At 72.6% G+C, this 97,679-nt stretch carries 98 protein-coding genes and 1 pseudogene (1 of these 99 only partly in view); 51 read left to right on the top strand and 48 right to left on the bottom strand.

The features are described 5' to 3' along the window. Positions 1-133 precede the first annotated feature (133 nt). Both ACIBQZ_RS06900 and ACIBQZ_RS06895 read right to left on the bottom strand, forming a co-directional pair. A complete protein-coding gene (locus ACIBQZ_RS06900; RefSeq protein WP_396087510.1) occupies positions 134-985 on the bottom strand; it encodes a hypothetical protein in 852 nt (283 codons plus the stop codon). Next, positions 982-1,590 carry an RNA polymerase sigma factor gene (locus ACIBQZ_RS06895; RefSeq protein ID WP_396087509.1) on the bottom strand — a complete coding sequence of 203 codons (609 nt, stop codon included), beginning with the start codon at positions 1,588-1,590 and terminating at the stop codon, positions 982-984. The genes ACIBQZ_RS06900 and ACIBQZ_RS06895 overlap by 4 nt, the downstream gene beginning before the upstream one ends. A 120-nt stretch (positions 1,591-1,710) precedes the next feature. On the opposite strand from ACIBQZ_RS06895, the gene ACIBQZ_RS06890 reads away from it, so the two are divergent. Further along, the gene (locus ACIBQZ_RS06890; RefSeq protein ID WP_396087508.1) at positions 1,711-1,992 is read left to right on the top strand and encodes a hypothetical protein; all 282 of its coding nucleotides are present in this window, start codon (positions 1,711-1,713) and stop codon (positions 1,990-1,992) included. Beyond that, positions 1,920-2,369, top strand: coding sequence for a hypothetical protein (locus ACIBQZ_RS06885; RefSeq protein ID WP_396087507.1), 450 nt, complete (start codon positions 1,920-1,922; stop codon positions 2,367-2,369). The genes ACIBQZ_RS06890 and ACIBQZ_RS06885 overlap by 73 nt, the downstream gene beginning before the upstream one ends. 14 nt (positions 2,370-2,383) lie before the next feature. Here ACIBQZ_RS06885 and ACIBQZ_RS06880 read toward each other — a convergent pair whose 3' ends face one another. The 4 genes and pseudogenes from ACIBQZ_RS06880 to ACIBQZ_RS06865 form a co-directional block, all read right to left on the bottom strand. Further along, complete coding sequence (locus ACIBQZ_RS06880) at positions 2,384-2,677, bottom strand: YciI family protein (RefSeq protein ID WP_396087506.1); 294 nt, start codon at positions 2,675-2,677, stop codon at positions 2,384-2,386. 422 nt (positions 2,678-3,099) lie between these two features. Then, positions 3,100-3,447 (bottom strand): annotated as a pseudogene (locus tag ACIBQZ_RS06875) (ADP-ribosylation/crystallin J1); the annotation flags it as partial. A gap of 31 nt (positions 3,448-3,478) precedes the next feature. After that, the gene (locus ACIBQZ_RS06870) at positions 3,479-4,855 is read right to left on the bottom strand and encodes a TldD/PmbA family protein (protein WP_396087505.1); all 1,377 of its coding nucleotides are present in this window, start codon (positions 4,853-4,855) and stop codon (positions 3,479-3,481) included. Between the two features lie 43 nt (positions 4,856-4,898). Further along, positions 4,899-6,335 carry a TldD/PmbA family protein gene (locus ACIBQZ_RS06865; protein WP_396087918.1) on the bottom strand — a complete coding sequence of 479 codons (1,437 nt, stop codon included), beginning with the start codon at positions 6,333-6,335 and terminating at the stop codon, positions 4,899-4,901. A gap of 115 nt (positions 6,336-6,450) precedes the next feature. Here ACIBQZ_RS06865 and ACIBQZ_RS06860 point away from each other — a divergent pair, with 115 nt between their 5' ends. Next, positions 6,451-8,001, top strand: a complete 1,551-nt coding sequence (locus ACIBQZ_RS06860) for a diguanylate cyclase (RefSeq protein WP_396087504.1) — start codon at positions 6,451-6,453, stop codon at positions 7,999-8,001. On the opposite strand, the gene ACIBQZ_RS06855 is transcribed toward ACIBQZ_RS06860, so the two are convergent. From ACIBQZ_RS06855 to ACIBQZ_RS06845, 3 genes are read right to left on the bottom strand one after another with little or no spacing between them, the layout of a single operon-like run. Continuing rightward, positions 7,998-8,552, bottom strand: coding sequence for a Uma2 family endonuclease (locus ACIBQZ_RS06855; RefSeq protein ID WP_396087502.1), 555 nt, complete (start codon positions 8,550-8,552; stop codon positions 7,998-8,000). The two genes, ACIBQZ_RS06860 and ACIBQZ_RS06855, sit on opposite strands and share 4 nt — an antisense overlap. 37 nt (positions 8,553-8,589) lie before the next feature. Then, complete coding sequence (locus ACIBQZ_RS06850; protein ID WP_396087501.1) at positions 8,590-9,108, bottom strand: Uma2 family endonuclease; 519 nt, start codon at positions 9,106-9,108, stop codon at positions 8,590-8,592. After that, positions 9,105-10,862 carry a prolyl oligopeptidase family serine peptidase gene (locus ACIBQZ_RS06845; RefSeq protein ID WP_396087500.1) on the bottom strand — a complete coding sequence of 586 codons (1,758 nt, stop codon included), beginning with the start codon at positions 10,860-10,862 and terminating at the stop codon, positions 9,105-9,107. The genes ACIBQZ_RS06850 and ACIBQZ_RS06845 overlap by 4 nt, the downstream gene beginning before the upstream one ends. Before the next feature lie 106 nt (positions 10,863-10,968). Between ACIBQZ_RS06845 and mshB the strand changes: the two genes are divergently transcribed. The 4 genes from mshB to ACIBQZ_RS06825 are packed head-to-tail and all read left to right on the top strand — an operon-like array spanning position 10,969 to position 14,520. Continuing rightward, entirely contained in the window at positions 10,969-11,817 is an 849-nt protein-coding gene (gene mshB, locus ACIBQZ_RS06840) for an N-acetyl-1-D-myo-inositol-2-amino-2-deoxy-alpha-D-glucopyranoside deacetylase (protein WP_396087917.1), read from the top strand. Then, positions 11,814-12,263 carry a hypothetical protein gene (locus ACIBQZ_RS06835; protein ID WP_396087499.1) on the top strand — a complete coding sequence of 150 codons (450 nt, stop codon included), beginning with the start codon at positions 11,814-11,816 and terminating at the stop codon, positions 12,261-12,263. Before mshB ends, ACIBQZ_RS06835 begins: the two co-directional genes overlap by 4 nt. Before the next feature lie 52 nt (positions 12,264-12,315). After that, positions 12,316-14,037 carry a VanW family protein gene (locus ACIBQZ_RS06830; protein WP_396087498.1) on the top strand — a complete coding sequence of 574 codons (1,722 nt, stop codon included), beginning with the start codon at positions 12,316-12,318 and terminating at the stop codon, positions 14,035-14,037. 18 nt (positions 14,038-14,055) lie between these two features. Next, a complete protein-coding gene (locus ACIBQZ_RS06825) occupies positions 14,056-14,520 on the top strand; it encodes a hypothetical protein (protein WP_396087497.1) in 465 nt (154 codons plus the stop codon). A gap of 4 nt (positions 14,521-14,524) precedes the next feature. On the opposite strand, the gene ACIBQZ_RS06820 is transcribed toward ACIBQZ_RS06825, so the two are convergent. Further along, the gene (locus ACIBQZ_RS06820) at positions 14,525-15,493 is read right to left on the bottom strand and encodes a GNAT family N-acetyltransferase (RefSeq protein WP_396087496.1); all 969 of its coding nucleotides are present in this window, start codon (positions 15,491-15,493) and stop codon (positions 14,525-14,527) included. Positions 15,494-15,576: 83 nt separating this feature from the next. Between ACIBQZ_RS06820 and fdxA the strand changes: the two genes are divergently transcribed. The 6 genes from fdxA (at position 15,577) to ACIBQZ_RS06790 (ending at position 21,310) form a co-directional block, all read left to right on the top strand. After that, positions 15,577-15,903, top strand: coding sequence for a ferredoxin (gene fdxA, locus ACIBQZ_RS06815; protein WP_125804627.1), 327 nt, complete (start codon positions 15,577-15,579; stop codon positions 15,901-15,903). A 2-nt stretch (positions 15,904-15,905) separates the two neighbouring features. Continuing rightward, on the top strand, positions 15,906-16,997 hold the full coding sequence (dapC, locus tag ACIBQZ_RS06810; protein ID WP_396087495.1) for a succinyldiaminopimelate transaminase: 1,092 nt from the start codon (positions 15,906-15,908) through the stop codon (positions 16,995-16,997). An 86-nt stretch (positions 16,998-17,083) separates the two neighbouring features. Further along, positions 17,084-17,506, top strand: coding sequence for a hypothetical protein (locus tag ACIBQZ_RS06805; RefSeq protein WP_396087494.1), 423 nt, complete (start codon positions 17,084-17,086; stop codon positions 17,504-17,506). Further along, positions 17,503-19,296 carry a hypothetical protein gene (locus ACIBQZ_RS06800; RefSeq protein ID WP_396087493.1) on the top strand — a complete coding sequence of 598 codons (1,794 nt, stop codon included), beginning with the start codon at positions 17,503-17,505 and terminating at the stop codon, positions 19,294-19,296. Before ACIBQZ_RS06805 ends, ACIBQZ_RS06800 begins: the two co-directional genes overlap by 4 nt. A 32-nt stretch (positions 19,297-19,328) precedes the next feature. Then, on the top strand, positions 19,329-20,396 hold the full coding sequence (locus ACIBQZ_RS06795) for a S8 family serine peptidase (RefSeq protein WP_396087492.1): 1,068 nt from the start codon (positions 19,329-19,331) through the stop codon (positions 20,394-20,396). A 263-nt stretch (positions 20,397-20,659) separates the two neighbouring features. Then, positions 20,660-21,310 carry an SIMPL domain-containing protein gene (locus tag ACIBQZ_RS06790; protein ID WP_396087490.1) on the top strand — a complete coding sequence of 217 codons (651 nt, stop codon included), beginning with the start codon at positions 20,660-20,662 and terminating at the stop codon, positions 21,308-21,310. A 3-nt stretch (positions 21,311-21,313) separates the two neighbouring features. Here ACIBQZ_RS06790 and ACIBQZ_RS06785 read toward each other — a convergent pair whose 3' ends face one another. Continuing rightward, positions 21,314-22,168: an aldo/keto reductase gene (locus tag ACIBQZ_RS06785; RefSeq protein WP_396087489.1), complete on the bottom strand. Its 855-nt coding sequence runs from the start codon at positions 22,166-22,168 to the stop codon at positions 21,314-21,316. An 85-nt stretch (positions 22,169-22,253) separates the two neighbouring features. Here ACIBQZ_RS06785 and ACIBQZ_RS06780 point away from each other — a divergent pair, with 85 nt between their 5' ends. From ACIBQZ_RS06780 to ACIBQZ_RS06770, 3 genes are all read left to right on the top strand, one after another. Then, positions 22,254-23,531: a DUF4407 domain-containing protein gene (locus tag ACIBQZ_RS06780; protein ID WP_396087488.1), complete on the top strand. Its 1,278-nt coding sequence runs from the start codon at positions 22,254-22,256 to the stop codon at positions 23,529-23,531. Between the two features lie 154 nt (positions 23,532-23,685). Continuing rightward, positions 23,686-24,168, top strand: a complete 483-nt coding sequence (locus ACIBQZ_RS06775; RefSeq protein WP_396087487.1) for a 2'-5' RNA ligase family protein — start codon at positions 23,686-23,688, stop codon at positions 24,166-24,168. 73 nt (positions 24,169-24,241) lie between these two features. Continuing rightward, positions 24,242-24,568 carry a hypothetical protein gene (locus tag ACIBQZ_RS06770; protein ID WP_396087486.1) on the top strand — a complete coding sequence of 109 codons (327 nt, stop codon included), beginning with the start codon at positions 24,242-24,244 and terminating at the stop codon, positions 24,566-24,568. A gap of 793 nt (positions 24,569-25,361) precedes the next feature. Here the strand turns inward: ACIBQZ_RS06770 and ACIBQZ_RS06765 are convergent. From ACIBQZ_RS06765 to ACIBQZ_RS06755, 3 genes are all read right to left on the bottom strand, one after another. After that, positions 25,362-26,012 (bottom strand): hypothetical protein, encoded by a 651-nt coding sequence (locus tag ACIBQZ_RS06765; RefSeq protein ID WP_396087485.1) that lies wholly within the window; start codon positions 26,010-26,012, stop codon positions 25,362-25,364. Further along, on the bottom strand, positions 26,009-26,479 hold the full coding sequence (locus ACIBQZ_RS06760) for a hypothetical protein (RefSeq protein ID WP_396087484.1): 471 nt from the start codon (positions 26,477-26,479) through the stop codon (positions 26,009-26,011). Before ACIBQZ_RS06760 ends, ACIBQZ_RS06765 begins: the two co-directional genes overlap by 4 nt. A gap of 69 nt (positions 26,480-26,548) precedes the next feature. Beyond that, positions 26,549-27,022 (bottom strand): hypothetical protein, encoded by a 474-nt coding sequence (locus ACIBQZ_RS06755; protein ID WP_396087483.1) that lies wholly within the window; start codon positions 27,020-27,022, stop codon positions 26,549-26,551. An 803-nt stretch (positions 27,023-27,825) separates the two neighbouring features. On the opposite strand from ACIBQZ_RS06755, the gene ACIBQZ_RS06750 reads away from it, so the two are divergent. The 9 genes from ACIBQZ_RS06750 to ACIBQZ_RS06710 all read left to right on the top strand — a co-directional run bounded on the left by ACIBQZ_RS06750 (position 27,826) and on the right by ACIBQZ_RS06710 (position 38,779). Next, positions 27,826-29,379, top strand: a complete 1,554-nt coding sequence (locus ACIBQZ_RS06750; protein WP_396087482.1) for a GMC family oxidoreductase — start codon at positions 27,826-27,828, stop codon at positions 29,377-29,379. A 13-nt stretch (positions 29,380-29,392) separates the two neighbouring features. Then, a complete protein-coding gene (locus ACIBQZ_RS06745; RefSeq protein WP_396087481.1) occupies positions 29,393-30,427 on the top strand; it encodes a glycine betaine/L-proline ABC transporter ATP-binding protein in 1,035 nt (344 codons plus the stop codon). Beyond that, entirely contained in the window at positions 30,424-32,412 is a 1,989-nt protein-coding gene (locus ACIBQZ_RS06740; RefSeq protein ID WP_396087480.1) for an ABC transporter permease, read from the top strand. Before ACIBQZ_RS06745 ends, ACIBQZ_RS06740 begins: the two co-directional genes overlap by 4 nt. A 58-nt stretch (positions 32,413-32,470) precedes the next feature. Beyond that, the gene (locus ACIBQZ_RS06735) at positions 32,471-33,439 is read left to right on the top strand and encodes a glycine betaine ABC transporter substrate-binding protein (RefSeq protein WP_396087479.1); all 969 of its coding nucleotides are present in this window, start codon (positions 32,471-32,473) and stop codon (positions 33,437-33,439) included. Positions 33,440-33,825: 386 nt separating this feature from the next. Then, positions 33,826-36,273: a nitrate- and nitrite sensing domain-containing protein gene (locus tag ACIBQZ_RS06730; protein ID WP_396087478.1), complete on the top strand. Its 2,448-nt coding sequence runs from the start codon at positions 33,826-33,828 to the stop codon at positions 36,271-36,273. Positions 36,274-36,324: 51 nt separating this feature from the next. Then, entirely contained in the window at positions 36,325-36,750 is a 426-nt protein-coding gene (locus ACIBQZ_RS06725) for a roadblock/LC7 domain-containing protein (protein ID WP_396087477.1), read from the top strand. A gap of 19 nt (positions 36,751-36,769) precedes the next feature. Continuing rightward, positions 36,770-37,210, top strand: a complete 441-nt coding sequence (locus ACIBQZ_RS06720; RefSeq protein WP_396087476.1) for a DUF742 domain-containing protein — start codon at positions 36,770-36,772, stop codon at positions 37,208-37,210. Continuing rightward, on the top strand, positions 37,191-37,796 hold the full coding sequence (locus tag ACIBQZ_RS06715; RefSeq protein ID WP_396087916.1) for a GTP-binding protein: 606 nt from the start codon (positions 37,191-37,193) through the stop codon (positions 37,794-37,796). The genes ACIBQZ_RS06720 and ACIBQZ_RS06715 overlap by 20 nt, the downstream gene beginning before the upstream one ends. 29 nt (positions 37,797-37,825) lie before the next feature. Further along, the gene (locus tag ACIBQZ_RS06710) at positions 37,826-38,779 is read left to right on the top strand and encodes an ABC transporter substrate-binding protein (protein ID WP_396087475.1); all 954 of its coding nucleotides are present in this window, start codon (positions 37,826-37,828) and stop codon (positions 38,777-38,779) included. 9 nt (positions 38,780-38,788) lie between these two features. On the opposite strand, the gene ACIBQZ_RS06705 is transcribed toward ACIBQZ_RS06710, so the two are convergent. Continuing rightward, complete coding sequence (locus ACIBQZ_RS06705) at positions 38,789-39,529, bottom strand: class I SAM-dependent methyltransferase (RefSeq protein WP_396087474.1); 741 nt, start codon at positions 39,527-39,529, stop codon at positions 38,789-38,791. A gap of 26 nt (positions 39,530-39,555) precedes the next feature. Here ACIBQZ_RS06705 and ACIBQZ_RS06700 point away from each other — a divergent pair, with 26 nt between their 5' ends. Continuing rightward, positions 39,556-39,942 carry a RidA family protein gene (locus ACIBQZ_RS06700; RefSeq protein ID WP_396087473.1) on the top strand — a complete coding sequence of 129 codons (387 nt, stop codon included), beginning with the start codon at positions 39,556-39,558 and terminating at the stop codon, positions 39,940-39,942. Here the strand turns inward: ACIBQZ_RS06700 and ACIBQZ_RS06695 are convergent. Continuing rightward, a complete protein-coding gene (locus ACIBQZ_RS06695; RefSeq protein ID WP_396087472.1) occupies positions 39,881-41,176 on the bottom strand; it encodes a glycosyltransferase in 1,296 nt (431 codons plus the stop codon). The two genes, ACIBQZ_RS06700 and ACIBQZ_RS06695, sit on opposite strands and share 62 nt — an antisense overlap. Before the next feature lie 99 nt (positions 41,177-41,275). On the opposite strand from ACIBQZ_RS06695, the gene ACIBQZ_RS06690 reads away from it, so the two are divergent. Then, complete coding sequence (locus tag ACIBQZ_RS06690; protein WP_396087471.1) at positions 41,276-42,121, top strand: EAL domain-containing protein; 846 nt, start codon at positions 41,276-41,278, stop codon at positions 42,119-42,121. A gap of 24 nt (positions 42,122-42,145) precedes the next feature. On the opposite strand, the gene ACIBQZ_RS06685 is transcribed toward ACIBQZ_RS06690, so the two are convergent. After that, a complete protein-coding gene (locus tag ACIBQZ_RS06685) occupies positions 42,146-42,328 on the bottom strand; it encodes a hypothetical protein (RefSeq protein ID WP_396087470.1) in 183 nt (60 codons plus the stop codon). A 57-nt stretch (positions 42,329-42,385) separates the two neighbouring features. Here ACIBQZ_RS06685 and ACIBQZ_RS06680 point away from each other — a divergent pair, with 57 nt between their 5' ends. After that, positions 42,386-42,634 carry a hypothetical protein gene (locus ACIBQZ_RS06680; RefSeq protein ID WP_396087469.1) on the top strand — a complete coding sequence of 83 codons (249 nt, stop codon included), beginning with the start codon at positions 42,386-42,388 and terminating at the stop codon, positions 42,632-42,634. Between the two features lie 4 nt (positions 42,635-42,638). Here ACIBQZ_RS06680 and egtD read toward each other — a convergent pair whose 3' ends face one another. From egtD to ACIBQZ_RS06630, 10 genes are all read right to left on the bottom strand, one after another. Next, entirely contained in the window at positions 42,639-43,604 is a 966-nt protein-coding gene (gene egtD / locus ACIBQZ_RS06675; protein WP_396087468.1) for an L-histidine N(alpha)-methyltransferase, read from the bottom strand. Next, positions 43,601-44,350 carry an ergothioneine biosynthesis protein EgtC gene (gene egtC, locus ACIBQZ_RS06670; protein ID WP_396087467.1) on the bottom strand — a complete coding sequence of 250 codons (750 nt, stop codon included), beginning with the start codon at positions 44,348-44,350 and terminating at the stop codon, positions 43,601-43,603. Before egtC ends, egtD begins: the two co-directional genes overlap by 4 nt. Further along, on the bottom strand, positions 44,350-45,645 hold the full coding sequence (egtB, locus tag ACIBQZ_RS06665) for an ergothioneine biosynthesis protein EgtB (RefSeq protein ID WP_396087466.1): 1,296 nt from the start codon (positions 45,643-45,645) through the stop codon (positions 44,350-44,352). Before egtB ends, egtC begins: the two co-directional genes overlap by 1 nt. Then, a complete protein-coding gene (egtA, locus tag ACIBQZ_RS06660) occupies positions 45,642-46,847 on the bottom strand; it encodes an ergothioneine biosynthesis glutamate--cysteine ligase EgtA (protein WP_396087465.1) in 1,206 nt (401 codons plus the stop codon). Before egtA ends, egtB begins: the two co-directional genes overlap by 4 nt. Positions 46,848-46,909: 62 nt before the next feature. Then, the gene (locus ACIBQZ_RS06655) at positions 46,910-47,650 is read right to left on the bottom strand and encodes a class I SAM-dependent methyltransferase (RefSeq protein ID WP_396087464.1); all 741 of its coding nucleotides are present in this window, start codon (positions 47,648-47,650) and stop codon (positions 46,910-46,912) included. Positions 47,651-47,722: 72 nt separating this feature from the next. Continuing rightward, complete coding sequence (locus ACIBQZ_RS06650; RefSeq protein WP_396087463.1) at positions 47,723-48,103, bottom strand: SRPBCC domain-containing protein; 381 nt, start codon at positions 48,101-48,103, stop codon at positions 47,723-47,725. Continuing rightward, entirely contained in the window at positions 48,100-48,429 is a 330-nt protein-coding gene (locus ACIBQZ_RS06645) for an ArsR/SmtB family transcription factor (protein WP_396087462.1), read from the bottom strand. Before ACIBQZ_RS06645 ends, ACIBQZ_RS06650 begins: the two co-directional genes overlap by 4 nt. Before the next feature lie 52 nt (positions 48,430-48,481). Beyond that, positions 48,482-49,336, bottom strand: coding sequence for an oxidoreductase (locus ACIBQZ_RS06640; RefSeq protein ID WP_396087461.1), 855 nt, complete (start codon positions 49,334-49,336; stop codon positions 48,482-48,484). Positions 49,337-49,424: 88 nt separating this feature from the next. Then, complete coding sequence (locus tag ACIBQZ_RS06635; protein ID WP_396087460.1) at positions 49,425-50,489, bottom strand: threonine aldolase family protein; 1,065 nt, start codon at positions 50,487-50,489, stop codon at positions 49,425-49,427. A 40-nt stretch (positions 50,490-50,529) separates the two neighbouring features. Further along, positions 50,530-51,588, bottom strand: coding sequence for a MerR family transcriptional regulator (locus tag ACIBQZ_RS06630; RefSeq protein WP_396087915.1), 1,059 nt, complete (start codon positions 51,586-51,588; stop codon positions 50,530-50,532). Between the two features lie 75 nt (positions 51,589-51,663). On the opposite strand from ACIBQZ_RS06630, the gene ACIBQZ_RS06625 reads away from it, so the two are divergent. Next, entirely contained in the window at positions 51,664-52,185 is a 522-nt protein-coding gene (locus ACIBQZ_RS06625; protein ID WP_396087459.1) for an AAA family ATPase, read from the top strand. Positions 52,186-53,034: 849 nt separating this feature from the next. Here ACIBQZ_RS06625 and ACIBQZ_RS06620 read toward each other — a convergent pair. Continuing rightward, positions 53,035-53,628 (bottom strand): LysE/ArgO family amino acid transporter, encoded by a 594-nt coding sequence (locus ACIBQZ_RS06620; RefSeq protein ID WP_396087458.1) that lies wholly within the window; start codon positions 53,626-53,628, stop codon positions 53,035-53,037. A 72-nt stretch (positions 53,629-53,700) separates the two neighbouring features. Here ACIBQZ_RS06620 and ACIBQZ_RS06615 point away from each other — a divergent pair, with 72 nt between their 5' ends. Further along, a complete protein-coding gene (locus ACIBQZ_RS06615) occupies positions 53,701-54,555 on the top strand; it encodes a LysR family transcriptional regulator ArgP (protein WP_396087457.1) in 855 nt (284 codons plus the stop codon). On the opposite strand, the gene dapD is transcribed toward ACIBQZ_RS06615, so the two are convergent. From dapD to ACIBQZ_RS06595, 4 genes are all read right to left on the bottom strand, one after another. Beyond that, positions 54,556-55,503 (bottom strand): 2,3,4,5-tetrahydropyridine-2,6-dicarboxylate N-succinyltransferase, encoded by a 948-nt coding sequence (gene dapD / locus ACIBQZ_RS06610; RefSeq protein WP_396087456.1) that lies wholly within the window; start codon positions 55,501-55,503, stop codon positions 54,556-54,558. An 81-nt stretch (positions 55,504-55,584) separates the two neighbouring features. Then, positions 55,585-55,950, bottom strand: a complete 366-nt coding sequence (locus tag ACIBQZ_RS06605; RefSeq protein WP_396087455.1) for a hypothetical protein — start codon at positions 55,948-55,950, stop codon at positions 55,585-55,587. Continuing rightward, a complete protein-coding gene (locus tag ACIBQZ_RS06600) occupies positions 55,947-57,500 on the bottom strand; it encodes a hypothetical protein (RefSeq protein ID WP_396087454.1) in 1,554 nt (517 codons plus the stop codon). The genes ACIBQZ_RS06605 and ACIBQZ_RS06600 overlap by 4 nt, the downstream gene beginning before the upstream one ends. Beyond that, positions 57,497-57,796, bottom strand: coding sequence for a type VII secretion target (locus tag ACIBQZ_RS06595; protein WP_396087453.1), 300 nt, complete (start codon positions 57,794-57,796; stop codon positions 57,497-57,499). Before ACIBQZ_RS06595 ends, ACIBQZ_RS06600 begins: the two co-directional genes overlap by 4 nt. A gap of 123 nt (positions 57,797-57,919) precedes the next feature. On the opposite strand from ACIBQZ_RS06595, the gene dapE reads away from it, so the two are divergent. Continuing rightward, a complete protein-coding gene (dapE, locus tag ACIBQZ_RS06590) occupies positions 57,920-58,996 on the top strand; it encodes a succinyl-diaminopimelate desuccinylase (protein ID WP_396087452.1) in 1,077 nt (358 codons plus the stop codon). A gap of 3 nt (positions 58,997-58,999) precedes the next feature. Here the strand turns inward: dapE and ACIBQZ_RS06585 are convergent, their stop codons facing one another. After that, positions 59,000-59,167, bottom strand: coding sequence for a hypothetical protein (locus ACIBQZ_RS06585; protein ID WP_396087451.1), 168 nt, complete (start codon positions 59,165-59,167; stop codon positions 59,000-59,002). Positions 59,168-59,366: 199 nt separating this feature from the next. Here ACIBQZ_RS06585 and ACIBQZ_RS06580 point away from each other — a divergent pair, with 199 nt between their 5' ends. The 5 genes from ACIBQZ_RS06580 to ACIBQZ_RS06560 all read left to right on the top strand — a co-directional run bounded on the left by ACIBQZ_RS06580 (position 59,367) and on the right by ACIBQZ_RS06560 (position 69,416). Further along, positions 59,367-60,143: a TIGR00730 family Rossman fold protein gene (locus tag ACIBQZ_RS06580; protein ID WP_396087450.1), complete on the top strand. Its 777-nt coding sequence runs from the start codon at positions 59,367-59,369 to the stop codon at positions 60,141-60,143. Position 60,144: 1 nt separating this feature from the next. Further along, on the top strand, positions 60,145-60,729 hold the full coding sequence (locus ACIBQZ_RS06575) for a TIGR00730 family Rossman fold protein (RefSeq protein ID WP_396087449.1): 585 nt from the start codon (positions 60,145-60,147) through the stop codon (positions 60,727-60,729). A 332-nt stretch (positions 60,730-61,061) separates the two neighbouring features. Continuing rightward, positions 61,062-62,081 carry a LacI family DNA-binding transcriptional regulator gene (locus ACIBQZ_RS06570; RefSeq protein ID WP_396087448.1) on the top strand — a complete coding sequence of 340 codons (1,020 nt, stop codon included), beginning with the start codon at positions 61,062-61,064 and terminating at the stop codon, positions 62,079-62,081. Between the two features lie 37 nt (positions 62,082-62,118). Next, positions 62,119-65,805: an ATP-dependent helicase gene (locus ACIBQZ_RS06565; protein ID WP_396087447.1), complete on the top strand. Its 3,687-nt coding sequence runs from the start codon at positions 62,119-62,121 to the stop codon at positions 65,803-65,805. Beyond that, entirely contained in the window at positions 65,802-69,416 is a 3,615-nt protein-coding gene (locus ACIBQZ_RS06560) for an ATP-dependent helicase (protein ID WP_396087446.1), read from the top strand. The genes ACIBQZ_RS06565 and ACIBQZ_RS06560 overlap by 4 nt, the downstream gene beginning before the upstream one ends. Here ACIBQZ_RS06560 and ACIBQZ_RS06555 read toward each other — a convergent pair whose 3' ends face one another. Further along, positions 69,417-69,824 (bottom strand): pilus assembly protein CpaE, encoded by a 408-nt coding sequence (locus ACIBQZ_RS06555; RefSeq protein ID WP_396087445.1) that lies wholly within the window; start codon positions 69,822-69,824, stop codon positions 69,417-69,419. Between the two features lie 223 nt (positions 69,825-70,047). On the opposite strand from ACIBQZ_RS06555, the gene ACIBQZ_RS06550 reads away from it, so the two are divergent. Continuing rightward, complete coding sequence (locus ACIBQZ_RS06550) at positions 70,048-70,251, top strand: cold-shock protein (protein WP_015625344.1); 204 nt, start codon at positions 70,048-70,050, stop codon at positions 70,249-70,251. Positions 70,252-70,321: 70 nt separating this feature from the next. Here the strand turns inward: ACIBQZ_RS06550 and ACIBQZ_RS06545 are convergent, their stop codons facing one another. Further along, positions 70,322-71,053 (bottom strand): lysophospholipid acyltransferase family protein, encoded by a 732-nt coding sequence (locus tag ACIBQZ_RS06545; RefSeq protein ID WP_396087444.1) that lies wholly within the window; start codon positions 71,051-71,053, stop codon positions 70,322-70,324. Between the two features lie 128 nt (positions 71,054-71,181). On the opposite strand from ACIBQZ_RS06545, the gene ACIBQZ_RS06540 reads away from it, so the two are divergent. Together ACIBQZ_RS06540 and ACIBQZ_RS06535 are read left to right on the top strand one after the other, a co-directional pair. Next, the gene (locus ACIBQZ_RS06540) at positions 71,182-71,361 is read left to right on the top strand and encodes a hypothetical protein (RefSeq protein WP_396087443.1); all 180 of its coding nucleotides are present in this window, start codon (positions 71,182-71,184) and stop codon (positions 71,359-71,361) included. Positions 71,362-71,395: 34 nt separating this feature from the next. Continuing rightward, positions 71,396-72,286, top strand: a complete 891-nt coding sequence (locus tag ACIBQZ_RS06535) for a hypothetical protein (RefSeq protein ID WP_396087442.1) — start codon at positions 71,396-71,398, stop codon at positions 72,284-72,286. On the opposite strand, the gene ACIBQZ_RS06530 is transcribed toward ACIBQZ_RS06535, so the two are convergent. Genes ACIBQZ_RS06530 through ACIBQZ_RS06515 form a run of 4 tightly spaced genes read right to left on the bottom strand, consistent with a single transcriptional unit; the run spans position 72,283 to position 75,481 of the window. Beyond that, entirely contained in the window at positions 72,283-73,170 is an 888-nt protein-coding gene (locus tag ACIBQZ_RS06530) for an ABC transporter permease (RefSeq protein WP_396087441.1), read from the bottom strand. The two genes, ACIBQZ_RS06535 and ACIBQZ_RS06530, sit on opposite strands and share 4 nt — an antisense overlap. Further along, the gene (locus tag ACIBQZ_RS06525; protein WP_396087440.1) at positions 73,160-73,942 is read right to left on the bottom strand and encodes an ABC transporter ATP-binding protein; all 783 of its coding nucleotides are present in this window, start codon (positions 73,940-73,942) and stop codon (positions 73,160-73,162) included. The genes ACIBQZ_RS06530 and ACIBQZ_RS06525 overlap by 11 nt, the downstream gene beginning before the upstream one ends. A gap of 58 nt (positions 73,943-74,000) precedes the next feature. Then, complete coding sequence (locus ACIBQZ_RS06520; RefSeq protein WP_396087439.1) at positions 74,001-75,059, bottom strand: ABC transporter substrate-binding protein; 1,059 nt, start codon at positions 75,057-75,059, stop codon at positions 74,001-74,003. Between the two features lie 8 nt (positions 75,060-75,067). Further along, positions 75,068-75,481, bottom strand: a complete 414-nt coding sequence (locus ACIBQZ_RS06515) for an RrF2 family transcriptional regulator (RefSeq protein WP_396087438.1) — start codon at positions 75,479-75,481, stop codon at positions 75,068-75,070. Positions 75,482-75,619: 138 nt separating this feature from the next. Here ACIBQZ_RS06515 and ACIBQZ_RS06510 point away from each other — a divergent pair, with 138 nt between their 5' ends. Together ACIBQZ_RS06510 and ACIBQZ_RS06505 are read left to right on the top strand one after the other, a co-directional pair. Then, positions 75,620-76,126 carry a hypothetical protein gene (locus ACIBQZ_RS06510; protein ID WP_396087437.1) on the top strand — a complete coding sequence of 169 codons (507 nt, stop codon included), beginning with the start codon at positions 75,620-75,622 and terminating at the stop codon, positions 76,124-76,126. A gap of 61 nt (positions 76,127-76,187) precedes the next feature. Then, on the top strand, positions 76,188-77,405 hold the full coding sequence (locus tag ACIBQZ_RS06505; RefSeq protein WP_396087436.1) for a radical SAM protein: 1,218 nt from the start codon (positions 76,188-76,190) through the stop codon (positions 77,403-77,405). Here ACIBQZ_RS06505 and ACIBQZ_RS06500 read toward each other — a convergent pair. Genes ACIBQZ_RS06500 through ACIBQZ_RS06485 form a run of 4 tightly spaced genes read right to left on the bottom strand, consistent with a single transcriptional unit; the run spans position 77,386 to position 81,516 of the window. Continuing rightward, positions 77,386-77,760, bottom strand: a complete 375-nt coding sequence (locus tag ACIBQZ_RS06500) for a hypothetical protein (RefSeq protein ID WP_396087435.1) — start codon at positions 77,758-77,760, stop codon at positions 77,386-77,388. The two genes, ACIBQZ_RS06505 and ACIBQZ_RS06500, sit on opposite strands and share 20 nt — an antisense overlap. A 57-nt stretch (positions 77,761-77,817) precedes the next feature. Then, positions 77,818-79,893 carry an SIR2 family protein gene (locus ACIBQZ_RS06495; RefSeq protein WP_396087434.1) on the bottom strand — a complete coding sequence of 692 codons (2,076 nt, stop codon included), beginning with the start codon at positions 79,891-79,893 and terminating at the stop codon, positions 77,818-77,820. Further along, complete coding sequence (locus ACIBQZ_RS06490; RefSeq protein ID WP_396087433.1) at positions 79,890-81,161, bottom strand: YqgE/AlgH family protein; 1,272 nt, start codon at positions 81,159-81,161, stop codon at positions 79,890-79,892. The genes ACIBQZ_RS06495 and ACIBQZ_RS06490 overlap by 4 nt, the downstream gene beginning before the upstream one ends. Positions 81,162-81,165: 4 nt before the next feature. Further along, positions 81,166-81,516 carry a hypothetical protein gene (locus tag ACIBQZ_RS06485; RefSeq protein ID WP_396087432.1) on the bottom strand — a complete coding sequence of 117 codons (351 nt, stop codon included), beginning with the start codon at positions 81,514-81,516 and terminating at the stop codon, positions 81,166-81,168. Positions 81,517-81,686: 170 nt separating this feature from the next. Here ACIBQZ_RS06485 and ACIBQZ_RS06480 point away from each other — a divergent pair, with 170 nt between their 5' ends. The 4 genes from ACIBQZ_RS06480 to ACIBQZ_RS06465 all read left to right on the top strand — a co-directional run bounded on the left by ACIBQZ_RS06480 (position 81,687) and on the right by ACIBQZ_RS06465 (position 86,300). Further along, positions 81,687-82,982, top strand: a complete 1,296-nt coding sequence (locus ACIBQZ_RS06480; protein WP_396087914.1) for a M16 family metallopeptidase — start codon at positions 81,687-81,689, stop codon at positions 82,980-82,982. After that, positions 82,979-84,298: a M16 family metallopeptidase gene (locus ACIBQZ_RS06475; protein ID WP_396087431.1), complete on the top strand. Its 1,320-nt coding sequence runs from the start codon at positions 82,979-82,981 to the stop codon at positions 84,296-84,298. Before ACIBQZ_RS06480 ends, ACIBQZ_RS06475 begins: the two co-directional genes overlap by 4 nt. Before the next feature lie 77 nt (positions 84,299-84,375). Beyond that, entirely contained in the window at positions 84,376-85,311 is a 936-nt protein-coding gene (nudC, locus tag ACIBQZ_RS06470) for an NAD(+) diphosphatase (RefSeq protein ID WP_396087913.1), read from the top strand. Positions 85,312-85,415: 104 nt separating this feature from the next. Next, a complete protein-coding gene (locus ACIBQZ_RS06465; RefSeq protein ID WP_396087430.1) occupies positions 85,416-86,300 on the top strand; it encodes a phytanoyl-CoA dioxygenase family protein in 885 nt (294 codons plus the stop codon). A 52-nt stretch (positions 86,301-86,352) separates the two neighbouring features. Here the strand turns inward: ACIBQZ_RS06465 and ACIBQZ_RS06460 are convergent, their stop codons facing one another. Continuing rightward, positions 86,353-86,595 carry a mycoredoxin gene (locus tag ACIBQZ_RS06460; RefSeq protein ID WP_396087429.1) on the bottom strand — a complete coding sequence of 81 codons (243 nt, stop codon included), beginning with the start codon at positions 86,593-86,595 and terminating at the stop codon, positions 86,353-86,355. 81 nt (positions 86,596-86,676) lie between these two features. Here ACIBQZ_RS06460 and ACIBQZ_RS06455 point away from each other — a divergent pair, with 81 nt between their 5' ends. The 3 genes from ACIBQZ_RS06455 (at position 86,677) to ACIBQZ_RS06445 (ending at position 89,742) form a co-directional block, all read left to right on the top strand. After that, positions 86,677-88,821: an ATP-dependent DNA helicase UvrD2 gene (locus tag ACIBQZ_RS06455; RefSeq protein WP_396087428.1), complete on the top strand. Its 2,145-nt coding sequence runs from the start codon at positions 86,677-86,679 to the stop codon at positions 88,819-88,821. Positions 88,822-88,958: 137 nt separating this feature from the next. Continuing rightward, positions 88,959-89,240 carry a hypothetical protein gene (locus ACIBQZ_RS06450; RefSeq protein WP_396087427.1) on the top strand — a complete coding sequence of 94 codons (282 nt, stop codon included), beginning with the start codon at positions 88,959-88,961 and terminating at the stop codon, positions 89,238-89,240. A 139-nt stretch (positions 89,241-89,379) separates the two neighbouring features. After that, positions 89,380-89,742 carry a WhiB family transcriptional regulator gene (locus tag ACIBQZ_RS06445; protein ID WP_360545029.1) on the top strand — a complete coding sequence of 121 codons (363 nt, stop codon included), beginning with the start codon at positions 89,380-89,382 and terminating at the stop codon, positions 89,740-89,742. A 284-nt stretch (positions 89,743-90,026) separates the two neighbouring features. Here ACIBQZ_RS06445 and ACIBQZ_RS06440 read toward each other — a convergent pair whose 3' ends face one another. The 3 genes from ACIBQZ_RS06440 to ACIBQZ_RS06430 form a co-directional block, all read right to left on the bottom strand. After that, positions 90,027-91,373: an ABC1 kinase family protein gene (locus ACIBQZ_RS06440; protein ID WP_396087426.1), complete on the bottom strand. Its 1,347-nt coding sequence runs from the start codon at positions 91,371-91,373 to the stop codon at positions 90,027-90,029. Positions 91,374-91,461: 88 nt separating this feature from the next. Continuing rightward, positions 91,462-92,508, bottom strand: coding sequence for a hypothetical protein (locus ACIBQZ_RS06435; protein WP_396087425.1), 1,047 nt, complete (start codon positions 92,506-92,508; stop codon positions 91,462-91,464). A gap of 238 nt (positions 92,509-92,746) precedes the next feature. After that, complete coding sequence (locus tag ACIBQZ_RS06430) at positions 92,747-92,908, bottom strand: DUF5679 domain-containing protein (protein WP_023562255.1); 162 nt, start codon at positions 92,906-92,908, stop codon at positions 92,747-92,749. Between the two features lie 475 nt (positions 92,909-93,383). Between ACIBQZ_RS06430 and ACIBQZ_RS06425 the strand changes: the two genes are divergently transcribed. Beyond that, positions 93,384-93,920: a M48 family metallopeptidase gene (locus ACIBQZ_RS06425; RefSeq protein WP_396087424.1), complete on the top strand. Its 537-nt coding sequence runs from the start codon at positions 93,384-93,386 to the stop codon at positions 93,918-93,920. Positions 93,921-93,944: 24 nt separating this feature from the next. Next, complete coding sequence (locus ACIBQZ_RS06420) at positions 93,945-94,541, top strand: hypothetical protein (protein WP_396087423.1); 597 nt, start codon at positions 93,945-93,947, stop codon at positions 94,539-94,541. Between the two features lie 971 nt (positions 94,542-95,512). On the opposite strand, the gene ACIBQZ_RS06415 is transcribed toward ACIBQZ_RS06420, so the two are convergent. Beyond that, on the bottom strand, positions 95,513-96,754 hold the full coding sequence (locus ACIBQZ_RS06415; RefSeq protein WP_396087422.1) for a zinc-dependent metalloprotease: 1,242 nt from the start codon (positions 96,752-96,754) through the stop codon (positions 95,513-95,515). 89 nt (positions 96,755-96,843) lie between these two features. On the opposite strand from ACIBQZ_RS06415, the gene ACIBQZ_RS06410 reads away from it, so the two are divergent. Then, positions 96,844-97,679: the 5' portion of a PDZ domain-containing protein gene (locus ACIBQZ_RS06410; RefSeq protein ID WP_396087421.1), read on the top strand. It continues 193 nt past the right edge of the window; the window shows 836 of its 1,029 coding nt (coding positions 1-836); the start codon lies at positions 96,844-96,846; the stop codon falls past the right edge of the window.

The raw sequence follows: 97,679 nt of genomic DNA, 5'->3' as shown, positions 1-97,679 counted from the left end.
TCCGCTTGGCTCAGCGGTCCGCTCGGCTCGGCGGCTCGCTCGGCTCGGCGGCTCGCTCGGCTCGGCGGTCCGCTCGGCTCGGCGGTCCGCTCGGCTCGGCGGTCCGCTCGGCTCAGCGGCCCGGACGGCTGGCTCAGCGGATCGGGGGCCAGGCGGTCGGGCCGGCGATCTGGACGAAGGCGGATCCGTCCCAGCGGTAGGTGCGCTTCTGCTGCTGGTCCCAGTACCGGTCGGTCACGGTGACCACGAGCTTGCCGCCGGTGATCCGGACGTCGTCGTAGGCCGCCGCCAGCGGCCCGGCGTAACCGAGACCCACCCGCTGGTCGCCGCGGGCGGTGATCACGATCAGCTGGCCGGACGAGTCGCCGCTGTCCCCGCCGGCCGCGAAGCACTTCACATAGCGGACTGCCTCCGCCCGGCCGTCGCCGTCCAGGTCGCCGTAGACCGGAGCGTTCCCCTGGTAGGCGACGATGATCGTGCCCGGCCCCTGGTCGCCCGACTCCGGCCACTCGCCGTCGGTGAGCTTGGTCCGGCCCACCGGGCAGTCCTTGTCGTCCCGGTCGGACGGCAGCCGGATGGTGAAGTTGTTCCAGCCCACCTCCCGCAGATCCAGCGGGGCCGGGCTGTTCGACGACGAGGTCCTGCTCGTTGAGGTCGCGCTGGACGGCGCCTCGGTGGACGGCGGCTGACTCGGCGGCGGCGACGGCGTGGTCGGCGCGGACGCCGGTCCGGTAGCCGTGGTGGTGACCGTCGGCGGGTCGACCGGATGGTCCGGGCCGGGCCGATCCACCGGCCGGGTCGCGACGGCCACCCCGCCCAGCACGACCACGACGGCGGCGGCGGCCGTGGCGAGCACCACCCGGTTCCGGGTGCGCCGGCGGGCCCGCACCACGATGAGCTCCGCGGGTGGGGCGGTGAAGACCTCGTGCGCACTGTCGCGGTACGACGCCAGGGCGGCATCGGGCGTGTGGTCGGCCGGGGTCATGACTGCACCGCCTCTCCGGAGCCGTTCGCTGCTGTGCGCGGCGGGCCTGCCTCGCTGAGCTGCGCGGCCAGCTGTGCCCGGCCCCGGTGCAGCCACGACACCACCGTGCCCTTGGGCACCCCGAGCTCCGCGGCGATCTCCACGACCGGCAGGTCGGCGATGTGGTGCAGCACGATCACCCGGCGCTGACGCTCGGGCAGCCGGCGCAACGCCGCCACGAGCGCGACGTGATCGGGGTCGGCGCCCGGCGTGACCGCCGGCGGCGCCTGCTTGCGCAACACCCGGCCGGCGACGACGAGCCGGCGCAACCGGCTGGTGGCCAGGTTCCACGCGACCCGGCGCACCCACGCGACCGGGTCGTCGTACCGGTGGATGTCGGACCACCGCTGCCAGGCGCGCAGGAACGCCTCCTGAACCAGGTCCTCGGCCTCGGCGCGATCGTTGAGGTAGGCGTGCACCTGGGCGCAGACCCGGCCGTACCAGGTCTGGTAGAACCGGTCGAAACCGGCCCGGCCGTCCAGCGCGGACGCCGGCTCGGGCAGCACGGCCCGCAAGGGTCGCTGCCGGCCGGCGTCGCCGCCCGGCTCGTCTTCCTGCACTGTCACTCCCGCCGCGCTGCCCTTCCCGGTGCCGATACCCACACGCGCGGACGCCCCGGCCGATTGCATCCGGTGACAACTTCCACAGCGGCGCAAGCCACCAGATCGGGTCAGCGTGTCCTGAGCATGACTCAAGCCGGCCACAAAGGACTCACCGCGGTGGTCCTCGTCCTCACCGCGCTGCTCACCGGCGGCTGCACCCGGTCGGCGGTGCCCGACGCTTCCGCCGTTCCGAACGGCACACCGTCGGCGGTGCCTGACGCTTCCGCTGTTCCGAGCGGCACACCGTCGGCCGCCGGCACCACTTCGGCGGCGGTGGACGTGCGGCGGGTCGATTGGGCGAGCGCGACGATCCGGCTGCCGGACGGGCGCGACGACAAGGACTGCCCGGTCGGCGCGTCACCCTGACCGACGGGAGGTGGGCGGGCAATAGCGGGCCGGGCGAGATCCGCGGCAGCTACCGCGACGGTCCCGCGACCTACGGCGACCTGGACGGCGACGGCCGCGCCGAGGCGGTGGTGCACGTGTCGTGCTGGGCCGCGGGCGGGGACAGCGGTGACTCCTCGGGCCAGCTCCTGGTGGTGAACGGACGGAGCGGGTCGTTGCGGGGGATGGGGTACGTGGGGCCGCTGGCGCAGGTCTACGGGAGCTTGCGGATCTCGGAGGGGCGGCTCCGGGTGACGGTCACGCGGAAGTACAGCGACGTGCGCCAGGTGCGGACGTACGAGTGGGACGGGCGACGGTTCACCCAGGTCGACGGCCCGACGGAGGTCCCCGGCCGGTAGGCGCCGCGGGTCTCTCAGGGCGGCGGCAGCAGGCCGGCCAGCCCTTCGGCCGCGCGGGAGGGGACGAACTCGGTGACCGCGTACTCGGCGATGCCCCGCTGGTGGAACGGGTCCGCCGCCAGCCGGCTGTTCAGGTCGCCGCGGGAGAGGCCGTGCGCCAGGATCACGCCGCCGATCCGGGGGACCCGGGGGCCGGAGGCGACGAAGACCCCGTCTGCGTACTGCCGATCCAGCCAGGTGATGTGGGCGGGCAGCGCCTCGTCCACCTGGGCGAGGTCGGCGCGGTAGGTCAGCGTCACCACGAACATGCTCACTCCTGCACTGCGGGCTGCGGCTCGCCGTCCGCGAAGGTGAAGGCGAAGGTGCCGGCTTCGATGCGGTCGATCAGCCCGCCGATGTCATCGCCCTGCCGGATGCCGTTCGCCCAGCCGTCGCTGGTGGTGTCGAGCAGCAGCACCGGCGCCGGGTCGCCGCGCAGGTCGAGCACGAGCTGTTCCCGGGAGCCGTCGCCGCCGATGATCGCGATGCCGGGGTGCGCGTCGGTGGCTTCCTCCCAGGCCTCGTGGAGCTCGAGCATGTCGCGGGGCGTGTTGAGCGAGACGTAGGCGCCGGTGTCCATCCACCCTCGACGGAACCAGGACCCGCCCTGGAGATAGGCGCGCCACGCGCTGGGCAGGGGCCGGCCCAGCGCCTCCTCGGCGGCGGTGAACGCCTGGTCGTGCACCGGCCCGCGGTATTCGGCCTGCTCGGTGATCGCGCCGACGATGTGGGCGTTCAGCTCGGCCAGCTCCGCGGCGGGGATCCAGTACTCCAGGACGTCGCGGCCGCCGGCCTGGTGCACCTCGTATCGGTCGAGGTAGGCACGGTCCACCTCGAACCGGGTCACGTAGCCCACCCCCTCGGCCGGCACGTTCCACTCGCGGGCGATCTTCGTTGCGTACCACCGGTTGCAGACCGGGTAGAAGATCGGCTGGTCCGGCAGGCGGGGCGGCCAGGCCCGCCACCCGGAGGCCGCCACGAGGTCGAGCTCGGCCTGGCCGGTGGGCCGCCACAGAGTGATCGTGCGCGAGCCGCCGATGGTGGTCTCCCCTTCCGTGCCGGTCGCCGGGTCAGCCGGAGGCGTTGCCGGTCAGGTTCCAGGACGCCAGGCGCAGGGCCGGGGCCGTGTAGCGGACCCCGGACCAGCGGTCGGGCAGGGCGACCGCCTCCGCGCCCACGCCCAGCACCGCCCCCGGGCCCAGCGCCTGCGGATACGACTGGGTGAAGCGCATGTTGCCCACCGCCGCCGTCACCTCGCCGTCCTCGACCAGCCAGACGCCGTTGCGGGTCAGGCCCGTGATGACCAGGCTCTTCTGGTCGAGCACCCGGGTGTACCAGAAGTCGGTGATCAGCAGGCCCCGGCGCAGGCCGCCGACCAGGGCGCGGGCCGAGGCCGCGGTCGGGCCCTCGCCGTTCTCCGGTGCGCCGGCGCCGACCGCCCCCGGCGCCAGGCGCAGGTTGGTGGCGATCGGGCCCCACGACCGCGACGCCGCGCCCCCGTGCCCGGTCGACGTCGCGCCCGCCTCGGCCGCCGAGGTGCGGTCGTGACTGACCGCGGTGGTCGTGCCGTTGTCCACCAGGAGCAGCGTGTCGCGGGGTGTGCCCTCCAGGTCGAACGGCAGCATCGCGCCCAGCGGCTCGTCGGTGATGGTCACCGCCTCGTCGAACTGCTGGGTGCCCAGCTCCGCGAACGACTGGTGCTGGGCGAACGCCTTGCCGTTGAAGCCGAAGGTCGCCAGGTTGTCGAGGATGTCGGCCACCGCTGTCGGCTCCAGGACCACCTCGTAGCGGCCCGGCGGCAGCTCGATCGGCCGCCCGCCCGCCCGGGCCTTCGCCGCCGCGCGGGTGCCCAGGGCAGCGCCGTCCAGGTCGGCCAGGCGGCCGGCGGCCCGGCGGGCCACGCCGTCCGCGCCGTCGAGGCGGGCGATGCCGTCCATCGCGGCCTCCGCTGCCCGGCCCTCGACCGCCTGGCCGGCGGTGTTCGCGAAGCCGCCCGAGGCGTACGCCGTGCGGCAGAAGCCGGCCGTCTCCAGGCCGCCGGCCGCCCGGACGAAGTCGCGGACGCGTTCGGCGCGCTCGTGCGGGCCCGCGGCAGCGGTCGCCTGGTCGAAGCCCGGGGTGGCGCGCAGCGGGGCCGGCCGGGTCAGGCCGGGCCACGCGTGGTCGGGCGGGGAGAGCCGGGACGCCGCGACGGTGCGCTCGACCAGGGACTCCAGCCCGGCCGCGGTGGTCACGGTGGTGGAGCCGGCGGCCGTCCGCCCGTCCAGGTGCAGCCGCAGGCGCACGGTGGTGGTGGCGTCTGCGACGTTCTGGTGGATCGCGGAGTTGGCGAAGCGGGTCAGCGCCTCGGCGGAGTGCTCCGCGATGACCTCGGCCTCGGCGCCCGTCCCGGCGAGCCGCCGGGTCAGCTCGACGACCCGGCCGGCCAGATCAAGCTCGGCGCTCATGCGCACCCCCGGCCGGTGTCAACGGCGGCCTGCTCGTTTGCGGTCATCCCCGCACCCCCACGCGGACGTTGGTGAAGCGGGCCGGTGCGGCCGGGTGGCCGGTGTGCCCGATCTGGCCGGGCTGGCCCTTGCCGCAGTTCGGTGTGCCCCAGGCGACGGACTCCGAGGAGAGCATGTCCATCGACTGCCAGAACTTCGGGCCGATCCCGGTATACGTCGGGTTGCGCAGCATCCGCCCGCGCTTGCCGTTCTTGACCTCGTATCCGATCTCGCAGCCGAACTGGAAGTTGAGCCGGCGGTCGTCGATCGACCAGGAGCGGTTGATGTCCATCAGCACGCCGTCGTCGGTGGCCGCGATGATCTCGTCGAGGGTGTGCGGGCCCGGCTCCAGGCCGACGTTGGTCATCCGGACCATCGGCAGCCGCGCCCAGCCGTCCGAGCGGACGCTGCCGGCGTAGTCCAGCCCGGCCATCGCCGCGGAGTCGCGGCCGGCCAGCACGCCCACCCAGCGGCCGTTGCGGACGGCGTCGCGCTTGACCGCCGGTGAGCCCTCGTCGTCGTAACCGAAGCTGCCCAGCGCGCCCGGGATCGTCGGGTCGATGGTGATGTTCATCAGGTCGGAGCCGTATCGCAGGCTGCCGAGCTGGTCCAGGTCGAGCCAGGAGGTGCCGGCGAAGGCGGCCTCCCAGCCGAGGATGCGGTCCAGCTCGATGGCGTGCCCGACGGACTCGTGGATCTGCAGGGCCAGCTGCTCACCGCCGAGGATCAGCGTGGTCTCGCCGGACGGGCAGAGCGGGGCGGTCAGCAGCGCCCGCGCCTCGTCGGCCATCCGGGCGGCGTTGTCGGTCAGCGCCAGCTCGTCGACCAGCTCCCAGCCGCGGGTGCCGTACTGCCCGCGGTGCGAGGGCCAGGACCGGCGCTGGATCTCGCCGTCGCCGTATGCGCTCGCCGTGATGCCCGCGCCGCACTCGCGGATGTGCTGGTCGATGCGGTGGCCGTCGCTGGAGGCGAACCACTTGCGGGTGTCCCAGATCTGGTAGATGCCCTCGGCCAGGTCGGCGCCCGCGTCGCGGGCCGCCGCGGTGGCGGCGACCAGCAGATCGCCCTTGACCGACAGCGGCACCGAGAGCGGGTCGATCTCGCACCGGCTGGCCCAGCTCGCGGCGCCGGCGCCGGCCGGGACCAGGTCGATCGGCGGACCGGGGACCAGCGCGCTGGCGGCGGCGATCTCGGCGGCCCGGCGGCCGGCCGCGCGGGCGGCGGCGTCGGACAGGTCGGGCACGGCGTAGAAGCCCCAGCTCGACCCCACCAGCGCCCGCACGCCGATGCCCGCGCTCTCGTCGGAGCTGAGATCCTCGACCTCGCCGTCCCGGGCGCTCATGGTCTCGGTGCGGCGCAGCATCACCCTGGCGTCGGCATATCGGGCCCCGGCGTCGAGGGCTGCCTGCACCGCCGCGCCGGCCTCGTCGAAGTGATCCACGCTCATGTCGGAGACCCTAGGCGACCCCACCGACATTCTCCGCCCGAGTGGCCCGGAGGCCTCACATCGGGTGCGGATCGGCCGACCATAGGGCCATGGGAAACAGGGACCACCGATGAACCGCCTGCCGGTGCTGGTGTCGCCGTACGGTCCCCATGCCGCCCTCGCGCTGCACGTGCACGGGCTGACCATCCGAGGTCACCACGCCGAGACGCTGCTCGCCGCCGACGAGGCGGAAGCGATCACGCTGATGCTCGGCGACCATCGCACCCACCGGGTCAGCCGGCTGGGCCGGATGTACGCCCTGAGCGCCCTCGGCCGGCTGGACGAGGCCCTGGGCATCGCCGAGGCCCTGGTCGCCGCCCAGCCCACGCTGGGCGGACCCAGGGCCACCGACGCCAAGATCATGGCGGACACCGCCGAGGTGCTGATCCACCTGGGCCGCATCGACGACGGGCTGCACTACGTCGCCCGGGCGATGGCCGTGCTGGACGTGGCGCCGCGCAAGGGCCTGCGGTACTTCTCCGCCATGTCCTCGCTGGGTGAGGCGGCCCGCGGCGCCGAGCTCTTCGAACTCGCCGACGATGCCATGCGCCGCTGCCTGGAGTCGTTCGAGACCCCGGACGACCTGTACCGCTCCGCCGCCGAGCTGACCCATGCCGAGCTGTGGCTGGAGTGGGCGCTGCGGCTGGAGCAGGTGGGCCGTGCGGAGGAGGCGGCGGGCCTGATCGACAAGAGCGTGGCGGTGCTGCAGTTCTGGATCGACCAGGGCATCGACTCCCCGGTCGGCACCGCGGCACTCGCGGTCTGCCACGCCAAGACCGGCCGCACCGCGGAGGCGTTCGCCCTGGTCGACGAGTTGTTGCCGAGCATGCGCGCGGCCGGCCAGCACCACGAGGCCCGACTGCTGCACCTCGCGCACGGGCTGGCCCTGCGGGCCACCGGCGAGTGGCGGGCCGCCCGCCGGGAGTTCCGGGCCGCGCTGGAACTCTCGGTCCTGCGGTCCCAGCGCCTGCTCTTCCAGTACGAGCTGGCGATCACCGCCGTCCTGGAGTTCCCCGGCGACGCCACCCAGGCGGTCCTCGAGTCGCTGCGCAGCCACGTCGAGGCGCTGTGGCAGCTGCGGCTGGACCGGCGCACGATGCTGCGGCAGGCGTACCGCCGGGTGGAGCTGGAGGCGGCACGCACGACCGCGGACCTGGCCGCCACCTCGGACGCGCTGACCGGGCTGGGCAACCGGCGGATGTTCGACCGCCGGATCGACACGGTCGCGGACGGGGGCTCGCTGCTGCTGATCGACGTGGACCGGTTCAAGGACATCAACGACCGCTACTCGCACGGCGTCGGCGACCGGGTGCTGGGCGAGATCGCCGCGGTGCTGCGCTCACACTGCCGCCAGGACGAGGTGGCGATCCGCTTCGGCGGTGACGAGTTCGCCATGTTCCTGTCCACCGGCGAGCACGAGGCCCGGCAGGTCGCCGAGCGGATCCGCCGGGTGATCCTGGCCCGCGACTGGAGCACGATCGCGCCGGAGCTGACGGTGACGCTGAGCATGGGCCTGGCAGCCTGCCACGCGGGCGAGCCGGGCCGGGACCTGTACGACCGCGCGGACGCCCACCTCTACACCGCCAAACGAGCCGGCCGCAACCAGCTGGCCGCCGCCTAATCCGGCGGCAGCAGGTCCTCGGGGACGAGATCGGCGGTCAAGGGCTCATCCAGATGGAGCACCTCGCCGGGCCTGGTGACCGAGCGCTCGACGTAGTGGTTGCCGGACAGCTGGTACAGGTGCAGGGCGGCGCTCTCCTGCTCGACCAGGAGATACCACGGGATGCCGGCCGCCGCGTAGTAGTGCATCTTGAGGACTCTGTCGGCCGAAGCGTTGGACGGCGAGACAATCTCGCAGATCAACACCACGGCACCGGCGTCGATGACCAGTTCCTTGAAGTCGATCTTTCCGGTGACCACCAGGTCGGGGATCGGGATCCGGCCGGGCTGTAGCCGCACGTTGACAGCCTCGTGGACGTACAGCCCGGCGGTGCGGGCTGCGGTCCGGAGCGCGAACTTGAGCTCGCTCGAGATGTGCTGGTGCTGAGGAGTGGGGGCGGGGGTCATGTACAGGCTCCCGTCGAAGAGTTCGACCCGCTTGGAAGTTTCACCGAGCGCGAAGAACTCCTCTTCTGTCACCGGCGTTCCCTGCTCCAGGATGGCGGAGATCATGGCCCCAGTTTCCCACATCGAGCCATGATCAGGCTGGTCAGAGATCGAGGCCGGTCACGCGGACGAGTTGCATCACCGATTGTTCGACGTAGCCCTGTGCCGACAGCATGTGGCTGTGCAGCAGCCCCCGCTCCGGTTCCGCCACCAGGTAGCACGGGATTCGCGCCTGGGCGTACGCGTGCATCTTCAGCGTCCAGTCCACCGTCGCGCTCGCCGTGGACGTGATCTCGCAGACCAGGCGCACCGACTGGGCCTCCACCAGCGGCTGGTCCAGGTCGATGGTGCCCGCGATGATCAGGTCCGGGACCGCGATCCGGCCCGGGCCCAGCCGCACCGGGACGCCGGAGATCACGTTCAGGTCGGTACGGTTCGCGCGCAGCGCGTTGGCCAGGGCGTTCAGGATCAGCTGGTGCCTCGGCGTGTCCCGGGGGCAGGTCAGTACGCCGCCGTCCCACAGCTCCGTGCGGGCCGAGGTCTCGCCGAGCTGGAGGTAATCCGACTCGGTCGTCGCCAGGGCTTCCATGGGCAGGCTGCGGCCGATCAGGGCTGACGTCATGCACACTCCCGGGTCACGAATGCGAGTTCTGCGGACAGGTCCCCGTCGGGGGAGAGCAGGAGCGTCGCCGGTGGGCTGACGCTGTGGTGCTGGTAGATGTCGGCGTTGTCGGTGTGGCTGCCCAGGTAGCGCTCGGCGAACGCGGGCGGCAGCGCGGTCCAGTCGGTGACCGGGTCGCGGGCCACGCCGCAGCGGAACACCTCGGGGCGGCGGGAGAGCGCCAGCGCCGCGAGCCAGCCACCGAGGCCGGTGCCGCGGACCGCCACCCGGGTCAGGTCCAGGTCGGGGTGTTTGCCGGTGAGGGTGTGCAGCGCGTCGATCTGGTCGGTCAGGGCCACGTCGGCGACCCGGCGGTAGACCACCTTCTCGAAGCTGGGCGCGACTCCCGGCGTACCCCTGGTGTCGACGCTGACCACGACGAAGCCGGCGTCGGCCCACCATTGCCGCTCCTGCCACCGGGCCGGGTCGGCCACCACCTGCTGGTGGCCCGGTCCCGCGCCCAGTTCCAGCAGCACCGGCAGCCGGGTGCCGGTGAAGTGGCCGGTGGGGTAGAGCACGGCGGACGGCAGGCGGCGGTCGGTCACGCGTTCCAGCACCGGCTCCGGCCGGTACGGCAGCGGCGCCGCCAGCGACGGCAGGGTCAGCACGTCGGCCCCGCCCCGGGCGACGGTCAGGTTGATGACCAGCACGTCGCCGCCGACCGTGGCGGTGTGCCAGCCCGGCGCCGCGGTCAGCCGGCGGGCCTTGGCGCCACCGCCGCCGAGCGCCGTGCGGACCGCGTAGACGTGCTGCTCGCCCGGCTCGCCGTCGGTGCCCTCGATGATCAGTTCCGGGCCGCCGGCCGGGCGGGGCAGCACCCCGGCGACCCGGCGCACGTAGAGGCCGGGCGGGGTGATCAGGCTGCCGTCGGCGAACAGGCAGCGGGCGTCGAAGCCGTCGTGGGCCAGCTCGCCGCCGACCAGCACGCGGCCGTCCGGCAGCTGCCGGGGGGTGCCGGGCACGGGCTCCACCCAGCGCGCGTCCGCGAGCTCGGCGTGCACCTGGGTCTCCCCGGTGCGCGGGTCGACGGAGAGCACCAGCCCGTGCTGCTGGGTCCGGCGCAGCACGGTGAGCAGGGCGTTGCCCGGGCCGCGCCAGTGCACGTCGACCAGATACGGGTAGGTCTCGCGGTCCCAGTGCACGTCGACCCAGCCGCCGTACAGGTCGAGCAGGTGCAGGCTGGCGGAGGCGCCGGCGCCGCGTACCGCCAGGATCTGGGTTCCGTCCGGGGCCCACCACCAGCCGCGGCGGCGGCCGAACTCGGCCGCCGCCGGCTCGGGCACACCCCAGGACACGCCGCTGCCCGGCTCCCCGGCCAGCAGCTGATCGTCACCGTCGGCGACCACCCGCAGGCAGCCGTCGGCGGTGACGTAGCCGATGTGCCGGCCGGTGGGATCCGGCCGCGGGTCCCGCACCGGTACGGCGGTAGCGACCGGTCCCGCCGCCGAGGACGCCAGCCGGCCCTCGTGTGCCCAGGCCAGCACGTCGAGCGAGGCCGAGCCCGCGTACGAGTCGACCGGCCCCGGGGTGATCTCGGTGAGCGCCGCGGTCGCCACGTTGAGCACCCACAGGGCCGGCGCCGGGCGCTGCGGGCCGGCGGAGCGCAGGAAGGCCACCCGCGCGCCGTCGTCACCGACCGTCAGGGCGTGCGGGGCGCCGAAGCGGAACCGCCCGGTGCGTTCCGCGAGCTCGGGATACTCCACGCCGACCAGCATCGCTGATCATTGCCCCCTCGCGCCCGGCAAACCGCTCACGCGGGGCCGGAGAAGGCTCGCGCGTAGAGTGGCGCCCGTGACGAATGCGCTGCCCGCACGCCGCCTCATGCTCGTGCACGCCCACCCCGACGACGAGGTCACCGGCACCGGAGCCACCATGGCCCGCTACGCCGCCGAGGGCGCCCTGGTGACCCTGGTGACCTGCACGCTGGGCGAGGAGGGCGAGATCCACGTGCCCGCGCTGGCCCAGCTCGAGGCCCGCCAGGCCGACCAGCTCGGCGGCTGGCGGATCGGCGAGCTGGAGCGGGCCTGTGCCGCGCTCGGCGTCACCGACCATCGCTTCCTCGGCGGCGCGGGCCGCTACCGCGATTCCGGGATGATGGGGCTGGAGACCAACCGGCACCCCCGGGCGTTCTGGCAGGCCGACCTCGAGGAGGCGGCCCAGCAGTGCCTGGAGATCATGCGGGAGATCCGCCCGCAGGTGCTCATCACCTACGACGACAACGGCTTCTACGGCCACCCCGACCACATCCAGGCGCACCGGGTGGCGATGCGCGCGGCGAAGCTGGCCGAGGCCGAGGGCTGCGGACCGGAGAAGATCTACTGGACCGCGATGCCGCTGAGCGTGCTCTCCGGTGGCATGGAGGCGTTCAAGGGGATGGACGACAACCCGTTCGCCGACGTGCAGAGCGTCGAGGACCTGCCGTTCGGCCACCCGGACGACGAGATCGCCGCCCGCATCGACGGCACCGACTTCTACGAGCAGAAGGTGGCCGCGATGCGCGCGCACGCCACCCAGATCCCGGACAACTCCTGGCTGTACGGCATCGCCGGCGACTTCGGCGGCGAGTTCATGGGTGTCGAGTACTTCACCCTGGCCAAGGGCGAGCGTGGCGAGGTGAGCGGCCCGCACAAGTGGGAGGACGACCTGTTCAGCAACGTGGTGGGGCGATGACGCTGGAGGCGCCCTCGGTGGAGACCCCCGCCGGCGAGCTGCCGCCCGCGCCGCCCCGCCCGGCCGTGGAGCTCGCGGTCCGGGTCGCCGGCGTGGTCATCGCCGTGCTGGCCGCGGGGCTCACCGCGGTCCTGGAGCTGTTCCTGTCCCCGCTGCGGCTCGGCGGGGTGCCGATCGGTGTGGCGGTGCCGGCGGCCGTGCTGGCCAACCTGGCGATCTCCTGGTTCGCCGTGACCACGGTGGGCCGGCGCTGGGCGCTGGCGCCGCCCTGGGCGGTCTGGACGCTGATCATGTTCTTCGCGGCGGGCACCCGGACCACCGAGGGCGACTACCTGATCAGCGCCGACGACTGGGTCGCGCTGGTGACGATCCTGGCCGGCAGCCTGACCTTCGCCGTATACACCTACAAGTTGATTTTGCGGCGGGCGCCTGTCACAAAGCAGTGACGACCGCTCGTGTTGTTTGTCGGTCCTGGGCCGCGGCCTGCACACTTGCGCCGTGTTCGCCTCTGAGACCCCCGCCGGACCGGCCCCCGCGACGGTGACGCCCCCGGCGGACGGCCCCGTCAACCGCAAGCGGATCGTCGCGGTCGGCACCGCCGCCGCCGTGCTGATCGCCGGGGCCGGCGCGGTCGCCTGGGCGTACGTCGGCGACGTGCCACGGGGCACCGCCATGCTCGGTGTGGATCTCGGCGGCAAGTCCCGCAGCGAGGCCGAGCGGGCGCTGACCGAGGCGGTCGGCCCGCGCACCGGCGACCCGGTGGCGGTGAACCTGGCCGGCACCCCGTTCTCGATCGAGGCCGCCGACCTCGCGCTGCGGCTGAACGTGGCGTCGAGTGTGGGCCGGGCGATCCGCGGCAACCCGCGGCTGGTCGGCGAGCGCACCGTGCCGCCGGTGATCGAGATGGACGAGGCGAAGCTGGAGCAGACGCTGCGCGGGCGGCTCGACCCGGCGAAGGTCACGCTGAAGAAGCCCGGGATCAGGTTCGCCGGGCTCACCCCGAAGCCCACGTACCCGGCCGCCGGCCAGGGCCTGGACCTGGCGACCGCCGCGTCCGCCGTCCGGCAGGCCTGGCTGGTCGGCGGCACCGCCACGGTCGCGCTGGTGACGATGCCGCCCGCGACCGGCAAGGAGCAGGTGGACGCGCTGATCGCGGACCTGGCCGAGCCGGCCGTCGCGGCGCCGGTCACGGTGACGGTGGGGGAGAAGTCGCTGACCCTGAGCCCGAAGGCGATCGCCCGCGGCCTGGTGTTCCGCGCCGACGACAACGGCCTGCTCACCCCGGCGATCGACGGCAAGAGGCTGCACGCCGCCGCGGCCAAGGAGTTCGCCGCGGTGGAGCGGGAGCCCGAGCAGGCCACGATCGCCGTGTCCGGCGGCAAGCCCAAGATCCTGGCCGGCACCCCCGGCGACATGGTCGACCTGGCCCGGCTCGGGCCGGCCCTGCTCGCGGTGCTGCCGAAGCCCGCGCCCCGCTCGGTCGCCGGGGTGCTGGTGAAGCAGGAGGCCGCGACCACCGAGGGTGACCTGGCCGCGCTGGGCGTCAAGGAGAAGGTCTCGACCTTCACCACCTATTTCACCGGCGGCAGCCGCTCCTCGCGCAGCCAGAACATCATGACCGTGGCCCGGGCCGTGGACGGCGCCGTGGTCCAGCCCGGCGAGACGTTCTCGCTGAACAAGCACACCGGTGAGCGGGACTACGCGGCCGGCTACAAGGACGCGCCGGTCATCGTCGGCGGCAAGCTGGAGCCCGGGGTCGGCGGCGGCGCCTCGCAGTTCACCACGACGCTGTTCAACGCCGCCTACTACGCCGGGCTCGAGGACGTCGAGCACAAGCCGCACTCGTTCTACTTCTCCCGCTATCCGGCGGTGATCGAGTCGACGATCTTCTACCCGACGCTCGATCTGAAGTTCAAGAACACCACGCCGTACGGGATCCTGATCGACACGTCGTACACCAGCAGGTCGGTGACGGTCTCGATGTGGAGCACCAAGGTCTACGACAGCGTGAAGACCGTCCGCAGCCCGCGCCGCAACGTCACCTCGCCGCCGACGATCTACCGGGAGCCGGGCCCGCGGTGCATCGCCACCAGCGGACTCCCAGGTTTCACCCAGGACGCGTGGCGCGTCATCCGCAAGGATGGCAAGGAGGTCGAGCGCGAGAAGTTCACCTGGCGCTACGATCCCGAGCCTAGATTCATCTGCGGCGTGCAGCCGTAGCCCGTCCGGGGAGGACGCATGAGGCAACGTTGGGTGCGGATCGTTTGGTTGGCCGCGGCGCTGTTCGCGATCAACGTGATCGCGCGACTGGTGATCCGCATCGGGTTCCACGACAACGACACGGCCGAGAACAGGGTCTCGATCATCATGTTCGCGGTGATCGGCATCGTGCTGGCGATCGTCACCTTCGTCCGAGCCCAGCGGGTCCCGCCGAGCACCTGGCTGCCCGAGCTGGGCGCCGCCGCGCTCGCCGGGATGCTGCTGACCATCCTGGTCGGGCCGTTCGTCAGCGGCGACAGCCCGTTCGCCGGCGGCGCCGGGAATTTCTTCTCCCAGGTGTGGCTCTACGGCGGCTTCGCCATCGTGGGCACGCTGCTCGGCTACTGGATCGCCACGATGCTGGGCCGCGACTACCGCTCCCGGTCGCTGGCCGCCTTCGCCCGGGCCAAGACCACCAAGCCGCGCCGGGTGGTGCGGCGCTGATCCGCTATCGCGGGGCCTCGCGGGTCAGGTAGGTGTGGTGGGTGGTGAAGCCCAGACCCTGGTAGAGGCCCACCGCGGCGGTGTTGCTCTCCTCCACCTGCAGGTAGGCGCGAACGGCGCCGCGCTGGGTCGCCCACTGGGCCACCGCGCGCATCACGTGCCGGCCCAGGCCGCGCCGGCGGGCCGCGGCCGCCGTCTGCACCAGCGAGACGCCGAGCCAGCGGCCCGGCCCGGGGCCGGTCACCGCGCCCCGGGCGACCCCGAGCAGGGTGCCGCTCTCGTCCTGCACGGAGGCGAAAACCACTTCCGGTACGGCGGTGAGCACGTGCCGCGCGGCGGCGGGGAGCGTGCCCTTGTGTGCCGAGACCATCGCCAGCCAGGCGTCCGTGGGGGTGTCGGCGAGCTCCACCGGGGGCAGGTCGCGCCGGGCCGCGATGTCGGCGACCAGTGACTGCACCGCGCCCGTCTGCACCAGCACCATCGGCCGCGCGGTCCAGCCACGGGCGTCGAGGGCGGCGTTGACCGGGGCGGCGAGCGGCATCGGAGTGTTGATCATGGGTAGCTGGCCCTTGGCCGCGTACCACTGCTCGACGGCGTCGATGGCCGCTTCGAGCGTGCGGTCCGGGTCGCCGACCGCGAGGGCGGCGTTGGCCCGGCCGGTCCAGTTCTCCGCCGCGCGCAGGATCCAGCTGCCCAGCCGGGCCTGGGTCGGCGCCGGCCAGGCGTCGTTCGCGGCCAGCTCGAGGGCGATCACATCGGCGGCGGGCGGCCGGCGGGCGGGTGGCACCCGCTTGGCGCGGTGCACCTCTCGCAGCGGTACGCGCAGCGTGCCCTGGGCGGTGGCGAGAGTGAGTTCCGTCTCTGTCAGCTCGACCAGCTCACCGAGCGCATCCGTGAAGAGTGGTCGATCCTGGGAAACGCCTACAATTCGGCGGACCACCACCCGGTGTCCCACATCCTGCCGTCGGAGCACGTGCCACCTCCTTCCGGCGAGATACTAGGCTCTGCCCGTAACGCTGCGGTGTCCCGCGGCGTGGCTCTGGAAGGGATAGATCCGTGACCTACATCATCGCTGAGCCCTGCGTCGATGTGCTCGACAAGGCATGCATCGAAGAGTGCCCGGTCGACTGCATCTACGAGGGCAATCGGATGCTCTACATCCACCCCGATGAGTGTGTCGACTGCGGAGCCTGTGAGCCGGTCTGCCCGGTCGAGGCCATCTTCTACGAGGATGACGTCCCGGAGCAGTGGAAGGACTACACAAACGCGAACTACGAGTTCTTCGAGGATCTCGGTTCGCCCGGCGGCGCCTCCAAGGTCGGCAAGATCGACAAAGACACCCCGTTCGTGACGGCGCAGCCGCCGCGCGGGGACGCGCACTGACCGTGCTGTCGGCCTCGCTGCCCGACTTCCCGTGGGACCTGCTGCAACCCGCCAAGCAGGTCGCGGCGGCGCACCCGGACGGCATCGTGGACCTGTCGATCGGCACGCCGGTCGACCCGGTCCCCGCGGTCATCCAGGCCGCGCTCGCCGAGGCAGCCGACGCGCCCGGCTATCCGCTGACGGCCGGCACGCCGGCGCTGCGGGCGGCCATCGCCGGCTGGCTGGCGCGCGCCTGTGCGGCGTCCGGCACCCTCGGCGTGCTGCCGACCATCGGCTCCAAGGAGCTGGTGGCCTGGCTGCCGACGCTGCTGGGGGTCGGGCGCGGCGACGTCGTGGTGATCCCGCGGGTCTGCTACCCGACGTACGAGGTCGGGGTGCGGCTGGCCGGCGCCGAGGTGGTCCGCTCGGACTCGCTGCTGGCGCTCGGCCCGGACCCGCGGGTCAAGCTGGTCTGGATCAACTCGCCGTCGAACCCGACCGGCCGGGTGCTCCCGGTCGACCACCTGCGCAAGGTGGTCGACTGGGCGCGGGAGCGCGGCGCGATCGTGGTCAGCGACGAGTGCTACCTGACGCTGGGCTGGGACGAGAAGCCGGTGTCGGTGCTCTCGGACGCGGTCTGCGGCGGCGACTACACCGGCGTCATCGCGGTGCACTCGCTCTCCAAGCGGTCCAATCTCGCGGGCTACCGGGCCGGATTCCTGGGCGGCGACCCCGCGCTGATCGCCGAGCTGCTGGCGGTCCGCAAGCACGCCGGCATGATCGTGCCGGCCCCGGTGCAGGCGGCGATGGTCGCCGCGCTCGGCGACGAGGCGCACGTCACGGCCCAGCGGGCGCTCTACGCGGCCCGCCGGGAGGCGTTGCGGGAGGCCCTGGTCAAGGCCGGGTTCACCATCGAGCACTCGACCGCCGGCCTCTACCTCTGGTCGACCCGCGACGAGGACTGCTGGGCCACCGTGGAGTGGCTCGCGCAACGCGGCATCCTGGCGGCGCCCGGCGCGTTCTACGGCCCGGCGGCGGCCCGCCACGTGCGGATCGCCCTGACCGCCACCGACGAACGCGTCGCCGCGGCGGTCACCCGCCTCACCACCGACTGACCGGCGTCGCCGTCCGGGGGCACCCGCTCATCGCCCGTGGTCGCTACGCTCAGGGGCGGTTGTGACGACGGGCACGGGGAGGCGTCGTGGGTGATCCAGGCATCAATGTGGAGACCGGCGGACTGACCCGGTTCGCCACGGACGTACGGGCGGATGTCGACAACGTCACCGAGCCCGCGGTGGGCCGGGCCACCCTCCCGCTGGACAGCGTGCCGTTCGGCGCGCAGAACGCCAGCGGCGGCGTCCACGCCGCCAAGCAGCGGTACGCCCGCAGCCTGAGCGCGTCGACCGCGAACCTCGGCAACTTCCTGGCCGCCGCCCGGCTGCTCGCCGCCGCGGCGGAGAAGGTAGCCGCCGAGTTCGACTCCAGCGACGCCCGCTCGGCGGAGGGTGTCAAGCGGGTCGAGCAGGCCCTGTGGACGGCGGCCGAGGAGGCGCGGCTGGCCCAGCTCGCCGCCGACCGGGCCGCGAACCCGCGTGGCTCCGGCGGCCGGGCGGTGGCGATATGAGCGATCCGGCGCTGACCAGCAGCTGGTGCACGGCCTGGGGGTCGTACAACACGCCCCGGCTGTGGGCGATGGTCAAGGACGAGGACGATCCGGCGGCCTGGCGGCAGGTCGCGGCCTGGGGTGCCATCTCCGGCGCGGTGAAGGACCAGCGGGCGCTGCTGGTCAAGGCCCGTGAGGCGCTGGTGGCGGCCTGGCCGCCGGAGCAGAACAAATCCTCGGAGGCCTTTGTCCTCGAGGTCGACAAGCTGATCGCCCGGATGGACGCGGCGAAGACCGAGGCCGACGACACGGCGGACGGCCTGGCGAACATCCTCGAGGCGCTGCGCCAGGCGAAGAACAACATCCAGCCGCTCTGGGAGCAGTACAAGGCCAGGAGCGACGACCTGGTGCCGGCCTGGTGGGACCACGCCGAGGACGAGCTGGACGAGCAGGCCCAGGCCCACATGATCACGGCCGAGCAGATCGTCCAGGACAATGTGGTCCGGCTGCGGGTCCCCGACCCGTACGTGCTGGAGCCCACCGACCCGCACTACCAGCCGACCCCGCTGGCCGGCGACGGCGGCGCGGGCGGCGGCGCGGGCGGCTCGGCGGGTGGCCGTGCTGCCGGCGGCGTGACCGTGCCGGTGCCGCACGACCCCGTGCCGCCGCTTCCCGGCCTGGCACCGACCGTCCCGGAGGGCGCGGAGACCGGCGGCGGCGCGGGTTCGGGTGTGAGCAGCGGCCCCGGTCTCGCGGGAGTCATCAACCCGCCGGTGGCGCCGGTGAACCCGCCGCCCGGTGGGGGTGGGCCGGGCAGCGTGCCCCCGCCCGGCCCGATCGTCGGCCCTGGCATCGGCCCTGGTGTGGGCGGGGTGGGCCCGGTGGGTGGTGCGGGTGGCGGTCGTCCGGTTAGCCGGCCCGGCACCGGGCGCGGCGCTCCCGGGCTGCCCGGCTCCGGTGCTCCCGGGCTGCCCGGCTCCGGTGTTCCGGGGGTGCCCGGCTCCGGTGGCCCGGGTGGTCAGGGCACCGGCGGCCTGGGTGCGGGCGGTGTCGGCGGGCTCGGCCGGGGTGCGCGACCGGGTGCCCGGCCGGAATCGGCCGGACGGCGGGCGCTGCCCTCCGGCGCGGTCATCGGCGAGACGGTGGCCGGGGAGGGCCGTGGTGTCGCCGGTCGCGGAGGCGTGGGCGGTGTCGGCGGCGGCAGTGCCGGTCGCGGTAGCGCGGGCCTGGGTGGCCCGGGTGCGGGTGCCGGTCGCGGTGGTCTTGGTGGCGGTGCCGGCCGCGGTGGCCCCGGTGCGGGCGGCGCGGATGGCGGTGCCGGTCGCGGTGGTCCTGGTGGCGGTGCCGGTCGCGGTGGCGCGGGTGTGGGTGGCGGTGCCGGTCGCGGTGGCGGTGGCGGTGGCGGTGGCGCGGGTGTGGGTGGCGTCGCCGGTGGCGGTGGCGGTGGCGGCGGCGGTGGCGGTGGCGCGGGTCCTGGTGGCGGTGCCGGTCGCGGTGGTGCGGGCGTGGGTGGCGTCGGCGGCGGCGCAGGTCGTGGGCCCGGGGCGCGCGGTGCCGGTCAGGGATCTGGGAACGAGCAGGTCCGGCCGGCGTGGCTGCCGGATGAGCCGGTCGGCGCGGCGCGCCAGGAGGGTCCACCCGGCCCGGGTGGCCAGGCCCGCGCGGGCCGGCGACCGGGCGACGGTGAGCAGCAGCCGTTCGATCCGGACGGCGTGTGGGGGGTCGCGGAGGGTGTGGATCCGGTGATCGCGCCGGGGGTGGACACCGCCCGCCACGATCCGGGCCCGAACGTCATCGGGCGGCATGGGTGAGCCTGCCGTCGCAGCGCGATCAAGTCCGGTTGGTGGCCGTGCTCGCGGCGGTCGCCGTGGTGTTCGGGTCGGTGGTCCCGGCCCGGGCGGACAGCGTCCGGGACAAGCAGTGGTTCTGGGCGCCGCTGCGGGTCGAGCAGGCGCAGCGGCTCAGCAAGGGCGCCGGGGTCGTGGTCGCGGTGCTCGACACCGGGGTGGACGCCGGGCACCAGGACCTCGACGGCGCCGTCCTGCCCGGCCGCCAGGTCGTGCGGGACAAGCCCGCCGGCGACCTCGACACCGTCGGGCACGGCACCGGGATGGCCGGGGTCATCGCCGGGCGCGGCCACGGCGCCGGCCGGGGAGTGCTCGGCATCGCCCCGCAGGCCAAGATCATGCCGATCACCCCGGCGAACGACACGTTCTTCGTCGCCAAGGGCATCCGCTGGGCCGCCGACCACGGCGCCAAGGTGATCAACCTGGCGTTCGGCGTCGCCGACGGCGAGGGCCTGCGCGCCGCGGTGAGCGCGGCGGCCGCCGCCGACGTGGTCCTGGTCAGCACGGCCGGCAACACCGGCGACAAGGGCAACGAGATGGAGTATCCGGGCGCGTACCCGGAGGTGCTCACGGTCGGCGCGGTGGACCGCAAGAACAAGGTGGCCGGATTCTCCAACCACGGCCCGCACGTCGACCTGGTCGCCCCGGGCGTCGACATCCCGGCGCCGGCGCCCGACAACAAGTACGTGACCGGCACCGGAACCAGCGGCGCCGCCGCGATCGTGGCCGGCGCGGCCGCGCTGATCCGCGCGAAGTATCCCGAACTGTCGGCCACCGAGGTGGTGCAGCGCCTCACCAGCACCGCAGTCGACCGTGGTGACCCGGGCCGCGACGACTACTACGGCGCCGGCCAGCTCGACCTGCTGGCCGCGCTGGAAGCCGCACCGGCCGATCCCGCTGCCTCCGCCCCCGCGCCGGACGGGCCCGCGGCTGTCCCGGACGCGGCGCCGGCCGATGAGGACGGTGGCATCCCGCCGCTGCTGTTCGTGGGAGCGGGCATCATGCTGCTGCTGGTGATCGGGGCAGCGATCCTGATCGCACGGCCGCGCCGGGCCGGCGGATAGACCGAGCGGACGCGCTGGGCCCTGATCCCTCGAGCCGGCGGATAGCTGGGGGCGCACTTCGCCAGCGGGCGGATGGGGCTGGGCCGCAGATCCCCAGCGGGTTGATGGCCGACGCAGATCCCCAGCGGGTTGATGGCCGACGCGGGCCCCAGGGGGTTGGTGGCTGACGCGAAGGCCCCCAGCCGGTGGATGACTGAGGCGGGGCCGCTAGCGGTGGATCCGCTGGGGCGCGGATTGTCATAGCCGGCGGGTAGCGTCGGGGCATGGCCGAGCAACCGATGATCGTCGTCCGTGGTGAAGCGACCCGGGAGGTGCCGCCCGAGCTGGCGGTTCTGTCCGTGGCCGTGTCCGCCCGGGACAAGGACCGGCAGACCGCGCTGACCCGGCTCACCGAGCGGGCCGCCGAGTTGCGCACCCACCTCGATGACTTCGCCGGGGCCATCGAGCGGCGCGAGACCACCGGGGTGCAGGTGCATCCGGAGCTCAAGCGGGGCGGCAGCGAGCGGATCGCCGCTTACACGGGCAGTGTCACGACCACCGTGACCGTGACCGATTTCACGGTGCTCGGTGAGTTGCTGCTGCGGCTGGCCGACCGGGAGCAGACCTCGGTCTCCGGGCCCTGGTGGCAGTTGCGGCCGGGCAGCCGGGCCGGCGCCGACGTGCGGCGCGACGCGATCACCGACGCGCTGGGCCGGGCCCGGGAGTATGCCGAGGCCGTCGGGGCGCAGGTGGACCGGTTGGTGGAGATCGCCGATGAGAACGCCGGCGGTGGTGGTCAGCCGATGATGCGGATGGCCGCGTTCGACGGGGCGCCGGAGGCCGACCTCGAGCTTGATGTCGACCCCCAGCAGCAGACCGTGCACGCCTCGGTGCTCGTCCGCGTGACGATCACCGAGCCCACCCTGCTCAAGTAGCGGTCAGTTCTCCGGCACCCAGTTCATGGTGTCGGGGTTGGCGCCGGTGCGCCCCTTCTCGCCCCGGTTCAGGGCGGTGATGGTGCCCATCGCGCCGCTGTCGAGCTCGAAGTCGAAGATCTCGAAGTTCTCGCGTACCCGGTCGGGGGTGTGGGATTTCGGGAAGATGATGTCGCCGCGCTGGATGTGCCAGCGCAGCACCACCTGCGCCGGGGTCTTGCCGACCCGGTCGGCGATCGTCACGATCGCCGGGTCGGTGAGCACCGCGCCCTGCGCGATCGGCGAGTACGCCTCGTTCGCGATCTCGTGCTCCTGGTTGTACGCGCGCAGCTCGTCGTTGGTCAGGTACGGGTGGATCTCGATCTGGTTCACCGCCGGCCGCACCGTGGTCTCGGCGCGCAACCGGCCCAGATGGTGCTGGGTGAAGTTGGAGACGCCGATGGAGCGGGCCCGGCCGTCGCGATAGAACTCCTCGAGCACCCGCCAGGTCTGGCTGAAGTCGCCGTCGTAGCGGCCCGGCAGCGGCCAGTGGATCAGGAACAGGTCGACGTAGTCGCTGCCCAGCAGCTTGAGCGTGAGGTCGAACTCGCGGCGCGCGTCGTCCGGCAGGTGGGCGCCGTTGTTCAGCTTGCTGGTCACGAAGAACTCGTCGCGGCCCAGTCCCGAGGCGGCGAGGGCGGCGCCGACGCCGTCCTCGTTGCCGTACATCTGGGCGGTGTCGATGTGCCGGTAGCCGATCGTGATGGCGGTCTCCACGGCCGCCTGCGTCTCGGCCGGCGGCACCTGGAAGACCCCGAAGCCCAGCTGGGGGATGGTGCGGCCGTCGTTCAGGGTGATGGCGGGAACTGCGGAAGCCATGGTGCTCCTCGTGATCGTCTGTCGTCTCTGCCTCAGCCTTACCCGTTTCGCCGCGCGGGCCGCTGTGATCAGCGAGACTCGGCAGATGCGTCGTCGCTTGCTGCTCCGGATCGCCAACGTGAACCCGGACAACGTGACGACCCACTCCGACCGGGTGCTCTACAGCTCGATCGGCGTCTTCATCGTGCTCTATTTCGCGTACGCGACCGTGGGCGGCGCCGCCTTCGTTGATGCCAGCGCCAACTACACCCACCCGTGGTGGCAGTGGCTGGTCGGGCCGCTGGTGGCGACCGGCGTGGTGGCGTACGACCGGGCGGTGGTCGGCCGGGTGGCGATCAACTACGCGGACCTGGACTCGCCCGACCCCCATGACCTGCTGCGCCGGCCCACCTTCGGCCTGTACGCCGGCCGGATCACGCTGGCGCTGCTGTTCGCCGTGATCATCACCGAGCCGCTGATGCTGGCCCGGTACCAGGGTGAGATCGACAACCGGCTCAACGACGTGCACAACCAGCAGATCAGCGCGGTCGAGGTCAGCGGGGCGATCGCCGCGTACGACGCCCGGCTGGCGGAGCTGAAGAAGCAGACCGCGGCCGAGGACCGGGCTGTGCAGGCGTTGAACACCCGGGCGGCGGAGAAGCGCCGCGACGCCCGCAAGCTCTACCAGCAGGCCATCGCCGACTCGGCGGGCGACGGCGTCTCCCGCAAGGCCGGCTGCCCGGACGGCGGCTACTGCGACACGCTGGTCCAGCGGTCCCGGGGGCTGGACGACCAGGCCGCCCGGCTGGACGCGCAGGCCGCCCGCCTGCAGGACACCCAGAAGGCGGCCCGGACCGCGCGCGCCGCCGAGCAGGCCGACCTCACTGCCAAGATCGCCGACCAGCGTACGGTCAACGCCGCGGCGATCCGGGCGGACGCCGGCTTCGGCGCCCGCACCAAGGCCATGTGGTACCTGGCGACCAGCGACTTCTGGGGCATCGGCGCCTTCTACCTGGGCATCGCCCTGCTGCTGGTCGCGCTGGACTGCGCGGCGGTCGGGCTCAAGTTCGTCTCGCACGGCAACGCCTACGAACGCGCCGAGGCCCGCGACGCCCGCAGCCACGAGCACGAGGCGGTGATCGGCTACGAGCAGGGCCTCAAGGATCTGCGCCGGTACGCGGAGGCGACCTCCCGGGTGATGGCCGAGGGCATCGGCCGGGCCTCGCTCGACGAGCGGCTCACCGACGCCGCCGCCGAACGCGCCCGCGCCCACCTCTACGACTCGGTGATGGGCAGCGCGCTGCCGCCCCTGCCCCCGGTGCCGTTGATCGAGCGGCACCCGGCGGCCGCGCGGATCCGGGACGTGGATCGCCTCCGGGCGTAGTGCGCGGCGGGGATCGGCGTTACTATGTCACTCCGGCGCACCGCCCGCCCACGCTCTGTTACCGGCGGCGCGCCGACCGGGCCCTGGCCCGGGTGGTTTCAGGTGCGGCGGAGGCGGCGATGAATCGTCGCCGCCGCCGTGACACCGTTGCCGGATGCACACGGTTGAGCTCCTGGTGGATCCCGCCCTCGACGGCCTGGTCCGATCCGTCTGGCAGCGCCTGCACGCTGCGGGTCTGCCCAGCCTCGCCACCCACGCGCACCCCACCAACCGGCCGCACCTGACGCTGGCCGCCGCCGACCGGCTCACGCCCGAGGTCGGCGCGGCGCTGGCCGGCCTGCCGGTCGGGGCGACGCTCGACGGGCTGATCTTCTTCGAACGCGCGGTGGTCTGGCGGGTGACGCTCACCGATGCGCTGCGTGACCTGCACGCCCGGGTGTGGCGCGCGCTGGAGGGCACCGAGCGTAACCCGCAGCACGCGCCGGGCAGCTGGGTGCCGCACGTGAGCCTGGCGCTGCGGGGCGGGGACCAGCCGCGCTACGCCGCCGAGCTGCGGGACCTCCCGGCCGCCCGGGGCAGCTTCCGGCAGGCTCGGACGTACGACAGCGGAACGCGCGCGGTCACCCCGCTGAGCTGATCCCCGCCATCCCGCTGACCAGCACCGGAACGGTGAAGACGGCACCCTCGCAAGCCGGGTCGGAGGTCGGTGCATGGTCAGCCCGCCCGGCACGGTGAACGCGGCGACGTTGTTGCGGGCCACGTCCCACCGCACCCGTACCGACTCCCGGGTGACCAGCACCTCCGGGTCCACGCAGCCGCGGTCCCGATGCTCGATGTCCGCGACGACCTTGTCCGCGCCCGGCGAGACGGAGGTGATCCGGATTCCGAAGTCGTTGTCGTTGGTCACCGTCACGGTCAGGTCGCCGGTGCTGCCCGGGGAGAGCGGCTTGTTGAGATCCGACCGGCCGCGCAGGTTCAGCTCGACGACGGTGCCGGCGTTCGCCCGCCCGGTGGCCGAGCCGGTGATGTGCCAGTAGGCCCAGACCGCGCCGGCGTTGACGATCACCGCGGCGACGGCGGCGCCGGTGAGAATCGATCGGCTGCGCGTGTCGAGCCTGCTCAGCACGCTGCGGCGCGGGCGGATCTCGTCGTCGGCCGGCTCGTCGTCCAGGTCGAGGTCGCGGAGGAGCCGCGGCGGTGGATCGAAGCGCAGCTGCCGCTCCGGTCGAGGGCTCGCCGCTGCGGCGCCGGGCGCGCAACCGTCGTCCTGCGGGCTGCGCAGGTCACGCCGGGTCAGCCCATCACGGATCATGGCGTCACCCCGGCGGCGCCCAACCTGCGGGAACGGGCTGTCGGAGCGGCGGCGAACCGTCTGCTGAGCTGGCGCATCCGGAGCATCCTCCTGCGGTGGTGCGTGGGACGAATCTGTGCACTACCTACGTTCCCGGAAAAGCAGCCGCGCCGTGATCGGTGATCCGTCCGCCGTTCCCGGCGCATAGATCGGGCAGTAGCGACTGTCCGGCTTAACCCGCACGAGGTACACCGGAATGCGAAAAATGCACGGCGCCCGGCTCGCGGAGAGGTCCACAAAGCCGCAGCTCAGGCAGGACGGGCCGCTAGCACCGCAAGCCCGGCGCGGCAAACCGGCGCTTGAAAGCAATTCATCTCCCGCCGCGGCGCGGTGCCCGACCACCCTCTCGCGGATAACGGCGAGCCGGTATCGGGCAACCGTTCGCGAGATCCGGAATTGCCGGCCGCGGCCGCCCGACAAAGGACCTAATCCATCCGGGTACGCGCGGAGAAAAGTGACCCGACACGGGAACTCAGGAACTACTCGCTGTCCCCCACCGTCCCGCTCGACGGCGAGGCGGGGCTGCCCTCCGCGGACACCGGCGGCGGTACGTCGGCCTCGTCCTCCAGTGCGGGAGCGGCCGGCGGCGGCTCGGCGGTGCCCGTCGGAGCCGGCGGTGAGATCACCGGGTCGCCGCCGGCCGGGGTCGCGGCCGGCGCCGGCGGCCGGGTGGCGCCGGTGTTCGCCACCAGCGACGTCGGCTCGGGAGTGGCGGGAGCGGTGAACGTGAGGGTCGCGCTCTTCCTGCTCTCGTCACCGGTCCACCCGGCAAACTTCGGCGTGACGGTCCAATACCACTTGCCGGCCGGCACAGCGGTGTCCGTGAAGGTCGTGGCGGCGACCGGTCCGAACTCCTCGACCACGGCGGCGTCGCCGGCGCTGTGGCGCCGGACGAGGTAACTCTGCATGGTGGTGCCCGGACCGATCTCCTGCGGTGACCAGGTCACGACGGCGTCGGCGCCGCTGCGGGCGACGCTCGGCTGCCCGCCGCGCGGCATGTCGGCGGCGCGGACCTGCACCTTCACCGGCCGGCTCGGCACCGGCCAGCTCGCGTAGGCGATGACTGTGCCGGCGGACGCCACGGCCGTCGCGGTCGCGGTGACCAGCAGCAGCTTGCTGACGTGATTCATCGGGCTGCCTTCGTGCCGGTGCCGGAGAGGATGATCGTGAACCGGGTATCCGCACACTTCGCTGTCGCCTGTCTGGGCATGGTGATCGGGAGCGTGCCGCTGAGCACGGTGCGACCGCGGGCCGGCACTGTGACGGGCAGGCGACCGGTGTAGCGCTGGACCTGCAGGTTCGCCGCGCTCACGGCGCAACCGCGGCGGGAGGTCGCGCCCACCCTGCCGCTCAGGCTGCGGATCTGCAGGGCGAAGCGGTAGGGATTGGCGATCGTGAGCTGGAGCTGTTTCACCGCGCCGGGATAGAGGCCCCGCACGGAGGTTCCCGTCACGGTGAACCGCGCATCCAGCTGGCGGCCGTGCGACATGAGGAACAACGTGGGCTCGGCGGCGCTCTGCGGCCGCGCGGGCCCGAAGGCGGCCAGGAGACCGATCAAGCCGGCTACCGCGCCGGCGGTGGTGCGCAGTCTGCTCATCGGACTCCCTTCCGTGACGACGATGGAGTGCGGGGCGAGAGCCGATGGCGTCTCGCCCCGCCGAGTACGTCAGGCCACCTTGCCTTCGAGCTTGAAGGTGAGGGCGAAGGTCGCACCCGCGCATGCGGGGTCGGCGTTCTTGCCCATCGTGACGAAATTGGTCCAGTCGCCGGTCAGCGTGCCGGGCGTGGCACCCGACTTGGCGGGGATCGTGTTCGCCGGCGGGAGGCTCAGCGACAGGTCGGCGTCCTTCTGGGCGCATCCGGGGGCACCGGTCACGGCGACCTTCAGGTCGGAGGTCCCGGTGACGCTGACGGGGTAGTCGTTCGGGTTGGTCGCCGTCACCGCGGCCGTGGCGCTCTTGCCCGGGTAGAGCTTCTCGCTCACCGTGCCCACGGCGGTGACCTTCTGCACCGTCGAGCTGGATGCGGACGCGGTGCCTTCACCTTCGAACCACGAGGTGGCGGCCCAGGCGGCGCCTCCGCCGATCGCCACGACGGTGGCGCCGATGACGGCAGCGGAACGCTTGGTGATCTTGCGCATGGGAAGTTCCTCCTGGAACGGCTTGTCGTGCGACTTTCCGCAACGCCGCGGAAAGTCGACGGTCGGTGCACTCGCTGATCGGTGTGACACCGGACCCGTACGCTCCGGCGCTGCGACAAAGATGGCGCATTCCGCAGCCCGCCGCGATAGTGCTTCCGTTTGTCCTGTCCGAGACGCAATACCGCCCGGAACAGCCGACCGGATTAATCCCAACGGCTGACCGGAACGTGAACGATCGAGCCCGCCCGACCAGTCCCGAAGGCGCCGGCCAGGCACTATGTCGCGCTTATCAGTTCACCCGCCGGTCCGCCAGCCGGCAAATCGGCGCGACCCCCCACCAAAGCCTTCTCGCAAAATTGCACGGCGAAATTCACGGACATTTCCGCGGACTTTTTCCCGAACGGATTAGGCTGAACGACCGGCTCGTCACCTAAAAGAGGCTTCCACCGAACGCTTCTGTCGCGGAGCGCTCCGGGGCCGGACCGCCGGGCGTCGCCGCCGACTCCACGATAGCGGGCACCGTCCGACTCACCCGCTGTGCGCCCCGGTCCGACTGGTCCGCACTCACCCACCCGGCCGGGTGAACCCGCTTCACAATCCTGAAATTCTTCGGCAAGCCCAGCTCAGCAGGTGTTTGCCAGGGCAAGTCCACCGTGTTACGGGCCGAAACACTCATTGCGCTCTGGTAAAACTCTCGCGTCGGCATTGACCACTGTGGCCCACCACCTCAATCCTATGGCGGCAGTTCGGCGGCTGCGCCGTTGTTCGGCCGTCGATACACGTGGATCGGTGATCCACGGCTAGTGAGCGGCAGGAGCAGGGCACTGGAAACCTCGGTTACACAGGATTTTGACGTCGTCGTGGTCGGCGGCGGCACGGCCGGAGCGGTCGTCGCCGCGCGTTTGTCGGCCGACCCGGGGCTACGCGTCTGTCTGATCGAGGGTGGCCCGTCGGATGTCGGTGACGACCGGGTCCTGCTGCTGAAGAACTGGCTGAGCCTGCTCGAGACCGGCTACGACTACGACTATCCGACCGTGCCGCAGCCCCGCGGCAACTCGCACATCCGGCACTCGCGGGCCAAGGTGCTGGGCGGCTGCTCGTCGCACAACACGATGATCAGCTTCCTGCCGCCGCCACGGGACTTCGCCGACTGGGTCGACGCGGGCGCCACCGGCTGGTCGTACGAGGAACTGCTGCCGTTGTGGAAGCGGCTGGCGATCCAGATCCAGCCGGTGGCCGCGGCCGACCGCAACGCGCTGACCGAGGCCTTTGTCGCCTCCTGCCACACCGCGCTGGGTGTGCCGGTGCACGATGACTTCAACGCCGAGCCGTTCGCCGACGGCACCGGTTTCTTCCCGGTGGCCTACTACCCGGAGACCGGGGTCCGGTCGTCGTCGTCGGTGGCGTACCTGCATCCGCACCTCGATCGGCCGAACCTCACGATCCTGACCGACACCTGGGCCTATCACCTGGACGTCGCCGACGGACAGGTCACCGGCGTGCGGGTCCGGGACAAGAACGGCGTCGAGAGCACCGTGACGGCCGGCCGCGAGTATGTGCTGTCGGCCGGCGCCATCGACACGCCCCGCCTGCTGCTGCTGTCGGGGATCGGGCCCGCCGGGCAGCTCCGCGAGCTGGGCATCCCCGTCGTGGTGGACCTGCCGGGCGTCGGTGAGCACCTGCTGGATCACCCCGAGTCACTGATTCTCTGGGAGGCGGCGCGGCCGGTGCCGCCCGAGACGGCGATGGATTCCGACGCCGGCCTCTTCGTCCGCCGCGACGACAGCGATCCGCGGCCCGACCTGATGTTCCACCTCTATCAGATTCCGTTCACCACCAACACCGAGCGCCTCGGCTACGACGTGCCGGCGCACGGCTTCGGCATGACTCCCAACATCCCGCGTCCGCGCAGCTCCGGCCGGTTGTGGCTGACCAGCGCCGATCCCGCGGTGAAGCCGGCCCTGGACTTCGGCTACTTCACCGACCCGGAGGGCTACGACGAGCAGACCATCGTCGACGGCCTGCGGATCGCCCGGCAGGTCGCCGCCACCGAGCCGTTCCGGTCGTGGATCGCCCGGGAGATCGCGCCGGGTCCCGACCTGCAGTCCGACGAGGAACTGTCGGCGTACGGGCGGGCCGCCCACCACACCGTCTATCATCCGGCCGGCACCTGCCGGATGGGTGCGGCCGACGACCCCACCGCTGTGGTCGATCCCCAGTTGCGCCTGCGCGGGCTGGCCAACGTCCGGATCGCCGACGCGTCGGTCTTTCCCACCATGACCTCGGTGAACCCGGTCGTGACCGTGCTGATGATCGGCGAACGCGCCGCCGACCTCATCGCCGAATCCTCTAGCTGAGCGAGGCCCCGCCATGCCCCCCACCATCGCCGTCGATCATCTCTGGAAGGTCTTCGGCCCCAAGGCCGACAAGGTCGTCGGCACGCCGCTGGCCGAGCTGACCCGGGCGGAGCTGCGGGCGCGGACGGGCTGCCTGGCCGCGGTGCGCGACGTGAGCTTCGAGGTCGAGACCGGCGAGGTGTTCGTGGTGATGGGCCTCTCCGGCAGCGGCAAGTCGACGCTGGTGCGGTGCCTGACCCGGCTGATCGAGCCGACCGCCGGCGACGTGCGGATCAACGGTGAGCCGGTCCGGGCGATGAACCCGAAGCGGCTGCGGGAGCTGCGCCGGCACGGGGTGGCGATGGTGTTCCAGCACTTCGGCCTGCTGCCGCACCGGCAGGTGGTCGACAACATCGCGTACGGCCTGGAGATCCAGGGGGTCGGCAAGGCCGACCGGCACCGCCGCGCCGCCGAGGTGTTGTCCCTGGTCGGCCTCGACGGTCACGAACACCAGTACCCGGATCAGCTGTCCGGCGGCATGCAGCAGCGGGTCGGGCTGGCCCGGGCACTGGCCACCGACCCGGCGGTGCTGCTGTTCGACGAGCCGTTCAGCGCGCTGGACCCGCTGATCCGCCGGGACATGCAGGCCGAGGTCCGGCGGCTGCACGCCGAGGTCGGCAAGACCCTGGTGTTCATCACCCACGACCTGGCCGAGGCACTCACCCTGGGCGACCGCATCGCGGTCATGCGCGACGGCGTGCTGGTGCAGGTCGGCACCCCGGAGGAGCTGGTCGGCGCGCCGGCCGACGACTACGTGGCCGACTTCGTCCGCGAGGTGCCCCGGGCCGACGTGCTGAGCCTGCGCTGGATCGTCCGGCCCGCCGAGCCGGACGAGGTCCTGGAGGACCAGCCGCTGCCGGCCGGCACGGTCATCCGCGACACGATCGAGCGGGTGCTGCGCGCGGCGCATCCGATCCCGGTCGTCGACGGCGACGAGCGGATCGGGGTGGTCGACGCCGGGCAACTGGTGCCGGCGCTGATCGGCCACCGGCCGCCGGTGCCGGCATGAGCACCGCGGTGACGGAGGTGCCCGTACCGGTCGAGGCGCCCGATCCGGGCGAGGACACCCCCGCGCCTGGCTGGCGCCGGTCCCTGCCCGGCCGGCGCACCCTGGTCCTGCTGCTCGCGCTCGTCACCGCCGGGGTCTACCTGGCGGTACGCACCTCGGCGCCGGCCGACGACGACAACGCCTGGGCGTTCCGGTTCTTCGGCGAGCTGCGCGACTGGGTGGACGCCAACCGCGACACCAGCCCGCTGTTCCTCTACGGCTTCAACTACCTGCGGCTCGGCGTCTCGCTGCTGGTCGACGCGGTGCACGGCGCGCTGTACGGGCTCGGCTGGGCCGGGCTCGTGGCGACCGCCGGCGCCCTGGCCGCGGTCCTCGCGGGCTGGCGCACGGCGGTGCTGGCGGTGGCCGGCTTCCTCAGTTTCGGGGTGCTCGGCCTCTGGGAGGAGAGCGTCGACACGCTGGTGCTGACGCTGTCCGCGGTGCTGCTGGCGGTGCTGATCGGCGTACCGATGGGGGTGCTCGCGGCCCGGGTCCCGGCCGTCGGGGCCGCGCTGCGGCCGGTGCTCGACGTCATGCAGATCATGCCGACCTTCGCCTATCTGGCCCCGATGACGCTGCTGTTCCTGATCGGCTCGCCGGCCGCCACCATCGCAACGCTGATCTACGCGATCCCGCCGGCCATCCGGATCACCGCGCTCGGCATCAGCGAGGTGCCGCGCACCACGGTGGAGGCCGCCACGGCGCTCGGCTCCACCCGCTGGCAGCTGCTGGGCAAGGTCCGGCTGCCGCTGGCCCGGCCCACCATCGTGCTGGCCGTCAACCAGGCGATCATGATGGCGCTGTCGATGGTCGTGGTGACCGCGCTGATCGACGCGCCCGGCCTGGGCCAGACGATCGTGCAGGCACTGGAGCGGGTCAACGTCGGCGCGGCCTTCGACGCCGGCCTGGCGATCGTCATCCTGGCTGTGGTGCTCGACCGGATCACCACCCGGGCCGCGCACCGGGCCGCGCCGACGACCCACCGGTCCGTCCGGACGCGGGCCGTCGTTCCGCTGGTGGCGCTGGCCGCCGCGGTGGCGGCGACCGTGCTGGGCCGGGTGGCGTCCTGGGGCGCGGAGTTCCCGGCCGGCTGGCGGGCCTCGTTCGCGGTGCCGGTCAACGAGGCCACCAAGTGGGTCGAGTTCCACTGGTACGACGCGACCGAGGCGCTGAAGAACGGCATCAGCGCCGGGCTGCTCGATCCGATCGAGACCGTGCTGACCACCACGCCGTGGTGGCTCTTCCTGCTGGCCGTGCTGATCTTCGGCACGCTGAGCAGCGGTCCCCGGGCCGCCGCCGTGGCCGGGTTCGCCGTGGCCGGGCTGGTCGGGCTGGGCCTGTGGCAGCACGCGATGCAGACGCTGGCCACCGTGCTGGTCGCGACCGTCGCCACGATGGTCTTCGGGATCCTGCTCGGCGTGCTGGGCGCCCGCCACGACCGGTTCGCCCGGATCCTGCGCCCGGCGCTGGACGCGGCACAGACGATGCCGTCGTTCGTGTATCTGCTGCCGGCCGTGGCGCTGTTCGGCGCCAGCCGGTTCACCGCGATCGTGGCGGCGGTGATCTACGCGGTGCCGCCGGTGGTGCGGCTGGTGGAACGGGGAGTGCGTGACGTGCCGCCCACGGTGGTGGAGGCGGCGGTGTCGGCCGGTTCGACACCGCGCCAGCTGCTGTGGAAGGTGCAGTTGCCGATGGCGCGCCGCGGGCTGTTGCTGGCGGCGAACCAGGGCATCGTGATGGTCCTCGCGATGGTGGTGGTCGGCGGCCTGGTGGGCGCCGGCGCGCTCGGTTATGACGTGGTCGCCGGGTTCGCCCAGCGCGAGGACTTCGGCAAGGGCCTGGCGGCGGGTTTTGCGATCGTGCTGCTGGGCGTCCTGCTCGACCGGCTGACCCAGGGCGCGGGCCGGCGCGCCGACACCGATCGCCTGCGACAGCCGGCGACCTGAGTTTGCACCCCCCTCTGCCGCCGCCCGGCGGCAAGCACCATCCGGAAGGAAATCCCTGATGAGACAAGCGAAGATCCGGCTCACCGCGGTGGCCGCGGTATTGGGCCTGGCGGTGGCCGGCTGCGGTGGCGCGAAGTCGGACGCCGGTTCCAGCGACGCCCCGGCGGCCGGCGCCAAGGGCACGGTGAAGCTCGCGATCAACCCGTGGGTGGGCTACGAGGCCAACGCGGCCGTGCTCGGTCACCTGCTGGAGAAGAAGCTCGGCTACACCGTGGACAAGAAGAACCTCAAGGAGGAGATCTCCTGGCAGGGCTTCGAGACCGGCGAGGTCGACGCGATCGTGGAGAACTGGGGCCACGACGACCTGAAGAAGACGTACATCACCGACAAGAAGGTCGCCGTCGACCTGGGCCCCACCGGCAACAAGGGCGTCATCGGCTGGTATGTGCCGCAGTGGATGGTCGACAAGTACCCGGACATCACCGACGGTGCGAACCTGAACAAGTACGCCGACCTGTTCAAGACCTCCGAGTCCGGCGGCAAGGGCCAGCTGCTGGACGGCGACCCGTCATTCGTGACGAACGACGCCGCCCTGGTGCAGAACCTGAAGCTGAACTACAAGGTCGTCTACTCCGGCAGCGAGGCCGCGCTGATCAAGGCCGCGCAGCAGGCAACAGCGCAGAAGAAGCCGCTGCTGTTCTACTTCTACGAGCCGCAGTGGCTGTTCGCCAAGGAGAAGTACGCCCGGGTCAAGCTGCCCGCGTACAAGGCCGGGTGTGACGCCGACCCGAAGAAGGTCGCGTGTGACTACCCCGATTACGTGCTGGACAAGATCGTGAGCAAGAAGTTCGCGGACACCAACAGCACGGCGTTCCAGCTGATCAAGAATTTCCAGTGGACCAACGAGGACCAGAACCTGGTCTCGGACTACATCACCAACCAGGGCATGTCCGCCGAGGCCGCCGGCGAGAAGTGGGTCAATGAGCACGAGGCCACCTGGAAGCCCTGGATTCCGGCCGGCAGCTGACAGACGCAGTGTCCGACGGGTGTCGCGAGTGGCGTGCTGTGCTCACTCGCGACCCCGAAAGGCACCCGCCGGAGCGCCGATTTCGCTTTGCATCCAGATCGAAATCTATTTGCAACCTTCCGGCAGGACCCTGATGCCCTCCATTGATGATCCGATCTACCCACCGGACCAAGAGCTGATCTTGCGGAGCCGGGTGCCGAGCGTTTAGTTTCGCATTCTTCAGCCGTGCACAGTGGACTCCGGACTCAGCTCATCGCTACGGTTTTCCCCCATCAGCGGCCGCCTGAGACAGCCGCCACCCGACGAAGGAGAGATCGCGTGTCCGCACGGAGTCGTCCGGTCGTAGCCCTCACAGCCGGTCGCGTTGCTCCCGGGGCGGTTCGTCGATGAGGATCCCCCGCCCGCGCCAGGCACACCACGACACCGGTGTCGACGCCATGGCAGGCGCGCCGTCGACCGCGGCCGCCACGCCGTCCCGGTCCGGCGGCAGCATCCGCCGCCGGGTCGTCCGGACCCTGACCCTGCCGGTCGTCGCGGTCCTGGTGCTGCTGGGCGTCATCACCGTCACCGAGGTCGACAACTACCGCACGGCCGCCGCCTCCGCGCGCGCCGTCACGCTCGTCCTCGCGGTCCAGGATCTGGTGCAGGAGCTGCAGACCGAGCGTGGACTCACCGCCGGTCTGCTCGGCGGCAACGTCGGCTTCCGGGCCGAGCTCGCCCCGGCCCGCAAGCGGGTCGACGACCAGCGCGCCAAGGTGGAGGACCTGATCTCCTCCGGCGGCGTCGCCCAGGACCGGGTCGCCACCGCGGTCCGCGAGCTGGACGGCCTGGCCGGCGTCCGGGCCGGCACCGACGCCGGCGCCGCCGACCGCGCGCCCACCTTCGACTTCTACACCGGCCGCATCGCCGAGCTCAGCAACGTCGACTACGGCCTGGACAGCTCCGCCGACCCGGCCCTGCGTCGTGGCGTCGCGGCCCTGGAGGCCCTCGGCGACGCCAAGGAGAGCACCGCCCAGGAGCGGGCCTTCCTCAATGGCGTGTTCTCCGCCAGCGGCTTCAACCGCGGCGAGTTCCTCCAGTTCGTCACGATGCGCTCGGCCAAGGACGCGGCCCTCGCCTCGTTCACCCGGTACGCGGACGACACCCAGCGCAAGGCCAAGGACTATGTGCTCGGCACCGGCGCCGCGCAGGTCGCCGACTACTTCGAGCAGGTGGCACTCGCCGCCGGCGACGGCCGTAACCTGCAGGTCAACCCGCAGTCCTGGTGGTCGGCCCTGACCACGGTGCTGGACGACATGCGGCAGCTCCAGCAGCACGTCGGCTCCGTCATCCGGGCCCGGGCCGGCACCCTGCAGGACGACGCGACCCAGCGGATGGGCCTGCTGCTCGGCGCCGTGCTGATCTGCTTCATCGGCTCGGTCTACCTGGCCACCGTGGCGTCGCGGTCGATCGCCGCGCCGCTGGCCACGCTGGCCGCCGAGGCCAACCGGCTGGCCGGCGAGCGCCTGCCCGAGGCGGTCCGCCGGGCGACCGCCGGCGACGACGACGCCCCGCCGCTGACCGTCGCGGTGCCCGCGGGCGCCAGTGACGAGGTCCGGCTCGTCGCCGACGCGCTGGACCGGGTGCAGGCCACCGCCTACTCGCTCGCCACCGAACAGGCCATGCTGCGGCACAGCACCACGGAATCGCTGGCCAACCTCGGCCGCCGGAACCAGAACCTGCTGCGCCGCCAGCTCGGCTTCATCACCAGCCTGGAACGCGAGGAGTCCGACCCGACCGGGCTGGCCAACCTCTTCGAGCTCGACCACCTGGCCACCCGCATGCGCCGCAACGCCGAGAGCCTGCTGGTCCTCGTCGGCGCGGCCAGCCCGCGGCAGTGGTCGGAACCGCTGCCGATCGCCGACGTCATCCGCGCCGCGGTCTCCGAGGTCGAGGAGTACCGCCGGGTCTCGCTGCGCCGGGTGGACGACGCGCTGGTGGCCGGCGCGGTGGTCAGCGGCGTCGCCCACATGCTCGCCGAGCTGGTGGAGAACGGCCTCTCCTTCTCCCCGCCGGACGTGGACGTGGAGATCCAGGGTCGCCGGATCGGCGACAGCTACCTGATCGCCATCACCGACCAGGGCATCGGCATGGGCCGGGCCGATCTTGAACTGGCGAACCAGCGGCTGCGCGGCGAGGGCGACTTCATCTCCGCGCCGACCCGCTTCCTCGGCCACTACGTGGTCGGCCGGCTCGCCACCGACATGGACATCGACGTGCAACTCGCGCCGTCGCCGGTGACCGGCGTGACCGCGCGGATCGTGCTGCCGCCGTCCATCGTGGCGGGGGTCCAGGCGGTGACCGCGCCGGCCCGGCCGTCGCGGCCGGCGCCCGAGGCGCCCCGGGCCATGGAGCGGCCGCGGGCGCTGGCGGCCTCCGACGCGGCGGACACCCAGGTGCTCACGCTGCCGCCGGCCGACCCGCCGCCGGCCCCGGACGGCCGCATCCGGCCCGGCACGATCGAGTACGTGACCGTGCCCGGCAGCCCGGCCGTCCGCCGTCAGCCCGCGGACCAGCCGACCGCGCGGTACGAGGACGCGATGACCACCTCGACCATGGGGATGGACATGTACACCTTCGGACCACCACAGGACGAGGCCGACCGCACCCCGAACGGCCTGAAGAAGCGCGCGCCCCGAGCCCGCAAGACGGCCAACTCCTCTCCGCCGCCCGCCGCACCCACCCGCACCGCGGAGCGCCCGGCGCCGGTCAGCGACTCGCCGGACGAGGTACGCGCCCGGCTCACCGCTTTCCGCAGCGGCGTGCAGCGCGGCAGCACCGACCCCACCGGCTGACCATGACCCTCACCCCCTCCCACCCCCGCGACGAGGTCGAAAGAAGTAGCCATGAGCGTTGACACGTCTGCCGACCGGCACCAGTTCAACTGGCTGCTGGGCAACTTCGTGCACCAGACCGACGGGGTCCGCGACGCGGTCGCGGTGTCCTCCGACGGCCTGCTGATCGCCAGCTCGGACGGGCTGAGCCGGGCCGAGGCCGACCACCTGGCGGCGATCGTGTCCAGTCTGGCCAGCGTCGCGCGCAGTGCCTCGCGCCGCTACGACTTCGACGGCCTGAAGCTGATCATGATCGAGATGCGGCGGGGCTTCCTGCTGGTGTCGGTCATCGCCGGCGGCAGCTGCCTGGGTGTGGTGGCCGGCGGCGACAGCGACGTGGGTCTCGTCGGCTACGAGATATCCCTGCTGGCCGAGCGGTTCGGCACGCTGCTCACGCCGGCGCTGATCTCCGAATCCCGCCAGTACCTGCCGCGATGAGTGAGTGGGGGGAGTCGCGATGAGTCACCGCGGGGAGTGGGGCCCGGATCCCCGCATGATCCCGTACGCCGAGCCGTCCATGCCGTCCTGGTCGGAGCCGGCGCCCGCGCCGGCGCACGCCGCCCCGGAACCGGGTGACGACCTGGTCGTGCGCCCGTTCATGCTGACCGGTGGCCGGACCCGCCCGCTGCACGACGGGTTGCGGATCGAGACCCTGCTGCACGCGGCTCCGGCCGCGTTGTCGGCGCCCCTGCGGTTCGAATCGCGCCGCATCGTCGAGCTGTGCCAGGCGCCGATGTCCATCGCGGACCTGTCGGTGGCGCTGCAGGTGCCGCTCGGTGTGGTCCGGGTCATCGTCGCCGACCTGGTGACGGACGGCTACCTGCGGATCGAGGAGCAGCTCGGTGAGCTGCCCATCGCACTGATCGAAAGGATCCGGGATCGTGTTCGGGCGCTCTAGTGAGCCGGCTCCACTGCCGCCGGTGGCTGTCAAGATCGTCATCAGCGGCGGATTCGGCGTCGGCAAGACCACCTTCGTCGGTGCGATCTCCGAGATCGAGCCGCTGGTGACCGAGGCCGAGATGACCGAGCGGTCGATCGGCATCGACGACACCTCCGCGGTGTCCGGCAAGACCACCACCACCGTGGCCCTCGACTTCGGCCGCATCACCCTCGACGACGCCCTGCTGCTGTACCTGTTCGGCACGCCCGGGCAGGACCGGTTCGCCTTCCTCTGGGACGACCTGGTCGACGGCGCGCTGGGCGCGATCGTGCTGCTGGACACCCGGCGGATCGAGGACTGCTTCCCGGCGATCGACTACTTCGAAGAGCATGAGATCCCGTTCCTGATCGGGGTCAACACCTTCGACCAGGCGCAGCGTTTCGACCTCGAGGAGGTCCGCGACGCCCTGGGCATCGGCGACAGTGTGCCGGTGCTGGAGTGCGACGCGCGCCACCGCGAGTCGGTGAAGAACCTCCTGGTCGCGCTGACCGAGGAGGTCCTGGCCAAGCGGCTGAGCCGGGAACGGCCGGTGCCGACGTGGTGAGTCCCCTGACGACATGGAAACGGAGCACGATGCGAGTACGCACCGCGGTCGCCCTGCTGAGTGTGGCGGCGCTGGCAGCCTGCGCGGACTCGTCCCAGGCGATCACGCCCCCGCCCGGGGTGGACCGCACCCCCTGCGGCACCGTCTCGATCGCGGTGAACCCGTGGGTGGGCTACGCCGCCAACGTCGCGGTCGTCAGCTACCTGCTCAAGCAGGAGCTGGGCTGCACGGTGGTGGAGAAGGAACTCACCGAGGACGCCTCCTGGGAGGGCCTGGCCAGCGGCGAGGTCGACGCGATCCTGGAGAACTGGGGTCACGACGACCTCAAGAAGACCTACATCGACGACAAGCGGGTCGCCGTCGAGCAGGGCCTGACCGGCAACAAGGGCGTCATCGGCTGGTACGTGCCACCGTGGATGGCCGAGGAGTACCCGGACATCACCAAGTGGAAGAGCCTGCGCAAGTACGCCGACCTGTTCAAGACGGCGAAGTCCGGCGCCAAGGGCCAGCTGCTCGGCGGCGACCCGTCGTTCGTCACCAACGACGCCTCGCTGATCAAGAACCTGGACCTCGACTTCACGGTGGTGTACGCCGGCAGCGAGGACGCGCTCATCGCGGAGTTCCAGCGGGCCGAGGCCGAGAAGAAGCCGTTGATCGGCTACTTCTACACCCCGCAGTGGCTGCTCTCGGAGATCAAGTTGGTGCACATCCCGTTGCCGATCTACAAGCCCGGCTGCGACTCGGATCCCGAGACGGTCAAGTGCGACTACCAGCCGTACGACCTCGACAAGATCGCGCGGAAGGCGTTTGTCGACTCGGGCAGCCCGGCGGCCGACCTGATCAAGAACTTCCGCTGGACCAACGACGACCAGAACGAGGTCGCCCGGGACATCACCGTCAAGAAGCTGTCCCGCGACGACGCCGCCAAGCGCTGGCTGGACGCGAACCGCACCAAGTGGCAGGCGTGGCTGCCGGAACGCTGACCCGGCGGTTCAGGCGGCAGCCCGGCCAACCACCAGAACCGTGTGGATGTCCATCCGGAGGCTGCCGCCCCAGCCGTCGATCGCCGCGCTCAGGCCGGTCACGGTGCGCCGCTGAGCGGCCGGCGAGCGCAGCCGGAACGTGGAGAACGTCTGGAGCAGCCGCAGATACTGTTCCGTGCTGAACACCGGGTGCCAGTGCCACTCGTGCACCTCGATGTCGGTGAACAGGCCGCTGTGCTCGAGGTCGGTACGGGCCCAGTCCACCGGGCGGTCGTCGACGGTCTGCGCGGGGTCGATCGCTTGGTGGATGGCGTCGATCGTCCGTTGCTGCACCGGATCGGCGTACCCGTGGCGGTGGTGGAAGATCGCCAGCGTGCCGCGCGGCTGCAGGGCCGCGCGCACACGCTGGACGCGGGTCCGCGGGTCGAACCAGTGCCAGGCCGTCGCGCAGCTGATGAGGCCGACCCCGCCCGGCGGTGGCGTCCATTCCTCGAAGGCCGCGGTCACCGTCTCGACGCCGGGGAACTTCTGCGCCAGGACCGCCGCCATCCGTGGGTCCGGCTCCACGGCGATCACCGGCACGCCCAGCTCGAGCAGCAACTCCGTGGCCTTGCCGGTGCCCGCGCCGACATCGGCGACCGGCGCCGGGACGCCGCCGTGGTACGCCACCAGCGTCTCCAGCAGCTCGCCCGGGTAGCCGAGGCGGATGTCGTCGTACAGGGCAGCGACCTCACCGAAGACTCGCGACATGCCGCCACCGTAGTTACGCTGCGCGGATGCAGCACCACATTAATCCGTCCGGGCTGCCCCCGACGAACGGATACAGCCACGCCGTCTCGTTCACCGGCACGATGGTCGTGGTCTCCGGTCAGGTGCCGCTGGACGCCGACGGACGGCTGGTCGGCGCCGACGATCCGCGGGCGCAGACCCGGCAGGTCTTCCACAACCTGCGGGGCGCGCTCGACGCCGCCGGCACCGACCTGGCGCACGTGGTGAAGCTGACCGTGTTCCTCACCAACATGGGCGACCTGGGCGACTTCCGGGCGGTCCGGGACGAGTTCATCGACCCGCGGCGGCCGCCGGCGAGTTCCCTGGTGCAGGTCAGCGGCCTGGTCCATCCGGGTTTCCGGATCGAGATCGAGGCGCTGGCGGTCGTCGGCTGACCAGCTCCTCGATCCGCTCGGCCAGTCCCGCGACGCCGGGCGAGCCGGCGATCTGCGCGCCGATCCGCCGGCTGGCGGCCGCGTAGGCCGGCTCGGCCAGGATCTGCCGGACGGCTTGCCGGATCGCCGTCGGGGTGGGCTGACCGGTGTGCAGGTTGATCCCCGCGCCGGCCCACTCGACCCGGGCGGAGGTCTCCTTCTTGTCCTCGGTGTCGCCGGCGACCACGATCGGCAGCCCGTGCTCCAGGGCCGCGTGCAGGCCGCCGTACCCGCCGTTGGTGACGAAGACGCTGCACCGCGGCAGCGCCTCGGGATAGTCCAGGAACTCCACGGCCTCGGCGTTGGCGGGCAGCTGCGGCAGCGTGTCGAGGTCCCGTCCGCCGGTGCTGACCAGCACCCTGACCGGCAGGTCGGCGAGCCCCTCCAGGGCCGGGGAGACCAGGTCGGTCCAGCTGCGGTTGGCGACCGTGCCCTGGGTGACGTGCACGATCGGCGGGTCCTCGGCGGCGGGCGGGTGCCGCGCGGTCCGCGTCATCGGGCCCACGAAGACCAGGTGGTCGGGGGCGTCGCTGCGTGGGTACTCGAACGACTCGACGGTGAACTGGGCGATCAGGTCCGCGTCCCGCTGGCCGCTGGTCAGGAATTGCCCCTGCAGGCCGCCCGCCCCGAGCTCCCGCAGCGTCCGGTCGGTGTCCGCGTGGGCCTGCCGCAGGATGACCCGGGTCGCCAGCCAGGTCAGGAAACGGTTGCGCAGGCGCCCGAGCGGACCCGGCAGCGGCGTCAGCCCGAGCCCGAACGGGGCCACGTCGACGCTGGGCAGCCCGAGCGGGATGACCCCGCAGAGCACGTGCAGCGGGCGCTGCCCGGCCGGCTGGGCGTGCAGCGCGGCCACCCCCAGGAACGCGCTCTCCGCGAGCACCGCGTCGGCCGGCTCCTGCGCGAGGGCGCCGAGCAGCGCCCGGGCCTGACCCGGCGCCGGGTCCAGGAACGCGGGCCGTAGCTCCTCGTTCAGCACCGCTCGCCCGGACCGGCGCCGGGTGCGGTCCAGCCGGTCCAGAACGTCCGCGTCGGGCGGGAGCGCGACGAACTCGGCGCCGGCCTGCGCGACCTGGTCGGCGAACCTCGCACCGGTGATGAACCGGACCCGCCAGCCGCGGTCGCGCAGGCCCCGGGCGACCGCGAGCATCGGCCCGATGTGACCCTCGGCGGCGACGCTGCAGAGCACCACGTTCACGGCTGTTCTCCTGACTCCCCGGGTCTTGATCTTCTCAGCTCACGGCCGGCCCGGCCGATGGGCCCGGACAGTCCAGCTCCGCCGACCGGGAGGATCACCGTGAGCGCTTCGTGGCCGCAGGTCGAGCGCCTCCTCGGGCTGGCCCGCACCCGCTACGGCGACTCACCGGCGGCCGGCCCGCTGCTGACCGCGCTCGCCACCGCGCTCGGTGAGCACGTGACCGACCCGCTGGCCCGGCGGCACCGCGAGGACGCCGAGATGCTCGTCGAGGTGCTGCGCGACCGGGCGGTCCGGATGGTGTTCCAGCCGGTCGTGCGGCTCAGCGACGCCGCGGTGGTCGGTTACGAGTCGCTGGCCCGCTTCGACCTGGCGGCCTTCCCGAGCCCGGCGGACGCGTTCGCCGCGGCGGCCCGGTCCGGCTTCGGCGTCGCGCTGGAGCTGCTGGCGATCGAGCGGGCCTTCGAGTCGCTGGGGGAGCTGCCGCCCGACACCACGCTGGGCGTCAACCTCTCGGTGGAGGCGCTGATGTCCCCCGCGGTGCAGGCGGCGGTGCTGGCCCACGCGCACGGCAACATCTGCGTCGAGGTCACCGAGCACACCCCGGTGCCGGACTACCCGGCGCTCAACGAGGTCACCGACCGGATGCGGGCGGCCCGGGTGCTGATCGTGGTCGACGACGCCGGGGCCGGCTTCGCCAGCCTCCGGCACATCCTGCAGCTGCGCCCGGACATCATCAAGCTGGACATCAGCATCACCCGGGACATCAACGCCGATCCGGTACGCGCGGCGCTGGCCCGCTCGCTGGTCTCGTTCGCGGCCGAGGTGGGCGCGCGACTGGTGGCCGAGGGCATCGAGACCCGCGCCGAGCACGACAAGCTGCGCAGCCTGGGCGTGGACTTCGGCCAGGGCTACTACCTGGCCAAACCGGGCCCGTTGCCGGACTGACCCGGACCGCGCCGGGGCCCGGGCTCAGGGTGCGGGGCTCGCGGCCGGTCGGGGCGGCCCGGGATCGTCGCGGGCCACACCGACCACGAGCAGCCCGAGCAGCCCGGCGAGCAGCAGGAGGGCGATCGCGCACTCGAGCTTTTCCCGGCGCGCGACGGTGAGGCGCCGGCCGACAGGCTGGGGGTCGTACCATGAGGATTCCGACACTCACCCAGTCTTCCGGCGAAACCGGGCCAATGCCAGAGCGGAAATACCCAAAAACTTTTGACCTCTTTCCGCGCGACCCGTCGCCCGGTCCGCTCGTTAGGCTCTGCCGCCCTGGACGCCCGGGACGAGACAGCATTGCTCGCGGCGGCGCGGGCCGGTGACGCCGACGCCTTCGGACGGCTGGTCGGCGGCTACCGCGCCGAGTTGCCGGCACGCTGCTACCGGATGCCCGGCTCGCGGCACGACGCCGAGGACGCGCTCCAGGAATCACTCGTCCGGGCGTCCCGTTCCGCACCGCCGGGCTGAACCACTACACGGCCTGCACCAGCGACACCGCGAACAGCTCCGCCGGGTCGGTCCAGAAGTGCCGCAGCGCGAAGCCGGCGGTCGCCAGCTCGGCGGCCAGCCCGGCCCGGCGGAACTTCGCCGAGATCTCGGTGCGCAGCTCCTCGCCGGCGGCGAAGTCCACGGTCAGGCCCAGATCCCTGATGTGCACCCGCTGGGCCGTGGTGGCCCGCAACCGCATCTCGATCCACTCCTGCTCGGCGTCCCAGCGCGCCACGTGCGCGAACGCGTCCACCGCGAAGTCCGCGCCGAGCCGGTGGTTGACCACCCGCAGCACGTTGCGGTTGAAGTCGGCGGTCACCCCGGCCGCGTCGTCGTACGCGGGCACCACCACCGCCGGGTCCTTGACCAGGTCGGAGCCGAGCAGCAGCCACTCGCCGGGCTGCAGCACGGCCCGCAGCCGGGACAGGAACTCGGCGCGCTCGGCGGGGACGAGGTTACCGATGGTGCCACCGAGGAACGCGACCATCCGGCTGTCGCCGTCCGGGATGTGCGCCAGGTGCCGGGTCAGGTCGCCGACCACGCCCCGGACGGACAGGTCGGGATAGCGGACGGCGAGCCGGTCGACGGCCTCGCCCAGCGCGGACGCCGAGACGTCGAGCGGGATGAACGCGCCCAGCGTGCCGTGCGCCAGCAGCGCGTCGAGCAGCAGCACGGTCTTCTCCGAGGAGCCGGAGCCGAGCTCGACCAGGGTCTTGGCCTCGGTGATCCGGGCGATGTCGGCGGCCCGCTCGGTGAGGATCGCCCGCTCGGTGCGGGTCGGGTAGTACTCCGGCAACCGGGTGATGTCCTCGAACAGCTCGCTGCCGCGGGCGTCGTAGAACCACTTCGGTGGCAGCCACTTCGGGCTGGCGGTCAGCCCGGCGGCCACGTCGCCGCGCAGCGTACGGTCGAGGTCCTGATCGTCGAGGTGGATCTCCAGCGCGCTCATGATCTCCCTAGGGCGGTGATGTCCAGGTGGGACGGTGCGGCGACCAGCAGATGGCCGTCCGGCACGGCCGTCCAGGCCGGGCCGGGGTCGAGGGGTTCGGAGCTGACCAGCACGGAGGTGGCGTCCGCGCGGACGGACAGGGCATGGCCGACGGTGCTGGCGGCGATCTGCCGCCCGTCGGTCAGCAGCAGGTTGAGCCGGGAGCCGGGCGCCGCCGCCGAGACCAGGGCGACCGTGGCGGCCAGCGCCTCGGCGGGCGGCGCCCCGGCCCGCAGCCGGTCCCGGACCAGCGCCCAGAGCAGCGCGGAGTCGGTCGGGGCGTCGAGGGTCAGCAGGTCGCGCACCGGCAGCCGGGCGGCTGCCCCGGCCATCGCGTCGGGCCAGCCCCGCACCACCCCGTTGTGGCTGAACAGCCACGGTCCCTCGGCGAACGGCGCGGCGGCGGTCTCGACCACCGGCATGCCGACCGTGGCCGAGCGGACCGCTGCGAGCACCCCGCCCGAAACCGTGTGGGCGGCGAGGCCGGGCAGTGCGGTATCCGACCACAGTGGAGCCGCGCTGCGGTACCGGACCGGATCGGCGCCGGCGCTCGGATACCAGGCCACGCCGAAGCCGTCGGCGTTGATGGTGCCGCCGCCGCGCATGTCGCGCGGCGCCCACGCCTGCCGGGCGAGGGCGTGCGGCGCGTCGAACAGCAACCGCGCCAGCGGTACGGGTGGTCCCAGATAAGCCAGGTGACGGCACATCAGCCGGCATCGCGGGCACAGCGGAGGCCACTGAAGATCTGCCGCCGGATCGGGTGGTCCCAGTTGCGGAACGTACCCCGGCAGGCGGCCCGGTCGGTGCCGAAGGAGCCGCCCCGCAGCACCCGGTAGTCGCCGCCGAAGAACACCTGCGAGTACTCCTCGTACGGGAACACGGCAAAACCCGGGTACGCGTGGAAGCCGGAACTGGTCCACTCCCACACGTCGCCGATGAGCTGGTGCACCCCCAGCGGCGAGGCGCCGTCCGGATAGGCGCCCGCCGGCGCGGGGGACAGGTGCTGCTGGCCCAGGTTGGCGTGCCGGGGCTCCGGCGTGTCGTCGCCCCACGGGAAGCGCCGGGACCGCCCGGTCGCCGGGTCGAAGCGGGCCGCCTTCTCCCACTCCGCCTCGGTGGGCAGCCGTTTCCCGGCCCAGGCCGCGTATGCCTGCGCTTCGAAGTAGCAGACGTGCACGACCGGCTCGTCCGGCACGATCCGCGCGGTACGCCCGAACGCCGTCGCCGCCCAGCCGTCACCGTCCCGCTCCCAGTGCAGCGGCGCGGTCAGCCCGGCGCTCCGCCGGTACGCCCAGCCCCGCTCGCTCCACCAGCGCGGGTCGTCGTAGCCGCCGGACTCGATGAAGTCCGCGTACCGGTCGTTGGTGACCGGGGCCGCGTCGATGAAGAAGGCCGGAATGTCCACTGTGTGCGCCGGCCGTTCGTTGTCCAGCGCCCACGCCTCGGTGTCGGTGCCCATGGTGAACGGCCCGCCGGGAACCAGCACCTCACCGGCGACGGGCACCCGGGCTTGCGGTGGCGGATCGGCGGTCAGCACCGGCGCACCGCGGCGCAGCTGATGGGTGGCGAGCATGGTCTCGTCGTGCTGCTGCTCGTGCTGCACGATCATCCCGAAGGCGAACCCGTCGGCGAGCAGCGGCCGGTCCTCGTCCAGCCGGACCCGGTCCAGCACGTCGAGGGCCTTGTCCCGGACCTGACCGACGTAGGCGCGGGCCTCGGCCGGCCCGAGCAGCGGCAACGCCGGCCGGTCGCCGCGCGGGTGTTTGAACGCGTCGTAGAGCTCGTCGATGTCGCGGCGTACCGGCTCGCGGCCGCCGACGTCGCGGACCAGCCAGAGCTCTTCCTGGTTGCCGACGTGCGCCAGGTCCCAGACCAGCGGCGACATCAGCGGCGAGTGCTGCCGGACCAGGTCGGCGTCGTCCACGGCGTCGGTCAGCAGGGCCGTACGGGCCCGGGCACGGTCCAGCTCGGCGGCCACGGTGAGGCGGAGGTCCTGGGTCATCGGTGCGCGTCCTTCCGGGTGCCGGCGCGGTCCAGGCGCCGGGCGACGATGTCGGTGACCACGTCCCGCACGGCGCGGGGCAGGCCGGTGCCGTCGAGGTTGCGGCAGGCGAGATCCAGCAGCGCCGCGGCGGTACGCCGGATCGTCGGATCGGCCAGCCCGGCGCGGGCGGCGGTCAGCCACTGCCCGGCCGACTCGGCGGCGAGGGCCCGGGCGGCGTCGGTGGTGGTGTCGTCGGCCAGCAGCGCCGCCACGACCGCGGCCGGGGCGATCCACTCCGTTCCGGGCTGGGCGTCGAGATAGCGGACCTCGAGGTAGCCGCGCGGGCGTACCGGCGGGAACAGCGTGCTCAGGTGATAGTCGAGGTCGTCCACCGCGGGCCGGCCGGGCAGCGCCCCGTCGATCCAGTCGGCGAAGGTGACGCCGGCCGGCACGTCCCACTCCTGCTCGCCGCGGCGCACGCACAGCAGCGGGGCGGCGAGGGCGTACTCGGCCCAGCCGGCGGCCAGGTCGCCGGGGGTGCCGACCGGGCGGGTGCGGCGGGGGTCGATGCCGTACCAGGTGGCCATCCGGGCCGAGGCCCAGCCGGTGTCGCGCCCCGCGTGCCGGCCCGAGGTGGCGAACGCGGCCAGCAGCGCCGGCCCCATCTCGTGCAGGGCGCCCCAGCGCCGCGGCAGCTGGCTCTCGGTGCCGGCGTCGAGGCAGATCTGCAGGCCGGCGGTGCTGCACATCATGGTCCGGCCGTGCCGGCCGGCGGCGTCGAAACTGCGCTGCATGGCGGCGTACCGCGGGGTGTGCAGCAGGCGCCGGGGCGCCCGGTACGGATCGAGCCCGCTGTCACCGAGGACCAGGCCCGAACGGGCCAGCAGGGCACGCAGGTACGCGTGATCGGTGCTGAGGGATTCGTACAACTCGGTGAGGGAGCCGGCCGGCGCCGAGGAGATCTCGAGCTGGCCGCCGGGCTCGACGGTCACCGCGCCACCGCCGGGTAACACTGCGCCGGGGTGGGGATTGCCGAGTGCGGATGGTGCGTGGGTGCCGAGTGCTGTGCGAAGGTCGGCGGCTTCCAGGTATTCCGCCGGAGCGTCCGATCGATGGACGGTCCATTCCAGTTCGACGCCGATGCGCCGGGGCGGGCCGGTCTTGAAACAGATACCGGAGATGTGGTCGGCAGCCTGAGACAGGTGATGCAGGGTAGTCATACCCCTCCCCTGGGTGGTTGGTCCACGTCGGACCCTACCGACAACGCGCCGGAATGACACCCCTATGGGCGTGAAGCTTGGACCAAGAACCGGTGCGCGGTGGCGCTGTAGTGACCGTGGGTGCGGATGAGCGCGTCGATCCGGCGCAGTGCGCGGTCGTACCGCTGCGGGGTGAAGTCCCGGATCTGCCACGGCACCGCCCGCAGCTGGTAGACCAGCGCGCCGACGTCGTGGAAGGTCAGCGGCGGGCGTTCCTCGCGGACGTCGGTCACGGTCAGGCCGGCGCTCTCCAGCGCCGCGACCGCCTCGGTCGCCGTCCAGCTCGTCGCGTACGGCGGCGGCGCGCCCAGCTCGGCGTTCAGGTCCTTGAGGTCGTCGCTGCCGACCTGCTGGCTCAGCAGGGTGCCGCCCGGCTTGAGCAGCCGCGCGATGTCCTCGGCGGGCAGCCGGCCGTGCCGGCTCAGCACCACGTCGAACTCGTTCTCGCCGCCGGGCAGCTCGGTGACCACCGACACCCCGAACGGCGTCAGCCGGTCGCGGGCGACCGGCACGTTGGGCGCCCAGCCCTCCACCGCGACGGTGTGCGCGGGCAGCGGCGCCAGCTCCACGAGCAGCTCGCCGCCGCCGGTGTCGAGGTCCAGCAGGCTCTGCGCGTGCCGCAGCAGCGGGCGGGCCAGCTCGGGGTAGGACCAGGACGGGTCGGAGCCGACCGCGCGGCCGTCCAGCCAGGCGAACTCCCACCCGGTGATCGGCACGCCCGAGGCCTCGCCGACGAGCTGGTCGTACTCCGGTGAAGAGCGCATGCCCGACGGTAACCGGGCGGTCGCACCCGTCGCGAGCGGGATGCATCCGGTCTACGATCCGGACGCCCGCGCTCAGGCCAGGGCCGGCTCGATCCGGCGCAGCAGGGCCGGCCAGCCGTTGCCCATGCCCTTCAGCGCGGTGCTGCCCTCGGCGAAACCGGCGTGCCGCAGGAACAGCCGGGTCCCCGCGCCCTCCGGCTCCAGCCGCCAGGTGACGGTGGTGTCGAGGGTGCCCTCGGCGAACGTGTAGCTCAGCAGGCGCCCGGGGTCGACCTCCAGCACCTCGCACGGCTGCCGGCCCCAGCCGCCCATGTCCAGGGTGAACCGGTGGCCGACGATCGGTTTGATGTCACCCGCCGCCCACCAGCGGGCCAGCAGCTCCGGCTCGGTGAGCGCGCGCCAGACGGCGGCGGGCTCGCGGGCGATGAACTGGTCGAGCTCGATGTCGGTCACCGGTCGTCTCCTTGCTCCTCGACGAGATCACGCAGCGCTCCGAGGCGGTCCCGCCAGTAGCGCTCGAACGGATGCAGCCACTCCTGGACGCCGGCCAGCGGCTCGGCGGCCAGGTGGTAGTAGCGGTGCCGGCCGCGCGGCTCCTCCCGGACCAGGCCGGCCTGTCGCAGGACGGCGAGATGCTCGGACACGGCGGGCCGGCTGAGCGCGAACTGCCCGGCCAGCTCGCCGGCGGCGCAGGGACCGTCGCGCAGCGCTACCAGCAGCCGGCGCCGGACCGGGTTGGCCAGCGCCGCGAACACGTCACCGTCGGGCACGCCCACCATGATGCGTCGGAGATCCCCGACATGTCAACAATTTCCGACGCGTTCGGCGCGGTCAGCTGCCGATCGCCTCGAGGATCTTGCGGGCGTCGTCGTCCAGGTGCACCCGGCGGGTGGTCATGTTGTCGATGAGGTGACCGAGCGAGGAGGTGCCCGGGATCAGCAGCACGTGCGGCCCGAGCTCCAGCAGCCAGGCGAGCGCCACCTGGGACGGCTGCGCCTCCAGCCGATCCGCGACCGCGGTCAGGTCCGGATGGGTGAGCAGCCGGTTGACCCCGCCGAAGGCCGAGCCCAGCGGGAAGAACGGCACGAACGCGATGCCCAGCTCCTGGCACTCGCGCAGCAGCGGCAGCGACTCTCGGGCCAGCAGGTTCAGCGCGTTCTGCACACAGACGATCTCCGTGCGCTGGACGGCGTGCACGAGCTGCTCACGCGAGACGTTGCTCAGCCCGATCCCGGCGATCAGGCCCTCGTCCCGCAGCGCGATCATCGCGTCCAGCTGGGCGTCGAACTCCTGCTCGCCGTCCAGCAGCCGGAGGTTGACCGCGTCGAGCCGGTCCACCCCGAGCGAGCGCAGGTTCTCCAGCACCCCCGAGCGCAGCTGTTCGGGCCGCAGCGCGGACAGCCAGCGCCCGGTCTCGTCCCGCGCGGCGCCGACCTTGCTGACCAGCACAAGATCATCCGGGTACGGCCACAGCGCCTCCCGGATCAGCGCGTTGACCACGTCCGGCCCGTAGTACTGCGCGGTGTCGATGTGGTTGACGCCCAGTTCAACGGCCTTGCGCAGCACGTCGAGGGCGGAGTCGCGGTCACGCGGTGGCCCGAAGGCCCCGGGCCCGGCGAGTTGCATCGCGCCGAAGCCGATCCGTCGCACCGAGCGGTCGCCGAGCGGAAAGGTGTCATCAGTCACGACCCTCACTCTACGATTTCCGCCCGGTTCCGCCAGGGCACGCCGGGATGCCCGACCTCGATCGAGGTCACCACCACCCCCGACCGGGTCAACAGCGCAGGCCGGCCAGGATCTCCACGATCGTCTCCGGCTTGTGGCGCAGCGTCGCCCGGCCCACCGACAGCTCGCAGCGCACCACGTCCGGGTCGTCGGTCTCGAACGCGTTCGGCCACACCCACAGCCCGGTCTCCGCCGAGATCCGCTCGGCGTTCTCCCGGAAGCGCTCGACGGTCGTGCCGAACAGCAGGTGCATCATCGGCGTCTGCGGCGGGTCGGGCACCACCCGGATCCCCGGCACCTCGGCCAGCGCCGCCGCGACGGCCCGGGCGTGCGCCAGCCGGGCCGGCATCTCGGCCAGCGAGGCGTCGAGCAGCCCGAGCGCCGACGCCGCGGCCGGCCACATGGCGAACAGCGTCCCGCCCAGCCGGCCGCGCCACTCCCGTACCTGGGCGACGTCGTCCGCCGGGCCGGCCACGCAGCAGCCCGGCAGCGCCCCGATGCCCTTGTAGAACGAGACGTACACGGTGTCGAAGAGGGCGGCCACGTCGGCGGGGGAGCGCTCGTAACCGGCGCAGGCCTCCCACAGCCGGGCGCCGTCGAGGTGCACGGCCGCGCCCCGGTCACGGGCCCACGAGGTCTGCGCGATCAGGTCGTCCCACGCCGGCAGCGCGCCGCCGAGGTCCCGTTGTGGCAGCTCCAGCACGAGCGCGGCCACCGGCTCGGCCACCCCGGTCAGGTCGTCGAGCCGGATCAGCCGGGCGAAGTCGCCCACCGGCCGCCCGACGAGCTGGTGCAGCCGCGCGTACCCCTGGCCCTCATGCCGTTCGAGGTGGGAGTACGGGTGCCAGACGACCGTGCGGTTGGTGCGCCGGTCGGCGTGCACGCGCAGGGTGGCGCCCTGTGCCATGGTGCCGCTGGGCAGGAAGACGGCCGCCGGCTTGCCGAGCAGCTCGGCGACGTGCTGCTCCAGCTCGGCCACGACGCCACCCTCGCCGTACAGGTCGGGGGTGACGTCGGCGGCGATCGAGGCGATCAGCTCCGGGGGGCGGACCAGGCCGTTGCCGAGCAGGGAGTCGGTGCAGGCCGCGCGGCGAGCGCTGATGTCGTCATCCACCGCGCCAGTCTGTCGTGTTCCGCCCCCGGTGTCAGGCGGGTCAGCGGCGGACCGGCATGAGGATGGAGTACGTGCCGGTGCCGCGTACCGCCAGGGGTTTGATCGGCCCGTCGAGCTGGAGCACCAGCTGGCCGGCGCCGCCGGCGTCGAGGGCCTGGAGCAGGAACTCGCGGTTGACCGCGACGTGCGCCTGCTCGTCGGCCGCCCAGTCGGCCTCGGCCGCGACCCGCAGCGCGCCGGCCGGATCCAGCGCCAGGACGGCGAGGTCGAACTGCTTGCCGTTGTGCTCGCGGGACACGGCCGGCACCGCGTCGACCGCCGCGCGCAGGGCGGACACGTCGACCCGCACCTGCCGGCTGCCGGCCGCGCCGAGGTCGACCAGGCGGTGGTGGTCGGGGAAGTCGACGTCGAGGGGGCCGCCCTCGACGCGGCGGCCGCCGACGTCGGCGCTCAGGCCCTCGGGGCCCATCGTGAGCACCGCCGGGCCGGTGCCGGAGAGCAGCGGGCGCAGCTCGTCGACGAAGGGCAGCGGTGCCACGAGTCTGACCGGTGGCCCGGCGACGGCGGCCTCGGCCTCGGCCACGGCGAGCCGGTAGCGGTCGGTCGCCACCAGGGTCAGCGCGGCGGTGCCGGTCTCGAACAGCACGCCGCCGAGGACCGGCAGCTCCGGGTCGGCGGACGCGGCGAAGCGGACCGCGTCGAGGGCGGCGGCGAGGGCGGCGGCGGGCAGGGTGATCGTGGTCAAGGCGAGCTCCTGAAGATCCAGTAGGGCGTGGACGCGGGAGAGCTCACGACGGGCGTCGGCGAGGCCGTCCTCCAGCCGGCGCAGGTGCTCGTCGAGCAGCTTGCGGACCGCCGGCGGATGGGCCAGTTCGGCGACCGCCCGGGTGATGTCGGCCACCGGCATGCCCACCCGGCGCAGGCCGGCCACCAGGCGTGCCGCCCGCAGCTGGCCGTCGCTGTAGCGGCGGTAACCGGTGACCGCGTCAACCTCGGCCGGCACCAGCACGCCGGCGCCGTCGTAGAAGCGCAGCGCGCTGATGCTCAGGCCGCTGGCCCGGGCGATCTCGCCGATGCTGTGCCGGCCGGTGCCGTCCATGTCGTCGCTCTCCACACCTGGAACCCTGCTGCCTCGACCTGCTCGAGGGTCAAGCGCCTGTGCGATCGTGCTGGCATGGCGCGTGACGTGGTGATGGTGAACGGTCTGCCAGGCGCGGGCAAGAGCAGCCTGGCGCCCCGGCTCGCCGCCCGGCTCGGTGCCGCCTGCCTCGGCAAGGACCGGATCAAGGAGGCGCTGGCCGACGCGGTGGTGACCGAGATGCCCGGGCTCGGCGCCGTCGCGATGGACACCGTATGGAACCTGTCCGCGCAGGTCAGCGGCATGGTGGTGGTGGACTCGTGGTGGTTCCGGCCGCGCGACCTGGCGCAGGCCCGGGCCGGCCTGCGCCGCTCCGGCGCCACGGCCAGCGTGGAGATCTGGTGCGCCGTCCCCGCCGAGCTGGCCCGGACCCGCTACCTCGCCCGCCGGCGGCACGCGGTGCACGCCGACGCGGAGAAGCTGGCCACCGAGTGGACCGGCTGGGCGGCGGCCGCCGAGCCGCTCGGGCTGGGCCCGGTGATCCGGGTCGACACCGCCGGCACGGTCGACGTCCACGCCCTCGGCGACCAGGTCCGCGCGGCCCTGTGGACAAGCTGAGAAAGCCGGCTGATCGGTGCCGCGGGGCACGCGGTCAGGAACCGAGGGACCAGCCGGCCGGCGCAGCAGCCGTCGACGACCTCTCGCCGCTGGGGATGACTCGTGCCGCTGGGGATGACTCGTGCCGCTGGGGATGACTCGTGCCGCTGGGGATGACTCGTGCCGCTGGGGATGACTCGTGCCGCTGGCGACGACTCTCACAACCGGCGACGACTCTTGCCGCCGGCAATGGTTCTCGTCGCCGTTACGGGCTCCCACCCTCATCGCAGGTGAGGACGCTCACCGCCTCGCCTCCGGTGGCGCGCGGACCCGCCCGATCCGCCGCCGGACACCCCGCCGACGCCGATCATGATGAGCTGCGGTTAGCTCCGCACCACACCGCCACAAGATCTCGCCAAACCACCCACGAGAGCCTGATTGGCAGGCGAAATGCGGCGGTTTGTCGCCCAGATGCGCCCGGATGGTGAAACACCTGACCACCAAATGAGACAACGAACCAGAAATCCGAGACAACCGCCCACTATCCGAACGCGGTGTCCCACCATCGGGAAACAGGACCCCAAGGCCCTCGCGTCCAGTAGCCCATGCCCGGACATAACCGGCACACTGGCTAACCACCCCCGACCGGCTAACCACCCCCGACCGGCGCCAACCACTCCCGACCGGCACTAACCACCCGCCCCGGCCCGACCAGCGATCAACCGTCGGAAGCGCACATGTGACCAGGACGCAGTGCAGGACGCGCGCTGACCCCGCCGACGTACAACCCCCGTAGCGTTCACGCCGGCCAGCGAAGGTTCGATAGTCGGGTGCCTGGGTGACCTCCGCCCACTCGCCGGAATAGATCATCTAGCCGAGCAGCAGGACCGCGATCCCGGCCATGACGGCGGCGATCAGGCCGTCCAGCACCCGCCAGGCGACCGGCCGGGACAGCACCGGGGCGAGCCGGTGCGCGCCCAGGCCCAGCGCCGAGAACCACACCGCGCTCGCCGCCGCCGCGCCGATCCCGAACAGCCACCGGTGCGGATGCTGCTGGGCCACCGAGCCGAGCAGCAGCACGGTGTCGAGGTAGACGTGCGGGTTGAGGTAGGTCAGCGCGAGGCAGGTCAGCAGGGTCGCCCGCAGCGTGGCCGGCGTCCCGCCGGCTGCCGTCAGGGTCCCCGGCCGCCAGGCCCGCTTCGCCGCCAGCGCGGCGTAGGTCAGCAGGAACGCGGCGCCCACCCAGCGGATCGCGGTTACGGCCGTGGGCCGCGCGGTCACCACCGCGCCGAGCCCGGCGATCCCGGCGGTGATCAGCGCCAGGTCCGAGACGGCGCAGACCAGGACCACCGCGATCACGTGCTCCCGGCGCAGGCCCTGGCGCAGGACGAACGCGTTCTGCGCCCCGATGGCGACGATGAGCACGAGCGAGGCAGCGAAACCGGCGAAAGCGGAGGTGAGCACGGCCTCGACGCTAGGGCGGGCGGGTGATGTAATCCAGCTAAAGATTCTTCACGAAGATAAGGAGCACTGTTCTTGGACGCGGTCCAGCTCGCCACGTTCCAGGCGGTGGTCGAGGACGGCAGCTTCGAGGCCGCGGCCCGCACGCTGCACGTCACCCCGTCCGCGGTGAGTCAGCGGATCAAGGCGCTCGAACAGGACGTCGGTCAGGTGCTGGTGCGCCGGGCCAAGCCGTGCACAGCCACCGAGGCGGGCCAGGCCCTGCTCCGGCTGGCCGGGCAGATCGCGTTGCTGGAACGGGAGGCGCTGGCGGCGGCCCGGGGCGAGGCGGGCGGCGGTGGCCGTACCCGGATCTCGGTGGTCGTGAACGCCGACTCGCTGCACGCCTGGTTCCTGCTCGCGCTGGCCGCGCTGCCGGCGGAGCCGGCGCTGAGCTTCGAGCTGCACCAGGACGACCAGGACCACACCGCGGCGCTGCTGCGCGCCGGTACGGCGATGGCGGCGGTGACCGCGCAGCACGTGGCGGTGCAGGGTTGCCGGTTGGAGAAGCTGGGCGCGATGCGCTACCTGGCGGTGGCCGCCCCCGGTCGCTTCACCGGCTTCGGCACCGCACCGATGCTGGTCTTCAACCGCAAGGACCGGCTCCAGCACCGTTTCCTCGCGGCCCTGGGCCACGGCGACGCGGATCCGCCGATCCACTATGTCCCGGCGACGCACGCCTTCGTCGAGGCGATCCGGCTGGGCCTGGGCTGGGGCATGGTGCCCGAGCAGACCGCCCGCGAGGACATCGCGGCCGGCCGGGGCGTGGACCTGGCCCCGGGCCGGCACCTGGACGTGCCGCTCTACTGGCAGTACTGGCGGATGGAGTCGGCGGTGCTGACGGCCCTGACCACCGCGGTCAAGGCCGCCGCCGCCGAGGCGCTGCGATAGTCAGTCGTTGGCGTGCAGGGCGGCGTTGAGCTCGATGCCCGTGCCCTTGCGCGGGCGGGCCTCCAGCGCACCGGTCACCGAGTTGCGCCAGAACAGCAGGCCGTTCACGCCGGACAGCTCGCGGGCCTTGACCACCCGGCCGTCCGGCAGCGTCAGCTTCGACCCCGCGGTGATGTAGCAGCCGGCCTCGACCACGCAGTCGTCGCCGAGCGAGATGCCGATGCCGGCGTTCGCGCCGAGCAGGCTGCGCTCGCCGATCGACACCTTGTCCTTGCCGCCGCCGGAGAGCGTCCCCATGATCGAGGACCCCGCGCCGACGTCGGAGCTGTCGCCGACGACCACGCCCTGCACGATCCGGCCCTCGACCATCGAGGTGCCCAGCGTGCCGGCGTTGAAGTTGCAGAAGCCCTCGTGCATCACGGTGGTGCCGCTCGCCAGGTGCGCGCCGAGCCGGACCCGGTCGGCGTCGGCGATCCGCACGCCGGCGGGGGTGACGTAGTCGGTCATCCGCGGGAACTTGTCCACGCCGTAGACCGCGAGGTGCCGGCCGGCGGCGCGCTCGATGAAGCGCAGCTCGTCCACCCGGTCCGGGGGGCACGGCCCGGCCGAGGTCCAGGCGACGTTCGCCAGCATGCCGAAGATGCCGTCGAGGTTCTGCTCGTTCGGCCGCACCAGCCGGTGCGACAACAGGTGCAACCGGAGGTACGCGTCGGAGGCGTCCTTGATCGGGTCGGCGAGCGAGCCGATCTCGACCCGCACCTCGACGGTCGCCAGGCCGGTGAGCGCCTTGGGCCCGGTGAGGCCGGCGGGCAGCGTGGGAGCGTCGCCGGGCGCGGCGCCGAGGCCGAGGAAACCGGTCGGATACCAGGTGTCGAGCACCTGGCCCTCGGCGGTGACGGTGGCGAGGCCGATGCCCCACGCGGGCGAGGTCGAGATCGCGGTACTCACGCAGCGAACCCTACTAGCCACCGGTGGCGGCGGTGGCGCCGGTTCCGCCCGGTCCGGCGGGTGGGACGGGGACCCGGCAGGTCATCGCCCGTGGTGGCGGGCGTCGATGATCGCCGCCACCGCGTCGAGCCAGCGGGCGAAGGCCTCGTCGGCGTCGGCCGCGGCGGCGCGGGCCAGCCACGGCCGGACCAGCGCCGACTGCTCGGCCGTGGGCAGCGGCGAGGGCAGCTGGACCGCGTAGCCGGAGCCGCCGCGCCGGACGATCTCCGCCAGGTAGCTCAGTGACCGCGGCAGCACGCCGGCCCGGTCCGCCTGGATCGCCGCCGCGACCGCGCCGCCGGTCACCAGCTGCCGCGCGGGATCGGGGCAGCGCAGCGCCTCGGTGATCGCCGCCGGCACGTCGATCGACACCATCTGCTCGTCGGTCCGCAGGCCCGGCCGGCTCATCGGCCGGCCCGCTCGGGCAGCCGGATCGTGCTCGGCGTGGCCGGGATGTCCGGGTCGATGCCGTCCACGTGGCCGCTGACGAAGTCGCCCTCGGTGATCCAGTAGGTGTAGCCCCACGGGTTGTACACCTGGAGCTGCCGGCCGGCATGCCCGATGACCATCAGCTGGTGGGTCTCGCCCTTCTCGCGGGTGAAGAACGGCACCGGATAACCCTCGTCGACCGCCCGCTCGATCGACGGGACGGTGGCCTCGCGGTCGGCCCTGCCGTCCAGCTCGACGTTGCTGTAGCCGGCCCCGGTGTGCGGCGCGATCTCCTCGTTGGCCACGGTCGCCGACTGCTCGGACGTCATGCCGTCGCGGCCGAGGTGCTGCTGGAGCCAGGACCGGCCGTCGTCGTAGAGCTGTTCCTGCTCGTCGCGCAGCCGGTGGGCGAAGGCGGCCGGGTTGTCGAAATCCGGGTCGCCGGGGTGTCCACCGGTGGTGAGCCGCAGCGCGTAGAGCGGATCAACCTCGGCGCGGGCGGTCACCGTCGACGCCGCCACGCAGGTGGGACGGTTGCCCTGCGACCACTTGGCGGAGCCGTACGCGTGGTGGTCCTTGCCGGCGGTCGGCTTCTCGACGTCCAGGGAGAGTGGGCTCAGGTGCTCCTCCAGCCAGCCCGGGTCGTCGCCGTGCCCCGCGATCAGCTGGTCGAACCCGGCCACCTCAGCCACCGAATACCCCGCTGCGAGCGTCTTCAGCAGGTACGCCCGGTGCTCCGGCGACGCGGCCGCGGCCAGCAGGCCGGTCAGCCGTTCCCGCTCGTCGTCGCCCAGCGCCGACAGCGCCTCGGCCGCCCGCCGGTCCATCGCCGGGGTCAGCACCGGGGTGTGCGGCACCGGCGTCCGGGTCCAGCCGGCCCCCGCGATCACCACGTCGTCCACCGGCGACAGCGGCGAGTCGCTCAGCCGCCCGGTCCGCGCCTGCGTCTCGATGTCGTGCAGCGCCGTCGCGAAGTCCTCCGCCGCGTGGCGCATCGCGACGTGCAGGTCGACCCGGCTGTCGATGCCCGCGACCGCCGCGGCGTGCTCCTGCCGCACGGCCTCGCCCTCGTGCCCCGGGCCGGGCCCGCCGCCCCGGGTCAGCGCGCCGACCGTGGCGGCGATCCCGGCCAGCGCGGTCGCGGCCGCCCGGTCGTCCGGCTCGTTGCGCACCTGCTCGGCGTGCTGCCGGACCTGGCCGGCGACGGCGCGGAAGGCCATCAGGGCCCGGAACATGTCGTCGGCCAGCGCGCGCAGTGCGTCGTCCGCGGCGACGTGGGTGGCGCCGGCCCAGACCGCGCTGATGCCCATCCTGGACAGTGGTTCCACTGCCGCCAGCGCCCGTTCCACCGACTCCGCCACCGCGTCGCAGCACTCCGCGATCGTGCTCAGCTCGGCGGCGTCGCCCCCGAAGGTCGGCACGGCCGCCGCGGCGGCACAGGCCGCCGCCAGCTCGTCCGCCTCCCGCACGCCGTGCGCGGCGTGGATGTCGTCCTGCAGGTCCTGCAGCCGGTCCAGCTCGTCATTCATCGGCCGGCGGCCAGCCGCGCGGCGCCCCGGTCGTCGGCCGCGTCGTAGTCGTCGGCCGCCGCGTCGAGCGCGTCGGCCAGCTGCCGCGCGGCCTCGGCCAGCACCTCGGTCTCCTTCTCCCAGGCGGCGACCACCGCCCGGTACGGACCTGCCGTGGTGTAGCTGTCGAACGCGCCGGTGACCCGGAAGTCGCGTTCGGGCCCGCCGGCCCGGATCCCAGCTTTTCGGAGGTGCTCGGCCACTTCGTCGCGCAGTGTTGTCGCGGCCGTCCGCAGCTGTGTCGTGTCGACCTGCATCGTCCGTACGCCTCCCCAGGTTCCGGATCCGAAAGCCTAGTGGGAAAAGCACCGCCCGTGTGCGTTTGATCTCGCTCCGCGCATCCAGGTCCGGCTTCATCCGCGGGCGGTAATGTGCCGCTCATGGCGAACCCGCTGACCCCTGACGTGCTCGTCGACCCCGTGGTGCTGACCCGCACCCTGGTCGACATCGAGTCCGTCTCCCGCGACGAGAAGGCCATCGCCGACTGCGTCGAGGACGTCCTGCGGCAGGCGCCGCACCTGCGCACCGAGCGGTACGGCAACACCGTCATGGCCCGCACCGACCTGGGCCGCGAGCAGCGGGTCGTGCTCGCCGGCCACCTGGACACCGTCCCGCTCAACGACAACTTCCCGTCGACCGTGGTCGACGACCTGATCTACGGCTGCGGCGCCTCGGACATGAAGTCCGGCGTCGCGCTGGCCCTGCACCTGGCGGCGACCCTGCCCGAGCCCGGCTACGACGTCACCTACCTCTTCTACGAGGCGGAGGAGATCGAGTCGCAGTACAACGGCCTGCACCTGGTCTCCCGGGAGCGCCCGGAGTGGCTGCGCGCCGACTTCGCCCTGCTGCTGGAGCCCACGTACGGCGTGGTCGAGGCCGGCTGTCAGGGCACCTTGCGGGTGCGGGTACGGACCCACGGGCGGCGCGCGCACACCGCCCGGGCCTGGCGCGGAGTGAACGCCATCCACGCGGCCGGCGAGGTGCTGCGCCGGCTCGCCGATTACCGTCCGCGCACGGTGACCATCGACGGTTGTACGTACCGTGAGGGTTTGAACGCGGTCAAGATCACCGGCGGGGTGGCCGGCAACGTGGTCCCCGACGAGTGCGTGATCGAGGCCAACCTGCGGTTCGCCCCGGACCGCTCGGAGCGGCAGGCGCTGGATCATGTGCGCGAGGTCTTCGCGGGTTTCGACGTGGAAGTGGCCGACTCGGCGCCCGGGGCGCTGCCCGGGCTGGGCGCGGCGCCGGCCCGGGAATTCCTCGCGGCCGTCGGGGCGGAGCCGGCCGCGAAGCTCGGCTGGACCGACGTGGCCCGGTTCGCCGCGCTGGGCATCCCCGCGCTGAACTACGGGCCGGGTGACCCGGCGCTGGCGCACGCCCCGGACGAACACGTCGAGATCGGCAAGATTCGCGACGGCGCGGCCACCCTGCACAGATGGCTGACCTCGTACGAGTAGGGGTCAGGCCGGGTCGGCGCCGGGCCGGGGGATCTCCACCGTGGTCTCGGGGTCGAAGGCGGGATCCGCGCCGGGCGGCGGCAGGGCGAGAGCCATCCGGCGCTCCTCGACCACCAACCGGATGCGCCGCTGCATGCGGCGCTGCATCTTCATACGCTCGTAACGGGTCATCACGGTGGCTCCTCTGCCCAGATGCCCGGCAAAGGCCGGACGCCGTGCCTGCGCCGTGCGGGTTTGGTAACTGTACAGACGCTCCAGAGCTACCGTCCGTTGCTTCAATCTGGCAAAAAGGCCGCTGCGTCGCAATCCTCTTGCCGAAACCCAACCGGTTATTCACCGGTTACGGACCGTCCGCACTACCGTGGTTGCCATGACGGACAGCACCAACGGACGTAGGCGCGTACCCCCGGAGCGTCATCGCGGTGCCGTCACGCTCCGGCGTGAATCGATGCCGCTCAGTACCGCAGACGAAAAACTACTCGATTCGCACCACCGTGGCGAGTGGAAGACCAAGGACGCCTGGCGGGCGCTGCGCATCCTGTCGGAGTTCGTCGAGGGCTTCGACACCCTGGCCGACCTGCCGCCGGCGGTCAGCGTCTTCGGCTCGGCCCGCAGCACCCCGGACAGCCCCGAGTGCGAGCTCGCCGCCGACCTGGGCGCGGCGCTGGCCGAGGCGGGCTACGCGGTGATCACCGGCGGTGGCCCGGGCGTGATGGAGGCGGCCAACCGCGGCGCGACCGAGGCCGGCGGCATGTCGGTGGGGCTGGGCATCGAGCTGCCGTTCGAGCAGGGCCTCAACGACTGGGTCGACATCGGCATCGACTTCCGCTACTTCTTCGTCCGCAAGACCATGTTCGTCAAGTACGCGCAGGCGTTCGTCGTGCTGCCCGGCGGCTTCGGCACGCTCGACGAGCTGTTCGAGGCGATCACGCTGGTGCAGACCAAGAAGGTCACCCGGTTCCCGGTGATCCTGATCGGCACCGACTACTGGGGCGGGCTGCTCGACTGGATCAAGGGCCGGCTGCTGGCCGACGGCAAGGTCAGCGAGGCGGACATGGAGTTGTTCCTGCTCACCGACGACGTCGAGCAGGCCGTGCAGTTCATCGTGGACGCCGACGCGGCGCTCGCCGAGAACGGGACCCGGTGACGTGGCGGCGGTCTGCGTCTTCTGTGCCTCCTCCAGCACTCTCGATCAGCAGTGGCTCGACCTCGCCGCCCAGCTCGGCAAGGCCCTCGGCCCCCGCGGCCACAGCCTGGTGTCCGGCGGCGGCTGCGTCGGCATGATGGGCGCCGTGGCCGACGGCGCCCGGGCCGGCGGCGCCCACACGCTGGGCGTGATCCCGCAGTCGCTGGTCGACCTGGAGGTCGCGGACACCCGGGCGGACGAGCTGATCGTCACCACCGACATGGGCGCCCGGAAGAACATCATGATCGACCGGTCGGACGCGTTCGTCACGCTGCCGGGCGGCCTGGGCACGCTGGACGAGCTCTTCGAGGTCTGGACGACCGCGACCCTGGACCTGCACCGCAAGCCGATCGTCCTGCTCGACCCGACGGGCTTCTACGACGGGCTGTGGGGCTGGTTGACCGGCCTGGCCGACACGAAGTTCGTCCGCCGCCCGGCGCTGGCCCAGGTGACGGTGGTCGGGTCGATCGAAGAAGCGCTGGACGTGATCGAGGTGGCGGACCGGCTGGCGTCACGCCGGGGCGGGAGTCCCCCCGCCCCGGCGTGACCAGGGACCTCGGCAGCCCGCCGGGCGACTCGGGGGCACGCCGAGGCACGCTCTCACCGGACGTGCGCGTCCGCCCCGAGTGCCGCGCGGCGGCTTCGACGCTGCCGAGGCAGACCCGTTCGCTGTGGCCCTGCCGAACCGGTGCGACTCCGGCTGCCGGTCCGGCAGGGGGCTGAGATCCATCGATCGTCGCTGCTAGATGGGTTTAGCTGACGTTGCTCCCCCGCCTCGCGAACGTCAAGGGGTCAATGGGCAGTTCCTCGCCTGTGATGTTTTCCGAAACGCGCGGATCGGCCGATCACCCGGCGGGCGGCGCATGGAAGACTTCGGGCATGCCCCTGCAACGGGCGACCCTGCTCCAGGTCGCACAACGGGCCGGTGTGTCCCGCAGCACGGCGTCCTTCGTTCTCGCCGGTCGCCACGTGGACATGCGCATCTCCGAAGACGCCCGGCAACGGGTGCTCCGGGCGGCTCAGGAGCTGGACTACCGGCCGAACCTCATGGCCCGGAGCCTGCGCACGAAGGTCACCAAGACCATCGCGCTGGTCTCCGATACCCTCGCGTCCGACCCGTACGCCGGCCGCGCGATCCACGGCGCCCTGGCGGCGGCGGTCGCCCACGGCCACCTGCTGTTCATCGGTGAGACCGAGGGCGAGGCGGTGATCGAGGAGAAGCTGATCTCCGACTTCCTCGACCGGCAGGTCGACGCCTTCGTGTACGCGAGCATGTTCACCCGCTACGTGCGCGTGCCGAAGCTGCTCAAGGGCCGCAACGTGGTGCTGCTCAACTGCCTGACCCGGGCGGCGAAACCGGCGTACCACTCGATCATCCCGGACGAGGTGGCGGCCGGCTGGAGCGCGGCCAAGGTGATCGTCGAGGCCGGCCACCGCGAGGGCATCCATCTGGTCGGCAACCCCGCCCACCACGTGTTCGCCGGCCGGGAGCGGCTCGGCGGGCTCCGCGAGGGCTTCGGCGCGGCGGGCGTCCAGCTGGCCGGGTCGATCGACTGCGAGTGGTGGCCGGACTCGGCGTACGAGGCGGTCACCAAGGCGCTGGCCGGGGGGCCGCTGCCCCGGGTGCTGATCTGCCTCAACGACCGGGTGGCGCTGGGGGCGTACCAGGCGCTGCGCGAGGCCGGGCTGAGCATCCCCGGCGACGTCTCGGTGCTGTCCTTCGACGACTCCGACCTGGCCGCCTGGCTGCGCCCGCAACTGACCAGCATCTCGCTGCCGCACTACCAGCTGGGCTGGCAGGCGGTGGAGACGCTGCTGGACGCGGCGGGCCGCACCGAGCCCGCGGTGCGCCGGGTGCCGATGCCGGTCCGGCACCGGGCGTCCGTCGCACAACCCTGATCGGGATCCGTCGTACCCCCGTGGTCTCATTGGTGCCGTGACCTCGACTCCTGCGGCGGTGCGCCGGCCGGCGTACCGGCTCGTCCGCCGGGCCGCCGCCCCGGCGGAGGCGCTGCGCGACGACCCGCTCCAGCGCTACGTGGTCGAGCACACCGACGGCCCGCTGCTGGTCGTCGGCGGCCCCGGCACGGGCAAGACCACCATGCTGGTCGAGGCGGTCGCGACCCGCATCGCCGAGGGTGTCGACCCGGAACGCATCCTGGTGCTGACCTTCGGCCGCCGCGGCGCGGGCACGCTGCGGGACCGGATCGAGGCGCGCATCGCGGGCCCGAGCTTCCACGAGCCCCTGGTGCGCACCTTCCACGCGTACGCCTTCGGGCTGCTCCGCCGGGCCGCAGCCGAACGCGGAGAGCCCTCGCCGCGCCTGCTGACCGGCCCGGAGCAGGACCTGATCATCCGTGAGCTGCTCGAGGTGGTCGGCGACGCGGAATCCGAGGACACGGTCCGGTGGCCCGAGGCGCTGCGCCCGGCCCTGCCCACCCGCGCCTTCGCCCAGCAGCTGCGCGACCTGATGCAGCGCGCGGCGGAACGCGGCATCGGCCCGGTCGAGCTGGCCCGCCTGGGCGAACGCCTGGGCCGCGACGACTGGCCGGCGGCTGCCCGCTTCATCCGTGAATACGTGGCGGTGCTGGCCCTGCGCGACGCGACCACCCGCGGCTCGGCCGCCTACGACCCGGCGGAGCTGGTCCGAGCGGCCTCGGGCCTGCTGGCCGACGACCCGGAGCTGCTGGCCGCGGAACGCCGCCGGCTGGCTTTCGTGTACGTCGACGAGCTGGCGGACACGGACCCGGCCCAGATAGAGCTGTTGTCGCTGGTGGCGGGCGGCGGCACGCCACTGGTGGCCTTCGGCGACCCGGATTCCTCGGTCTACGGCTTCCGCGGTGCCGACCCGGAGGCGGTGAGCGCTTTCCCGCACCGGTTCCGGACGGCCTCGGGGGCGGTGGCGGAGGTCATCACGCTGCACACGAGCTACCGGGCGGAGCCGGCGGTGCTGACGGCGACGGCCCGGGTGTCCCGGCGGATGCGGGGGGCATCCCGCCACCGCTACCTCCACCCGCCACCCGCATTCCAGGGCCCGGCGCCCGACGCTGCGGGCGCGGCTGCCGCCGGGGGATCGCCCAGCGGCGGGGGATCGCCCGGCGGCGGGGGATCGCCCGACGGTGGGAGATCCGCTGGCGGTCGGGGATCCGCTGGCGGTGCCGGTTCGCCCGGCGCTGAGCATCCGGCCGCTGGGGGCGGCCGTCGGCCGGAGGATGCCGACCCGGTGGTGGCCGGTGCCGTCGTGCGGACGTTCCGCTCGCCGACCAGCGAGACCGCCTACGTCGCCCATGCGCTGCGTGAGGCCCACCTGCTGCACGGTGTGCCCTGGTCCCGGATGGCCGTGGTGCTGCGCTCGACCACCCTGCAGCTGCCCTCGATCCAGCGGGCCCTGACCGCCTCCGGCGTGCCCACCGTCACCCACTCCGAGGATCTTCCGCTGCACCTGCAGCCCGCCGTCGCGCCGTTCCTGCTGCTTCTGCGCTGTGCGCTGGAGCCGGATGTGCTCGATGAGGAGGCCTCGGTCGCGTTGCTGCACTCGCCGCTCGGTGGCGCCGACCCGCTGGCCGAGCGGCGGCTGCGGCAGGGACTCCGGGCCCTGGCCCTGGCTGCCGGCGACCGGCGGCCGTCCGGGGAGCTGCTGGTCGACGCGCTGCGCGATCCGGCCGGGCTGGACGTCGTGGAGCGGCGCTGGGCCAAACCCGCCCAGAACGTGGCCCGGCTCATCGCCATCGTCCGCGCGGCCGCGGCCGCTCCGGGCGCCACCGCCGAGCAGGTGCTGTGGGCGGTCTGGCACGCCAGCGGCCTGGCCGAACGCTGGTACGCGCTGAGCACCCGCGGCGCCCCGGTCGAGCCCGGCGGCGAGGGCGGCCGGGCCCGGCAGTGGCGGGCGGAGGCGGCCGACCGGGATCTGGACGCGATCGTGGTCCTCTTCGACGCGGCGGCCCGGTTCGTGGACCGGCTGCCCGGCGCCCGCACCGAGGTGTTCCTGGACCACGTGCTCGGCCAGGATCTGCCCGCCGACTCGATCGCGCCGAGCGCCGACCGTGGCGAGGCGGTCCGGCTGCTCACCGCCCACGCCGCCAAGGGGCTGGAGTGGGACGTGGTGGTGCTGGCCGGCGTCCAGGAGGGAATCTGGCCCGACCTGCGGCTGCGCGGCAGCCTGCTCGGCTCGGAACGCCTGGTCGACTTCCTGGCCGGCCGTGCCGCGGCGGGCGCGGCCGCCGTCGTCGGCCAGACCTCGGCGCTGCTGGACGAGGAACGGCGGCTCTTCTACGTCGCCGCCACCCGGGCCCGGCAGCAGCTGATCGTGACGGCGGTGGCCTCGGCCAGCGTCGGCGGCTCCGACGGCGAGGAACAGCCGAGCCGCTTCCTGGCCGAGCTGGCCCTGCCCGACCGGCGCAGCGGCCCCGACCCACGGTTCCCCCCGGACCCCGGTCCGGCCGACCCCGACGACCCCGGCCCGCCCGAACCCGACCCGGACCTCTGGGACAACGGCGGCCCCGGCGCCGCCGAACCCGCCGACAACGACAAACCCCCGGTCCCGGCCCCCCGAGACAGCGACGAGGTTGCCACCCCGGCCGACGAGCCGGAACCCGACTCCGACCCCGCCCCGGAGGACCACGACCACGAGGACGACATCCCCGTGGGGCGGCCACCCCGTGCCCTCACCCTCTCCGCACTCGTCGCGGAACTGCGTACCGTCGTCGTCGCCCCCGATGCCACCCCCGCCCGGCGGCATGCCGCCGCGGCCGAGTTGGCCCGGCTCGCTGCCGCCGGCGTGCCCGGCGCGCATCCCGACGAGTGGTGGGGTCTGCGGCCGCTCTCCGACGACCGGCCGCTGGCCGCGGCGGGCGAAGCCGTCAAGGTCACCCCGTCCTCGATGGAGAGCGCGCTGCGGTGCAGCCTGCGCTGGTTGCTCGAACGGCACGGCGGCGCCGCGCCGGCCGGCCCGGCGCAAGGGGTCGGCAACCTGGTGCATGCCGCCGCGATGCTCGCCGAGGATGCCAACGCCGACCGGGAACGGCTGATCGAGTACGTCTCCGGCCGCTTCGACGCGATCGAGCTGGCCGCCCGCTGGCTGGCCGGCCCCGAGCAGGAGCGCGCCCAGGGCATGGTGGACAAGCTGCTGCGCTGGCTGGCCAAGAACCCGCGCCGGCTGCTCGCCATCGAGCATGAGTTCACGGTGCGGCTCGACGATCCGAGCCGGCCGATCCAGCTCACCGGCCGGGTCGACCGGCTCGAGGTCGACGACCAGGGCCGGCTTGTGGTCATCGACCTCAAGACCGGCAAGAGCACCACCGTCTCCGCCGGCGACGTCGAGGAGCACGCCCAGCTGGCCGGCTACCAGGCCGCCGTCGACGCCGGGGCGTTCGGCGAGTTCGGCGACCAGAGCGGCGGCGCGGCCCTGGTGCAGCTCGGCCCGACCAAGGAGGCCCGCGAGCAGATGCAGCTGCCGCTCGCCGAGGCCACCGACCCGAACTGGGCGTACGCGATGGTCCGCCGCACCGCCGACACGATGGCCGCAGCCACCTTCTCGGCCGTCGCCAACAACAAGTGCCGGGTCTGCCCGGTGCGCACCAGCTGCCCGATCTCCGGGCAGGGCCGGCAGGTCGTCGAGCCGTGACCCAGCCCAGCCTCTTCACCGACACCCCCGCCCGGCCCCGCCGCCGGGCCGACGCCGGGCCCCGCTACACCCCGCTGGAGCTGGCCCGGCTGCTCCGGCTGCACGCGCCGACGCCGGAACAGGCCGCGATCATCGCGGCGCCGGTCGAACCGGTGCTGGTGGTCGCCGGCGCCGGCTCCGGCAAGACCGAGACGATGGCCTCGCGGGTGGTCTGGCTGGTCGCCAACGGTTACGCCCACCCGGACGAGATCCTGGGCCTGACCTTCACCCGCAAGGCCGCCGGCGAGCTGGCGCACCGGGTACGCACCCGGCTCGGGCAGCTGGTCCGGCGGCTCGGCCAGCAGGACGCCCTGGCCGGGGAGCCGACGATCTCCACCTACCACTCGTACGCGGCCCGCGTGGTCACTGAGCACGGCCTGCGCGCCGGGTACGAGCCGTCGGCCCGGCTGCTCACCGAGGCGGCCCGCTGGCAGATCGTCGACTCGCTGGTGCGCTCGTACACCGGGGAGATGACCGGGCTGAACCGCGCGCCCGGCACGGTCACCGACGACGTGCTGGCGCTCTCCGGTGAGCTGGCCGAGCACCTGGTCACCCCGGACGACCTGTCCGCGTGGACCGGCCGGTTCTTCGCCGACGTGCAGTCGCGGCCCGGCCGGGTCTACAAGGACGTCACCGACATGCTGCTGCGCCAGCGCCACCGGCTCACCCTGCTGCCCCTGGTCCGCCTCTACGACCAGCGCAAACTCGACATCGAGGCGATGGACTTCGGCGACCAGATGGCCCGGGCGGCGCGGGTGGCCCGGGACCACCCCGAGGTCGGCGCGATCGAGCGGGGCCGCTTCAAGATCGTGCTGCTGGACGAGTACCAGGACACCAGCCACGCCCAGGTGGTGCTGCTCAACGCGCTCTTCGGCGGCGGCCACCCGGTCACGGCGGTCGGTGACCCGTGCCAGTCGATCTACGGCTGGCGCGGCGCCTCCGCGGGCACCCTGGACCGGTTCCCCACCGAGTTCACCGGCCCCGGCGGCCGCGAGGCCTGGGTGCTCAACCTGACCCGCAGCTGGCGCAACCGCCCGGAGATCCTCCAGGTCGCCAACGCGCTCTCCGGGCCGCTGCGGGCCGCCGGCGCCCGGGTCGCCGAGCTGATCCCGGCGCACCGGGTGGCCGACCGGGTGGGCGGGCGCACGGTCGCGTGTGCGCTGCTGCCCACGTACGCGGACGAGGCCGCCTGGATCGCCGACGCCATGCTGGCCGCCTGGCGGGCCTCGGCCCGGCTGCCGGACGCGCTGCCCGGCGACATTCCGCTGGAGCGGCGCCCGACCAGCGCGGTCCTGGTCCGGGTGCGCAGCCAGATCCCGGCGATCGAGGAGGCGCTGCGCGCCCGCGGGCTGCCGGTCGAGGTGGTCGGCCTGGGCGGCCTGCTGGACACCCCGGAGGTACGCGACGTCGTCTGCACGCTGCGGGTGCTCGCCGACCCGATGGACGGGGCGGCGCTGCTGCGGCTGCTGACCGGGGCCCGCTGGCGGATCGGGCCTCGTGACCTGGTCGCGCTGCATCGGCGGGCCCGGGCGATCGCCGCGGCCCGGGTCTCCGGTACGACCGGCGAGGAGCCCGAGGACATCGTCGCGGACCGGCTGGACGACGCCACCCTGGTCGAGGCGATGGCGGACCTCGGCGCGCCGCAGCAGTACTCGCAGGAGGGCTACGCGCGGCTGCGCACGTACGGCCGGGAGCTGGCCGAGCTGCGGCACCGCCTGGACCAGCCGCTGCCCGACCTGGTCGCGGACATCGAACGCACCATCGGCCTGGACGTCGAGGTGGCCGTACGCGGCTGGGGCGCGGGCGACGCCGGCCTGGCCCGCGGCCACCTGGACGCCCTCGGCGACGTGGCAGCCCGGTATGCCGGCGACACCGACGGCGGCACGCTCGCCGGCTTCCTGGCCTTCCTGTCCGCGGCCGAGGAGGAGGAACGCGGCCTGACCCCCGGCCAGGTGGACGTGGTCGAGGGTGCGGTGCAGGTGCTGACCACGCACGCGGCGAAGGGCCTGGAGTGGGACGTGGTGTCGGTCGCCGGCCTGACCAAGAGCGTGTGGCCGGGGATGACCCGGAGCTCGGACCACTACCTGATGGGCATCGGGGTGCTGCCGTTCCCGCTGCGCGGCGACTCCGACGGGCTGCCGGCGCTGGACCTGTCCGAGGCGCACGAGCAGAAGGACGTGGCCGGGGCGTTGACGGCGTTCACCCGGGCGTGGCGGGAGCACGACGAGCGGGAGGAGCGCCGGCTGGCGTACGTGGCGGTGACCCGGCCGCGGCGGCTGCTGCTCTGCTCGGGCTACTGGTGGGGCGACGGGGTGAAGAAGCCCCGCGGCCCGTCGGTGTTCCTGAACGAGATCCGGGCGACCTGCGCCGCCGGCGCCGGCGTGGTGGAGACCTGGACGCCGGAGCCGGCGCCCGATGCGACCAACCCGAGCGCGGAACTGGTGGCGACGGCGGAATGGCCGTCCGACCCGCTGGGCGCGCGCCGACCGGCGATGGCGGCCGCGGCGGACCTGATCCGCCGGATGATCGTGAGCCCGGACCCGGCGGCGGCAGCGGCCTTCGTGGAGCTGGCGGCCACGGACCGGGAGGTGGCGGCGCGCGCGGGCCTGGCCGCCGAGCTGGCCGGCCTGGCCACCGGGGGCGACCCCCTGACCGACCCACACCAGCCCGCCGAAAAAGCCACCCCACCGGAGGCCGGCCCACCGGAGGCGGGCCCAGCGGAAGCCGGCCCGCCCGGCGCGGAAGCCGGCTCACCGGAGGCGGAAGCGGGGCCGCGGGGAGCGGAAACCGGCCCGGCGGAAACCGGCCCGGCGGAGGCTGGGGCTGCTGGCGAGGCGCGGGCCGGGGCCGGGGTCGAGGTCGCCGTCGGTGCGGACGATCCGGACATCGCCCGGTGGCGGCGGGAGGCGACGATCCTGCTCGCCGAGCGGGACGAGCGCGCCCGCCACGACGGTCCCCTCGAAGTGGCCCTGCCGCCGCACATCTCCGTCTCCCAGCTTGTGGTCCTGCGGCGCGACCCGCAGGCCCTGGCCCGCTCCCTGCGGCGACCGCTGCCGCACCGGCCCGCGCCTCACGCCCGGCGCGGCACCGCCTTCCACGCCTGGCTGGAGCAGCGATACGGCAGCGTCCGGCTGCTGGACGTGGACGAGCTGCCCGGCGCGGCGGACGACGACGCGGCCGCCGATGAGGAGCTGGTGGCGTTGCAGGAGGCCTTCCTGGCCGGTGAGTGGGCCGACCGGGTGCCGTTCGAGGTCGAGGTGCCGTTCGCGACCACCGTCGCCGGTGTGGTGGTGCGGGGGCGGATGGACGCGGTCTTCGCCGAGCCCGGCGGGCGGTTCGACGTCATCGACTGGAAGACCGGCCGGCGGCCCACGGGTGCGATGGCCGACGCGGCGGCGGTGCAGCTGGCGGCGTACCGGCTCGCCTGGGCCGCCCTGGCCGAAGTGCCGGTGGCGCACGTCCGGGCCGGCTTCCACTACGTCCGGGACGGCGTGACGGTCCGCCCGGCCGACCTGCTGGACGCCGAGGGCCTGGCGGCGCTGATCGAGGACGTGCCCGAGCCCGCCGCGTGATCAGGTGGTGGCGGCCGCCAGCAGGTACAGCAGGGCGGCCGCATAGGCCTCCTCCGGCGTGGACGCGCCGAACGTCCGGTCCTCGCCCAGCAGGGTGACATCGACGTACCAGCCGGCCTCGGTGCGTCGCAGGGCCCGCAGCGTCCCGCCGAGCAGCTCCCGGAGCTGGTCCTCACGGGGCAGCCACAGTGCCTCGTCCAGCTCCACGTCGTCCATCGCCCACTCCGTGGTGCCGTTGAAGCCGATCACCCGGCCCTCCGGCAGCTGGTAGACCTCGATGGTCATGTTGCTCAGCACAAAAACGTCGTCGTCCAGGTCGCGGTCGGGGATCGCGAAGCGGTCGCCGGGCCCCGGTTTCCAGACCAGACCGGCTTCTTTCAGCTGCTGTGCCACTTGCACGCCGATCACCAGCGGGGTCCCTTCGTCGTGCTAGGCTCCATCGCGTTGTCAGTTTGGTTCCCAAGTACCTAGGAGCGCCTGTGGGGATTCTGCCCCAGGCGCTCTTTGTCGTAACCCGGGTTTCTCCGGTACGGGCGATCAGTACGGCGACACGAGTCCCGCGAAGTGCGGGTCTTACTACCTCGTTCCCGGCGATAATGGACGGGAACGATCGACCGTCGAGGAGACGAGCATGGTTACCGGCGTAGTGAAGTGGTTTAACGCGGACAAGGGCTTCGGGTTCATCACCCCGGACGACGGCGGTGCCGACGTCTTCGCCCACTTCTCCGCCATCCAGACTTCCGGCTACCGCAGCCTGGACGAGAACCAGCGGGTTGAGTTCGAGGTGACCCAGGGCCAGAAGGGCCCGCAGGCCGCGAACATCCGCCCGCTCTGATCTCAGCCCCGCGCTGACCATCGGCGCCGGCCCTCCTGGGGGCCGGCGCCGATGACGTTGTCGAGGGCGCTCAGGCGCCCGCCGGCGAGGCGTCGCCCACCTGCTCGGGCCGCGGCGCGGTGCCGCCCAGGTGGGCCGGCAGCCACCACATGTCATCCGGACCGGACGGCTTCTCCGGGTATTCCCGCTGGGCCGCGTCCAGCAGCGCGCTCAGCCGCTGCCGCAGCACCGCCGTGGTCGCCTCGGTGGTGGCGCCCGCCGCGGCCAGGATCGGCGCCCCGATCTTGATGATGACCGGCACGTGCCGCTTGGTCAGCTCCTTCTTGCGGCCCTTGGTCCAGAGCCGGTGCGGCCCCCACACCGCCATCGGGATCAGCGGCACCCCGGCCGCCTGCGCCAGCCGGGCCGCGCCCGACTTCAGCCCCTTCACCGTGAACGACTCGCTGATCGTCGCCTCCGGGAAGACGCCGACCACCTCGCCCCCCTTGAGCGCCTTCTCGGCCTCGTTGAAGGCCGCGGTGCCCGCCTTGCGGTCCACCGGGATGTGGTGCATGCCGCGCATCAACGGGCCGCTGACCTTGTGGGTGAAGACCGACTTCTTGGCCATGAACCGGACCAGCCGCTTGGCCGGCTGGGCGCCCAGGCCGCAGAAGATGAAATCGAGATAGCTGACGTGGTTGCTGGCCAGCACCGCCCCGCCCGTGGCGGGGATGTGCTCCGCCCCTTCGATCTGAATCCGCAGGTCAAGCACGCGGAACATCGTCTTGGCCAAGCCGATGACGGGGGGATACACGATTTCCATCCGGTTACGGTACCGGCACCGGCTGAAGGTTGCCTGGCTGGAATGCAACCGATCGAGGCTCAGCGGCGTCTTAGAGATGACTGTGCCGGATCCCGGGAGGGGTCCGGCTTCGCTGGGGAGGCTTTCGCATGCAGACCGTGTCCGCCCGCCGGGAGCTGGCCCTGGTGCTCGCTCTGGCCGTCTTCGGGCTCGCGCTCGTGCTCGTCGTCGCGTTCGCCCCGTGGTACGGCCCGGTCGGCCCCGGCGACGCCGGCGCCTCCGTGGTGCAGACCTACCCGCCGGGGGCGGGCACCGCGCTCGGGCGGTGACCCATGACGCGCCCGGGTGGTGTTCACTGGGGTGATGTCCGACAGCACGCAGCCTCCTGCCGCCTGGTCGCGGCCGGGCGGGGCGTGGGGCTCGGGCACCGTGACCGCTCCGGGCGTACCCCCGTTGGTGCCGCCACCACCCACCCCGCCGGAGCCGCCCCGCGTTGCCGGGCCGGAGCGCCGCCGGCGGCAGATGTTGATCTTCGGTGGCATCGCCGGCGCGATCCTCGCGGTCGGCCTGGTGGTGATCCTGATCATCGGGCTGAGCTCGGAGGGTGACGCCTTCGGCAGCGCGGCCGACGCCCCCGCCGATCTGCGGCCGCCGCTGGCCCAGATGTGCCCGGCGCCGACCGTGGCACCCAGCGCCGACCCGACCGGCCGGCCCAGCGCGCCGCCGCCGGCGGTGCCCGGCGAGCGGACCACCGACCCCGACGCGGGCATCTCCTACAAGCGGTACGGCGCCCCCTGGGTCCCGTGGGACACCACCTGGCGCGCCGGCACGCTCGAGGTGCCCTACCGGGTCGGCCAGCACTTCGTGACGGAGCAGTACAGCGCCGGCAGCTACCACGCGTCGATCCTGTCGGCGGCGGTGCCGGCGGCCGACAACGACGCGGTGACGGTCGACCTCAAGTGCGTCGGCCGGCAGGTCGCCGCGGACGTGCGCGCGGAGTATTACCCGCAGCCCAACACGGTCGAGCCGCTGCGGGACGAGATGACCACGCTGGGCGGCAGGCCGGCCTGGGTCAGCGAGTTCCGGCTGCACTTCCAGGCCGCGGGGCTGACCGCCACCGACGAGCTCTCGGCGGTGGCGGTCATCGACGTCGGCAAGACGACCGCCGCGGTGCTGTACGTCTCGATCCCCGGCACGCACAAGCAGTTCGACTACGTGATCGACGACGTGCTCAAATCCGTGCGCCCGATCTAGGCGCCGGTCAGGCCCCAGCGTTTGCGCAGCGCGTTGTCGGCGGCGTTGAAGAGCATGTCGATCAGGATGCCGATCACCAGCACCACGATGATGAACGAGATGACCAGGCTGGACTCGCTGAGGTCGCGGGCCTGCTGCATCCGTACGCCGATGGAGAGCGCACCCGGCACGATCACCAGCAGCTCACCGGCCATCAGGCTGCGCCAGGAGAACGCCCAGCCCTGCTTGAGCCCGGAGATGAACGACGGCAGCGACGCCGGCAGGATCAGGTAGCGGTACTTGGCGAAGCCCGTCATGCCCAGCACCTGGCCGACCCGCAGCCAGGTGCGCGGCACGTAGTCGATGCCGCTGATCAGGCCGTTCGCCACCGACGGCGCGGCGCCGATGACGACCACGAACATGATCGCGCTCTCGCTGATCTGGAACAGCAGGATGGCCAGCGGGAACCACATGATCGACGGCATCGTCTGCAGGCCGGTGATCAGCGAGCCGATGGCCGCCCGCAGCGGCGCGAAGCGGGAGACCGCGGCGCCGACGACCGTGCCGATCAGCACGGCCAGCGCGAAGCCGGTGACCGCGCGGATCATGGTCAGCTGGACGCCCTCCCAGAAGTCACCGGTGGTGATCAGCGTGCCCAGGTCGCCGAAGACCGTGGCCGGGCCGGGCAGCACGTACTCGGGCTTCCACTGCGCCCAGACCACGGCCTGCCAGGCCAGGATGACGATCACGACGGCCAGCAGCTTGGGCCAGGCGCTGCGCCAGATCCGTCCGCCGAGGGCGGCCTTGCCGCGCTCCGGGCCGAGTTCGAGGGCGTCCAGGCCGGTGATCCGGTCGGCGGCGGCGGTGTCGGCCGCGGTACGGGCGGTGGGAACCTCAGCTTGCATGGCGGGCGACCTCCGCGCGGAGCCGGTCGGTGATCTCGGCGGCCTGGCCGGAGACCTCGGGCGAGTCGATGCGCCGGGGGCGCTGGTGGGTGATCGGGAAGTCCTCGATGACCCGGCCCGGGCGGCTGCTCAGCAGCACCACCCGGTCGCCGAGGCGGACGGCCTCGCGCACGTTGTGGGTCACGAAGAGCACGGTCAGGTGCTGCTCGCGCCAGATCCGTTCCAGCTCGTCGTGCAGGATGTCGCGGGTCATCGCGTCCAGGGCCCCGAACGGCTCGTCCATCAGCAGGATGTCGGCGTTCTGGGCCAGCGACCGGGCCAGGGCGACACGCTGGCGCATGCCGCCGGAGAGCTCGTGCGGGCGCTTGTGGCCGAAGCCACTGAGGCGCACCACCTCCAGCAGCTCCTCCGCGCGCTGGCGGCGCTCGGCCCGGCCGATGCCGCGCAGCCGCATCGGCAGCTCCACGTTGCCGGCCACGGACAGCCACGGGAACAGCGCCGCCTCCTGGAACATCAGCGAGACGTGCCGGCCGTCGATGTCCAGCGTGCCGCCGCTGAGCTGGTCCAGCCCGGCGACCAGCGAGAGCAGCGTGCTCTTGCCGCAGCCGGACGCGCCCAGCAGACAGACGAATTCGCCCTTGGCCACGGTCAGCGAGACCCGGTCGAGGGCGAGCAGGGTGTTGCTGCCGGAGCCGTACTGCTTGGAGACGCTGTCCAGCCGGACGATCGCGTCCCGTTCGGTCCGGGTGTCCGTGGCTTCCAGAATGCTCATGGGAACTCCCAGGTGGAGCCGGCCGGGCCCGCTTGCGGCGGACCCGGCCGGGCATGGATCAGGCGGCGGCGGCGTCGCTGACCGCGGGTTGGCCGTCGGCCTTCAGCAGCTCGTTGAGCGGGCCGAGGTCGTAGATGCCCTTGAGGTCGACCGGCTTGAGCAGGCCGACGTCCTGGGCGTGCTGGGCGCTGGTGTAGAGCGACGAGGCGATCGGGTCGTTGGTGAACGACAGGTTCTTGAACGCCGAGGCCAGGATGTCGTCCTTGAGCGGCTTGCCGGACAGCGCGCCGATCTGCTCGTTGGCGGCCTTCTGGGCGCCCGCGCTGTCGGTCGCGATGAGCTTCTCCGCGGCGATGTGGCCCTGCAGCAGCTTCTTGACCGTCTCCGGGTACTTTTTCAGGAACTCCTGCTTGACGATCAGGTGGGTGGTCACGAACTGGCCGTTCGGCCACAGGTCCTTCTCGTTGACCAGCAGCTTGCCCTTGGACTCCAGGATCATCCGGCTCAGGTTGGGCTCGGGCACCCAGGCGCCGTCGATCGCGCCCTGGGCGAAGGCCTGCAGCGCGGTCGCGTTGTCCTGCGGCAGCACCGAGACGTCGCCGCCGCCCTGCTGGTCGGCGTTGAGGCCGTTCGCCTTCAGCCAGGCGCGCAGCGCGACGTCCTGGGTGTTGCCGAGCTGCGGGGTGGCGATCTTCTTGCCCTTGAGGTCGGCCGGGCCGTTGATGCCCGCCTTGACCACCAGGCCGGCGCCGCCGGAGGTGCTGCCCGCGATGATCTTCAGCGCGGTGCCCTTGGAGGTGGCCCAGCCGTTGATCGCCGGGTTCGGGCCGATGTAGGTGGCGTCGATGGCGCCGGAGAAGAGCGCCTCGATGGCGGCCGGGCCGGCGTTGAAGGTCTTGGGTTCCAGCTTGGTGCTGCCCAGCGCCTGCTGGAACAGCCCGTTCTTCACCCCGATCAGGGCCGGCGCGTGGGTGATGTTCGGGAAGTAGCCCAGCCGGAGCGCGCCGGCCTCGCCGCCGGAGGCGGCCTCATCGTCGCCTCCGCACGCTGCGAGGGTGGTGGCCGTCAGGACAGCGGCGGCGGCGAGGGCAAGCGCACGGAGAGTGCGGGAGCTCATGCTCACTCCTAATTCGTGGAAACAGCGGAAACGGTGAGTTCGGCAAGCGTGCGGTGGTTCACGACACCCTCGATGGCTTGCTCCACCGCGAGCCAGACGTCCTTGAGCCCGGTGGCGACACCGTGGTAGGTCGTGGTCCCGGTGGGCAGGCCGCGGACCATGGTGAGGGCGCCGCCGACGGAGCGGACGACGTCGCCGACGGTGATCTCCTCGGCCGGGCGGGCCAGCGAGTATCCGCCGTCCACGCCGCGGTGGCTGTGCAGCAGGCCGGCCCGGCGCAGGTCGAGCAGGATGCCCTGGAGAAAGCTGAGCGGGATGTCCTGGGCCGCGGCCAGGGCGGCGGCTTTGACCAGCTGGGGGTGGCCGGCCGCGATCGTCAGCATGGCCCGGACGGCGTAGTCGGTGCGTGCCGAGACGTACACAACCAGGTCCTCTCGGTCCGGCGGAGCGCTAACTCTGCTTTCTCTATCTGATAGATGGGAATAGTGGACGAGGTGGGCGGGGATCGTCAAGCCCGAACCGGATGGTGAGAAGGCCGCGACCGGGTATCGTCACCCGCCGTGGGGACCCCGGAGACGACGGCGATCAGGATCGGCCTGCACGAGGTGTCCGGTCTGCGCTGGCCGCAGCCGGTGCTGACCGGCGACGGCAAGCGGGAGACCGCGATCGTCCCGTTGCCCCGGTTGCCCTGGTCGGGGGCCGCGATCGAGGTGCCGATGGGCGCGAGTGCGGCGCGCGCGGTCGAGCGGGTCGGCCGGCTCCGCAAGATCTTCGGGTACGGCGTGGTGCCGGTTGTCATCCTGCTGTTCGTGGTCGCCGACGTGCTGTTGCTCTGGGGCCGGTTCGGCGACCTGGACCCGCCCGGCGGCCTGTTCGCGGTGCTGGGCGTGCTCGGCGTGGTGCTGATCCTGACCGGGCTGGTGCCCGACGCGGTCGCCCGGGCCACCGGTGCGCCGTACGTGGCGCGGGACCAGCTGCGCTTCCCGAAGGCGCGCCCGGAGGTGGTGGCTCAGCTGATCAAGCTGAACCCCAAGGCGACGATCGACGGGGCGCCGGCCGGCCGGTAGCGCCCGCGAAGTCACGGAGCGGCGAAACAAGAACGACTACTGAGTGTGGCAATATCGCCCCGTGTTCGCCCTGTCCGAGCGCCGCCGAACGTCCACGACCGTCCGCCTGGCACCGGGCGTGCGGGTGCGGGACTCCATCGCGTACGTCCCGCGCCGCGACCATTTCTTCGCGCTCGACCCGGCCCACCTGCACGCCCTGCGCCAGGTGCGGGCCGGCCGGCCCGCCGGCGCCGCCGAGACCCGGGCGCTGGCCGAGCTGGGCATCTGCGAGACCGACCCGGACACCCCGCGCCGGGCGTTCTTCGGCCGGTCCGTGGTCGGGCAGCTGGCCGCGCTGCCCACGGTGACCGCGCCGCTGGTGGTGAACTGCTTCGCGACCGCGTTCTGCCCGCTGCGCTGCCTGTACTGCCACGCCGACGACCTCATGGTCGGCTACCGCGAGCAGGAGAACGAGGCCGGGTTCGCCCGGGTGCTGCGGGCCGCGGCGGCCACCCCGGCGATGGTCGGCGTGGTCACCGGCGGCGAGCCGCTGGCCCGGGTCGAGCGCGCCGAGCGGCTGATCGCCCGGCTGGCGGAGACCGGCAAGGCGGTGGTGCTGGACACCTCCGGCGTCGGCGACTTCAGCCGCCTGGTCCCGGTCCTGCGCCGGCACCAGGTGCACGTGCGGGTTTCGCTGGACAGCGCCGACCGGGCCGGCAACGACGCGCTGCGCCCCGCGAACCGCCGGCACCTGCCGCCGGGCACCAGCTCCGCCGTCTACGCCCAGGACGCGATCCAGCGCGCGGTCCGGGCGGACGTGCCGTGCAGCGTGCAGACCGTCGTCACGGCGCGCAACGGCGACCTCGGCACGTTGCTCGCCCTGCGTGATCGGCTGGTGGGGTTCGGCGTCACCACCTGGGTGCTGCACGTCGTGGTGCCGGTCGGCAAGGCGGCCCAGCCCAGCCGGGCCGGCCTGCTCGCACCCGCCGGCGTCCAGGAGGTGCTGGACGAGCTGGTCCGGCGTACCGCCGCCGACGGGGTGGCGATCGACATCCGGCTCACCAGCACCCACCGGGCCCCCAACTCCACGCTGCTGATCAGCGCCGAGGGTGAGCTCGCGGTGGAGAACGTGCGGGACGGCGGCAAGAACGTCTTCGTGTTGCCCCGGGTCGGGGTCCGCAACGCGGTGCTCCGGCACTTCCGCGCGCACGTGGATCTGGCCGGGCACGCCGGCCGCTACCTCAACGGGTCGCTGGCGCCGTGGGCGGCCGCGACCGGGGCTACTCTGCCGCGGGCGTGAGCGCCCAGCTCACGGCGGCCTCGAGCAGGCTCTTGATGCTGGCGTCGTCGCCACCGGAGTGCCGTAACACCCGGGCCGGCACGGCGCCGTCCGGGCCCATCTCGCGCAGCCAGGCCGCGGCCAGCGCGCTCTGGTTGGCGGACTCGAAGACGCTGACCAGCTCGGCCGCGGCGGCGAGCCGGCGGCGGACCGGCCAGGCCGGGCGGTGCCCGGCGGCGAGCCAGGACTCGAACTCCCCGACGGTGGCGGCCCCGGCGACGTACGCCGTCAGCTCCGCACCCAGGGCGGTGACGCACAGCGCCGCATCGTCCACGACGGAGGTGTGCCCGATGCGCTCCACAACTGTGGCAGTCATACCCCTGACGCTAACTCGGCGAAGCCAGGACCGCGACCTCCGAACGGCCCAGCGTGCTCATGGCCGCAGAAACAGGTCGGTGACCCGGGCCGCCAGCAGGTCCAGCACCGGGCGCCCGTCCTCGATCGCCGCGACGAACGCCGCCCAGGAGTCCAGCGGGAAGTCCTCGGTCTCCGGCACCGGCTCCTGGTTGAGGTAGCCGGGCAGCAGCAGCGCGTTCTGGAACAGCCACGGCACATAGCTGCCCTCCACGTCCCAGCCCGGCAGCTCCCAGGTCCGGTGCAGGTGCCGGCGCAGCTCCTCCTCCGACGACCAGCGCAGCATGTGCGCGTCGTGCTTGAGGCTCTTGATGTACGGGTTGTACAGATGCCCCGGCCCGAACCCGAACGTCTGCCGCCACTGCGCCCACAGGATCGCCTCGTCGCGCCCGCCGAGGGTCATCACGTCGTTGGTCGCGCTCTCCAGCAGCATGCTGTTCAGGTACGGCCACAGCGTCAGCGGCGTCAGCAGCCGGTTCGCGTCCGTGCGCAGCACCGACTGGACGATCGGCCAGGCGTTCTTCTCCAGCTCGTCCCACGAGGTCAGGTTCGGCACCGCCTTCACCGCGGCCAGCAGGCTGTACAGCGACGGGTTGTGCTCGCCGTAGAAGGTGCGCGCCACCGACCACGGGTCCGTCGGGCGCAGCAGCGACTCCGGTGAGGTGTCCGCGGGCTGCCGCTGCACCTGCTCGAGGAACTCCGACAGGCTGACGAACTCGCGGACCGCGCCGTGCCCGGTGTGGTCGATCCAGCGTTCCAGGTCGGCCCGGAACGCGGCCGCCGAGTCGATGTCGCGGGAGCCCACGTCGTCGATGCAGACCCGCACCTCGACGCCGAGCCGGGCCAGCGCGCCGGCCACGAACGCCTGCACCATGTGGATCACCGAGGCCCGCGAGCGCAGCCGCACCGGCCAGAGCAGCCGGATCGGGCCGACGGTGCCGCGCTGCTGGTTGATCCAGCCGAACCGGCGTTCGAGCTGGAGCAGCAGGCCGGGCACGTCGCGTGGCGGCTGGGTGCCGGGCTGGGCGACCAGCTGCCGCTCCCAGCTGTGGTGCCGCACCCGGTGCCGCAGCCCGGTGGCCCGCGGTGGCACCGGGACCTGGGCGCGTTCGGCCAGCGCCGGGAAGAGCCGTTCGGAGTCGACGCCGGGGAAGCACTCGACCGGCTGGCCGATCGCCTCGCGCAGCCGTTCGGCGGTGCTCAGCGCGTCGGCCGCGTCCGGGTCGTTCAGGGCCCAGAGCACCCGGATCGGGCGGGTGCGGGCCACCGCGGCGATGGCGGCGGTCAGCGTGCCGGCCCAGTCGCTGCTGCCGATGACGCAGACGGTGTCGCCGCGGATCAGCTCGGCGGTTGCCGCGACCAGCAGCTTGTTCTCCGCGATCCGGGCCGGGTCGTGCAGCAGCTGGGGGCCGCGGACGTGCAGCGTCGGGCGCCAGAAGCCGTGCAGGTGGAAGACCCGGACCGCGCCGTCCGTGCCGCCCGCGCTGCCGTACGCGCCGCGGTTGTCCATCGGCAGGCTCACCGCGCGGCCGCGGGCCGAGCGGATCGCGATCTCCAGCAGCGGGTCGAAGTTGGTGGTCAGCACCCGATGGTCGAAGGCTTCCGGCACCTGCGCCAGCAGATGACCCAGCGCCTGGATGCCGCGCGGCAGCTGCCACGAGAAGCGGTCGTTCTCCACGCCCTCGCCGACGCCGCGCTCCAGCCGCTGGCCCAGGCCGTGGGTGGCCAGCGGCGACTCCATCGGGTCCGGGGCCGCGTACGCCTTCAGCACCGCCTGTTGCGCGATCACGTCGAACGCCCCCGCCGACACCCAGTCGGTGAAGACCCGCCGATAGGCGCGGTACACGTCGATCGGCCGGGCCCCGACCAGCTCCGAGCGCGCCTGCTCCAGCGCCCGCTCCAGGGCGCCGTCGTCGTTGCGGCCGGCCGCGAAGCTGTCCGCGATCTCCAGCACGCCCTGCACCCGCGGGATGACCCCGGCCGTCACGCCGGAACCGAGCAGCAGGGTGATCTGGTCGACGTCCCGCAGCCCCGCCATCAGCCGGTCCAGCAGCAGCGCCTCGCCCGCGCTGAGTCCCTCGCCCGGCTCGCTCATCGGACCGCCTGCAGGGACTGCCACAGCTCGCCGGGCCGTTCGGTGAAGACCTGCCGGGCGGTGTGCCGGCTGGCGACCAGCGCGCCCCGGTCGAGGAACTCCTCCAGCTCGCCGGCCCGCCAGCCCAGGTAGCCGACGAACACCCGCATGGTGTCGACCGCCGCGGTCACGTCCTCGGGCACCGCCGAGAGGGCGAGCGTGCCCAGCCGGTCGCGGATCGGGGTGAACCGCAGCGGCTTGGCCGCCCCGGCCCGCAGCAGCGTCACTACGATGTAGCCGTCCCGGGCCACCGGGCCGCCGTGGAACAGCATCGCCGGGTTGCGCAGCAGCGGCCGCCACGCCTGCGGGAACTCGTCCGGGATTTCGCCGTCCGGCCGGGTGATGCAGACGCCCAGCGCGCCGGTCTGGTTGTGCCGCAACACCAGGATCGCCCGCTGGCCCAGATCCTCGTCGACGAACCAGGGCGCCGCGTAGAGCACGCTGCCGGCCAGGTTGTGCCGGGGCGCCGCCGGATTGTGCACCAGGGAGATCTCGCCGCCGGAGTCCCGGGCGCGCAGCTCGGGCCGTTCGAAGCCGCGCCGCAGCATCGCGCGGCGCACCGTACGCCAGACGGTGTGGACGGTCAGCGTGGCCGGCGTGGGCTCGGGCGGCGGGGGTCGCAGCCCGTCGCGCAGCAGCCGGATCAGCTCGCCGGTGAACGCGGTGTGCACCTCGCCGCGCGGCGCCATGGCCGGCCGGTTGGCGGGCGCCGACACCAGCAGGCAGGTGCCCTCGGTCTCGGCCTTGTCGGCGACCGCGTCCGTGCCGCTGCCGTCGCCGCCGAGCTCCGAGCCGGCCCGGCCGGAGTAGCAGCAGTCGAGGATGACCACCCGGCGGCGGGCCCGGGTGTCGGCGACGGCCCGGCGGATCCAGTCGTACGGCACGCCGCGCTCGTACGGCACCTCCGGGTCGCAGCCGGGCAGCCCCAGGATCAGGTTGTCGTCGTCGGCGTCCACCAGCCCGTGGCCGGCGAAGTAGACCAGCAGCAGCCCGTCGCTGCCGGCCGCCGCGGCGGCCCGGCGGATCGCCCGGCTCACCTCGGCCGGGGACTCCGGGTCGAGCAGCACGTGACAGTTCTCCGCCGGTACGCCCCAGAGGTCCTCGTGCTGGAACAGATCGCGCAGATCCGTCACGTTGCGCCGGGCCGCGGGCAGCTCGAAGAGCCGCCGGTAGGCCGAGACCCCGATCAGCACCACCTGCGCCAGGGCCGGATCTGTGACATCACTCATGGATCTAGTTCTCGCGTTGCTCGAGCTCGGTGAGCGCGGTGGCCAGGGCCGCGTGGTCGGCGACCTCGATCCGGGTGACCGCACCGTCCGCGCCGGTGTGCGTGATGGTCACCCGGGGCGCCGGCCGGCGCGCGGCCCGCCAGCCGGCCACGGCGAGCGCGAGCTGGCCGGCGGACAACCCGCTGCCGATGACCAGCGTCAGCACATCGAGCAGCGTGCCCATCTGCTCGGGATCGCCGCCGGGCAGCCGGGTCAGCTCACCGTCCACCCGGACCGCCTGCTCGCGACGCAGCCAGCGATGCAGCGACTCCGCGTCCGCGGTCGAGTCACACTCCAGGCGCAGCCGTACCGGCACTGGTTCTTCTCCCCGTCGTGGTGGTGGATCGGACGCGACAGGATATCGAAGCATGTACCTCGCGTCACGGACTCACTACGCGAAAGCTAGCACCGTGGATCGAGGGTGCCGGACCACGGATCCGACACGGACCGCTGCGGGGGGTTAGATTCTCTGGTGTGGCGCGCAAAATGAAGATTCCCGCGACGAAGTATCCGGTGGAACGCTTCACCCTCGACAACGGTCTGCGGGTGGTCCTCACCCCCGACCGCACCGCCCCGGTGGTGGGAGTGGCAGTCGTCTACGACGTCGGCATCCGCTCCGAACCGGAGGGACGGACGGGCTTCGCCCATCTCTTCGAGCACCTGATGTTCCAGGGCTCGGAAAACCTGGAGAAGCTCGCGCACTTCCGGCACGTGCAGGGAGCCGGCGGCAGCTTCAACGGTTCCACCCATCTGGATTACACCGACTACTTCGAGGTGCTGCCCTCCGGCGCCCTCGAACGGGCGCTGTTCCTGGAGGCCGACCGCATGCGCGGGCCGCGGCTGACCGAGGAGAACCTGCGCAACCAGGTCGACGTGGTCAAGGAAGAGATCCGGGTCAACGTCCTCAACCGGCCGTACGGCGGCTTCCCCTGGTTGCGGCTGCCCCCGGTGATGTTCGAGACCTTCGCCAACGCCCACGACGGGTACGGCTCGTTCGGCGACCTGGACCACGCGACGGTGGCCGACGCCGAGGAGTTCTTCGACAAGTACTACGCGAGCGGCAACGCCGTGCTCGCGGTCGCCGGCGACTTCGACGTGGCGCACGCGACCGTCCTCATCGAGCGGCACTTCGGTGACGTGCCGGCGCGGGGCAAGCCGAAGCTGCCCGACTTCGCCGAGCCCGACATCTCCGGTGAGCGCCGGGAGACGTACACCGACCGGCTCGCGCCGCTGCCCGCGGTGGCCAGCGGCTGGCGGTTGCCGGACCCGATCGGCGAGTTCGACGCGTACCTGCCGTACGTGGTGCTCGCCGAGGTGCTGACCGACGGCGACGCGTCCCGGCTGGTCGAGCGGCTGGTGCAGCGCGACCGCACGGTCACCAGCGTCGGCGGCTACATCGGTTTCATGGGGGATGAGTACCAGGTCCGCAACCCGACCGCGATGCTGCTGCAGGCGCACATGCCGCCGGGCGGCGACGCGGACAAGGTGCTGCGCACGATCGACGAGGAGCTGGACCGGCTCGCCACCGGTGGCATGGCACCGGGCGAGCTGTCCCGCACCCAGGCCCGGATGGCGACGCACCTGTTGCGGGACACCGACGCGGTGCTCGGCCGGGCGCTGCCGATGGCCGTCCTGGAGACCCAGCGCGGCCGCCCGGAGCTGCTCAACGAGCTGCCCCGGCTGGTCGGCGAGGTCACCGAGGCGCAGATCGTCGCGGCGGCGGCCACCCTGCGGCCCGAGCGCCGCGCCACCATCGAGGTCCTCCCGGGAGCCAACCAGTGAGCGTACGACCCCTGCCCGAGTTGATTCCGGACACCAAGCTCAAGCTGCCCAAGCAGGCCGAGCGCCGGCTCAGCAGCGGCCTGACCGTCATCGCGATCCGCCGCCCCGCGGTGCCGCTGGTCGAGATGCGGCTGCGGGTGCCGTTCGGCCGGGCCCCGCTGGCCCGCGCCACCCTGCTGTCGCAGGCGCTGTTCACCGGCACCGCGACCATGTCCAGCATCGACATCGCCGCCGAGCTGCAGGCCGTCGGCGGCGGGCTGTCCGCCGGGCTGGACCCGGACCGGCTGCTGGTCACCGGCAACTCGCTGGCGGCCGGGCTGGAGCGGATGCTGGAGATCCTGGCCGGGGTGCTGACCGACCCGACGTACCCGGGCGAGGAGGTAGCCACCGAGCGGGACCGCCTGGTCGACCACATCCAGGTCGCCCAGAGCCAGCCGGCCCACCTGGCCCGCACGGCGCTGCTGCACCGGATGTACGGCCGGCACCCGTATGCGGTGCAGACGCCGGAGCCGGAGCAGGTCAAGGGCGTCCGCCCGGCGCAGCTGCGCGCCCTGCACGCCGACCGGGTCCGCCCGGACGGCGCGGTGCTGGTGCTGGTCGGCGACCTCAACCCGGAGAAGGCGATCGACGCCGCCGAGAAGGCGCTCGGTGGCTGGATCGGCCCCAGCCGCGACGGCAACATGCCGCCCACCCCGGAGCTGGAGCCCGGCCCGCTGCTGCTGGTCGACCGCCCCGGCGCGGTGCAGTCCTCGCTGCGGATGGCGCTGCCGGCGGTGTCCCGCACCGACCCCGACTACGCGGCGCTGCAACTGGCCAACATGGTCTTCGGCGGCTACTTCTCGTCGCGCTGGGTGGAGAACATCCGCGAGGACAAGGGCTACACGTACGGCCCGCACAGCTCGATCGAGCACTTCGTGGCCGGCTCCTCGCTGGTGGTGGCGGCCGAGGTGGCCACCGAGGTGACCGGCCCGGCGATGCTGGAGACCCTGTACGAGCTGGGCCGCATCGCCAGCCTGCCGCCGGGCGAGGAGGAGCTGGAGCAGGCCCGCCGGTACGCGCTGGGCACCCTGCGGCTGGGCATGTCCACCCAGGCCGGACTGGCCGGCCTGGCCAGCATCTACGCGAGCTTCGGCCTGCGCCTGGACTACCTGAGCGAGCACTCGGCGGCGCTGGCCGCGGCCACCCGTGAGCAGGTCACCGAGGCGGCGGCCCGCTACCTGGCGCCCTCGCAGGCGGTCACGGTCGTGCTCGGCGACGCCGACAAGGTCGAGACCCCGCTGGCGGCGCTGACCGCCGTGGAACGCGGCCCCGCGTGAGCGGACCGGCCGGAGCGCCCGGCCCGGGCCACCTCCCCGACGCCGGCGAACAGCCCGACGTCGGCGAGCAGCCCGGGCTGGACGGCCCGCCGCTGGCGCGCACCTCGCTGGACCGCGCGGCGCATCACCGGCGGGACGACGACTGGCTGGCCCAGGCGTGGAAGACCGGCCTGGTGCTGATCATCGACATCGACAAGGGTGGCCGGGCGCTGGTCGGCCGGCGCCCGGACGGCACGCCGTCCCTGGTGCTGGTCGGCTCCGAGGACGCGCCCGAGGGTGAGCGGCTGTTCCTCGGTGTCGACCCGGCCGGGGTGCCGATCTTCGCGATCGACGCCGTGCTGCCCGTGGCCGCCGACGCCGAGCCGCGGACGCTGCGCGACATCGGCGACCGCCTCGACCCACGCGACGCCGGGATCTTCACCACGGCGGCGGCGCTGGGCAACTGGCATGCCAGCCACCGGTTCTCCCCGCGCAACGGCCAGCCCACCACCGTCATCGAGGCGGGCTGGTCGCGAGTGGACGCCGACGGGCGGGCGATGTGGCCGCGTACCGACCCGGCGATGATCGTGCTGGTGCACGACGGCGTCGCCGGTCCGCAGGGGCGCTGCCTGCTGGGCCACAACGCCGCCTGGCCGGAGACCGGTGGCGTGCGCCGGTTCTCCTGCCTGGCCGGCTACGTCGAGCCGGGGGAGTCGGCCGAGGCCGCGGTGGTGCGCGAGGTCCGCGAGGAGGTCGGCGTCCGGCTGCGCTCCTGGCAGTACGAGGGCAGCCAGTCCTGGCCGTACCCGGGTTCGCTGATGCTCGGCTACACCGCGGTGGCCGACCGGGACCAGCCGATCTCGGTGGATCCGGAGGAGATCGACGAGGCGCGCTGGTTCACCCGTGACGACATCACCCGGATGATCGCCGGCGACTACGTCGAGCCGACCAGCGGCGTCCGGATGAATCTACCTATGCGGTCCTCGATCGCCTTTTATCTCGTTGAGCGGTGGTTGGGCGATTTTCCCCGATAAGAGATTCATATTTCTCTAATCAAAGAATCTTTCACACTGACTTAGCAACGTTGCGGGGATGCTCCTGCGTCTGGAAGGGCAGACACGGAGGAAGAGGTAATCGCATGTCCCTGCTTGCCGAGCAGCAGACCTGGACGCCGATGACGGCCACGGAACGGGAGCGGTTCGACCGCGACGGATTCCTGGTCATCCCGGCTGTTCTCACCGAGGACGAGGTCGCGATCGCGCGCACCGCGATCCTGCGGTCCAAGGAGAGGGCGGCCCGCGATGGCGGCCTCGGGCCGACCGGCGCCCTGCACCAGCTCTCCGCGGTCACCAACAACCCGGAACTGGCTTTCCTGCTGGACCACCCGAAGGCGTTCAAGTACATCTGGTCGATTCTCGGCTGGAATGTGCACGTGTACCACTCGCACGTGGATGTGCACCCGCAGATTCACGAGCAGCAGAAGGAATGGTGGCACTGGCACCAGGACGGCGGCCGGCAGAACCGGGAGCTGGAGACCGACCCGCGCCCGCGGATGTCGGTGAAGCTGGCCTACTGGCTGTCGGACGTGAGCGAGACCGGCCGGGGCAACTTCACCGTCCTGCCGGGCAGCCACCTGACCAACTGGCTGCCGGGGCCGCCGTCACGCGGGGTCCCGTGGCCGCAGCCCGAGGGTGCCCTGCAGATCACCGCGAACCCCGGCGACGTGGTCGTCTTCGACCGGCGGCTGTGGCACGCGCGCTCGGACAACTACTCGCCGATCACCCGGGTGGGCGCCTTCTTCGGCTACACCTACCGCTGGGTGGCCGGCCGCGACGAGGTCCGCGACCTGCCGGACACGCCCGAGTGGGCAACGTACTCGCCGGTGCAGAAGCAGCTGCTCGGCGGCGCCGGCGACGGCAGCGGCGACCACGCCTGGGGCCACTACCCCGAGACGACCCCGCTCTACGGCGAGCTCAAGCGCCAGGGCCTGCTCGACTCGAGCGTTCCCGCGCTCATCCCGTAGCACGGGTGGGGCCGGCCGCAGCGCGACCGGCCCCGCACCGACGACCGGCAGGTCAGGCCGAGATGGCGGCCAGGTGCTCCTTGACCTGCACGATCGACGGGTTCGTCAGGGCGGACCCGTCGGCGAAACGCAGGGTCGGCACGGTCTGGTTACCGCCGTTGACCCCCATCACGAACGCGGCCGACTCGGTGTCCTGCTCGATGTCGATGACGTCGTACTGGATGCCCTCCCGATCGAGCTGTGACTTGAGCCGGTGGCAGTAGCCACACCAGGAGGTCGAGTACATGGTCAACATCGGTCGGGATCCCTTCGCAGACATCACATGGCGGTACGCCATCCGGTGAAACGTCGGACCGGGGTGCCATGATTCCCGGTTGTGACAGCCGAACGCGTCCTAGCCGGGCTCGACCCCGATCAGCGCCGGGCGGTGACCGCTCCCGCCGGGCCGGTCTGCATCCTGGCCGGGGCCGGCACCGGCAAGACGCGGGCCATCACCCACCGGATCGCCTACCGCACGCTGCAGGGTGAGATCAGCCCGCGGCACATCCTCGCCGTCACCTTCACCGCCCGGGCCGCCGCCGAGATGCGCGCCCGGCTCACCTCGCTCGGCGCCGGCCGGGTGCAGGCCCGCACGTTCCACGCGGCGGCGCTGCGCCAGGTGCGTTACTTCGCGCCCCGGCTGCTGGAGGGCCGGGTGATGCCCGAACTGGTGGAGAGCAAGGCCCGCCTGGTGGCGCTCGCGGCCAACCGGGTCGGGCTGCGGGCCGACCGCACCGCCGCCCGCGACCTGGCCGGCGAGCTCGAGTGGGCGAAATCGTCGCTGGTCGAGCCGGGGGAATACGTCGTGGCCGCGGCCAAGGCGCTGCGTGAGCCGCCGTACGACGCGGGCAAGGTGGCCGAGGTCTTCGCGGCGTACGAGGCGCTCAAGCGGCGCCAGGGCGTCATCGACTTCGAGGACATGCTGCGCGCCGCGGTCTGGGGCATCGAGGAGCACGCCGACGTCGCCGAGCAGGTCCGCTCGCAGTACCGGCACTTCGTCGTGGACGAATACCAGGACGTCAACCCGTTGCAGCAGCGGCTGCTGGAGACCTGGCTGGGTGGGCGCGACGACCTGACCGTGGTCGGCGACGCCAGCCAGACGATCTACTCGTTCACCGGCGCCACCTCGGCATACCTGATCGACTTCCCCCGGCAGCGCCGCGACGCGGTGGTCGTCCGGCTGGTCCGCGACTACCGCTCGACCCCGCAGGTGGTCGGGCTGGCCAACGCGGTGATCAAGCAGGCCCGCGGCGCCGAGGCCAAGCTGCGCCTGGAGCTCATCGGCCAGCGCCCGCCCGGCGCCGAGCCGGATCTGAAGATCTTCCCGGACGAGCCGGCCGAGGCCGTCGCGGTCGCCCGGCGCTGCCGCGAGCTGATCGCCGCCGGCACCCCGGCCAGCGAGATCGCGGTGCTGTTCCGCACCAACGCGCAGTCCGAGGCGTACGAGAAGGCACTCGCCGAGCTGGAGGTGCCCTACGTGGTCCGGGGCGCCGAGCGGTTCTTCGAACGCACCGAGGTGCGCCGGGCGATGATCGCGCTGCGCTCGGCCGTGCGCTCGACGCCGGGGGAGACCCCGCTGGTCCAGGCCGTCGTGGAGGCGCTCTCGGCGACCGGCTGGGCCCGCGATCAGCCCCCGGCCGGCGGGGCGCAGCGCGAGCAGTGGGAGGCCCTCGCGGCGCTGGTCGCGCTCGCCGAGGAGTACGCCCGCGCGCCCGACCTGCTGCCGCTGGGCCAGGCCGGGGCGATCCAGCACGACCTGTCGCTCTCGGCGTTCTGCGCGGAGCTGGCCCACCGCGCCGAGCAGCAGCACGCCCCGACGGTCGAGGGCGTGACCCTGGCGTCCCTGCACTCCGCGAAGGGCCTGGAGTGGGACGCGGTGTTCCTCGTCGGGCTGGCGGAAGGGACGCTGCCCACGACGTACGCGAAAACGCCGGAGCAGCTCGAGGAGGAGCGCCGCCTGCTCTACGTCGGGGTGACCCGGGCCCGGCAGTGGGTCTGGCTGTCCTACGGCCAGAGCCGGTCACCGGGCGGCCGGGCGCGGCGGCCCTGCCGCTTCCTGCCCCAGCTCGGCCAGACCAGCAACGGGCTGGAAAAGGCAAGCGTCGCGGGCGGCAGTCGGAAAGCCGTCAAACGGCGCAGCACCGTGGTCTCCTGCCGGATCTGCGGCGCGACGCTGATGGCCGGCGCCGACCGCAAACTGGGCCGCTGCCCGACCTGCCCGTCGGACCTCGACGAGGAGCTCTTCGAGCGCCTCCAGCTCTGGCGCGCGGCGTCCGCGGCCGAGCAGAAAGTCCCTGCGTACGTGGTGTTCACCGATGCCACGATCGTGGCGATCGCCGAGCGCCGGCCGAGCACCCCGGCGGAGCTGCTGGCGATCGCCGGGATCGGCCCCCGCAAGCTGGGCCAGTACGGGGCCGCGGTGTTCGCTCTGGTGGGCGGCGCGAGCCTCGCGGAGCTCGCTTCGGAAAACTTTGAAAACTAGTCCGTTAATTCGTTTGCCCTCCCCCCGCGGGCGGGCTTAGCCTCAGTGCACACCTTGACGAGCACGGGTTAAAACCATGTTCATCAAGGACCAACAGAGCACGATTCGAGCGCAAGGCGATGGAGGAGGTGGCACCGGTGAAGCTCAACTACACGATCGAGCGACCGTCGACGCTGCTTGCTGCTGTCTGCGCTCCGTCCGCTTCGTGGCTGCCGGAATCCGCCCCCGTGGCGCTCCTGGTTGCTGAGCGGGCTCCCGTTTCGCAGGTGCACCAGGTCCAGATCCAGGCCGAGCTGGTCCGGACCCTGGCGGGCGTCGATGGAAGCAACGGGATCACTGGGTTCGTGGGCAGCAACGGCATCTCCAAGCGCATGACGGATGGTGCCAGCGGTGTCCCGCCTCGAGGAAGGCCGGTCTAACAGACCAACCGGCTCACCTCGAGGCCGCGGAACCCGTAACAGGGATCCGCGGCCTTACTTTTTTGCCGGCTCACCGGCCGGTGCACGACCGGTAACACGATCCAGAAGATCGAGAAGAAGAGAGAGGTGACCGGGCTTTATGAGTCTGGCGCTGGCCCCACTCGACGTGAGCGTCGAGCTTGAGGCAAACCTGCCCTGTCGGAAGTTCGACCCGGACCTCTGGTTCTCGGACTCCCCGGCCCAGCTGGAACTGGCCAAGTCGCTCTGCGGGGACTGCCCGCTGCGCGTCGAGTGCCTCGCCGGCGCGGTCGAGCGGAACGAGCCCTGGGGTGTCTGGGGAGGCGAGATCTTTGAGCGTGGCGCTGTGGTGCCGCGCAAGCGGCCCCGTGGCCGTCCCCGCAAGGTCGACGTCGCCCGCGACGCCGAGCTCCAGGTCGAGGTCGACGAGCGGCTCGCCGCCAACGGTCTCGAGTCCCGCAACTCGGTCCGCCTCGCGGCCTGAGCTTCCCCAACCCCTTCGACCAGAGACGGAAACGACTGTCGTGAACACGAACGGAACGACCAAGGTGAAACTTATCCAAGAAGCGCTATCCCGAGCACGAATGCGTCGGCCTCAGGCCAACCACAACCCTGAGGCACACCGAGGAGCTCGTCAGATCGCGATGGAGGCCCGCCAGCGGGCTGCCCGTGAACTGGGTGGACGCCTCTGACACCGGAAATCCGACGGGCCCGTCCGCAATGCGGACGGGCCCCTTTCCTGCTCGGGCTCGGCGCGCTGCACCCGCGTCACGCGACGGGGGCGAAGCCGGGCAGCCACTTCTGCAGGATCGCCCGGTACGGCGCCTGCGCCTCGAGCTGGCACAGCACCCCGATCGACCCCAGCGTCACGCGGTGGATCAGCAGGTACGACGGCGGCAGGTTGAGCTTGCGGCTGAGCTGGAAGGCCGGCGATTTGGGGCTGGACAGCCGGGTGGCCTCGCCGCGGATCCAGGCGCGGGTGAAGCGGAACTTGTCCACCGCCACCGGCTCGATCATCGGTCGCAGGAACGCGAGCACCGCCTGGGCGTCCAGCACGTCGTCGGGCTTGATGAAGCCCTCGTCGCGCAGCCCGTCCACCACCGCCTGGGCGTCGCCGTCCAGCGCCAGCCGGACCAGCCGGCCGATCGGCTCCGGGTGCCCGCCGGGCAGCCGGGCCACCGCGCCGAAGTCGATCACGCCGAGCCGGCCGTCGGGCAGGATCCGGAAGTTGCCGGGGTGCGGGTCGGCGTGCAGCAGCCCGGTCCGGGCCGGCGCCGAGAAGTTCAGCGTGGCCATCAGCCGGCCGGCCTCGTCGCGTTCCGCCTCGGTGCCCTCGGTGATCACCTTTGCCAGCGGGGTGCCGTCGATCCACTGGGTGACCAGCACCCGGGGCGCGGAGGCGACCACCCGCGGCACGAAGATGTCCTCGTCGTCGGCGTACCCGGCGGCGAAGGCGGTCTGTGCCTCCGCCTCCATGGCGTAGTCCAGCTCCTCGGTGATCCGCGCGCGCAGCTCGGTGAGCAGCGGCTTCATGTCCATGCCGGGCTGGATGATCTTGAACATGCCGGCCAGCCGGCCGAGCTGCTTGAGGTCGGCCAGCAGGGCCTCGCCGGCGCCCGGATACTGCACCTTGACCGCGACGTCGAGCGTCTTCGGCTTGGCGCCCCTGCGGCTGGGCGGCAGCTTCCACACCGCCCGGTGCACCTGACCGATGCTCGCGGCGGCGGCCGGAACGTCGTCGAACTCGGCGAACCTGTCCCGCCAGTCGGCGCCGAGCTGCTCGGCGAGGGCCTTGTGCACGCTGGCCACCGGCATCGGCGGCGCGGCCTCCTGCAGCTTGGTCAGCGCCTGCCGGTACGGCCCGGCCATCTCCTCGGGCATCGCGGCCTCGAACACCGACAGTGCCTGCCCGAACTTCATCGCCCCGCCCTTGAGCTGGCCCAGGACGCTGAAGAGCTGCTCGGCGGTGCGCTGCTGGATGTCGGCGGAGATGACGTCCGTCGCGATGCCCGTCACCCGCTTGCCGAGTCCCAGCACCGTGCGCCCGGCGAAGCCGAGAGGGAGGGCGGCGAGCTTGGCGGTGCGGGACGCTGCACGACGCGGGATGTCGGTCACCAGATCATTGTTACCGACGCGACGCCGATCAACCGCCCTCGTGGCTCTTGTTCGGTCCGGGACGTGCCAAAAGTCCGATCACTGGCGATCAATCGCCGCCCCGCCGGGACCGACGCCGGGTGCACGGACAGGACGGATGTGGCAGCCAGCTCCGACGGCGGATGCGCCCCGGTGCGCTGATCACCACCTCGGCCCCGAGGATCGCCGGGACCTCCCCGTCGAGGTAGCTCAGGGCCTCTCCCGTGATGTACGCGACAGCGGCCAGCAGGGTGGCCACCCCGCACGGTTCCACGGTCGCCCGCGCCGGGGGCGGCAGGGTGCGTGGCCAGGTGGCGTCGCGGTCGGCCCGGTGCAGGGTCATGCAGTTCGGGCAGGGGCTGCCGGCCGGCAGGACCAGCGGACCGACGACCACGGCGCCCTCGCGGATCGTGGCCGTGAGGTGGGGGCGGTTGCGGTGTGTGCCGGTCACGGGTGGCGGGGCGGCCGGGTGGTCGTGGCCCAGCTGGATCACCAGGGATGCCGCACCGCGGCGTACCGGGCGGGTCTGGGTGTGGGGTGCCGCCCGGTGGACGGCCGCCGCCACGGCCTCGGCGCGCGGCTCTCCCACCTCGGCGTCGGTGAGCGGGCCGCCCGGGGGTTCGTGGCGGGCCACCGGGCCGGTCAGGTCGGGGTGCACGTGTCCCGTCCCGGCCTCGGCCAGCGCGACCGCCACGCCGGCCGCGAGCCGGCTGGGACCGGTGACGACGACTCTGGCTGCCGCCCGTCGCCGCAGCGTGCGGGCGGGTGCGGCAGCCGGCCCGGAGAAGGCCAGGGCGGCGGCCTCCGCGGTCAGCCGGGCCGGCATCGCGGGCGGGAACAGGCGCCGGGCGGGAACCACCAGGCCGGCCGCGTGCAGGGTGTCGAGCAGCAGGCCCGCGTCGTCGGCCCGGACCCCGAGGGCGCCGGCCCGGGCCACGGCCAGGCGTTCCGGCCGCGAGCCGTCGAGGAGATCAAGCAGGCCCGCGGCCCGCGGATCGGGCAGATCAAGGAGGACGGCACGGGCCGGGTCGAGGCCCAGTTGCAGCGTGTGCGGAGTGCGCCAGAGGCGGGGAAGGCCCGGCAGCAGCGTCGGCCGGGGCAGCGGCGTACGGCTCATGGCATGACACGGTGTCACGGCGCCGACGCGCAGCGGATTTGTTGTCCACAGGGCGGCCCCGCGCGAACGCTGGGTTATCCACAGGATTCGACAAGTTATCCACAGGCGACGGGATTGGCCGCCTAATCACTCAAAGTATTTACTCCGTGACGGGTTACGGCCCGAACGGGTGACCAGGGTGCAAAGACCGGCGGGGGCGACCAGAATGGTCACCCCCGCCCTCGCTCATCCGGCGCGATCAGGCCTTGGCCTTGCCCAGGATCCGGTTGACCGTCGTGCCACAGACCGGGCACTTGCCCTTGGCCATGTTCATGCCGGTCTTCGAGACCTCGACAGTGCCCTGGAAGTCGCGCTTCTCCTTGCACTTCACGCAGTAGCCGTTGTACGTGGTGTCGGCCACGGTTCCTCCTCGTCATGTTGTCGGCCGGATCGGCCCTGTGCCCTGCTCGCGGCGACCTGCCGCGAGTTGTGTTCGGCGCCGGACCGCTCCGCGACCACGTGAATGTGGCCACCCGCTCGGGGCGGTCACTACCCAGGTCGGGCCATTTCCATGTCAGCGCAGCGTCGGCGGTGTCGTCGACGGCCTGAGTGTGCCGGGCCGGATGATCCTTTTTGGGTACATACGAGGAGACACGCCGACGAAATACGCTAGATCGTCAGAAACAGGACTTTTAACCCCACGCGGTACGCGACTGTTTCTTCGGATAGCGTGGGTTTTTCCGCCAGCGGTGGCGCGGGCGCGGAAAATATTTTCGGATTTCCTGGGGCGTAGGTCACATTTTGGGCGCGTGTCGTTTCCCGTACCCTTGCGGTGACCTGGCCCTGACAGATTAACGTCGCAATGTGAACCCTAGTCTGGGCCGCGCGAGCCGGTAATGGCCACCAGGACGCGCAAGCCTGTCGTCGAAGTGCGGCGCAGCCAGCGTCGGCGTCGCACAGTGTCCGCGTACCGCGAGGGCGAGCGTGTTGTCGTCCTGATCCCCGACCGGTTCTCCCGTGCGGAGGAGACCGAATGGGTGGCGCGGATGCTCGAGCGCCTCGCCGCGCGCGAGGAGCGCATCCGGCGCACGGACAGCGAGCTGCTGGCCCGCGCCCGCCGCTTGATCTCGCGGCACCTGCCCGACTACGCCGAGTACATCGTGCCGGCCAGCGTCCGCTGGGTGACCAACCAGAACGGCCGCTGGGGCTCCTGCACCCCCGACGACGGCACGATCCGCATCTCGCACCGGATCCAGGAGATGCCGGACTGGGTCATCGACTACGTGCTGCTGCACGAGCTGGCGCACCTGGTCGTGCCGAGCCACAACACGGAATTCTGGGAGCTGGTGAACCGCTACCCGAAAGCGGAACGAGCCCGCGGCTACCTGGAGGGCATCTCGGCGGCAACCGGCCTGGTCCTCGCCGACGACTGAAACCCCGGCGGTTAGCCTTCGGGCGTGACCAAACGTGTGGTGGTGGCGCTGCTCACCCCGGTGACCTGGAGTCCCCCCGGCACCGACCTGGGCAAGTGGCGGGCCGCCCTCGCCGAGGACGTAGTCGACCTGCTGGCCCGCCTCGCGCAGGCCGAGCCGGCCATCGCCGCCACCGCCGACGACCTCGCGCTGGCTCGGGAGATCGCCTGGCCGGGCATGCCGATCTACGAGGTCCGCACGGCGACGGTGCTGCCGGTGCTCGAGGCCGCGACGGCCGCCGGCTTCGACCAGGCTGCGGTCCTGGCCGCCGACGCGGCCGACGTGCCGGGCATGGTGCTGGGGAAACTGCTGCGCCCGCTGAGCAGCAAGCCGGTGGCGGTCGCGCCCACCGGTCAGGAAAGCGGCCTGCTGGCGGTGGCGTCCACGCTGCCGGCACCGGAATGGCTGGCCGACATCAACCTCGACACCGCCACCCCGATGACAGTCCGCCGGACCGCGCCGCAGCCCAGCCTGGTCGAATCGACCGCTGACTGGCACCGCCTCCGCGGCCCCCACGACCTGGCAACGCTGGACCCGGCCCTGGAAGGCTGGGAGAACACCCGAGCCCTCCTCGGCGGCTGACCACCCACCGATCGCCGGCCAAGCACCGAATCTTGGAGAGTTGAGGTTGCTCGACTTTCGCCATGTGGCGGAGCCCTTGCGCGCCTGGGCCTTCAGCGTCCGCGGAGGTCGGGCAGCGTCTCGAAGTTCTTGTTCGCGAAGTTCTCGTCGAGGATTTCGGGACTTCGCCTCGACCGGCCCGCTGCAGGATGCACTTCAAGAGCCGGCTGAGCTCTGCGTCGCCCCAGGGGGAGCACGGCGACAGCCCGCTACCAGCTCACGGGCACCCGCAACGGCCGGCAATGCCTGAGATCACCCCATATGGTGCCCGCACCGAGGGGCGGCTGCCGACCGCTTCATAGATCTTGGAAAGCGCGGGTGCGGTCGACTTTCGCCGCTCAGCGCCGTCGCAGCCTCAGCGGCGACCTTCCCGCAGATCTTGGTGAGCTAGAACGTTCTAGCCGAACCGCACCGCTACAAGGTCCACTACTCGCGCCCCTTTCCTCCTGAGATGAACCCTTCAATCTCTACTACCGCCAATCCTGCATACCGGATGAACCCGGCAACGGGCTGGATCGCCGGGGACCGTGATCCAGAAACGGCGAAAGTCGAGCGGGTGCGGGCCGCGCCCCAGCGATACAACATCGCCCGCGGCGCCCGCGCTATCCGATGCGGCGCCCGGAATGTCGACCCGAGCAACGTGGAGAGCCCCGGTCACCCGCCTGGACCCCGCCCCGCCCCGGTCGGGGTGGGTGGTGGCAGCCGTGTGGTGAGCCGGTGTCAACACTCCCGTGGACCCCGCCCCCAAGCCCCACCATGCAATCAGCCGCAACGACCCATGCAGCCGGCTGGTATCGGACAGAACCGTGCGGCCGGCTGGTATCGGACAGAACCGTGCGGCCGGCCGGCAGCGGATCGATCATGCAACCAGCCTGCGTTCGGCGGGAGCGACGGTCAGTGCCATGCAACCAGGCACGACCGGAATTTGCTCTTTATTTGTTCTTTTCCTCGTCGGTGCCGCCCAGATTGTCCAGCTCGGAGATGTCCCAATCCGGCTTGACCGCCGCGAACTTCTGCGGGTCGGCGAAGTCTTCGTCGGTCGGGAGCAGGTCGGGGTGGTCCCACAGGGCGTCGCGGCCCGCGACGCCGCGCTGCTCGGTGACGGCTGCCCACAGGGCGCCTGCTTCGCGCAGCCGGCGGGGGCGCAGCTCGAGGCCGACCAGCGCCGCGAAGGTCTGCTCCGCCGGGCCGCCTGCCGCGCGCCGGCGCCGGAACGCCTCGCCCAGGGCTGCCACCGCCGGCAGCCGGTCGCCTGCCGCGCTGTCCACGACGTGGCCCACCCAGCCCTCGATCAGCGCGAGCGCCGTCTCCAGCCGGGCCAGTGAGGCCTTCTGCTGCGGGGTGTCCTCCGGGGTGAAGATGCCCTCGAGCGCCATCTGCTGCATCGATTCCGGGTCGGACGGGTCGACGCGGCTCATCGCCTCTTCGATCGCTTCCCGGTTGACCGTGATGCCGTTGGCGTAGGTCTCCACGGCGTTCAGGACGTGGGCGCGCAGCCACGGCACGTGCTGGAAGAGGCGCTGGTGGGCCGCCTCGCGCAGAGCCACGTACAGCCGGACCTGGTCCTCGGGCAGCTCCAGGCCGTCGCCGTAGGCCTTGATGTTCGCCGGGACCAGCGCCGCCGTGCCGCCGGGGCCCAGCGGCAGGCCGATGTCGCCGGCCGAGAGCACCTCCGCGGCGAGCTGGCCGAGCGCCTGGCCGAGCTGGCCGCCGAAGAGCGCGCCGCCGAGCGTCGCCACCATGGACTGCATCGGGCCGAGCTGGGCGCGGGCCTCCTCGGGCACCAGGTCGCCCATGGCGCCCACCATGCGGCCCGCGATCGGGTCGCACAGCTTCTTCCACACGTCGAGGGTGTTGTACACCCACTCGTTTCTGTTCCAGGCTGTCGCGTCGCGGATGCCGGACGGCAGCGCGGACGCCGGGTCGAGCCACAGGTCGGCGAGGCGCAGGGCCTCGGAGACGGCGTTGTGCTCGTACATGTTCACCGCGGGGTCGCCGGTCGCGCTCAGCTGGCTGGCCGCCACCTGGCGGGCCAGGTCCCAGTTGACCGGGCCACTCCCGGGCGCGGCGAACATCTGCTGCAGCTGATTCATGAACTGCTGCATCTGCTGCGGGTCGGAGGGATCGGGCGGCTGGGCGCCCGGCAGGCTGAAGCCGAACGGGATATCAGGCACACCCCAACGGTACGCGCGTCAGCGGCCTTCGTGACCAATGCCGGTGTCAGCTCAGAGAGAACTCAGGGTCGGTGGGTAGTCTCACGCGCATGAGACGTCGCGGTGTCACGGTCATCCTCGGCGCCCTGATCACCGCACTGCTGGCAGTTGGTGTCATGGCCTTCCCCCTGCCCTACGTCGTGCTGAAGCCGGGGCCGACCGTCAACACGCTCGGCTCGGACAACGGCAAAGAGGTCATCCAGGTGACGAAGGCGGACACCTCGACCTCGGCCGGCCAGCTCCGGCTGACCACCGTGGGGGTCCAGCCGAGCGTCGAGCTGGTCTGGGCGATCCGCGGCTGGTTCAGCGACGAGCAGGCGGTCGTGCCGCGTGACCTCATCTATCCGCCCGACCAGAGCGAGCAGCAGGTCGAGGAGCAGAACGCCGAGGAGTTCAAGTCCTCGCAGTACAGCGCGGTGACAGTGGCGCTGCGCGAGCTCGGCTACCCGGTGCAGACGTTCGTGACCGAGGTGACCAAGGACGGCCCGTCGGTCGGCGTGCTGCAGAAGGACGACGTCGTCACCAGCGTCGACGGCACCGAGGTGACCAGCCCCGACAAGCTGACCCAGCTGGTGCAGGCCGAGCCCGCCGGCACGGCGCTGACCGTGGGCTACACCCGGGCCGGCAAGGCCGCCACCGCGACCATCAGGACCAAGGCCGCCGAGGGCAGTAGCACCCCGCGCATCGGCGTGGCCATCGACAAGCGGCAGCCGCACCCGTTCGACGTCGAGATCGACCTGGACGAGATCGGTGGGCCCAGCGCCGGGCTGATGTTCAGCCTGGGCATCATCGACAAGCTGCGGCCGGCCGACCTGACCGGCGGCAAGATCATCGCGGGCACCGGGACCATCGACGACGAGGGCAACGTGGGCCCGATCGGCGGCAT

The sequence above is a fragment of the Actinoplanes sp. NPDC049599 genome, from assembly GCF_044465625.1.
Classification (GTDB): domain Bacteria; phylum Actinomycetota; class Actinomycetes; order Mycobacteriales; family Micromonosporaceae; genus Actinoplanes.
Note: the sequence above shows the minus strand (reverse complement) of the source record. Positions and strands in the feature narration are given on the sequence as shown.

Excerpts from the sequence above, each read along its gene's own strand:
- ACIBQZ_RS06900 (WP_396087510.1), bottom strand. The coding sequence starts at position 985 with ATGACCCCGGCCGACCACACGCCCGATGCCGCCCTGGCGTCGTACCGC.
- ACIBQZ_RS06890 (WP_396087508.1), top strand. The coding sequence starts at position 1,711 with ATGACTCAAGCCGGCCACAAAGGACTCACCGCGGTGGTCCTCGTCCTC.
- ACIBQZ_RS06880 (WP_396087506.1), bottom strand. The coding sequence starts at position 2,677 with ATGTTCGTGGTGACGCTGACCTACCGCGCCGACCTCGCCCAGGTGGAC.
- ACIBQZ_RS06870 (WP_396087505.1), bottom strand. The coding sequence starts at position 4,855 with ATGAGCGCCGAGCTTGATCTGGCCGGCCGGGTCGTCGAGCTGACCCGG.
- ACIBQZ_RS06860 (WP_396087504.1), top strand. The coding sequence starts at position 6,451 with ATGAACCGCCTGCCGGTGCTGGTGTCGCCGTACGGTCCCCATGCCGCC.
- ACIBQZ_RS06855 (WP_396087502.1), bottom strand. The coding sequence starts at position 8,552 with ATGATCTCCGCCATCCTGGAGCAGGGAACGCCGGTGACAGAAGAGGAG.
- ACIBQZ_RS06850 (WP_396087501.1), bottom strand. The coding sequence starts at position 9,108 with ATGACGTCAGCCCTGATCGGCCGCAGCCTGCCCATGGAAGCCCTGGCG.
- ACIBQZ_RS06845 (WP_396087500.1), bottom strand. The coding sequence starts at position 10,862 with ATGCTGGTCGGCGTGGAGTATCCCGAGCTCGCGGAACGCACCGGGCGG.
- mshB (WP_396087917.1), top strand. The coding sequence starts at position 10,969 with ATGCTCGTGCACGCCCACCCCGACGACGAGGTCACCGGCACCGGAGCC.
- ACIBQZ_RS06835 (WP_396087499.1), top strand. The coding sequence starts at position 11,814 with ATGACGCTGGAGGCGCCCTCGGTGGAGACCCCCGCCGGCGAGCTGCCG.
- ACIBQZ_RS06825 (WP_396087497.1), top strand. The coding sequence starts at position 14,056 with ATGAGGCAACGTTGGGTGCGGATCGTTTGGTTGGCCGCGGCGCTGTTC.
- ACIBQZ_RS06800 (WP_396087493.1), top strand. The coding sequence starts at position 17,503 with ATGAGCGATCCGGCGCTGACCAGCAGCTGGTGCACGGCCTGGGGGTCG.
- ACIBQZ_RS06790 (WP_396087490.1), top strand. The coding sequence starts at position 20,660 with ATGGCCGAGCAACCGATGATCGTCGTCCGTGGTGAAGCGACCCGGGAG.
- ACIBQZ_RS06785 (WP_396087489.1), bottom strand. The coding sequence starts at position 22,168 with ATGGCTTCCGCAGTTCCCGCCATCACCCTGAACGACGGCCGCACCATC.
- ACIBQZ_RS06780 (WP_396087488.1), top strand. The coding sequence starts at position 22,254 with ATGCGTCGTCGCTTGCTGCTCCGGATCGCCAACGTGAACCCGGACAAC.
- ACIBQZ_RS06775 (WP_396087487.1), top strand. The coding sequence starts at position 23,686 with ATGCACACGGTTGAGCTCCTGGTGGATCCCGCCCTCGACGGCCTGGTC.
- ACIBQZ_RS06770 (WP_396087486.1), top strand. The coding sequence starts at position 24,242 with ATGGTCAGCCCGCCCGGCACGGTGAACGCGGCGACGTTGTTGCGGGCC.
- ACIBQZ_RS06765 (WP_396087485.1), bottom strand. The coding sequence starts at position 26,012 with ATGAATCACGTCAGCAAGCTGCTGCTGGTCACCGCGACCGCGACGGCC.
- ACIBQZ_RS06760 (WP_396087484.1), bottom strand. The coding sequence starts at position 26,479 with ATGAGCAGACTGCGCACCACCGCCGGCGCGGTAGCCGGCTTGATCGGT.
- ACIBQZ_RS06755 (WP_396087483.1), bottom strand. The coding sequence starts at position 27,022 with ATGCGCAAGATCACCAAGCGTTCCGCTGCCGTCATCGGCGCCACCGTC.
- ACIBQZ_RS06745 (WP_396087481.1), top strand. The coding sequence starts at position 29,393 with ATGCCCCCCACCATCGCCGTCGATCATCTCTGGAAGGTCTTCGGCCCC.
- ACIBQZ_RS06740 (WP_396087480.1), top strand. The coding sequence starts at position 30,424 with ATGAGCACCGCGGTGACGGAGGTGCCCGTACCGGTCGAGGCGCCCGAT.
- ACIBQZ_RS06735 (WP_396087479.1), top strand. The coding sequence starts at position 32,471 with ATGAGACAAGCGAAGATCCGGCTCACCGCGGTGGCCGCGGTATTGGGC.
- ACIBQZ_RS06730 (WP_396087478.1), top strand. The coding sequence starts at position 33,826 with ATGAGGATCCCCCGCCCGCGCCAGGCACACCACGACACCGGTGTCGAC.
- ACIBQZ_RS06725 (WP_396087477.1), top strand. The coding sequence starts at position 36,325 with ATGAGCGTTGACACGTCTGCCGACCGGCACCAGTTCAACTGGCTGCTG.
- ACIBQZ_RS06720 (WP_396087476.1), top strand. The coding sequence starts at position 36,770 with ATGAGTCACCGCGGGGAGTGGGGCCCGGATCCCCGCATGATCCCGTAC.
- ACIBQZ_RS06710 (WP_396087475.1), top strand. The coding sequence starts at position 37,826 with ATGCGAGTACGCACCGCGGTCGCCCTGCTGAGTGTGGCGGCGCTGGCA.
- ACIBQZ_RS06705 (WP_396087474.1), bottom strand. The coding sequence starts at position 39,529 with ATGTCGCGAGTCTTCGGTGAGGTCGCTGCCCTGTACGACGACATCCGC.
- ACIBQZ_RS06700 (WP_396087473.1), top strand. The coding sequence starts at position 39,556 with ATGCAGCACCACATTAATCCGTCCGGGCTGCCCCCGACGAACGGATAC.
- egtD (WP_396087468.1), bottom strand. The coding sequence starts at position 43,604 with ATGAGCGCGCTGGAGATCCACCTCGACGATCAGGACCTCGACCGTACG.
- egtC (WP_396087467.1), bottom strand. The coding sequence starts at position 44,350 with ATGTGCCGTCACCTGGCTTATCTGGGACCACCCGTACCGCTGGCGCGG.
- egtB (WP_396087466.1), bottom strand. The coding sequence starts at position 45,645 with ATGACCCAGGACCTCCGCCTCACCGTGGCCGCCGAGCTGGACCGTGCC.
- egtA (WP_396087465.1), bottom strand. The coding sequence starts at position 46,847 with ATGACTACCCTGCATCACCTGTCTCAGGCTGCCGACCACATCTCCGGT.
- ACIBQZ_RS06655 (WP_396087464.1), bottom strand. The coding sequence starts at position 47,650 with ATGCGCTCTTCACCGGAGTACGACCAGCTCGTCGGCGAGGCCTCGGGC.
- ACIBQZ_RS06645 (WP_396087462.1), bottom strand. The coding sequence starts at position 48,429 with ATGGTGGGCGTGCCCGACGGTGACGTGTTCGCGGCGCTGGCCAACCCG.
- ACIBQZ_RS06630 (WP_396087915.1), bottom strand. The coding sequence starts at position 51,588 with ATGGACGGCACCGGCCGGCACAGCATCGGCGAGATCGCCCGGGCCAGC.
- ACIBQZ_RS06625 (WP_396087459.1), top strand. The coding sequence starts at position 51,664 with ATGGCGCGTGACGTGGTGATGGTGAACGGTCTGCCAGGCGCGGGCAAG.
- ACIBQZ_RS06605 (WP_396087455.1), bottom strand. The coding sequence starts at position 55,950 with ATGAGCCGGCCGGGCCTGCGGACCGACGAGCAGATGGTGTCGATCGAC.
- ACIBQZ_RS06600 (WP_396087454.1), bottom strand. The coding sequence starts at position 57,500 with ATGAATGACGAGCTGGACCGGCTGCAGGACCTGCAGGACGACATCCAC.
- ACIBQZ_RS06595 (WP_396087453.1), bottom strand. The coding sequence starts at position 57,796 with ATGCAGGTCGACACGACACAGCTGCGGACGGCCGCGACAACACTGCGC.
- dapE (WP_396087452.1), top strand. The coding sequence starts at position 57,920 with ATGGCGAACCCGCTGACCCCTGACGTGCTCGTCGACCCCGTGGTGCTG.
- ACIBQZ_RS06585 (WP_396087451.1), bottom strand. The coding sequence starts at position 59,167 with ATGACCCGTTACGAGCGTATGAAGATGCAGCGCCGCATGCAGCGGCGC.
- ACIBQZ_RS06580 (WP_396087450.1), top strand. The coding sequence starts at position 59,367 with ATGACGGACAGCACCAACGGACGTAGGCGCGTACCCCCGGAGCGTCAT.
- ACIBQZ_RS06570 (WP_396087448.1), top strand. The coding sequence starts at position 61,062 with ATGCCCCTGCAACGGGCGACCCTGCTCCAGGTCGCACAACGGGCCGGT.
- ACIBQZ_RS06550 (WP_015625344.1), top strand. The coding sequence starts at position 70,048 with ATGGTTACCGGCGTAGTGAAGTGGTTTAACGCGGACAAGGGCTTCGGG.
- ACIBQZ_RS06545 (WP_396087444.1), bottom strand. The coding sequence starts at position 71,053 with ATGGAAATCGTGTATCCCCCCGTCATCGGCTTGGCCAAGACGATGTTC.
- ACIBQZ_RS06540 (WP_396087443.1), top strand. The coding sequence starts at position 71,182 with ATGCAGACCGTGTCCGCCCGCCGGGAGCTGGCCCTGGTGCTCGCTCTG.
- ACIBQZ_RS06535 (WP_396087442.1), top strand. The coding sequence starts at position 71,396 with ATGTCCGACAGCACGCAGCCTCCTGCCGCCTGGTCGCGGCCGGGCGGG.
- ACIBQZ_RS06530 (WP_396087441.1), bottom strand. The coding sequence starts at position 73,170 with ATGCAAGCTGAGGTTCCCACCGCCCGTACCGCGGCCGACACCGCCGCC.
- ACIBQZ_RS06525 (WP_396087440.1), bottom strand. The coding sequence starts at position 73,942 with ATGAGCATTCTGGAAGCCACGGACACCCGGACCGAACGGGACGCGATC.
- ACIBQZ_RS06520 (WP_396087439.1), bottom strand. The coding sequence starts at position 75,059 with ATGAGCTCCCGCACTCTCCGTGCGCTTGCCCTCGCCGCCGCCGCTGTC.
- ACIBQZ_RS06500 (WP_396087435.1), bottom strand. The coding sequence starts at position 77,760 with ATGACTGCCACAGTTGTGGAGCGCATCGGGCACACCTCCGTCGTGGAC.
- ACIBQZ_RS06495 (WP_396087434.1), bottom strand. The coding sequence starts at position 79,893 with ATGAGCGAGCCGGGCGAGGGACTCAGCGCGGGCGAGGCGCTGCTGCTG.
- ACIBQZ_RS06490 (WP_396087433.1), bottom strand. The coding sequence starts at position 81,161 with ATGAGTGATGTCACAGATCCGGCCCTGGCGCAGGTGGTGCTGATCGGG.
- ACIBQZ_RS06480 (WP_396087914.1), top strand. The coding sequence starts at position 81,687 with ATGAAGATTCCCGCGACGAAGTATCCGGTGGAACGCTTCACCCTCGAC.
- ACIBQZ_RS06465 (WP_396087430.1), top strand. The coding sequence starts at position 85,416 with ATGTCCCTGCTTGCCGAGCAGCAGACCTGGACGCCGATGACGGCCACG.
- ACIBQZ_RS06460 (WP_396087429.1), bottom strand. The coding sequence starts at position 86,595 with ATGTTGACCATGTACTCGACCTCCTGGTGTGGCTACTGCCACCGGCTC.
- ACIBQZ_RS06445 (WP_360545029.1), top strand. The coding sequence starts at position 89,380 with ATGAGTCTGGCGCTGGCCCCACTCGACGTGAGCGTCGAGCTTGAGGCA.
- ACIBQZ_RS06435 (WP_396087425.1), bottom strand. The coding sequence starts at position 92,508 with ATGAGCCGTACGCCGCTGCCCCGGCCGACGCTGCTGCCGGGCCTTCCC.
- ACIBQZ_RS06425 (WP_396087424.1), top strand. The coding sequence starts at position 93,384 with ATGGCCACCAGGACGCGCAAGCCTGTCGTCGAAGTGCGGCGCAGCCAG.